Annotated in this window: 95 protein-coding genes and 2 tRNA genes (2 of these 97 only partly in view); 29 read left to right on the top strand and 68 right to left on the bottom strand. The window is 38.3% G+C overall.

Features of this window, described 5'->3' with window-relative positions:
• The 4 genes in view from LVD15_RS01135 to LVD15_RS01150 are tightly spaced (at most 58 nt apart) and all read right to left on the bottom strand, a layout consistent with a single transcriptional unit that may run on beyond the window.
• Positions 1 to 1,086, bottom strand: the 5' portion of a protein-coding gene (locus tag LVD15_RS01135) for an adenylosuccinate synthase (protein WP_233778459.1). The gene continues 198 nt to the left of window position 1, outside the view; only the first 1,086 of its 1,284 coding nucleotides appear in the window; its start codon is at positions 1,084 to 1,086; the stop codon falls past the left edge of the window.
• A gap of 15 nt (positions 1,087 to 1,101) precedes the next feature.
• Positions 1,102 to 1,446 carry an STAS domain-containing protein gene (locus LVD15_RS01140; protein WP_202243782.1) on the bottom strand — a complete coding sequence of 115 codons (345 nt, stop codon included), beginning with the start codon at positions 1,444 to 1,446 and terminating at the stop codon, positions 1,102 to 1,104.
• A 17-nt stretch (positions 1,447 to 1,463) separates the two neighbouring features.
• Positions 1,464 to 1,937 carry a Fur family transcriptional regulator gene (locus LVD15_RS01145; RefSeq protein ID WP_233778460.1) on the bottom strand — a complete coding sequence of 158 codons (474 nt, stop codon included), beginning with the start codon at positions 1,935 to 1,937 and terminating at the stop codon, positions 1,464 to 1,466.
• Positions 1,938 to 1,995: 58 nt separating this feature from the next.
• On the bottom strand, positions 1,996 to 4,206 hold the full coding sequence (locus LVD15_RS01150) for a RelA/SpoT family protein (RefSeq protein WP_233778461.1): 2,211 nt from the start codon (positions 4,204 to 4,206) through the stop codon (positions 1,996 to 1,998).
• A gap of 98 nt (positions 4,207 to 4,304) precedes the next feature.
• Here LVD15_RS01150 and LVD15_RS01155 point away from each other — a divergent pair.
• The 4 genes from LVD15_RS01155 (at position 4,305) to clpX (ending at position 7,863) form a co-directional block, all read left to right on the top strand.
• A tRNA-Leu gene (locus tag LVD15_RS01155) sits at positions 4,305 to 4,386 on the top strand.
• A 94-nt stretch (positions 4,387 to 4,480) separates the two neighbouring features.
• A complete protein-coding gene (gene tig / locus LVD15_RS01160) occupies positions 4,481 to 5,818 on the top strand; it encodes a trigger factor (protein ID WP_233778462.1) in 1,338 nt (445 codons plus the stop codon).
• Between the two features lie 131 nt (positions 5,819 to 5,949).
• Positions 5,950 to 6,621, top strand: a complete 672-nt coding sequence (locus LVD15_RS01165) for a ClpP family protease (protein ID WP_305038985.1) — start codon at positions 5,950 to 5,952, stop codon at positions 6,619 to 6,621.
• Positions 6,622 to 6,627: 6 nt separating this feature from the next.
• Positions 6,628 to 7,863 carry an ATP-dependent Clp protease ATP-binding subunit ClpX gene (gene clpX, locus LVD15_RS01170; protein ID WP_233778463.1) on the top strand — a complete coding sequence of 412 codons (1,236 nt, stop codon included), beginning with the start codon at positions 6,628 to 6,630 and terminating at the stop codon, positions 7,861 to 7,863.
• 17 nt (positions 7,864 to 7,880) lie between these two features.
• On the opposite strand, the gene lpxB is transcribed toward clpX, so the two are convergent.
• Both lpxB and LVD15_RS01180 read right to left on the bottom strand, forming a co-directional pair.
• Positions 7,881 to 8,990, bottom strand: a complete 1,110-nt coding sequence (gene lpxB / locus LVD15_RS01175; RefSeq protein ID WP_233778464.1) for a lipid-A-disaccharide synthase — start codon at positions 8,988 to 8,990, stop codon at positions 7,881 to 7,883.
• 7 nt (positions 8,991 to 8,997) lie between these two features.
• A complete protein-coding gene (locus LVD15_RS01180; RefSeq protein ID WP_233778465.1) occupies positions 8,998 to 9,414 on the bottom strand; it encodes a 6-pyruvoyl trahydropterin synthase family protein in 417 nt (138 codons plus the stop codon).
• A 92-nt stretch (positions 9,415 to 9,506) separates the two neighbouring features.
• Between LVD15_RS01180 and rfaD the strand changes: the two genes are divergently transcribed.
• A complete protein-coding gene (rfaD, locus tag LVD15_RS01185; protein ID WP_233778466.1) occupies positions 9,507 to 10,463 on the top strand; it encodes an ADP-glyceromanno-heptose 6-epimerase in 957 nt (318 codons plus the stop codon).
• Between the two features lie 42 nt (positions 10,464 to 10,505).
• Here the strand turns inward: rfaD and LVD15_RS01190 are convergent, their stop codons facing one another.
• The 9 genes from LVD15_RS01190 to LVD15_RS01230 form a co-directional block, all read right to left on the bottom strand.
• Entirely contained in the window at positions 10,506 to 11,459 is a 954-nt protein-coding gene (locus LVD15_RS01190) for an ion channel (protein WP_233778467.1), read from the bottom strand.
• Between the two features lie 90 nt (positions 11,460 to 11,549).
• Entirely contained in the window at positions 11,550 to 11,966 is a 417-nt protein-coding gene (locus tag LVD15_RS01195) for a BrxA/BrxB family bacilliredoxin (RefSeq protein WP_233778468.1), read from the bottom strand.
• Between the two features lie 26 nt (positions 11,967 to 11,992).
• Positions 11,993 to 12,322 (bottom strand): SUF system Fe-S cluster assembly protein, encoded by a 330-nt coding sequence (locus LVD15_RS01200; protein WP_202243802.1) that lies wholly within the window; start codon positions 12,320 to 12,322, stop codon positions 11,993 to 11,995.
• Between the two features lie 12 nt (positions 12,323 to 12,334).
• Entirely contained in the window at positions 12,335 to 12,769 is a 435-nt protein-coding gene (locus LVD15_RS01205; RefSeq protein ID WP_233778469.1) for a SufE family protein, read from the bottom strand.
• Positions 12,769 to 14,016, bottom strand: a complete 1,248-nt coding sequence (locus LVD15_RS01210; RefSeq protein WP_233778470.1) for an aminotransferase class V-fold PLP-dependent enzyme — start codon at positions 14,014 to 14,016, stop codon at positions 12,769 to 12,771. The genes LVD15_RS01205 and LVD15_RS01210 overlap by 1 nt, the downstream gene beginning before the upstream one ends.
• A gap of 3 nt (positions 14,017 to 14,019) precedes the next feature.
• A complete protein-coding gene (gene sufD, locus LVD15_RS01215) occupies positions 14,020 to 15,351 on the bottom strand; it encodes a Fe-S cluster assembly protein SufD (protein WP_233778471.1) in 1,332 nt (443 codons plus the stop codon).
• 12 nt (positions 15,352 to 15,363) lie between these two features.
• Complete coding sequence (gene sufC, locus LVD15_RS01220; RefSeq protein WP_233778472.1) at positions 15,364 to 16,125, bottom strand: Fe-S cluster assembly ATPase SufC; 762 nt, start codon at positions 16,123 to 16,125, stop codon at positions 15,364 to 15,366.
• A 74-nt stretch (positions 16,126 to 16,199) separates the two neighbouring features.
• Positions 16,200 to 17,645 carry a Fe-S cluster assembly protein SufB gene (gene sufB, locus LVD15_RS01225; protein ID WP_233778473.1) on the bottom strand — a complete coding sequence of 482 codons (1,446 nt, stop codon included), beginning with the start codon at positions 17,643 to 17,645 and terminating at the stop codon, positions 16,200 to 16,202.
• 115 nt (positions 17,646 to 17,760) lie between these two features.
• Positions 17,761 to 18,237: an Lrp/AsnC ligand binding domain-containing protein gene (locus LVD15_RS01230; protein WP_233778474.1), complete on the bottom strand. Its 477-nt coding sequence runs from the start codon at positions 18,235 to 18,237 to the stop codon at positions 17,761 to 17,763.
• A 137-nt stretch (positions 18,238 to 18,374) separates the two neighbouring features.
• Between LVD15_RS01230 and LVD15_RS01235 the strand changes: the two genes are divergently transcribed.
• Positions 18,375 to 18,506 (top strand) — tRNA-Asp (locus tag LVD15_RS01235).
• 74 nt (positions 18,507 to 18,580) lie between these two features.
• Here the strand turns inward: LVD15_RS01235 and LVD15_RS01240 are convergent.
• From LVD15_RS01240 to lepA, 10 genes are all read right to left on the bottom strand, one after another.
• Positions 18,581 to 19,504: a DUF1735 domain-containing protein gene (locus LVD15_RS01240; protein ID WP_233778475.1), complete on the bottom strand. Its 924-nt coding sequence runs from the start codon at positions 19,502 to 19,504 to the stop codon at positions 18,581 to 18,583.
• Between the two features lie 26 nt (positions 19,505 to 19,530).
• Positions 19,531 to 21,123 (bottom strand): SusD/RagB family nutrient-binding outer membrane lipoprotein, encoded by a 1,593-nt coding sequence (locus LVD15_RS01245; protein WP_233778476.1) that lies wholly within the window; start codon positions 21,121 to 21,123, stop codon positions 19,531 to 19,533.
• A gap of 13 nt (positions 21,124 to 21,136) precedes the next feature.
• On the bottom strand, positions 21,137 to 24,265 hold the full coding sequence (locus LVD15_RS01250; protein ID WP_233778477.1) for a SusC/RagA family TonB-linked outer membrane protein: 3,129 nt from the start codon (positions 24,263 to 24,265) through the stop codon (positions 21,137 to 21,139).
• Between the two features lie 560 nt (positions 24,266 to 24,825).
• A complete protein-coding gene (locus LVD15_RS01255) occupies positions 24,826 to 25,692 on the bottom strand; it encodes a hypothetical protein (protein WP_233778478.1) in 867 nt (288 codons plus the stop codon).
• A 14-nt stretch (positions 25,693 to 25,706) separates the two neighbouring features.
• Positions 25,707 to 26,636, bottom strand: coding sequence for a hypothetical protein (locus tag LVD15_RS01260; RefSeq protein ID WP_233778479.1), 930 nt, complete (start codon positions 26,634 to 26,636; stop codon positions 25,707 to 25,709).
• A gap of 12 nt (positions 26,637 to 26,648) precedes the next feature.
• Complete coding sequence (locus LVD15_RS01265; RefSeq protein WP_233778480.1) at positions 26,649 to 28,259, bottom strand: SusD/RagB family nutrient-binding outer membrane lipoprotein; 1,611 nt, start codon at positions 28,257 to 28,259, stop codon at positions 26,649 to 26,651.
• Between the two features lie 11 nt (positions 28,260 to 28,270).
• On the bottom strand, positions 28,271 to 31,486 hold the full coding sequence (locus LVD15_RS01270; protein ID WP_233778481.1) for a SusC/RagA family TonB-linked outer membrane protein: 3,216 nt from the start codon (positions 31,484 to 31,486) through the stop codon (positions 28,271 to 28,273).
• A gap of 165 nt (positions 31,487 to 31,651) precedes the next feature.
• A complete protein-coding gene (locus tag LVD15_RS01275) occupies positions 31,652 to 33,559 on the bottom strand; it encodes an OmpA family protein (protein ID WP_233778482.1) in 1,908 nt (635 codons plus the stop codon).
• A gap of 61 nt (positions 33,560 to 33,620) precedes the next feature.
• On the bottom strand, positions 33,621 to 34,514 hold the full coding sequence (locus LVD15_RS01280; protein WP_233778483.1) for a bifunctional 5,10-methylenetetrahydrofolate dehydrogenase/5,10-methenyltetrahydrofolate cyclohydrolase: 894 nt from the start codon (positions 34,512 to 34,514) through the stop codon (positions 33,621 to 33,623).
• 34 nt (positions 34,515 to 34,548) lie between these two features.
• Positions 34,549 to 36,333, bottom strand: a complete 1,785-nt coding sequence (lepA, locus tag LVD15_RS01285) for a translation elongation factor 4 (protein ID WP_233778484.1) — start codon at positions 36,331 to 36,333, stop codon at positions 34,549 to 34,551.
• 168 nt (positions 36,334 to 36,501) lie between these two features.
• Between lepA and LVD15_RS01290 the strand changes: the two genes are divergently transcribed.
• Entirely contained in the window at positions 36,502 to 37,035 is a 534-nt protein-coding gene (locus tag LVD15_RS01290) for a DUF4924 family protein (RefSeq protein WP_233778485.1), read from the top strand.
• 37 nt (positions 37,036 to 37,072) lie between these two features.
• On the opposite strand, the gene LVD15_RS01295 is transcribed toward LVD15_RS01290, so the two are convergent.
• From LVD15_RS01295 to LVD15_RS01315, 5 genes are read right to left on the bottom strand one after another with little or no spacing between them, the layout of a single operon-like run.
• Positions 37,073 to 38,350 (bottom strand): metal-dependent hydrolase family protein, encoded by a 1,278-nt coding sequence (locus LVD15_RS01295; protein ID WP_233778486.1) that lies wholly within the window; start codon positions 38,348 to 38,350, stop codon positions 37,073 to 37,075.
• A gap of 35 nt (positions 38,351 to 38,385) precedes the next feature.
• On the bottom strand, positions 38,386 to 39,147 hold the full coding sequence (gene eutC, locus LVD15_RS01300; RefSeq protein ID WP_233778487.1) for an ethanolamine ammonia-lyase subunit EutC: 762 nt from the start codon (positions 39,145 to 39,147) through the stop codon (positions 38,386 to 38,388).
• Positions 39,148 to 39,149: 2 nt separating this feature from the next.
• Entirely contained in the window at positions 39,150 to 40,529 is a 1,380-nt protein-coding gene (locus LVD15_RS01305) for an ethanolamine ammonia-lyase subunit EutB (RefSeq protein ID WP_233778488.1), read from the bottom strand.
• Between the two features lie 4 nt (positions 40,530 to 40,533).
• Positions 40,534 to 41,871 carry an ethanolamine permease gene (gene eat / locus LVD15_RS01310; RefSeq protein WP_233778489.1) on the bottom strand — a complete coding sequence of 446 codons (1,338 nt, stop codon included), beginning with the start codon at positions 41,869 to 41,871 and terminating at the stop codon, positions 40,534 to 40,536.
• Positions 41,872 to 41,904: 33 nt separating this feature from the next.
• Entirely contained in the window at positions 41,905 to 42,597 is a 693-nt protein-coding gene (locus tag LVD15_RS01315; RefSeq protein ID WP_233778490.1) for a methyltransferase, read from the bottom strand.
• Positions 42,598 to 42,778: 181 nt separating this feature from the next.
• Here LVD15_RS01315 and LVD15_RS01320 point away from each other — a divergent pair, with 181 nt between their 5' ends.
• Together LVD15_RS01320 and LVD15_RS01325 are read left to right on the top strand one after the other, a co-directional pair.
• Positions 42,779 to 43,363: an acyl carrier protein phosphodiesterase gene (locus LVD15_RS01320; RefSeq protein WP_233778491.1), complete on the top strand. Its 585-nt coding sequence runs from the start codon at positions 42,779 to 42,781 to the stop codon at positions 43,361 to 43,363.
• Between the two features lie 88 nt (positions 43,364 to 43,451).
• Positions 43,452 to 43,820, top strand: a complete 369-nt coding sequence (locus tag LVD15_RS01325) for a hypothetical protein (protein WP_233778492.1) — start codon at positions 43,452 to 43,454, stop codon at positions 43,818 to 43,820.
• Positions 43,821 to 43,875: 55 nt separating this feature from the next.
• Here LVD15_RS01325 and thiL read toward each other — a convergent pair whose 3' ends face one another.
• A complete protein-coding gene (gene thiL / locus LVD15_RS01330; RefSeq protein ID WP_233778493.1) occupies positions 43,876 to 44,910 on the bottom strand; it encodes a thiamine-phosphate kinase in 1,035 nt (344 codons plus the stop codon).
• 190 nt (positions 44,911 to 45,100) lie between these two features.
• On the opposite strand from thiL, the gene LVD15_RS01335 reads away from it, so the two are divergent.
• Entirely contained in the window at positions 45,101 to 45,280 is a 180-nt protein-coding gene (locus tag LVD15_RS01335; RefSeq protein WP_233778494.1) for a hypothetical protein, read from the top strand.
• On the opposite strand, the gene mce is transcribed toward LVD15_RS01335, so the two are convergent.
• Positions 45,264 to 45,674 carry a methylmalonyl-CoA epimerase gene (gene mce / locus LVD15_RS01340; protein ID WP_233778495.1) on the bottom strand — a complete coding sequence of 137 codons (411 nt, stop codon included), beginning with the start codon at positions 45,672 to 45,674 and terminating at the stop codon, positions 45,264 to 45,266. The genes LVD15_RS01335 and mce overlap by 17 nt on opposite strands.
• A 117-nt stretch (positions 45,675 to 45,791) precedes the next feature.
• Between mce and LVD15_RS01345 the strand changes: the two genes are divergently transcribed.
• Both LVD15_RS01345 and LVD15_RS01350 read left to right on the top strand, forming a co-directional pair.
• The gene (locus LVD15_RS01345) at positions 45,792 to 46,205 is read left to right on the top strand and encodes a hypothetical protein (protein WP_233778496.1); all 414 of its coding nucleotides are present in this window, start codon (positions 45,792 to 45,794) and stop codon (positions 46,203 to 46,205) included.
• Positions 46,206 to 46,217: 12 nt separating this feature from the next.
• Entirely contained in the window at positions 46,218 to 46,544 is a 327-nt protein-coding gene (locus tag LVD15_RS01350) for a HesB/IscA family protein (protein ID WP_233778497.1), read from the top strand.
• 117 nt (positions 46,545 to 46,661) lie between these two features.
• Here LVD15_RS01350 and LVD15_RS01355 read toward each other — a convergent pair whose 3' ends face one another.
• Together LVD15_RS01355 and LVD15_RS01360 are read right to left on the bottom strand one after the other, a co-directional pair.
• A complete protein-coding gene (locus LVD15_RS01355) occupies positions 46,662 to 48,407 on the bottom strand; it encodes a PQQ-binding-like beta-propeller repeat protein (RefSeq protein WP_233778498.1) in 1,746 nt (581 codons plus the stop codon).
• A 103-nt stretch (positions 48,408 to 48,510) separates the two neighbouring features.
• Positions 48,511 to 48,933 (bottom strand): RidA family protein, encoded by a 423-nt coding sequence (locus tag LVD15_RS01360; protein WP_233778499.1) that lies wholly within the window; start codon positions 48,931 to 48,933, stop codon positions 48,511 to 48,513.
• 55 nt (positions 48,934 to 48,988) lie between these two features.
• On the opposite strand from LVD15_RS01360, the gene LVD15_RS01365 reads away from it, so the two are divergent.
• Positions 48,989 to 49,195 carry a hypothetical protein gene (locus LVD15_RS01365; protein ID WP_233778500.1) on the top strand — a complete coding sequence of 69 codons (207 nt, stop codon included), beginning with the start codon at positions 48,989 to 48,991 and terminating at the stop codon, positions 49,193 to 49,195.
• A 42-nt stretch (positions 49,196 to 49,237) separates the two neighbouring features.
• Here the strand turns inward: LVD15_RS01365 and LVD15_RS01370 are convergent, their stop codons facing one another.
• A complete protein-coding gene (locus LVD15_RS01370; RefSeq protein ID WP_233778501.1) occupies positions 49,238 to 50,527 on the bottom strand; it encodes an aminopeptidase P family protein in 1,290 nt (429 codons plus the stop codon).
• Positions 50,528 to 50,571: 44 nt separating this feature from the next.
• On the opposite strand from LVD15_RS01370, the gene LVD15_RS01375 reads away from it, so the two are divergent.
• Entirely contained in the window at positions 50,572 to 52,041 is a 1,470-nt protein-coding gene (locus LVD15_RS01375; RefSeq protein ID WP_233778502.1) for a S8 family serine peptidase, read from the top strand.
• A 3-nt stretch (positions 52,042 to 52,044) separates the two neighbouring features.
• On the opposite strand, the gene LVD15_RS01380 is transcribed toward LVD15_RS01375, so the two are convergent.
• Both LVD15_RS01380 and LVD15_RS01385 read right to left on the bottom strand, forming a co-directional pair.
• A complete protein-coding gene (locus tag LVD15_RS01380) occupies positions 52,045 to 52,809 on the bottom strand; it encodes a TMEM175 family protein (protein ID WP_233778503.1) in 765 nt (254 codons plus the stop codon).
• Between the two features lie 65 nt (positions 52,810 to 52,874).
• Entirely contained in the window at positions 52,875 to 54,755 is a 1,881-nt protein-coding gene (locus LVD15_RS01385) for an ABC-F family ATP-binding cassette domain-containing protein (protein WP_233778504.1), read from the bottom strand.
• 121 nt (positions 54,756 to 54,876) lie between these two features.
• On the opposite strand from LVD15_RS01385, the gene LVD15_RS01390 reads away from it, so the two are divergent.
• Positions 54,877 to 55,398, top strand: coding sequence for an SRPBCC family protein (locus LVD15_RS01390; RefSeq protein WP_233778505.1), 522 nt, complete (start codon positions 54,877 to 54,879; stop codon positions 55,396 to 55,398).
• A gap of 4 nt (positions 55,399 to 55,402) precedes the next feature.
• On the opposite strand, the gene LVD15_RS01395 is transcribed toward LVD15_RS01390, so the two are convergent.
• Positions 55,403 to 56,380, bottom strand: a complete 978-nt coding sequence (locus LVD15_RS01395; protein WP_233778506.1) for a zinc dependent phospholipase C family protein — start codon at positions 56,378 to 56,380, stop codon at positions 55,403 to 55,405.
• A 123-nt stretch (positions 56,381 to 56,503) separates the two neighbouring features.
• Here LVD15_RS01395 and rpsT point away from each other — a divergent pair, with 123 nt between their 5' ends.
• The 3 genes from rpsT to LVD15_RS01410 all read left to right on the top strand — a co-directional run bounded on the left by rpsT (position 56,504) and on the right by LVD15_RS01410 (position 58,173).
• Positions 56,504 to 56,755 (top strand): 30S ribosomal protein S20, encoded by a 252-nt coding sequence (gene rpsT, locus LVD15_RS01400; RefSeq protein ID WP_202243865.1) that lies wholly within the window; start codon positions 56,504 to 56,506, stop codon positions 56,753 to 56,755.
• A 113-nt stretch (positions 56,756 to 56,868) separates the two neighbouring features.
• The gene (gene radC, locus LVD15_RS01405) at positions 56,869 to 57,564 is read left to right on the top strand and encodes a RadC family protein (RefSeq protein ID WP_233778507.1); all 696 of its coding nucleotides are present in this window, start codon (positions 56,869 to 56,871) and stop codon (positions 57,562 to 57,564) included.
• A 3-nt stretch (positions 57,565 to 57,567) separates the two neighbouring features.
• On the top strand, positions 57,568 to 58,173 hold the full coding sequence (locus LVD15_RS01410; RefSeq protein WP_233778508.1) for a DUF1684 domain-containing protein: 606 nt from the start codon (positions 57,568 to 57,570) through the stop codon (positions 58,171 to 58,173).
• Between the two features lie 159 nt (positions 58,174 to 58,332).
• Here the strand turns inward: LVD15_RS01410 and LVD15_RS01415 are convergent, their stop codons facing one another.
• The gene (locus LVD15_RS01415; RefSeq protein ID WP_233778509.1) at positions 58,333 to 59,538 is read right to left on the bottom strand and encodes an IS4 family transposase; all 1,206 of its coding nucleotides are present in this window, start codon (positions 59,536 to 59,538) and stop codon (positions 58,333 to 58,335) included.
• Between the two features lie 121 nt (positions 59,539 to 59,659).
• Here LVD15_RS01415 and LVD15_RS01420 point away from each other — a divergent pair, with 121 nt between their 5' ends.
• The 6 genes from LVD15_RS01420 (at position 59,660) to LVD15_RS01445 (ending at position 65,724) form a co-directional block, all read left to right on the top strand.
• Positions 59,660 to 59,881, top strand: a complete 222-nt coding sequence (locus LVD15_RS01420) for an addiction module protein (protein WP_233778510.1) — start codon at positions 59,660 to 59,662, stop codon at positions 59,879 to 59,881.
• Positions 59,882 to 60,112: 231 nt separating this feature from the next.
• Positions 60,113 to 62,530: a phenylalanine--tRNA ligase subunit beta gene (gene pheT, locus LVD15_RS01425; RefSeq protein ID WP_233778511.1), complete on the top strand. Its 2,418-nt coding sequence runs from the start codon at positions 60,113 to 60,115 to the stop codon at positions 62,528 to 62,530.
• A gap of 113 nt (positions 62,531 to 62,643) precedes the next feature.
• A complete protein-coding gene (locus LVD15_RS01430) occupies positions 62,644 to 62,940 on the top strand; it encodes a hypothetical protein (RefSeq protein ID WP_233778512.1) in 297 nt (98 codons plus the stop codon).
• Positions 62,941 to 62,951: 11 nt separating this feature from the next.
• Positions 62,952 to 63,236, top strand: a complete 285-nt coding sequence (locus LVD15_RS01435; protein WP_233778513.1) for a cell division protein ZapA — start codon at positions 62,952 to 62,954, stop codon at positions 63,234 to 63,236.
• A 196-nt stretch (positions 63,237 to 63,432) separates the two neighbouring features.
• A complete protein-coding gene (gene rny / locus LVD15_RS01440) occupies positions 63,433 to 64,998 on the top strand; it encodes a ribonuclease Y (RefSeq protein WP_233778514.1) in 1,566 nt (521 codons plus the stop codon).
• Between the two features lie 69 nt (positions 64,999 to 65,067).
• On the top strand, positions 65,068 to 65,724 hold the full coding sequence (locus LVD15_RS01445; RefSeq protein WP_233778515.1) for an HAD family hydrolase: 657 nt from the start codon (positions 65,068 to 65,070) through the stop codon (positions 65,722 to 65,724).
• 79 nt (positions 65,725 to 65,803) lie between these two features.
• Here LVD15_RS01445 and LVD15_RS01450 read toward each other — a convergent pair whose 3' ends face one another.
• The 13 genes from LVD15_RS01450 to LVD15_RS01505 form a co-directional block, all read right to left on the bottom strand.
• Entirely contained in the window at positions 65,804 to 67,417 is a 1,614-nt protein-coding gene (locus LVD15_RS01450; RefSeq protein WP_233778516.1) for a sodium:solute symporter, read from the bottom strand.
• A 251-nt stretch (positions 67,418 to 67,668) separates the two neighbouring features.
• Entirely contained in the window at positions 67,669 to 68,736 is a 1,068-nt protein-coding gene (locus tag LVD15_RS01455) for an aldose epimerase family protein (RefSeq protein WP_233778517.1), read from the bottom strand.
• A gap of 199 nt (positions 68,737 to 68,935) precedes the next feature.
• The gene (gene araA / locus LVD15_RS01460) at positions 68,936 to 70,444 is read right to left on the bottom strand and encodes an L-arabinose isomerase (RefSeq protein ID WP_233778518.1); all 1,509 of its coding nucleotides are present in this window, start codon (positions 70,442 to 70,444) and stop codon (positions 68,936 to 68,938) included.
• Positions 70,445 to 70,476: 32 nt separating this feature from the next.
• On the bottom strand, positions 70,477 to 71,178 hold the full coding sequence (locus LVD15_RS01465) for an L-ribulose-5-phosphate 4-epimerase (protein WP_233778519.1): 702 nt from the start codon (positions 71,176 to 71,178) through the stop codon (positions 70,477 to 70,479).
• On the bottom strand, positions 71,171 to 72,454 hold the full coding sequence (locus tag LVD15_RS01470) for a ribulokinase (RefSeq protein ID WP_306416965.1): 1,284 nt from the start codon (positions 72,452 to 72,454) through the stop codon (positions 71,171 to 71,173). The genes LVD15_RS01465 and LVD15_RS01470 overlap by 8 nt, the downstream gene beginning before the upstream one ends.
• The gene (locus tag LVD15_RS27055; protein ID WP_306416824.1) at positions 72,373 to 72,867 is read right to left on the bottom strand and encodes an FGGY family carbohydrate kinase; all 495 of its coding nucleotides are present in this window, start codon (positions 72,865 to 72,867) and stop codon (positions 72,373 to 72,375) included. Before LVD15_RS27055 ends, LVD15_RS01470 begins: the two co-directional genes overlap by 82 nt.
• A 325-nt stretch (positions 72,868 to 73,192) precedes the next feature.
• Positions 73,193 to 74,821 carry a family 43 glycosylhydrolase gene (locus tag LVD15_RS01475; protein WP_370687391.1) on the bottom strand — a complete coding sequence of 543 codons (1,629 nt, stop codon included), beginning with the start codon at positions 74,819 to 74,821 and terminating at the stop codon, positions 73,193 to 73,195.
• A 75-nt stretch (positions 74,822 to 74,896) separates the two neighbouring features.
• Positions 74,897 to 75,895 carry a glycoside hydrolase family 43 protein gene (locus LVD15_RS01480; RefSeq protein WP_233778521.1) on the bottom strand — a complete coding sequence of 333 codons (999 nt, stop codon included), beginning with the start codon at positions 75,893 to 75,895 and terminating at the stop codon, positions 74,897 to 74,899.
• Between the two features lie 13 nt (positions 75,896 to 75,908).
• Positions 75,909 to 76,904: an arabinan endo-1,5-alpha-L-arabinosidase gene (locus LVD15_RS01485; RefSeq protein WP_233778522.1), complete on the bottom strand. Its 996-nt coding sequence runs from the start codon at positions 76,902 to 76,904 to the stop codon at positions 75,909 to 75,911.
• Position 76,905: 1 nt separating this feature from the next.
• The gene (locus LVD15_RS01490; RefSeq protein ID WP_233778523.1) at positions 76,906 to 78,879 is read right to left on the bottom strand and encodes an alpha-L-arabinofuranosidase family protein; all 1,974 of its coding nucleotides are present in this window, start codon (positions 78,877 to 78,879) and stop codon (positions 76,906 to 76,908) included.
• Positions 78,880 to 78,888: 9 nt separating this feature from the next.
• Entirely contained in the window at positions 78,889 to 80,439 is a 1,551-nt protein-coding gene (locus LVD15_RS01495; protein WP_233778524.1) for an alpha-N-arabinofuranosidase, read from the bottom strand.
• 243 nt (positions 80,440 to 80,682) lie between these two features.
• The gene (locus LVD15_RS01500) at positions 80,683 to 82,215 is read right to left on the bottom strand and encodes a RagB/SusD family nutrient uptake outer membrane protein (RefSeq protein ID WP_233778525.1); all 1,533 of its coding nucleotides are present in this window, start codon (positions 82,213 to 82,215) and stop codon (positions 80,683 to 80,685) included.
• Between the two features lie 52 nt (positions 82,216 to 82,267).
• On the bottom strand, positions 82,268 to 85,330 hold the full coding sequence (locus tag LVD15_RS01505) for a SusC/RagA family TonB-linked outer membrane protein (RefSeq protein WP_233778526.1): 3,063 nt from the start codon (positions 85,328 to 85,330) through the stop codon (positions 82,268 to 82,270).
• Positions 85,331 to 85,668: 338 nt separating this feature from the next.
• Here LVD15_RS01505 and LVD15_RS01510 point away from each other — a divergent pair, with 338 nt between their 5' ends.
• Entirely contained in the window at positions 85,669 to 86,358 is a 690-nt protein-coding gene (locus LVD15_RS01510) for an NUDIX hydrolase (protein WP_233778527.1), read from the top strand.
• A 169-nt stretch (positions 86,359 to 86,527) separates the two neighbouring features.
• A complete protein-coding gene (locus tag LVD15_RS01515) occupies positions 86,528 to 88,174 on the top strand; it encodes a UxaA family hydrolase (protein ID WP_233778528.1) in 1,647 nt (548 codons plus the stop codon).
• A 111-nt stretch (positions 88,175 to 88,285) separates the two neighbouring features.
• Here LVD15_RS01515 and LVD15_RS01520 read toward each other — a convergent pair whose 3' ends face one another.
• From LVD15_RS01520 to LVD15_RS01535, 4 genes are all read right to left on the bottom strand, one after another.
• Positions 88,286 to 88,714, bottom strand: a complete 429-nt coding sequence (locus tag LVD15_RS01520; RefSeq protein ID WP_233778529.1) for a nucleoside deaminase — start codon at positions 88,712 to 88,714, stop codon at positions 88,286 to 88,288.
• 62 nt (positions 88,715 to 88,776) lie between these two features.
• Entirely contained in the window at positions 88,777 to 89,364 is a 588-nt protein-coding gene (locus LVD15_RS01525; RefSeq protein WP_233778530.1) for a porin family protein, read from the bottom strand.
• 175 nt (positions 89,365 to 89,539) lie between these two features.
• Positions 89,540 to 92,539: a T9SS type A sorting domain-containing protein gene (locus LVD15_RS01530; RefSeq protein WP_233778531.1), complete on the bottom strand. Its 3,000-nt coding sequence runs from the start codon at positions 92,537 to 92,539 to the stop codon at positions 89,540 to 89,542.
• Between the two features lie 53 nt (positions 92,540 to 92,592).
• Positions 92,593 to 94,893 carry a leucine-rich repeat domain-containing protein gene (locus LVD15_RS01535; RefSeq protein ID WP_233778532.1) on the bottom strand — a complete coding sequence of 767 codons (2,301 nt, stop codon included), beginning with the start codon at positions 94,891 to 94,893 and terminating at the stop codon, positions 92,593 to 92,595.
• A gap of 193 nt (positions 94,894 to 95,086) precedes the next feature.
• Here LVD15_RS01535 and LVD15_RS01540 point away from each other — a divergent pair, with 193 nt between their 5' ends.
• The 3 genes from LVD15_RS01540 to LVD15_RS01550 all read left to right on the top strand — a co-directional run bounded on the left by LVD15_RS01540 (position 95,087) and on the right by LVD15_RS01550 (position 96,636).
• Positions 95,087 to 95,761, top strand: coding sequence for a sodium:calcium antiporter (locus tag LVD15_RS01540; RefSeq protein ID WP_233778533.1), 675 nt, complete (start codon positions 95,087 to 95,089; stop codon positions 95,759 to 95,761).
• Entirely contained in the window at positions 95,746 to 96,117 is a 372-nt protein-coding gene (locus LVD15_RS01545; protein ID WP_233778534.1) for a sodium:calcium antiporter, read from the top strand. The genes LVD15_RS01540 and LVD15_RS01545 overlap by 16 nt, the downstream gene beginning before the upstream one ends.
• Before the next feature lie 81 nt (positions 96,118 to 96,198).
• Positions 96,199 to 96,636, top strand: coding sequence for an acyl-CoA thioesterase (locus LVD15_RS01550; RefSeq protein ID WP_233778535.1), 438 nt, complete (start codon positions 96,199 to 96,201; stop codon positions 96,634 to 96,636).
• A gap of 24 nt (positions 96,637 to 96,660) precedes the next feature.
• On the opposite strand, the gene LVD15_RS01555 is transcribed toward LVD15_RS01550, so the two are convergent.
• The 12 genes from LVD15_RS01555 to LVD15_RS01610 form a co-directional block, all read right to left on the bottom strand.
• Positions 96,661 to 98,115: a bifunctional metallophosphatase/5'-nucleotidase gene (locus tag LVD15_RS01555; protein ID WP_233778536.1), complete on the bottom strand. Its 1,455-nt coding sequence runs from the start codon at positions 98,113 to 98,115 to the stop codon at positions 96,661 to 96,663.
• A gap of 92 nt (positions 98,116 to 98,207) precedes the next feature.
• Complete coding sequence (locus LVD15_RS01560) at positions 98,208 to 98,594, bottom strand: VOC family protein (RefSeq protein WP_233778537.1); 387 nt, start codon at positions 98,592 to 98,594, stop codon at positions 98,208 to 98,210.
• Between the two features lie 222 nt (positions 98,595 to 98,816).
• Complete coding sequence (locus LVD15_RS01565; RefSeq protein ID WP_233778538.1) at positions 98,817 to 102,776, bottom strand: right-handed parallel beta-helix repeat-containing protein; 3,960 nt, start codon at positions 102,774 to 102,776, stop codon at positions 98,817 to 98,819.
• A gap of 126 nt (positions 102,777 to 102,902) precedes the next feature.
• On the bottom strand, positions 102,903 to 106,862 hold the full coding sequence (locus tag LVD15_RS01570; protein WP_233778539.1) for a hybrid sensor histidine kinase/response regulator transcription factor: 3,960 nt from the start codon (positions 106,860 to 106,862) through the stop codon (positions 102,903 to 102,905).
• A gap of 103 nt (positions 106,863 to 106,965) precedes the next feature.
• Positions 106,966 to 107,934, bottom strand: coding sequence for an alpha/beta hydrolase (locus LVD15_RS01575; protein WP_233778540.1), 969 nt, complete (start codon positions 107,932 to 107,934; stop codon positions 106,966 to 106,968).
• On the bottom strand, positions 107,903 to 108,961 hold the full coding sequence (locus LVD15_RS01580) for an oxidoreductase (protein WP_233778541.1): 1,059 nt from the start codon (positions 108,959 to 108,961) through the stop codon (positions 107,903 to 107,905). The genes LVD15_RS01575 and LVD15_RS01580 overlap by 32 nt, the downstream gene beginning before the upstream one ends.
• A 119-nt stretch (positions 108,962 to 109,080) precedes the next feature.
• The gene (locus LVD15_RS01585) at positions 109,081 to 110,010 is read right to left on the bottom strand and encodes a pectinesterase family protein (protein ID WP_233778542.1); all 930 of its coding nucleotides are present in this window, start codon (positions 110,008 to 110,010) and stop codon (positions 109,081 to 109,083) included.
• 101 nt (positions 110,011 to 110,111) lie between these two features.
• Positions 110,112 to 110,909, bottom strand: coding sequence for a rhamnogalacturonan acetylesterase (locus LVD15_RS01590; protein WP_233778543.1), 798 nt, complete (start codon positions 110,907 to 110,909; stop codon positions 110,112 to 110,114).
• A gap of 3 nt (positions 110,910 to 110,912) precedes the next feature.
• Positions 110,913 to 111,653 carry a rhamnogalacturonan acetylesterase gene (locus LVD15_RS01595; RefSeq protein WP_233778544.1) on the bottom strand — a complete coding sequence of 247 codons (741 nt, stop codon included), beginning with the start codon at positions 111,651 to 111,653 and terminating at the stop codon, positions 110,913 to 110,915.
• A 6-nt stretch (positions 111,654 to 111,659) separates the two neighbouring features.
• Positions 111,660 to 113,390, bottom strand: a complete 1,731-nt coding sequence (locus LVD15_RS01600) for a glycoside hydrolase family 28 protein (protein WP_233778545.1) — start codon at positions 113,388 to 113,390, stop codon at positions 111,660 to 111,662.
• Between the two features lie 15 nt (positions 113,391 to 113,405).
• Positions 113,406 to 114,665 (bottom strand): DUF4861 domain-containing protein, encoded by a 1,260-nt coding sequence (locus tag LVD15_RS01605; RefSeq protein WP_233778546.1) that lies wholly within the window; start codon positions 114,663 to 114,665, stop codon positions 113,406 to 113,408.
• Between the two features lie 6 nt (positions 114,666 to 114,671).
• Positions 114,672 to 115,343, bottom strand: the end of a protein-coding gene (locus LVD15_RS01610) for a glycoside hydrolase family 43 protein (RefSeq protein ID WP_370687392.1). The gene runs 978 nt beyond the window's last position; the window shows 672 of its 1,650 coding nt (coding positions 979–1,650); the start codon falls outside the window, past its right edge; it ends in the stop codon at positions 114,672 to 114,674.

Genomic DNA, 115,343 nt, shown 5'->3' on the forward strand with positions numbered 1-115,343 from the left:
ATCTACAATCTCAAAAGGGAAGATATCCGTAACCGTACCATCTCCTCTTTTATAATGTGTACATACCTTTATCTTATCAAAGATACTCAGCACATCTGCTTTCATCATAAAAAGCTGTGTAACACCATTTATCATGATAGCATACTTCAACGCAGGCAGATCTAACCAACCACATCTTCTTGGCCTACCAGTAGTAGCTCCAAATTCGTTACCTTCTGTCTGCATGTTTTTACCATCTTCATCAAACAATTCGGTTGGGAATGGTCCACTACCCACTCGAGTGCAATATGCTTTGAAGATTCCGAACACCTCTCCTATCTTATTAGGAGCCACTCCTAGGCCACTACACGCTCCGGGAGTGGTAGTGTTAGAACTGGTAACAAAAGGATAACTACCGAAGTCAATATCTAATAAAGATCCCTGGGCACCTTCGGCCAGCACTTTGGCTCCACTGTTAAGTACTTCATTGATCTTATACTCACTTTCTATGAGCTGGAACTTCTTAAGGAAATCTACAGCCTCGAAAAATTCCTTATCTAACGGCTCCATGTCAGGAACTGCGTTATATTGTTTCAATATCTCTATGTGAGCAGCTACTAGCTTCTGATATTTTTCTTTGAAGTTAGGAGAAAGAACATCTCCTACTCTAAGTCCCATTCGGGCAATCTTATCTTGATAAGTAGGTCCTATCCCTTTCAAAGTAGAGCCTATCTTTGATTTACCTTTTGCTTCTTCATAAGCTGCATCTAAAAGCCTATGGGTAGGTAGTATCAATTGAGTTTTCTTAGAAATGTAAAGGTTGCTATGCACATCTAAGTTAAACTTATCTAATGCCTCTACTTCCTTTTTAAATATTAACGGATCTAGAACTACACCATTTCCAATGATGTTTTCTATGTCTTTTCTAAAGATTCCAGATGGGATTTGATGCAAAACATGCTTAATTCCATCAAACTCCAAGGTATGTCCTGCATTAGGGCCTCCCTGGAAACGTGCCACCATATTATATTGAGTGGCTAAAAAGTCAACTATTTTTCCTTTACCTTCATCTCCCCACTGGAGCCCTAGTAACACATCCATTTTCATTGGTATATATTATAATTATGCGCTTTTTAAATTCTCAAATGCTTCCTCCTGGCTATCAACGATACTAAAGATAGCGTTCAGTTTTGTAATGATCAGAAGTTTCTTCACACTCTCAGAGGGTTTTAACAAACATACCTCCCCGCCTTTGTTTCTAAATTTGGTAAGGATGGTGATGAGAACGCCAATGCCACTACTGTTAATGTACCTCAGCTCGGATATATCAATCATACAAAGGCGAACGCCATTTTGAATATGATCATTAATAATTTCCATAATGCCGATGCCATTATCTTCACCAATCAAATCACCTTCCAATTTCAGGATAAAGACCTGATCTTTTAACTCATGACTTACATTCATAAAACTACAGGGGTTAATTAAGATGACTGTTCATTCTTCAATTTGGCCTGACAATCTCCACAGATTCCGTAAAGGTTTAAGGAATGGTGTAAGATGTCAAAGTTTAGCAGCTCCCCTACCATGGTTTGGATGTTATGGATTCGAGGATCACAAAACTCAACCACCTTATGACATTCAGTACAAATCAGATGGTCATGTTGCTTATAGCCATAAGATTTTTCGTACTGTGCCAGGTTTCTTCCAAACTGATGCTTGCTGACCAAATCACACTCAACCAGTAAGTCAAGTGTGTTATATACAGTAGCTCTGCTCACTCTATAGTTTTTGTTTTTCATACTTATATAGAGTGATTCAACATCAAAGTGTCCATCACGAGAGTAAATCTCTTCTAAGATAGCATATCTCTCAGGGGTTTTTCTGAGCCCCTTATTTTCCAGATAAGCTGTGAATATTTTTTTTACTTCCTCGTAAACTTTCTCGTTAAGTGCCATTAGATCTCCTTCTCAAGGATACAAATATAGGATTTCTTTTAGGAATGAAAGAACCTGCTTAATCATTATAATCAAATCTGGATACTTTCACTACCCCTTCTACTTTTTCCAACTTGTTAATAAGTAGATCCAAATGTACGGTATCTATTACATAGAGCATTATATCTCCTGAAAAAATACCAGAATCAGTGTCTATAGACATAGATCTCATGTTCACTTTTAGCTCATCTGATATAATAGAAGACACATCATTGATCAGTCCAACCCTATCAGTACCAATAATTTTAAGTCCTGCCAGGAATGAAGAAGCATGCTGCGATGTCCATTTAGCTTTAACTACCCGGTGGCCATGATTTGCCAAGAGCTCTGGCGCATTAGGACAAGTAGTTCTGTGAATTTTAATTCCTTCATTAACCGTAACGAAACCAAACACATTGTCTCCAGGAATAGGATTACAACATTTTGCTAATTTGTAATCTATTACATCCATATCCTCTCCAATGAGCAAGACATCGCTTTCTTTTACTTTTACGATCTCCTTCTCAAAGGATTTAGCATCAGACACTTTGTTATTACTATGTGCCTTAATGGTATTGGACGGCTTAAAGTCTTTGAAGCGTTTGAAATCTTTAAAATCAATTTCGCCAGCCCCCACTTTAAAGAATAGCTCAAACTGCGTATTGGTATTAAAATATGCTCTTAAACGATCGAAGGTTTCTCTGGAAGCATCAATCTTTAATTGCTTGAGCTTTCTTAACGTGATTTCTTTTCCCTCTTCAGCAATAAACTTTTTATCTTCTTTTAGCTCATCCTTGATTTTAGCCTTGGCTTTAGAAGTAACTACAAACCTGAGCCAACCTTCATTAGGCTTTTGCTTACTAGAGGTGAGTATTTCTACCTGGTCTCCATTTTTAAGCTCATAGTTTATAGGCACTAACTTTTGATTTACCTTAGCCCCTATACACCTGGCTCCTATTTCGGTATGAATATCAAAGGCAAAATCAAGCGCAGTGGCTCCATGTGGCAAGGTTTTAAGATCTCCTTTTGGTGTAAATATGAATACCTCTTCATTAAAAAGGTTGCCTCTAAAATTATCAACAAACTCCAGAGCACTAGAATCATTTTGCTCCAGCATGTCTCTTACTTTGTTGATCCACTGATCTAAGCCGGAAGCTCCATGACTATTATCTTTATACTTCCAATGCGCGGCATAACCTTTCTCAGCTATTTCGTCCATTCTTTTAGTACGAATCTGCACCTCAACCCACTGACCATTCCGCGCCATAACAGTGGTATGTAATGATTCATAACCATTAGCCTTTGGTGTACTGATCCAATCCCTCAACCTGTCCGGATTGGGTTTGTAGTAATCCGTAACTATGGAATATACCAGCCAGCAGGCTGCCTTTTCATTTTCAGGAGTGGTGTCAATAATAATTCTGATGGCAAACAAATCATATACCTGATCAAAAGGTATGTTTTGCTTTTTCATCTTATTCCAAATGGAATATACTGATTTAGGCCTTCCTTTTATGATGTAATTAAGGCCATGATCATTGAGTTCTTTTTGTAATGGCCTTATAAAACTCTTAATAAAGCGGTTTCTCACTTCTTTGGTCGAAGCAATCTTCCTGATTATTCCCGTATAAGTTTCATTTTCTGTATACCTAAGGTACAGATCTTCCATTTCTGATTTTATGGAATATAAACCTAAACGGTGCGCCAGCGGAGCATATAAAAATATAGTTTCTGAGGCTATTTTATATTGCTTGTTAACGGGCATACTATCCAGGGTACGCATATTATGTAACCTATCAGCCAGCTTCACCAAAATAACCCTCACATCTTCTGATAGTGTGAGTAGCATTTTCCTGAAGTTCTCTGCTTGCTGAGAGCTTCCATGTTCAAAAACCCCGGAAATTTTGGTAAGCCCATCTATAATACGGGCTATCTTCTTTCCAAAATTACGTTCTATATCTTCGGTAGTCCATTCTGTATCTTCAACGACATCATGCAGCAGTGCTGCCACAATTGATGTAGTACCCAGACCAATTTCATCCACGCAAATTTTAGCTACCGCCAGTGGATGAAAAATGTACGGTTCTCCGGATTTTCTTCTCATTCCCTGATGAGCATCCATCGAAGTCTTAAAGGCCTTTCTAATAATTTTAGAATCTCCTTCCTTTAAAATAGGCTTAGCCCTTCTTAAGAGCTGTCTGTATTTCCTTATTATTTCCTTATTTTCTTCCTCTACATCAATCGCAATCATAAGGCAATTTTATAGTTCTATATTTTTTTTTCAAAATTTTTAAGCAAAAGGTTGCAATGTAAAATTTAATCAATACATTTGCACTCCATTTACATCAAGCGGATGTGGCGAAATTGGTAGACGCACTAGACTTAGGATCTAGCGCCTCCGGGCATGGGGGTTCGAGTCCCTCCATCCGCACTATTAATTACCCTCAGTCCAGAACTCTTAGTAATATGAGATCGAGATTGAGGGTTTTTATTTATCACATTTATCACTGTTAAAGATTACAGCTTTGGATATCACATTAGACAAAAAAAGCCCCACAGAAGCCGCAATTAAAGTTACATTAAAGGAGAGTGATTACCAACCCAATGTAGAAGAAAAAGTAAAGGATTTCGCTAAGAAAGCTAGTATAAAGGGTTTCAGACCAGGTAAGGTTCCTCCAGGGCTTATCAAGAAAATGTATGGTAAATCAATAGTGGTAGAAGAAATTAATAATATACTTTCAAAATCACTATCTGACTATATTAAAAACGAAAATATTCAACTAATCGGTGAGCCACTTCCTGACGAAGAAAAAGCTGCTCAGATCGATTGGGATAATCAAAAAGATTTTGAATTCGACTATAACATTGGGATGGTTGATGATTTCAAGTACAATCTTTCTGAAAAAGAAAAGCTTACTTCTTACACTATAGAATTAGATAAAAAGACACTTGACGAAACGTTAGATAACGTTAAAAAACAATTCGGCAACAGTGTAAATCCTGAAACTAGTGAAGAAGGAGATTCTCTTTATGGTTTATTTGAGCAAGTAGATGGAGATATCTCTAACGAAGCTCTTTTAGACTTAAACTGGGAAAATATCACTAAAAAGGATCAGAAAAAATTCACAGGTCTTAAGAAAGACGACACTGTAGAATTTGATATTGAAAAAGTAGTTAAAGATCCTCACGCAGTAATGCACCTTTTAAATATTGGTCATGATGAAGCTCATGAACTTAAAGGTAAATTCACTCTTACTGTAAAAAACATCAACAGAACTGAGCCTGCTGAGTTAAACCAAGAATTGTTTGACAAAGTATTTGGTAAAGATGCCGTGAGCAGTGAAGAAGAATTTATAAATAAGGTAAAAGAAACTGTAGAAGATAACTACAAGAGAGAGACTGACTTTTTCCTTGATCAGACTATAAAAGATCACTTTGTAAGCAAAACCAAAATGGAAATTCCTGAAGAATTTCTTAAAAATTGGTTGCTTAGAACTAACGAAAACATAACTCAAGCAGATCTTGATAAAGAATTTGATGAGTATGTTAAATCTTTGAAATGGGATTTGATCAAAAATAAAATTGCTGAAGACAACGAGATTAAAGTTGAGAATGAAGAAGTAGTGGATAGAGCTAAGTCTATGATTCTTCAACAACTAGGAGGAGCTGGAGCTGCTGAGCAATTGAAAGATCATATGGATGCTTTTGCTGACAACTACCTGAAAGCAGAGAACGGCCAGAACTACATGAAAGTTTTCACTGAAGTTAGAGATGAAAAAATCGTTAATTTCATTAAAGAAAAAGTAACCATTACTGAGAAGAAAGTAGATGTGGAAGGATTTAAAAAAATTGTTGAAAAATAAACAACTTACCACATAAAACGTAACAATAAAAGCCCTCTATAGGGCTTTTTTTTATAATAGTAGATATGTTTAATAAAATCTTGTTATAATTGAGTATAACGGATTATGCTAACTTAAGAATAGAAGAAACGATGATAAACAAAGAAGAATTTAGGAAATACGCAGTAAAGCATCAAGGCATTAGCGGTCATACATTTGATGACTATGCCAGCACTGTTGAAAACATGACTCAATATGTAATTGAAGAACGTCCTGGGAACTTCAGAGCTATCGATGTATTTACCCGTTTAATCTCTGACAGAATTATATTTTTGGGTATGGGTGTAGATGACCAAATAGCTAATATCATTACAGCCCAGCTGTTATTTCTGGAATCTAGTGACCCTAAAAAGGATATTATTATGTATATTAATAGTCCTGGGGGATCTGTATATGCTGGTTTAGGTATTTATGACACTATGCAGTATGTAAATCCTGATGTAGCTACTATCTGTACAGGTATGGCTGCTTCTATGGCTGCTGTACTTATGTCAGCCGGAGCAAAAGGAAAAAGAGCTGCGTTACCTCACTCAAGAATAATGATTCACCAGCCAAGCGGTGGTATGCAAGGACAATCTCGCGATATGGAGATTACCTTAAAGCAAATGCAGGAATTAAGAAAAGATCTTTACCAAATTTTGGCAGATCATACAGGCCAAAAATATGATAAGATCGAACACGACTCTGACAGAGATTACTGGATGAGGGCAAAAGAGGCCAAGGAATACGGTCTTATTGATGAAATATTAGAAAGAAAGAAATAAAAAATTATGGCAGAAGTAACTTGCTCATTTTGTGGGAGGAATAAGAAAGATGTTGATTTGATGATATCAGGCATTCACGCTCACATTTGTGACAAATGCATCACTCAGGCAAATCAAATTCTTTCGGAGGAGAAAAAAGCCAATACCGGATCTGACGGCACGCCTAATTTCAACTTGGTTAAGCCTAAAGAGATGAAGAGCTACCTGGATGAGTTTGTAATAGGGCAAGATGAGGCTAAAAAAGTAATATCAGTAGCTGTATATAACCATTATAAAAGGTTAATGCAACAAAAAGCTGACGATGATGTGACTATAGAAAAGTCTAATATCGTAATGGTAGGCGAAACCGGAACCGGAAAAACTTACTTGGCTCGTACCTTAGCGAGGATACTTCAGGTTCCTTTTTGTATAGCCGATGCTACGGTACTAACAGAAGCCGGATATGTAGGTGAAGATGTAGAAAGCATTTTAACCAGACTATTACAAGCGGCTGATTATGACACAGAGGCTGCTGAAAGAGGCATTGTTTATATAGATGAACTTGATAAAATAGCTAGAAAGTCTGATAACCCATCGATTACCAGAGATGTAAGTGGTGAAGGTGTGCAACAGGCACTTTTAAAGCTATTAGAAGGGACTACCGTAAACGTACCACCACAAGGTGGGCGTAAGCATCCTGATCAAAAAATGATCTCTGTAAACACTGAAAATATCCTTTTCATTTGTGGTGGAGCCTTTGATGGTATTTCAAGAAATATTGCCAAGAGAATCAATACACGCCCTATGGGCTTTGCTTCTTCTGGTGACGCTCTTAAACCACTTGATGTAGAGAATGACAACCTCTTAAGATATATTACAGCGCAAGATCTTAAGAGCTTTGGACTTATACCTGAGCTTATTGGAAGAATGCCTGTACTCACCTTCCTTAATCCATTAGATGGAGATGCATTGCGTCAGATTCTAACGGAACCTAAAAATGCTTTGATTAAACAATATCAGAAGCTTTTTGAAATGGAAGATATCAAGGTTGAGTTTGAGGATGAAGCTTTAGATTTTATAGTAGAAAAAGCTGTAGAATATAAACTTGGAGCCAGAGGTCTAAGATCGATTTGTGAAGCTATTATCAATGATGCTATGTTTGAAATGCCATCAGATGATAAAGCTAAAAAACTGACTATTGACAGGTCTTATGCTGAAGAGCAATTCAGCAAATCAAAATACAGTAAGCTAAAAGTAGCTTAAAAAAAAAAGAGAGCAGTTTATGACTGCTCTCTTTTTTTTGATTCTCTTACAATTATATCTGCGGCATTATCAGATGCCCGACCTATATCCAGCTCCTTTTTTATAGCCTTATAATTATTAATCATTTCATTCCGGTAATCAGCGTTTTCTAGTAAAAGCGTTAACTCACCCTGAAGATTTTTAATATTCAAATCTTTCTGAATTAGTTCTTTCACCACCAGCTTATTGGCTATTAAGTTAACCAATGAAATATAAGGCACCATAATTAAATTCTTTGCGATAGCATAAGAAATGGTACTGGTTTTATAGATTACCATCTGCGGAATTTCCCACATGGCAGTTTCTAATGTGGCAGTTCCTGAAGTTACAATCGCGGCCCTGGCCCCTGCCAGCAGCTCATAGGTATGACCTTCAACCAAGGTTACATTATCATTACTATTGATTTCCGCATAGAGCATGTCTGGTAAATTATTAACGGCAGCTATAGCAAAATGTCTATCAGGAAAAAGCTTCACTAATTCATTCAATGTAGGTAGCACGCCTAAAAGTTCCTGTTTTCTACTGCCTGGTAATACCGCCACATAATCAGTAAGCCTATTCATTATTGATGAATCCAGCTCATAGCCTTTAACAGCATCTAGCACCGGATTACCCACATATTCCACTTCCCAATCAAACTTTTTGTAAAAGTCCTTTTCGAAAGGCATGATGGTAAGCATATGATCGACTCGCTTCTTTATCTTTTTAGCTCGGCCTTGATTCCATGCCCATACTTTAGGAGATATATAATAGAAAACAGGAATTCCTTCCTTTTTTGCGAAAGCAGCTATCTTAAGGTTAAAACCAGCATAATCTACCAGAATAATAGCATCAGGATTATAGTTACTAATTTCAGCTTTGCACTGTTTTAAATAACCATTTATTGTTCTGATATTGAGAAGTACCTCTAAAAAGCCCATAAAAGCAAGATCTCTGTAGTGGACAGAAATTTTGGCTCCTGCTTCCTCCATGTAATCTCCTCCAAAACCTTGAAACTGCGCTTCGCTATCTCTTTGTTTTACACTTTTTATCAGATTTCCGGCATGTAAATCTCCAGACCTCTCTCCTGCTATTATATAATACTTCATTAATATCTTATCCGTAGTATTCTACGTAATTTCGGGGCGTTTCATAGAGTTTAAGGCTATGAAGCTTACCATTGTCTGTTATGTTGGGTAATTTCTCTTCCAGGATTTTCCAAAATTCCATCACCAAATTTTCAGTACTGGCCATTTTACCGTGCATAAAATCAACATCGAGATTTAAGTTTTTATGATCTACTTTTTCAATCACCTCATCTCTGATCAAACGACTTAACTTTTTAAGGTCAACGATAAATCCTGTTTCAGGATCTGGATCTCCTTTTACTGTTACTATCAATTCAAAATTGTGGCCATGCCAGTTAGCATTAGCACAAGGGCCAAAAACTTCAACATTCTTTTCCTCAGACCAGTTAGGATTATATAACTTGTGTGCTGCGTTAAAATGCTCTTTCCTACTTAAAAAAACCATAGTCTTAATATTCAAGTTGCAAATATACGCAAGATTTTGGACTGACCGCTTTACAATAAGTGTGTGATTAGGTTACTTTGTCACAAAAAAACATGATAATCGTCACAGGTGCAGCCGGATTTATAGGAAGCCAGTTAATAAAAAAGCTTAATGAAGAAAATTACAACTATATAATAGCTGTTGATAAATTCGATAATGAGCTGAAAAACAAAAATCTGGAGGGTTTAAAAATAAAGGAAAAGATAGACAGGGATAACCTCATGGCATGGTTAGACGTGAACTATGAAGAGGTTGAATTTATCTACCATATAGGTGCAAAAACTGACACCACTCTGTTTGATATAGAGCTACTGGAAAGACTTAACACTAACTACACCAAAGAGGTATGGAAAAGAAGTGTTAAATATCAGATTCCCGTGGTTTATGCTTCTTCAGCTGCTACCTATGGTTTAGGAGAACATGGCTATGATGATGATGAAACCGAGATTAGTAAACTTAAGCCATTAAACCCTTACGGCCAATCTAAGCAAGATTTTGATGTATGGGCATTAGCTCAAAAAGAAAAGCCATTTTTCTGGGCGGGTCTTAAGTTTTTCAATGTTTATGGACCTAATGAATACCATAAAGGCAGAATGGCTTCTGTAATATGGCATGCCTATAACCAAATTAACAAAACAGGAGGCATGAAGCTATTCCGGTCACACAATCCTGATTTTAAAGATGGTGAGCAGCAAAGAGACTTTGTATATGTTAAAGATGTAGTGGATGTATGCTATTGGCTGATGCATCATAGAACTAACTCAGGCATTTATAACTTAGGTAGCGGGAAAGCAAGGACTTTCTTAGATCTTACCAAAGCAGTATTTGCTGCTATGGGCAAAGAAGAAAATATAAGCTTTATTGATACTCCTGAAGATATTAGAGACAAATACCAATACTTCACTGAGGCTAACATGGAAAAACTCAGATCTATCGGCTACTCCAAAAACTTCCATGATCTGGAAGAAGGAGTGAGTGAATATGTGAAAGGATATTTGAGTAAGCTATAATTTTTTAGAGCGGGAATGTAAATTCATTCTCGCTCTTTCCTATTATATCTCCACCCTATCATAATCACTCATCTTATCAAAGTAAAGAAATATGTCTCCTGACGTACCGGTCTGGTATGTGGGTTTAAACTTACCACCCCATACAATATCTCCGCATTTATATGAATAACGGGAATGGACCGTTTGGCTAAAAGTATCATCATAACCTTTAATAATAGTGACTATTTCAGCATCCATGCGGTTGAAGTCTTCTTGGCTTTTGCCATAAAAGGGACTCTCTTCATTTATAACATGCACAATGGTCCAATTAAGAGGGAAAAACATGATGGATTTCCGTTCTAATTTGAGATCTATAAATGAACGCCTGGCTATACCTGTTTTATCTTTATTTTTTTCTACAATGACCAAAAGAACTGTAGCTTCCATTTCCAACAGATTACTATTTCTCATGTTAGCTATCCGGAATTGAAGACTCTTATAGCCATTTTTAAAAGGAGAGATTAAAACTTTATCACTATACATGAGCCTGGCACTGGGCTTACTAAACCTACCATATAGAATACCAGTAATTAAGGCAAAACACATCCAACCCAAAATAGCTTCAGTAGCAGCTATTATATTAGCCAAATGACCAACAGGATGTAGAACTCCATAACCAACTGTAGTAAAAGTTTGAAAGCTGAAATAGTAGGCTTCAAGAAAATTATTAAAAGGTTGTACAGAAGTTATACCACCTAATTGGTCTATGCCAATAAGAGCGTATATTGAAGCAAACAGAATATTAAAGCCAAAAAGAAAAGTAAATATTATCAGAAAGAAACGAGTCCATGACATCTTGATTAATGACTGATAGATGTTACGAGTACTGTAGCCCAACCCTGATTTAATCACATTGAAAGAGCCATCTCTATTGATTAGCCTTTTAGAATTAATGGTATACTGCGTTCCTGTACCAGGATCTTCCGTTCTTGATGTATCTATATTTTCTTCTGACATTCCTTCTTAGTTACCCAATCTAAAAGTATATAAAATAAAAAAGGAAAGCTTTAAAAGCTTTCCTCTTTCATTAATTAATCTGGCAAGCGATTAACAAAACTCTTGGAATACTGCTAATAAGTGATTGCCTATCATTTCTGCATTTCTACCTTCAATGTGGTGTCTTTCAACAAAGTGCACCAACTCACCATCTTTAAAAAGAGCGATTGATGGAGAAGAAGGAGGATAAGGCAAGGTATATTCTCTTGCTTTTTCCACAGCCTCTTTATCAACTCCAGCAAATACTGTTGCCAAAGTATCAGGCTTCTTATCAGTTTGCTGAACAGCCCACTTCACTCCTGGCCTTGCGGCTCCTGCTGCACAACCACAAACTGAGTTTATCACTAAAAGAGTAGTTCCTTTATGATCTTTCAACTGGCTATCAACCTCTTCTGCTGTTGTAAGCTCCTTAAAACCAACCTGAGTCAGGTCAGTTCTCATTGGTGCTACTAATTCTTCTGGGTACATATCTTTATTCTTTTTACTATAACGATTTATAAAAATCCTAATTCTAACTTGGCAGCCTCAGACATCATATCTTGAGTATATGGAGGGTCAAACGTGATTTCTACATTCACATCATTAACACCTTCTATACTTTTTATGCTCGCCTCTACTTCAGCAGGAATAGACTCTGCTGCAGGGCAATTGGGTGATGTTAAGGTCATTAAAATGTACACGTTATCAATAGGGTGTACACTAATTTCATAAATAAGGCCTAATTCATATATATCTACAGGAATTTCAGGATCATACACTGTTTTAAGTGCATTTACCACCTTATCCCTTAAAGTCTCTTCTACCTGTTTTGTTTCTTCACTCATATAAATTAAAGTTTAGGCTTCTATCTTACTTTTTAAAGCTAAAGCATATAGCTTCATTTGCTTGATCATAGCTCCAAATCCATTAGATCTTTGAGTACCTATGAATCTATCCATACCTATTTCCTGAGGGAAATAAAGTTCAGCGTTAATTATATCATCTGGAGTTTGGCCTGAAAATATTCTGGTAAGTAAGCTTACTAAACCTTTAGTGATAGCTGTATTACTATCTGCTCCAAAAAAGACTTTATTGTCGTCTAACCAAGCAGTAAGCCACACTTTAGATTGACACCCTTTCACAATGTTATCATCAGTTTTATCCTCTTCTTTCATTGGAGTTAGTTTCTGACCTAGCTCCATAATATAGAAATTAGTCATTTCCATATCTCCATCAAGAATAGAGAACTCTTGTATAATTTGATCCTGAATATCTTTTATACTATCTGCCATTACTTCATAAACTTTACTATTCGTTCCAGCCCTTCTATCATTCTATCTATCTCCTCTACGGTATTATAAACTGCGAAAGAAGCTCTTACTGTTCCTTCTATTCCGAAACGCTCCATTAAAGGCTGTGTACAATGGTGCCCTGTTCTTACAGCTACACCTCTTGCATCTAACATCTGCCCGATATCAAAATGATGTACACCTTCAATTACAAAAGACTGCACACTCACCTTATCTGACGCTGTACCAATGAGTTTTAGATCTTTGATACTAGACATAGACTCCGCAGCATATTTTAGCAATTTAAGCTCGTGAGCGGCTATAGTTTGCTTACCAATGCGGTTTACAAAATGAACAGCTTCCTTTAGAGCAACAATATCTGCAATGTTGGGCGTTCCAGCTTCAAACTTATACGGAATATCGTTAAAGGTAGTTCCAGAGAAACTAACATCTTTTATCATTTCTCCTCCACTTTGGTACGGAGGCATCTCTTCTAAAAGCTCTCTCTTACCATATAGGGCACCTGCACCAGTAGGCCCATAAAATTTATGAGCTGATATGGCATAGAAATCACAATCCAGAGCTTGTACATCTAACTCTATATGAGCAGTAGCTTGTGCGCCATCTACTAACACCTTAGCCCCAACCTGATGAGCCGCTTTTATAATTCTGGGCAGATCATTGACCGTACCCAAACTGTTAGAAGCATGATTTACGGCTACCATTTTAGTTTTATTAGATATGAGTTTTTCAAATGACTCATAATCTAACTCCCCATTATCAAGTACAGGAATCACTTTTATTATGGCTTTTCGCTCTTCAGCTACTATCTGCCAAGGCACTATATTAGAGTGATGTTCTAAACCAGAAACTATAATCTCATCACCTTCATTTATAAACCTTCTTCCAAAAGAAGAAGCCACAAGATTAATAGAGTCTGTAGTTCCTTTTGTAAAGATGATTTCTTCTTTCTCTTTACTATTTAAAAACTGATGTAGCACCTCACGGGTTTCTTCAAAAGCCTTGGTAGCTTTCTCTGCCAGTGTATGTATGCCTCTATGAATATTAGCGTTGTAGCCTTTATAATAATCCTCTAAAGCCTGAATAACCTGTAGAGGTTTTTGTGTAGTAGCCGCATTGTCAAAATAGGCAAGAGGTTTTCCGTTCACATCCTGATTTAAAACAGGAAACTCATTACGAATTTCCTGCACATCAAGAACTTTCTTACTTTCCTGACTCACTTCAGCCATATTTTAAAAATTTTTATGCAATCTCTCGGACACTAAGCCTTCCAAGTAATCTTTAAGAGGTTCTAATTTTATATTCTCAAGTATTTCCGCAGCATAAGCATAAAGCAATAATACTCTAGCTCTCTCCTTACCCACACCACGAGACTGAAGGTAAAATAAAGCCTCTTCGTCTAACTGGCCGGTAGTACAACCATGAGAACACTTCACGTCATCAGCCCAAATTTCAAGCTGAGGCTTAGTATTGATGATTGCCTCGTTACTTAATAATATATTCTTATTAGACTGAAAAGCATTAGTCTTTTGCGCCGCCTGACGAACGTATACTTTACCGTTAAATACGCCGTGCGACTGATCTTCCATTATACCTTTATAAAGCTCGTTACTAAATGAATTAGGCTGTCTATGATCTACGGCAGTATGGTTATCTACATGGGTATTTCCATTTAATAGATATAAACCAAACATATGAGACTCACAGCCTTCTCCATCAATAGTAATATTGAGGTTATTTCTCACTAAAGCTCCACTTAACGTAAAAGTGTAGGCAGCAAAATAACTTGAACGATCTTGCCATACCTGGGTAGTACCTACATGATAGGCCGTGTTGTCATTATTTTGAATTTTGAAATAGTCAATATGCGCATTTTCATCCACCACTATTTCAGTCACTACGTTAGTAAAGCTTACTTGCTCCCCGGCAGTTTTAAATACCTCGATAAACGATGCCTGACTGCTTTTTCCTGCCACAAATAGGTTTCGCGGCTGGGCATGTACCTGCTTGCTATTAGCATCATTTATAAAATATAATGCAATAGGCTCTTCTATAACTGTGTTTTTCTCCAACTTTATAAAAGACCCATTTTCTGCCAAAGCAGTATTTAATGCTACAAAAGCATCTTGCTTGTAATCAGCATATTTAGCCAAATAAACATCTATATCATCCTTATTTTCCTTTAAAGCAAGCTTGATATCCTTTATGATTATTTCCTTGCTGATGATATTACTATGCTCTTCAGAATATACCCCATTGATAAAAACAAGGGTATTTGTTTTTAACCCGGGAATGTAGCTATCCTTTATATCATCTACAGAAATAGATGCTTGTGATGCAGGTGCGTTAAAATCAAAGTTCTTTTTCAGAACTCTTTGCACCGGTGTATATTTATACTCCTCATTCTTTTTACCTGGTAATCCTAAGGTTTTAAATGATTCAAGCGCCTCTTTTCTAATACCATGAAAAGCTGACTTACTCTCACCATTTATTCTGGATTCAAGCTCGTTGAAATGAGTAATAAATTTATCTTCCAGACTTGTTTCTTTTAAGATGTCACTCATGTTAAAACTGTTCTACGCAGTAGCAGTATCTACCTCTTCTTTAATCCAATCATAACCTTTTTCTTCAAGTTCCAGAGCAAGGTTTTTATCTCCACTTTTCACGATTTTTCCTTTGTACAACACATGTACAAAATCAGGAACAATGTAATCTAAAAGTCTTTGATAGTGAGTAACCACAATGGTAGAGGTTTCACTGGTTTTAAGCTTATTAACACCATTTGCCACTATTCTTAGGGCATCTATATCTAAACCTGAATCAGTTTCATCAAGTATAGAAAGTTTAGGCTCAAGCATCGCCATTTGGAAAATTTCATTTCTTTTCTTCTCCCCTCCAGAAAACCCTTCATTTAGAGACCTGCTAAGTAATGACTGGTCAATTTCCACCAATTTCATTTTCTCTTTCATAGTAGTAAGAAAAGAAACAGCATCTAAAGGCTCTTGACCTCTATATTCTCTAATCTGATTTATGGCGGTTTTCAAAAAGTTAGTAGTGCTCACTCCTGGTATTTCTACAGGATATTGAAATGCCAAAAACACTCCTTCACGCGCTCTATCTTCAGGAGACAGGTCTAAAAGATCCTTTCCAAGATACTCAATCTCTCCATCAGTAACTTCATATTCCTCTCTACCTGCTAATACAGAAGCTAACGTACTTTTTCCTGATCCGTTAGGTCCCATGATAGCATGAACTTCTCCTGGCTTTATCTCTAAATTGATGCCATTAAGAATGTCCTTGCCTTCTATTGATGCGTGTAAGTTTTTTATCTTAAGCATTCTATAAGTATATGTTATTTTCTAAGTGATTTACTTTAAATGTAAGACTAGTGATTAGTCCTTTGTAGTGGAGATTAACCCACGCTGCCTTCTAGTGTTAAGGCCAAAAGTTTCTGAGCTTCTACAGCAAACTCCATTGGTAATTGGTTAAGAACCTCCTTACAGTATCCATTCACAATTAGTGCTATGGCACTCTCTTCATCTATTCCTCTTTGGGTACAATAGAAGATTTGGTCCTCTCCAATTTTAGAAGTGGTAGCTTCATGCTCTACCTGTGCTGATTTATTTTCTATATCTATATACGGGAAGGTATGAGCTCCACACTGATCACCCATTAATAAGGAGTCACACTGTGAGAAGTTACGAGCGCCTTCTGCTCTTTTCATCACCTTTACCTGACCTCTATAGCTATTTTGAGACTTACCTGCTGAAACACCTTTAGAGACAATCCTTGATTTGGTATTTTTACCAATATGGATCATTTTAGTACCAGTATCTGCCTGTTGCATGTTATTGGTTACAGCCACAGAATAAAACTCTCCGGTAGAGTTATCTCCTTTTAAGATACATGAAGGATATTTCCAGGTTACTGATGAGCCTGTTTCCACTTGTGTCCATGAAATTTTGGCATTATCGCCGGCACAAATCCCTCTTTTGGTTACGAAGTTATATATACCTCCCTTACCATTTTTATCTCCAGGATACCAGTTTTGTACAGTCGAATATTTTACTTCTGCATCTTTCTGCACGTATATTTCTACTACGGCAGCATGCAGCTGATTTTCATCTCTTTGAGGAGCTGTACATCCTTCCAAATAACTCACATAAGAACCTTCTTCGGCCACGATCAAAGTTCTTTCGAACTGACCCGTATTAGCTGCGTTAATTCTGAAATATGTACTTAACTCCATTGGGCATCCTACACCCTTGGGAATATAACAAAATGAACCGTCAGAAAATACTGCTGAGTTTAATGCTGAGAAATAATTATCTCCTTGAGGAACAACTGATCCCAGATATTTTTTAACTAAATCTGGATGTTCCTTCACTGCTTCGCTAAAAGAGCAAAAGATAATACCTAACTCTCCTAGTTTATCTTTAAAGGTAGTAGCCACTGAAACACTGTCTAAAACAGCATCTACAGCCACGCCTGTAAGTCTTTTTTGTTCTTCCAAAGAAATACCGAGCTTCTTGAAAGTATCCAATAACTCAGGATCTATCTCATCTAAGCTTTTAGGCTTAGCTTTTTGCTTAGGAGCAGAGTAATAGATAATATCCTGGTAATTAATTTTAGGAAAGTTTACGTTAGCCCAATCAGGCTCTTCCATTTTAGTCCAGGCACGATAAGCCTTTAATCTCCAATCAAGAAGCCATTGAGGTTCTTCCTTTTTAGCTGAAATAAAGTGTATTATCTCTTCACTGAGTCCTTTAGGAGCCTGATCTGCTTCCAAATCAATATTCCATCCGTGCTCATATTCTTTAGAGGTAAACTGTTCTAAAATTTCGTTGTCTTTGCTCATACAGTATTTAGACTAATGTCAAATTGATACGCAAATGTACAACAAAATCTATACTTTAGGGTTCCCCAATTAGGCTTTTTTAAGATTGATAAATGCTATGGATTCATAGGTAAGCTCAATGATCTTTCATTTCCAGCTGAATATTTCTATTTATACTCTCCTCTAATGAAATCATGGTATCCGTTCTCACAATACCTTCTACACGCTGTATTTTATCATGCAACACATTTTTTAGATGCTGCGTGTCTTTACAGTGGATTTTAGCGAACATACTGTAATTACCAGTAGTGTAATGCACATTAATAATCTCAGGAATCTGTTTTAAGGCTGCTATTACTTGATCATACAATTCACTTTTAGAAAGGAAAATGCCAATAAAAGCAGTGATATCATATCCAAGCTTAGTATAATCGATCTTAAGCGTAGTTCCTTCTACTACCCCCATATCTTCCAGCTTTTTCATTCTCACATGCACAGTACCTCCTGAAACAAACACTTGCTTGGCTACTTCCGTGTATGGTTTTTTGGCATTTTTTAGTAAGATTTCAAGAATCTTAAGATCTACATTATCAATTTCGTAATTCGCAGGCATAAAAATATTCTTTAATTGTGTAGCTTTTATTCAATACTCAATATTATTAAAAATATTATAAATAATTAAGTGATTAGTTAATAATATTTTAAAAATAAAAGCACTTCATTACCTTTGGACCATCAAAACAGAAACACTGTAGGGTGTTGAAACTGGCAGACATGCCCTCCGGTCTCGAGGGTGGAGACGACAGGATAAATTCCTTAATGCATCCAATAGCAATGGGAACTAACTGCTCCGTGGAGGTTCGAATCCTCCCCCTACAGCCAGCTCAAATCTTTTGCAATAAAAAAGGAGGCTTTGTAGCCTCCTTTTTTATTGCAAAAGATTTGTTATATTACATCTAATTTTTAGTCAAGGTCTGCTCAAACACATAGCCACCAGAAGTATACCAACTTAAATAAAAGGTTTCTGTTTCATTATCCCAGTAACTTGATCCATCAGTAGTCACAGTTCCTAAAGAAGGACATTCCACAGTAACTGGATTTCTTCTTCGTCCTTCTTCTGTATCTGAATCCCAATCATCGTCAGCATGAACTTCAATAAATACTTCATTAGAATACACACCAATTAAGCCCATAACGACACTAAATTCACCAGTCGTCGTTAATTCAATAGTATTTGTACCTTCTGGGTATCCCGATATATTTGATACATACTCATTACGATATTCACCATCATACGCATTCCGAACACTAACGACATAAAGAGCTTGATAAAAATTACCACTAATAGTTCCAGATGAAGCTGACCTAATAGTCAATGGTATTGCATACTTTACTGATGGATTAAAATGATAAGTATCCAACCAAATTTCAATACTATCCTTTCTCTCTCCTCTTGGGATAAAAGCATTAAAATCATCCTGACCTACTATAGAATATAATGAGTCTGGCAATAACTGAAGTAAAACCTCCTCATCATCCGGGTGTTCTAAATTATATTCTTCCAACTCTGCATTATAAGCATTCAAAAGATCGAGATCCATTTCGACTTCTACTGAAATATCCTCAGGAGCTGCATTAGTCCCTGAATGACTAACAATAATGTTAAAACTACGCCCCTCTTCGGCTATATCATGTGCATTATCATAAATGTGAGGAAAATTATTTCCGGTAGGATTACTCAATAATGATGAGATGTCGAACAACTCAATAATACCTTCCGATTGCCCTGGATCCATCATCGGATCTTCATCCAAGCAAGAAGATAGCATCAAAGTCAAAGACAATAAGCCTATTATATATTTAAAATTTATTCTTTTCATAATTTCAATTTCTTTGATTTATTAAACTACTCACCTTGAAAGAATATGGCCGTTGTAAATTGATCAACTCCTGGAGGCACATTATCACTATTCAACTGAAACTCACTTGCAGGATATAAAAACCTAATAGGCAATCTATCAGCTCTAGGAGAAGTAGATAAAATAGATGCAAATGTAGACTGAGGATTAGTGGAACCATTGGCTACTGAAGGGTATCCAGTACGTCTGAATTCACTCCAAGCTTCCTGCGCCATTAAGAAATTAAGCGCAATATACTTTTGAGTTATAATTGCTTCCAACTTTTCTTCATTGGAGTTGGCTAACGAATAATTGACTAGAGGATTAGTATTATTCTCTTGTAAATATGCTGCTACATCCTCTTCAACATCAAACTCTACCGTCACATCTTCATCATCCAGATCTACATTGGATCCAATATTTCCAGAGGCATCCTCATATAAATACCTAAATGAAGCCATGATCCCGTTTTCATAAGCATCTTCATCATCACCACTTAAAGCCCCCTTCATATATGCTTCAGCCTGCAGAAAATAACTTTCAGACGCTAACATCAACGCCACTCCCGCATCTGGTCCTTTAAGCACACCTATATGAGTTTCATAATTACTTAACCATGACGGGTTTGGAGAACTAGGTGCGGTAGGGTTATTATTTAAATCGCCTAACTGACCTATTGGAGTTTCTCCAAATTCTCTATAAACCACCGCACCTCTGTAAGGATCATTTATTTTAGTTCCATCATAAAATGCATACGTATATTCGCTAGCTATACTGGATCTTCCTGATCCAGCAGCAGTTCCACTAGCATTTTGCACATATGTTTCCCAATATGGGTTTTGCTGACCTGAAACCTCACCATAGCCAGGGTTTAAAACTACATCATCAGTAATGAATCCCACAGTTTCCATACCTGAGAACTGCTCTTGAGCAAAAGAAGCTAAACTAGTCTCTGACATCCTGATTAATAATCTCAACTTCAATGTATTAGCAAATTGCGCCCAAGATTCCATATTTCCATTAAAAACGATATCTATTCCTTCAGGTGAATTAGAAAATTCAGAATTCTGAAACTGATCTATTGCCTCATTTAACGTAAGCACTAAATCCTGATATACATCTTCTTGAGCATCATAAGTAGGCATCAGATTATCTACACCACTTAATGCATCCGAATAAGGAACATCTCCATAAAAATCAACTAACATTTGATAATCATAGACTCTCATTACCTTAGCAATACCATTAGCATAAGCCTGAGTACTATCACCTTCAGTCTGATCTATAATATATTGATAATTATTAAGATCATCAAAAGCAGATTCCCAAGGCCCCGCATGGCTACTTGTAGTGTAGTTATAATAAACCACATCACCCCAGCCACCATAGCCACCAGCATTTACAAAGATACCCACAACCCAACCTGCTGTAGAACTAAAATAACGAGTTAATGAAGCTGTACTGGTAAGAGCATTAGGCAAGACCACTTCAGGAGAGGCCTCCGTTGGCGTATTAGGATTTTCATTATCTCCTAAAAAATCGTCACAAGATATGATGATCAAGGCAGCAGCCCAGACGCATAAATATTTTATATATTTCATAAACTAAAGTTCTTTAAAATGTTAGAGAAAGAGTGGCTCCATAAAACCTTGTTGGAGGAGTAGAGGATAAAGTCACAATCCCTATTGCGTTACCTTCATTGAAATTAAAATCAGGATCGGTATAAATATTAGACTTAGGAGTCCATAAAAATAAATTACGTCCCTGTAATGTTAGGCTAGCACTTTTAACGACTTTAGTTTTAGCTAATACAGAAGCAGGTAAATTATATGTTATAGCCACTTCTCTTAACTTCCAATAATCTCCTGACACCACATAATTATCAGCTACATTCCTTCGGTAACTACCACTTGACCAAAATGTAGATCCACCATCCTCAATTGTAATATTTGTATTCTCTATGTATGAACCTGGGTTTTCCGGATCTTCATATACAGAATTAGGGAATACAAATCTTTCTCTATTATAATAAGCAGTGGTAATTGCAGAACCAGAGAAGTCATAGCTGCTTCCTCCATTATATAATATGTTATATCCACCCCTATACTCAAATAGAAATGATAAACTAAAATTCTTGTAACTCAGACCTCCTGTTAATCCTAACCTATGCTTAGGTACTGTATTTCCTAAATTGACCAAATCATCACTAGTTGAAGGATAGCCTGTTTCTGCATCAACTATAACGCGGCCTTGATCATCTCTTTCATAGGTAGTTCCTAATAACACGGGAAATGGCTCACCCTCTACAGCATAAACCTGAGCCTGGCCACCTGAAGAAAGCTGTAAGCGTGTCAGATCACCACTTATAGATTCCACCCAGTTGTCATTGTAAGTATAGTTTGCTCCTACATTCACCTCAATATTATCACTTTTATAAGCAACAACATTCAACAATGCCTCTATACCTTCGTTACCAACCTCTCCTGTATTTTGCAAATAAGAAGAAAACCCAGTAGTAGTAGAAACTCCTGTTGCAACTGTTTGATCTGTGGTTGAAGTTTTATACCAAGTAGCTGAACCTGACACCCTGTTATCTAAAACGGAGAAATCAACACCCGCTTCATAGCCTGTTGTCATCTCTGGCTTAAGGCTTGGGGATACGATCTGATCATTAAGTACATATCCTGCTAAACTACCGTAAGGAAAACCATTAGAAGGACCAAAAGTAGAAGATAGAGCATAAGCCCCAAAATTACTCTCATTACCCAAGTTCACCTGCCCTACCTTTGACCAAGAAGCTCTTAACTTCAACTGATTGATTACACTACTTTCTGAAATAATAGGAATAGCATCAGAAGCTACATATGAAAGTGCCACAGATGGGTAGAAAAAAGACCTATTATCAGGAGCCAAAATCGACACCCAGTCATTTCTTCCAGTTGCAGTTAAGAATAGATAATCTTTAAATGCAATTTTCAACTGCCCGTAAGTACCTACTTGACGTGCCTCATAATTAGATTCGGAAGCACTTGGCTGCCCCAATCTATTTGAAATGTTATACAAGCCTGGAGTCACCAATCCTTCGCCTGATATGTTCATAGCTTTAGATTGATTTATTCTAATTGTATTTCCCGCTAGGAAGCTAAAGAACCAATCATCACCAGCAGATTTTTTAAACAATAATTGCAAATCAGAAATAGCCTGTGAAGTTGTAAAACTATAATCAGACATACCTCCCACAATATCAGTTTTAGCTGAGGAAACCGATTTAGTATAATCTGAAAAAGTAAAACTTCCATACTTATACTTAGAAGTTCTATTTCTAGAAGTCACTCCAATTCTATAAGTAACACCCAACCATTTTAATGGGTCATATTTCAATTGAAGGTTTCCTATAAAATAGTTATCCTTTCTATCTTCCCTATTATTATCTATAGTCCAATAAGGGTTATCATAATATTCATTGTAGTATCCATTAGGGTTGGCAAATGGATCATTTTCCCAATCCTCATATTGAGTTAATGGAATTTGAGCAGGAGTCTGAAGCAGGTTATCATAAATAGTTGCGGTAGCGGTAGTAATATCATACTTATTTCTAATATAACTCGTATTATAAGATAACGTCAGGTTATCAGTAAAGTCCTGAGAACCGTTCAACCTGAAAGAAGCCCTAGTATATTCATCCTCTGGCGTAGTTCCATTAGTCTTTAAATATTGAACTGAAAAATAAGTCTGGGATTTATCCGTCCCTCCCGAAATTGAGAAATCAGTTTGGTTTGTAACACCTGTGTCCCAAAAATCTTCTTTATCATTCGTGGGAGAATAAACTACCTCTTGAACACTTCCATCTTCCAATGGCCTACCAATTGGTCTAAGAGAACCATCGAAAGCAGGGCCATATTGCTGATTTTCGTAAGCCACATATTGAGTAGGATATCCTCCTGCAGTACCAGAACCAAATTGCGTTTGCATCTCAGGATAAAAACTCACTCTTTCAACATTTACCGTATGAGAAATGCTAATTTTAGGCTTACCTGCTTGTCCTCCTTTAGTCGTAATAACTAACGCTCCATTAGATGCTGCCGAACCGTAAAGCGCTGCTGCAGTAGCACCGTTAAGTACAGTCATCTCTTCAATATCTTGAGGATTTAAAGTACTAAGCACATCATTAGGAACAATTACATTGTCAATTACGATCAATGCTTCATTGTTACCCGTTAAGGATCGATTACCTCGTAAAACTACTCTCACGTTAGGATTAACGCCACTTGAAATAGTATTAATCTGTAAACCTGCTACTTTACCTGTCAATCCTTGAGCAGCATTAACTGGTTTAGCTTTAGTAATATCATCGGTTTTTAAAGTAGTGGCACTATAACCGATTTCTTTCTTTCTGGCTTCCACACCACCAGCAGTAACAACCACCTCGGTTAGCTCCGTAACGTCAGAGGACATTTCAACATTCACAACAGAACGTGATCCCACTTCAACTTCTTTGGTTGTCAACCCAATAAACGAAAACACTAATGTCCCATTTTCCTCAGGCATGTTTAACCTAAATGCCCCATTAATATCTGTAACTGTCCCTGTAGTGGTACCTTTAAGCACCACATTTACCCCCGGCAACGCAGAACCATCTTCTTCCGAAGTAACTGTACCAGAGACCGTTTTTCCTTGTGCAAGTGCGTCCTTTCCCGAGAGCACAAACACAAACATGAAAATTAGTAGTAAAAACTTTCTCATTTGTTTTGTTTAGTTAGAAAATAATTTTGAAGCAACTAATTTATATCAAAAGTATTGAAAAAGCGACATAAGGCACCTTATAATTTTACAGAAAACGATTTCTGCAAAATTTTACATCAAATAAATATCCCAATTCAAAATATAACACAGCTCGAAAATTTCTAAAAAGCCTGATACAGATCAAAGAATCAATAACCTAAATTGAACTTCAAATAAACTTTTAACGAAAAATAAATTAAAAATAAAAATCAAAAATCAACTAAAAGTCATGTCTAAACACTTTTAAAAAACTTATCAAATAAACGATAGGATTATTTATTCAAAATAAGTGCTGCCTGCGAAAGTTGGAGGAAACACTCATTTGCAAGCTAAAATCTTAACTAATACCGGAGAAAAAGTGAGGGGCGTAAAATTTTCTTAGACTAACGACAACTCTCCATCTGTCCCTTACTCGGTCCAAGTTTTATAGATATGAAAAGCACACATAATAAAAAAGCATCAAGAATTATCTTGATGCTTTTCAGTATCCCTAAAAGGATCATAAAATAATTTCAGGACAACTATTCCCCCCCTTGATAATTAGGAAGATAAGTCATTGTAGATGTACCCGTATCTCCAGCATCATTTTCCCAATTGACAGTAATAGTTCCATCAGCATTGATAGTGCCACTAAAAGAATCTGCGAATTCTTCATCAGCATCCAATATTTGAGTGCCACAAACATCGAAATTGATAAAATTATTTGCACTTTCTCTGGAAGGATAGAGCCCAAAAGAGCCATCAGAAAGTCGATAATAACCAGGAGAATTTATTCCATTTGGCAAAATATATACTTCTACTGTATCCTCCAAGTTGGAATAATTTTCATCATTTATTGCGTCATATCCATTAGAAATTGTACTATAAAACCCAATCAAATTTTCACTTGAAAAGCAATCTGATCCAATAGAAAATTGAGTCTTCAACGTTGGAACAGTACTTATGTCAGCACTTTTCGGCTCCTCTTGAGCATCATATACAGTTATCACTATTTCTTCTTCAGCAATAAGAAAAGCACTATTCTCATCTAAAGTTGGCGCATGATAAACAACAACAAAAGATCCTGTAGACTGCCCTCTAACAGCCTCCAAACCTTCAACGGAGTAACTTCCCCAGTTAGTAGGAATTTGAATATTAGAAAAGGCCACGGAAACAGAATCAATTAAACCAGGAGAATCAACTACTCGTACTTCTATCCTTGCTGTACCTCCATTTGGAACAAAAGTATAGGTATCATCATCTGTATCTGTGGCTATAATTTCATCTCCCACATAACTAATAAATGGCGCAGGACCATCCAATCTTAATGGAGGGTTAGCATCTGTATAATCATCAACACAAGAGATTAGTAAAAGTGTTAATGACAGTATATATATAATATTTTTCATAATCTCTTAATATTTTATTCTGCAGAAATAACAAATTGATTCTCACAACCTTCAAATGGCCCCCCACAAGCTGTAACACTATCATAAATCAAGCTAAAACTTAATTCCTCTGCTTCAGGATCATAGGTTCCAGCTCCTAAAACAGAAGTATTATATACTACATCTGCAGTACCGCAGCTCAAACCAGGAGATTGATTAATAATCAATACCCTTCCACAAATAAAAAGCACTTCTACACTTCTACCATCAAACCCAAAAACTGTAAAATCACTTAAGGTATATATTGGTCCATTTTCCTGCGTCAAAGTCACTGTTCCACTAGGTCCATCATCAGGCACGAACCCATCTGCACACCCAGAAGTTAACACTACATTATAGGTTCCTTCATAATTTACAGGCAATGGGCAAGCAACAAAAGAAGTCCAACCTACAGAAAATATTTGCGTGGCGGCAGAATTAACTATCCCTGGAGGAACATTTAAATTTCCATTAATGGTTTCTGAAGGAAACACTCTACCATCCGTAAGTGTGGTGGTATTAAAAAACTCCATATAATCACCTCCATTAAATGCTTCAGGACCTGACAACCCTATTAAACTTGCAAGTTCAGCTGCAGTCCATGTCTCATTCATTATTGCTCCATTTTGAAAATCAGATTGCGTATAAGTTACAACTGGTATACTATCACTAACCTCTCCAGTTTGTGCGTTATTATAAACCATAGTAATTGCTATACTTTCAATATTTTCATTCTCAGAAAACACATTGTATTGAATCTGAGCGCTAGCAATATCATCAAAATTTAAGTTTGTAAAATCTGCATCCAGTTGAATCCTAACATTGGCCCCATCTTCCAGGTCAGGCACCCTGACCTTATCATCATCTTGACAGGCTGCCGCAGCAATACCCATCATAGCTATTAATAATATATTTGTTATTCTCATTATTGTATTCTTTTAATTATCCCAAAAAACTTTGTCCAAAGCAGTCCTTCTCTGAGGTGGTGCATTTGGGTTCAGTGAAATATCATTTATATTATAAGGGAGCGACACAGGATAATCCCTGGTTCTTACCGTAACGTTAAGATTGTCCGTATTACCATCATGAAGTAAAGGGTACCCAGTCCTTCTGTAATCAGTATAGGAATCAACCCCAAAACCAAAGCTTGCTATCCATTTTTCAGTCATAATCAACCTTAGCCTATCATCCTGATTAGCCCCATCAAAGATTGCTAATACTTCATCTATATAATCATTTCTATCTGCATCAGAAATAGTCGGAGCACTGGCTGCAGAAGCCACTTCATTAACCTTATTAAATGCAGCGATCATTGCCTGCTCAAATAATACTCTCTCATCAGCAGCTATAACCTCAGCATTGGCTAACTCGGTCATAATAAAAAGGACATCATAGTATGTAAGCATCCTTAGGGGAGCATCTCCTCTTCCAACACTAAAGCTAGCCGTACCACCCTCTCCTGCATCATAAGCACCACCTACAGGATATAGACCCAAGATTGACTTGGATGAAGATTGGTCAAACCCTTCATTTGGATCTATATTAAATGAAAATGCATATATAGACACGAATTCACCTACTTTATATGAAGTAGGATTTTCAGCATCCTCTCCTGGTGATAATTGATTATACCAATAATATGGAGCTCGGGGATCTGAAATACCATTCAAAGGGTTCCCTTCTTGAGGAAAAAATGTCTGACGCCCAGTCATGATTTCAAATAAATAAGGACTTACCGAATAGAAAGCGGCTCCTTCCGCGTATTCCTGACTATAACCGGGGTTTCTATCATCTGGAGACTGCGATGTACCATAGTTCAACTCAAAATCAAATTCTATATCATCAATAAACATATCAGCATCCATCAACTCCTGTACATCTGTACTTACATTCTGAACTAACCGAACCTGATTATACATCTTCAATTTTAGAGTATTCCCAAAACGTATCCATTCATCTAACTCTCCTCCATAAATAAGATCTCCTTCCACCTCTCCAGGGGTATCACTACTTAAATCGGCAATAGCTTCATCAATTAACAAGTGAACTTCAGCATAAATATCTTCACCATCATCAAAGACTGGAGCTGGATTCTCCTGACCCAATCCTCTCTCTGTATAAGGCACATCACCCCAGACATCCACCATTATACTATATGTATAAGCTTTGATTAACTTACCTACACCTGAGTAGCCCAACTGCCCACTTGCTTCAGCATCATTAATAAGTATATCAACATCAGTTAAAACATTGGCAAATAAGTTATCCCATGGATTAGTTATTCCTCCATCATTACCAGAAACCCCATAATCATTTAAGGACCCCCGCCTAACAATTTGATGCATATACAAAGAAGTAATCTGCCCCAACCCACCTACTTGCATACCCAAAGACTCAGACATATCCACCTGAACTCCTGATAAAAGAAGGCTCGCAGGTGCATTATCAATACCAGGGTTATTAGGATCTTCATTTATGTCTAGAAAATCACCACAGCCATTCAAGGCAGTAATAATTATTAACAAAAAATATAGTTTATATCTTTTCATAGTAAATTCAATTAGAGTGTAAACCTGATAGCTACTGCATACCTTTTTGGAGTAGGTGTTGCACTATATTCAAAACCTTGCTGATTAGATGAGCCAAATTGATTAATCTCTGGATCGAAATTAGTTCCCTCAGGGAAATTTGGAGCAGAATACCAAAGATTACGTCCAATAAGGGAAATTCTAGCACTTCCAAAAGGAGTGTTTTTCAACAAAGCCTGCGGAAAATCATAAGCTAAAGAGACTTCACGTAATCGGTAACGAGTTGCATCCCAAACACCCCATTCATCCGAGCCATTAATTGCAAAAGAATTCCCAAACCATAAAGAATTTTCATCAATCATGGTTCTGTTTGGAATCTTAGCTCCCTCTTCTGTACGAATAGGCTCTAACGTATTAGGATCACCATATACTCCTGGAATTATTCGGGGCATTTCTCGATCTTCAGTATCAGTAGTCACTCCTCTACCTAACAATGAAATTACTGTATTAGAATAAAGATCTCCCCCTTGAGTCCAATCAAAAACAGCTGACAATGTAAACCCTTTAAAAGAGAAGGTATTTGTAAGACCTACAATAAAATCCGGATTGGGATTACCTATAATTGCAGGCTCAAGCGCCTGTATTAATCCTCCATTAGAAGGGTCAATCAAAAGATTACCTTCATCATCTCTTACATCAACCGTACCTCTTATTAGTCCAAACTCTTCACCAGCACGCTGAGTAGCTATAACTCCTCCGGCAAATCCAGAACCAAAAGTAATTTCTTCAACTCCATCCACTAATTCTTTAATGAGGTTTTTATTATGTGTAAAAGTTCCATTCAAATCCCAACGAAACCCTCCTGATAACTGTAATGGGGTAGCTTTTAACGTAACCTCTATACCTTCATTAGTAAGCACTCCAAAGTTTGTAAGAAAAGAAGTATAGCCAGAAGAGGAAGGATAAGATATAGGTGCTATTTGATTATCAGCCTCACTATAATAGTAAGTCACATCTAATCCTACCCTATAATTTAACCAATTGGTCTGAATTCCAAATTCATAATCAGTTTTTTGCTGTGGCTTAAGGTTAGGATCTGGTTGTTGACTTGTTAGAGTCGTTGTAGGATTTCCTAAAAAAGGAGTGTCATCAGAAGGATTAATAATAAATACTGGAGCTAGTTGATAAGGATCTGTATCACTACCCACTTTACCCCAAGAAGCGCTTACTTTTAACATATCTAAAAAACTAGATTCAATACTTAAAGCATCTGTTAATATCGCTGACAATGTAACTGCAGGATAGAAAAAGCTTCTATTATCCACCGGCAAAGTGGACGACCAATCATTTCTCGCCGTTATTCCTAAATATAAATAATCCTTATACCCAAGTAAAATATCTGTATAGAGACCAACTATTCTTCTTCTTGAATACCCTCTACCTCCAGGCGTAACATTATTTGTATTATCTAAATCATCTATATCAAAATCCACATAACCAATTCCCTGAGTAGTCTGCCCATCTGAGGTACGTTGATTAATATTATGACCTACAATAGCTCTCAAATGAAAATCTTCATTTAAATCATTTTCATATGTTGCTGTTAGGTTAGCATCAATTTCTTCAAACTGTATCAAATCATAAATGAACCTACCCTCTCCAGGATTAGAAGAAGGCCCTGTTGAACCTGGACGAATAAAGTCCGTGTTTTTTTGAGTATAAGTATTAATCCCTGCTGTATATGCTACCTTTAACCAATCCTTTATCTCATAACCTAAGTTCAAAGAGGCTACAATCCGATCAACATTAGTAGTAAAACCCGCATTCTCATAGGACCAATATGGATTATCCGCCTGACCTCTTCCTACCATAAATTCACTTCCCAAATCAGTTGGATTTTGATAAGGCTGCCCTTGCACATCCCAATTTCGCCCCAGATATAATGCCCTGGCGAAAGCAGATGAATTATTTGAGCCAGACAAACCTACACCGGACTGTACTCCTTCTTGTACCGTTTTAGTATAAGCGATATTAGCCCCAACATTAAAACCATTATCTAGTTGTGACTGACCACCAACACTAACATTGGTTCTCGCAAAATTAGTATTGGGCACATAGCCATCATTATCACTTCTGGATAAGGTTGTAGTAAGAACCGATTTTTCATTACCCCCAGTTAAAGTAATTGAATTATCTAATAATATTCCTGTTTCAAATAAATCCTTCACATTGTCTGGGTAAGCCTGATATGGAACAACCACATCATCATACAAACCTCCCCACCCATCTCTTCCTGCATACCAATGTGGGATTGTTTCGGTATTAGCATAATTTCTAGTACCCATAAAAGGTGCTCCCCAAGATCCATTAACTTGTTGATATGCATAATTGGTACCTGACCCATAAGTATTTTGATAATCAGGAAGGTTAGCAATTTCCTCAAATGCTATAGAGGAATTTACCGCTATTTGCAAACCTTGTTTCCCGGCTTTAGCTCTTCCTGTTTTAGTGGTAATGACTACCACACCGTTTGATGCTCGGGTTCCATAAAGAGCAGCCGCTGCGGCTCCTTTAAGCACAGTCATTGATTCAATATTGTTAGGATCAATATCTGCGATTCTACTACCATAAGCACCTCCACTAGTTAATTGATTAAAGGTTCCATTAGTATTATTGTTATATGGAATGCCATCCACCACAAAAAGCGGTTGATTATTTCCCAATAAAGAAGAATTACCCCTAATAGTTATCCTTGTAGCACTACCTGCTGCTCCCCCTGACCCAGATATATTTACACCAGCTATTTTACCTTGCATTGCACGAAGAGGATCAGGCTCTGCCACCTGCTGCAATTGCTTACCGCTTACATTTTCAACGGAATACCCTAACCCTCTTGCCTCTCTTTCAATACCTCCTGCAGTTACTACTACCTCATTTAATTGCTTAGCATCTTCAGACATCTCAACACTTACTTGTGTCCGTGATCCTATTTCAACTTCTTGAGATAATAGACCTATAAATGAAAAAGTAAGCGTTCCTCCTTCTTCAGGAACTGATAATGTATAATTTCCATCGATATCAGTTACTGTACCTGTAGCTGTACCCTTGAGTAAAACATTCACTCCGGGTAATGGCGATCCATCCGAGGCGGAGGTCACCTTACCTGAGATGCTCCTTTGCTGCGCCCACACCTCTCCCAAAGGCAGAAAACACAGCAACACGAAACCAATTAGTAAAAAGTTCTTCATATTGTTTTGTTTAGATTTAAATGTATGTTAGTACAATTTCGATAATAATATAAAAATTAATTTTGTACTAAATCAACATAATCTAAATTTTTTTATAACTTTTCCACCTACAAAGGGTACTATATAGTCAAATTGACTATTTTCAAGATAACATCACAAATAAATTCAATCCACCACTTTAAACTCAATTCTGCGATTGAGTTGGCGGTTTTTATCTGAGGTATTAGGGTAGGCTGGGGAGGATTGTCCGTAGCCTTTATAGGAGAGTTGTTTTGAGGAAATTCCGTTTTTAATCAGGTAATTATATACCGATTCAGCTCTTTTTAATGACAGGTTTTGGTTATACTCTTTAGAGCCTGAGTCATCTGTGTGACCACTGATTTCAACTCGTATTATGGAATTGTGGCTCAAAAAATCAATTAAACGATTCAATTCAGTAGAGGAAGTGTTATGCAATTGATAGCTATCTAACTCGAAGAATATGTTATTCAACACTACTTTCATCCCTACGTTAATTGGGTCCAGATAAATGTCCATAGTAACAGGTTCTTCGGTCTGCTCCTCATAGTTAAAGGAAAGGCTTTTATATAGATAACCGCTTTTTTCTACATATAGACCGTATTGGGCACCTTCTGTCAAAACCATTAGATAATCTCCACTGATTGAGTCAGAACTTACTTGTGACACTTTTTTATTTCTTTTTAAATCAAATAACTGGATTTCTGCATTAATGGGAGCCTTGGTTTTCGCATCGAACACCTGACCTTTCACATATGAGGTCTTGTATTTAACCCTTGAATCCGCCGGCACATCAAACTCATAAAGTATGCTTCTCCGCTGGTCTACCAGCAAATCTTCATGAGAATAATACCCTTTGGTTCCATCTGCGGTTATATATAAAGATAACTGATCTTCACTATTATTTATAGGAAATCCCATATTTTTAGCGGGAGTCCAGCCGTCCTCTGTTTTTTCTGAGCTAAAAATATCGAACCCACCAAAACCGGTATGACCATTTGATGCAAAATAAAGCGTAACGCCATTAGGATGAATAAAAGGAGAAATTTTCTCTCCTATTGTATTTATTGCTCCTCCCAAATTCTCTGGAGATGACCATTCATCATTCTCATCTTTATGACTCACATAAATATCTCTATGCCCAACATCTCCGGTATGTCTGTTAGAAACAAAATAAAGTGTTCGCCCATCCGCAGAGAGTGATGGCTGAGACTCCCATGCTCTACTATTAATCTTAGGCCCAAGATTAACAGGATCAGTCCATTCATCTCCAATCTTTTTGCTCATATATAGGTCACAGCTACCATATCCAGGTCTACCAAAGCAAGAAGTGAATATTAGCGTTCGCCCATCTGCTGATAAAGTACAGGTTCCTTCATTACCATCTGTATTGATATTTTTTGACAAGCTTTTGGCAAAGCCCCAGCTGCCATCTTCCTGTTTATAGCTTATTACCAGATCTTCATCATAATCCATGGAGGCACCCAATCGGCGTGTGAAGATGATAGCATTTTGATCTACTGTTACTATTGGAAAGTACTGAGTAGGAAAGGCATTTACAGTATCGCTTAAAGGGTGTGGGTTAAACAAAGAAGGATCATTCAAATTCTGAACAGCAAATTCAGCGTTTTCCTTAATCTTTCTAGCGTCTCTTATTCGATTTCTATTGGTGGGTGAAGAAGCCAGATAACTATTTATAGTTTCCAGCACTTCATGATACTTCCCAAGCCTCAGGTAAAGCTTAGAAAGCTCAAATAAAACCAGTGAATTTTTTTCATCTAAAGAGATAGCATGAGTCATTTGCTTCTCTGCCTCCTCTAGCCGGCCGGTAGACTGATAAACTAACGCCAAGAGCATATAAGCTTCTTGAAATTCATCGTCTTTTTTTAAGGCCTGCTGAAGCAGTTCTTCAGCGGCCTTATATTGAGCTCTTACCCTATGATTATCTGCCTCACGGTAATAGGCAATGGCCTTTTTAGACTTAGTATGAAACTGAGCAAATGAAGACCCTAAAAAGCAAAACAGACAACCTATAAGTATGGTAAAAAATTTCATATCGTAACGTTCATAGTAAACTTATGAATCTGAAACGAGAAATACCATAAAGAAACAGGAATTAAAGCACTTTGCCTTTCGCTCTACTTTGAGATGCTTTTAATGTATTAAGCAATAAAGAGGCAATAGTCATAGGCCCTACTCCTCCTGGCACTGGAGTTATATAACTAGACTTAGGTGCTACTTCGTCAAACTCAACATCTCCTTTTAACACATAACCCCTGGGAGCATCATCTGAAGCTATTCTGGTAATACCTACATCTACCACTATCACTCCGTCTTTCACCATATCTCCTTTAATTAGACCTGGCTTACCGGTAGCTACAATAAGGATATCCGCCTTTTTAGTATGCTCTTCCAGATTTTTGGTGTGAATATGACAAACTGTAACCGTAGCATTTTCATGGTAAGACATAATGATGCTCATGGGTGCACCTACCGTACGGCTGTTACCCACCATTACGCAATGCTTACCCAGAATGTCTATATCATATCTTTTCAATAGCTCAACAATTCCGTAAGGAGTAGCAGGCATTAATCCTGGGTTTTTAGAGGTGATTTTACCATAATTAAGGTTAGTAAAACCATCTACATCTTTTTCAGGCATTATTCTTTCTGTAACCTTGGTAGATGAAATATGCTCTGGCAATGGCAACTGCACTATTAAACCATCAATATCATCATCGGCATTGATACGCTCAATCTCTGACATGAGCTTATTTTCGCTTATGCTATCAGGAAAGTTCAGCAGTGTATATTCGAACCCTACTTTTTTACAAGACTTAATCTTGTTATTCACATAGGTATGGCTAGCACCATCATCTCCTACTAATATAGCTGCCAAATGAGGTCTCTTTCCTCCCTGATCAACTATTTTTGTTACTTGTTCTGCAATCTCCTCTTTAATATCATCGGCAACCTTTTTACCGTCAAGAATGATAGTTTCTCCAGACATTCGAAATATTTACTATTTATTTGAATATAAAATGTTAATCTAATTTCAATACAGCCATAAATGCTTCCTGAGGTATCTCTACGTTACCCACCTGTCTCATACGCTTCTTACCTTTCTTCTGTTTCTCAAGAAGTTTTCTCTTACGGGTAATATCACCACCATAACATTTGGCCAATACGTTCTTTCTCATGGCCTTCACTGATTCTCTGGCTATAATCTTAGTGCCGATAGAGGCCTGAATAGCGATCTCAAACATCTGACGAGGAATAAGTTCCCTCAACTTCTCACACAATCTTTTACCCCACTCATAGGCTTTATCTCTATGCACAATGGCTGAAAGAGCATCTACTCTATCTCCATTAAGCATAATATCAAGCTTAACCATGGTTGATTGCCTGAAGCCGATTAGCTCGTAATCTAATGAGGCATAACCTCTGGAAAGTGTCTTGAGTTTATCAAAAAAGTCGAATACAATTTCCGATAAAGGAAGCTCAAAGGTAAGCTCTACCCTTTCCGGAGTTAAGTAAACCTGATTTTTGATAATACCTCTCTTATCCATACAAAGGCCAATAATATTACCTATAAACTCATCTTTAGTGATTATCTGAGCACGGATAAATGGCTCTTCAATATGAGAAATGGTATTTGGCTCCGGCATTTCAGAAGGAGCATTAATATTCATTATCGATCCATCACTTTTTACTGCATGAAACTGCACTGAAGGCACAGTGGTAATCACTGTCATATCAAACTCACGCTCTAGCCTCTCTTGCACAATCTCCATATGCAGCATACCCAGGAAACCACATCTGAAACCAAAACCCAGGGCCGCTGATGTTTCTGGTTCCCAAATAAGTGAGGCATCATTAAGCTGAAGCTTCTCCATAGACGCCCTCAACTCTTCAAACTCACTAGTCTCTACAGGATAAATACCAGCAAACACCATTGGTTTTACGTTTTCAAAACCTTTTACCGCTTCGCATGGTCTGTTGGCATGGGTGATGGTATCCCCCACTTTCACTTCTTTGGCCACCTTTATACCTGAAATGATATAGCCTACGTTTCCGGCCTTAATAGTATCTTTAGGCTGCTGCTTGAGTTTTAGTACCCCAATTTCATCCGCCTCATAGGTTTTGCCTGTATTGACAAATTTAACTTTGTCGCCTTTATTTATCTCACCATCAAAAACCCTAAAGTATACTTCTATTCCTCTGAATGGATTAAATACAGAGTCAAAGATCATGGCTTTTAATGGTTTTTGAAGATCGCCTTTCGGCGCTGGTATTCTGTTTACAATTGCCTCTAATATCTCTGGAATACCTATTCCCTCTTTAGCACTGGCATGAATAACATCAGCAGGATCACAACCAATCAGGTTAACGATCTCATCAGTAACCTCTTCGGGCATAGCACTAGGCAAGTCAATTTTATTAAGCACAGGAATTATTTCCAGATCGTGCTCTAAAGCCAGATAAAGGTTAGAAATAGTCTGAGCTTCAATTCCCTGAGCTGCATCTACTATGAGCAGGGCGCCTTCGCAAGCTGCAATAGATCGTGACACTTCATAGGAAAAGTCTACGTGTCCTGGAGTGTCTATCAGGTTCAAGGTATAAGTCTGCCCTTCATGAACATAGTCCATCTGAATAGCATGACTTTTAATAGTAATACCACGTTCGCGCTCCAAATCCATATCATCAAGCAACTGTTCCTGCATATCTCGTTCGGTTACAGTTCCTGTTGATTGTAAAAGCCTGTCGGCCAGAGTACTTTTACCGTGGTCAATATGGGCTATTATACAAAAGTTTCTTATTTGCTCCATGTATGAATGTTTCCTCTCTAAATGATTCTAACTGGCAGAATTTAAAAGTGCAAAGGTAGATATTTATATGTACTTAACTAACATTGCAGAATACTAATTATTAACAGAAAATTAAAGGCATTAATCTCAAGTTTTTAATATTTGTATTTCTTTCAAAAACTGATCAGCATGAACATAGCCGAAAATAAAAAACAGAACAACATTTCAGAATATATTATTTACATGTATCAGACCGAAGATCTGATCAGGGTCTATGAATTTGATATTGAACTTATAAAACAGTATGTAATTAAGCATTTCCCGGTTAGTGATGAAGAAAAGACTGAAATGGCCGAATGGTACAAGGACATTATGGCTCAGATGGAAAAGGAAGGGATAAAAGAAAAAGGCCATTTATCTACCGTTCAGAATCATGTAGATCAGCTCTCTAGAATGATGGATGATTTAAAAACCAGCGATGAAGAATTTAAAAAGATCTATGAGCATACCGCACCTTATATAAAAGAAAGCCTTGAATTGGCTCACGGCCAAATTACTGATGAAATTCAAATTTGCTTAAATGGTATTTACGGATTATTGCTTGCTCGCATGAATGGTCGTGAAGTACCTCAGGAGCTTATGCCTGGCATCAATGCTTTTGGCGACACCCTTTCCTACTTAAGTTATAAGTATAAGCAGAAGAATTTTTTGAGTGATAATTAGAGAATCATCTGGCAGAGCTCAAAATCCTCTGCCACCCCTACCTCTTAAACACCTCTCCACCTTTCATCACAAACACCACGTCTTCCATAGTGTGGATATTTTTTAATGGATTTTCATTCACAGCTATTATGTCTGCCTTTTTACCCTTTTCAATAGAGCCGTATTTCTGATCAATTTTAAGCATTTGTGCAGGAATTATGGTTGCCGACTGAATAGCCTTCATCGAAGGCATGCCCACCTCCACCATATACCCAAATTCCTTTCCGTTATCTCCATGAGGGAATACTCCTGCATCTGTACCAAAAGCAATTTTAACACCTCTTTTATAAGCTTCAGCAAAGGTGCTTTGTATCTTCGGGCCAATAGCCAATGCTTTAGGCACTACCAGCGCAGGATAAAAACCATCAATTTTTGCCTTTTCCGCTACAAACTTGCCGGCCGAAATGGTAGGCACATAATAGGTGCCTTTTTCTTTCATCAAATCCATAATTTCAGGAGTCATCAGGGTACCATGCTCAATAGAAGTAATCCCTGCCTGTACGGCACGTTTCATCCCCTCAGCTCCATGCGCGTGCGCCGCGGTGATCATTCCATATTCATTAGCCGTTTGTACAATGGCCTCTAGCTCATCCATTTGAAATTGAGGGCCAGAACCATCTTTAGCAACACTCAGCACACCTCCTGTAGCAGTTATTTTTATCACATCTGCTCCATTTTTATATCTCTGGCGTACCGCTTTTCTTGCTTCATAAGGCCCATTAATAACACCGTCATGCGGCCCTGGGTCTCCCATCAGATCATGCCTGTAACTATTAGTAGGGTCGGCATGGCCGCCGGTGGTGGCTATAGACTTACCTGCAGAATATATTTTAGGTCCAACTACTTTGCCTGAATTAATAGCATCTCTTAAAGCTGTATTAACTCCGCTTCCACCCAGATCTCTAACGGTAGTAAACCCTGCCATCAGAGTACGCTTAGCATATACTGTGGCATTAAAAGCGATATCAGCCTCATTTAACTTAAATTCATCAATATAAGAAGTTGGGCTGGCTTCCCCCTCCAGGTGAACATGCATATCCATCAGTCCTGGCAAAACTGTTTTATCTTTTAAATCGATGATTTGATCTCCTGAGACTGGCTTAGCATACCCCTTTTTTACTTCTACAATCTCATCAGCAACCACCACAATAGTCATCTCCTGCTGCACCTTGTCACTTTTGCCATCTATCAGGTTTCCACAATAAATCAATGTTTTTTGAGCATAGAGAACATTCGCCATCAATAAGCTCAATAGGAGTAGGTAGATCTTTTTCATAAAGTAAAATATAATCAAAAAACCAATATCACAAGTCAGGCATTGAGATTCCCCATATTGTCTTTGAGTTTTACGCCAGATATTTTCTTAGAAAAGGCCTCCTGAATAATATAAAAGATTTTATCTGCGGCGGCGGGGTATACCAAGCCATTAGGTCTGATATTAGAAATACAGTTTCTACTTTCATCAGTAAGGCCTTTATTAGGCTTGTAGGTTAGGTAGGCACCCAGGCTCTCCGGGGAGCTTAACCCTGGCCTTTCTCCTATAAGTATGAGCGATAGCCCGGCATGTAATCGCTCTCCAATATCATCTGCAAGGGCCACCCTGCTTTGCTCTGCGATTATTATGGGAGCGACTGTTTTATGAGCCTCTTGCAGCTTTGGCAGCAACTCTTTTAATAGTGGCACGGCATGCTTATTCACTGCTGAAGATGAAAGCCCATCTGCCAGGATGATCACCACATCAAAGCCTGAATGATTAATTTCATCTAATTTCTTAGCAGAGGCATCATTTAAAAATTTGCCTAAATCAGGCCGTTTTAAATATTGCTCTCTATTTTCGACCTTACTGCTTACACAAATCACCTGCTGAGGCAAGGCCTCCACCTCCGCTTTTAGCTTTTCAATATCTAAATGAGAATAAACGGCATCTCTGGCATGTGCATGAGCCATTTGAAAAGCCAACGACTCTTTCAAAGGTATGCTAGTGCCATTTCTACCTAAAACTATTCGGGCTGAAGTATATTCTTTCAAGTTCTTCCATTGGTCTGGTTGATTATTAGGCGCAGGTTTATCCATAACTATAAATGGTTTAGACTTTCTAAAAGATGTGTTGACTGAGCACTACTTATCTTACCTTGCTCATCCATAATGCCAAAATTTAGCAACCACTTTTCAAACTCCGGAGCGGGTTTCAAGCCCAGCACTTGCCTTACATACAGGGCATCATGAAAAGACGTAGACTGATAATTCAGCATAATATCATCGGCACCAGGAACGCCCATAATGTAATTGCAGCCTGCTACTCCCAACAGCGTCAACAGGTTATCCATATCATCTTGATCGGCCTCCGCGTGATTCGTATAGCAGATGTCCACCCCCATAGGCAAGCCCATGAGCTTACCGCAGAAATGATCTTCTAAGGCCGCTCTTATAATCTGCTTGCCATCATATAGATATTCTGGGCCTATAAAACCTACCACAGTATTGACTAACAGCGGACTATACCTCCTGGCCACAGCATAAGCTCTTACTTCACAGGTCTGCTGGTCCAGATCATGATGAGCACCGGCAGAAAGACAGCTACCCTGACCAGTTTCAAAGTACATTACATTATCTCCTACCGTGCCTCGTTTTAAAGAGCGAGTGGCTTCCAAAGCCTCATCTAAAAGCTTAAGGTCAATCCCGAAGCTTTTATTGGCAGCTTCTGTCCCCGCTATCGACTGAAAATTAAGGTCTACCGGCGCATTAGCCTCTATAATTTCCATAGTGGTAGTAACATGGCAAAGCACGCAGGTCTGGGTAGGGATTTCATATTTTTGAATAAACATATCCAACACCTCTAACAATTGCCTCACTCTTGCAGGACTATCACTAGCGGGGTTAATCCCAATTACCGCGTCTCCACTGCCATACATCAGTCCATCTAAAATACTAGCGGCTATTCCTTTTATATCATCTGTAGGGTGATTAGGCTGCAATCGGGTAGAAAAACAGCCCTTTAAACCCAATGTATTACGAAAGCGGGTGATCACCTCACATTTTTTAGCAACCGCTATTAGCTCCTGATTCCGCATAAGTTTACTAACAGCTGCCACCATTTCCGGGGTTAATCCAGGAGATAGGTTAGCAATATCTGCTCCTGCAGTTTCTTCAGAAAGCAGCCAATCTCTTAAATCGCCTACCGTAAAAGAATTCACCTTTATAAAGCTTTCTTTATGATGCGTGTCTATAATTAGGCGGGTCACCTCATCTTTTTCATAATCAATAAGGTGTTCAATCAGGAACTGCTTCAGAGGCACATCGGCCAGCACAATCTGGGCTGCAATGCGCTCTTCATAGGTTTTAGCTGCCACACCCGCCAGCACATCACCAGATCGATGTGGTGAAGCTTTGGCCATCAGCTGCCTTAGGTTTACAAAATTATAGGTATTGTTTTTTACAGTATACTTATAAACCATACGCTTAGAGTTCCTTTTCTAATAACAAGTCTGCCTTTATCTTGCTTTTATGCTTTCCTAATACAACATAAATAAGCATGATAATGATCAGTGCCAGAAAGAAAATCAAACTAAGAAATGGATTATACCAAATGATGGCCACCAGACTAATACAGCAAAGCAGCAAGGCAATAGCCGGAAACCAAGGGTAAAATGGTGCTTTAAAAGGTCTTTCGAGTTCAGGCTCTTTTTTTCGTAATACAAAAAGACTCACCATACTTATAATATACATTACCAAAGCTCCCAGCACACTCATTATTATTACCTGATCAGTAGTTCCCGATAGCAAAGCCACACAGCCAACTACTCCACCAGCTACCAAAGCCCAGTGTGGAGTTCTAAATTTTTTATTCACCTTGCCTAACACAGGAGGTAGATAACCAGCCCTTGCTAAAGCAAACAGCTGCCTTGAATAACCTATAATTATACCATGAAAAGAGGCTATTAATCCGAATAAGCCAATACTCGCAAATAGCTTGGTCCACGAATTATCTTTGCCTAAAACTACACTTAGCGCTTCTGGAAGGGGATAATCAATATCACTCAAATTTCTCCAGCTGGTTACGCCGCCAGTGAGCACCATGACTCCCAGCGCCAGTAAAACCAGTGTAATAAGACTATAAATATATCCTTTCGGGATGTTCCTTTTGGGCTCTTTCACTTCTTCCGCCACCATAGCCACTCCTTCTATGGCCAGGTAAAACCATATAGCGAATGGCAAAGCAGCAAACACTCCAGACCAACCAAAAGGCATAGGTTCGCTCATAAAAGTGTCTACCTTAAAATCAGGAGCCACTAAGCCCATATACAACATAAGCTCAGCCACAGCCAGCAACGTGACTACCAATGAAAATACCGCTGACTCCTTGATTCCTAATAGGTTAATGCCTATAAAAACGACAAAACAAGCAATAGAAGTGGGTAAAATAGGTATGGCAGGATGCAGAAAATGCAGATAACTACTAAGCGCTAAAGCAATAGCTGGCGGAGCAAATAAGAATTCTATTAAAGTGGCATAGCCCGCAATAAACCCTCCCATAAAGCCAAAGGCACGATAAGAGTAGGCAAATGGACCTCCGGCATGAGGTATAGATGAGGTAAGCTCGGTAAAGCTAAAAATAAAGGTGACATACATAAGGGTAACTATGAGCGTGGCTATGAGAAAGCCAACCGTGCCAGACACACCCCAGCCATAGTTCCACCCAAAATATTCTCCTGAAATAACGAGGCCTACAGCAATAGCCCACAAATGGACCGGACGCAACACTTTCCTTAGACCGGGTTCTTCGGACTGATGATTCATAAAAGGTTAGGTTTTAGGTTTAGTTTTATTTAATCAACTAAACGGCTGAAGTACTGCCAGGTACTCATCTTCTTCCCCTTCAAACACCACATAGGTGGCCCAACCCACTTCTGCAGCTACGCGCTGCAAGGTATCCTGATCAATATAAAGCCATTTAAACAGTTCTCCTTGTTCCTGCTTATATTCAAACTGATATTCTACTTGTCCATAATAGTAGTCAGGATATTCTCCTTCTTCATACAAGTATTCAATATCACTGGAATCTATAATTATACGGCCATTTTCAGTGAGTAGCGTTCTGGCAAAAGTGAGGAAATTTTTAAATGCCCGTAGTGTTCCCAAAATTCCGGTTCCGTTCATCAGCATCAGGATGGTATCATACTTACGATCTGGACGATACTTCAACAGGTCTGAATGTACAATATTTCTGACCCCTCGCTGACTCATCACTTTGCATGCCTTTTTAGAACTGTCAAGCGCTACAGTATGGAGCTTATCTTGCAACATAAGGGTATGCACACCCGCTCCTGCACCAACATCCAACACTACACCATCACATAATTCTATAGCATAGTTCTCCATATCAGATAGATCATCTGGCTCCCTAAAAAACACCTCTACAGGCATCTCTTCGGGCTCTCCGTAATTATTATGAATAAGGAGAGGTGGCTCAAACGTACCATTATGATAGTCTAGCAATGCTTGACCATATACATCTTCTGGCATACAAACGTGACTTTAACCTAGCCATATCAATACTGTTACATAAGGCTAAGCGATAAATATATCTGAATTTCATTAATTATACCACTAATTATAGCATCTACCTGAAATTAACATGAAACAACCTGCTTTTCATGATGACATTTTTCAAGATTATCATTTACTTTATCGTTTAACTTTTATTATGAATCTTCTTGCACACGCTTATTTATCCGGAGATAACACTCAGATTCTGGTAGGAAACCTTATCGGGGACTTTGTGAAAGGGAAAAGGTATGAGCAATATGAAGGCGACTTACAAAAAGGAATTTTACTCCATCGACAGATCGACGAATACACTGACACCCACCCAATAGTCATCCAAAGCAAACGTCGTCTTTCTGAAAAGTACAGGCACTACAGCGGTGTAATAGTAGATCTGTTTTATGATTACTTTCTGGCCTCTCAGTGGCAAAAGCATCACCACACCAGTTTAGAACAGTTTTCCGCACAGGTATATGAATCTTTAAAAACTTTATCTGAACATATTCCCAAAAAGGCCAATGAAATGTTTGGCTACATGGAGCGAGGCAACTGGTTACTTAACTATAGGGAGGTTAAAGGCATAGACAGTGCCTTAACAGGACTTTCTCACAGAACAAAATTTCTTTCTAAAATGGAGCAAGCGGCAGATGACCTAGTAGCCTCTAAGGAAGAATTTAAAGAGGAATTTGATGAATTTTTCCCTCAGATAAAAGCCTTCACTGAAGAGTGGATGCGCCATAACTAAACAATTATCGGTTCACAGCGTAATTAGAATAACTGCTAAAACCATCGGTTTTATTAATTTTGCATATCACTAAAATTCAGAAATTGCTATGAACAATGATCCGGAACTAAACGGAAAGTATCTGGGCCAAATATCGGAAGACTTTGTGGTGGTGGCCGACACGCTTAAAGAAGCCTCTTACCAGATTAGAAAAAGAAAGTTCTCTGATTATCCTATATTCCCTATATCAAAAATAGAATTGCCTATCGGTCAATTATTAATTGGCAAAACCGAACTGGCCGTAAACTGGAATTATAATGCTTCTTATTTAGATGAGTTTATACAACGAGAAATAGTAAGTGATGAAGCTGTTGAGGAATTTAAAGAAGCTTATAAAGATCCTGATGAATTCTGCTGCCTGTTTGTGGTAGATGAGGATTTCACCAATTTCGTATACATCCCTTATCCCATAGATTAAGAAATCAAGTTATCTCTAAAGCCATAATTACTTTAGAGATAACTCTTTAATATTTTTACTGATTAAAGTGATTCCAGCCTTGAGCCTGTAGTGCCACTTCTCTTTCACCTTTAGTAATCATAATATTACCTGCACTTAGCTCTTGTACATCTCCTATAAAGTGAATATCAGGATGCTTTTTCAGCTTTTCCATGTCAACTTTAGACACTGTAAAAAGCAGCTCATAATCTTCTCCTCCATTTAAGGTAGCGGTAGTAGCATCAATATTCAGCTCATAACCGGTATCATAAGTCTGCTTATCAATAGGCAATTTATCTTCAAAAATTCTCATACCAACCTGAGATTGCTTACTGATATGAAACAGCTCTGAAGCCAGACCATCAGAAATATCAATCATCGCCGAAGGCACCACTTTTAAATCTTTCAATTCATGTATGATGTCCATTCTGGCCTCAGGCTTTAATTGCCTTTGCACTATATAATCATATTTATCTAGCTGAGGTGTCATGTTAGGGTTAGATAAAAACACCTGTTTTTCTCTCTCTAGCACCTGCAAGCCCATGTAAGCGCCTCCTAAATCACCAGTAACACAAATCACATCATCTACCTGAGCACCACTTCTTTTAGATATCTTGTCCTTATCAGCTACTCCTACTGCGGTTACAGAAATTACCAGTCCGCTACCAGAAGAAGTAGTATCTCCACCCACTAAATCTACATTGAAGCTTTCACAAGCAGCCTTCACTCCTCTATAAAGCTCTTCTACAGCTTCTACAGAAAACCTGTTACTCAAGCCGAGGCTTATGGTAATTTGCTTTGGAGTGGCATTCATAGCAGCAATGTCAGATACATTTACAGCTACCGCCTTATACCCCAAATGCTGCAATGGCATAAATGATAGGTCGAAATGAATTCCTTCTAACAGCATATCAGTAGAAAGCACGGTATAATGATCTCCGCTATCTATCAGGGCTGCATCATCACCAATACCCAAAGCCGTTTCGCTATTCGTTTTTGTGAAATTCTCACTTAATCTATCAATTAGCCCAAACTCACCTAACTGGCCTATTTCTGTTCGTTTTTCGCTCATTATAATATTTTTTAATCATGAAGAAGGCCATTCACCTTCCACTCGTCGATGTATTTCGTCATTTATCTTACAAAGGTAAGCGTATATCTTCAATCCATGTTCATCACAGGTTACAAATGTGCCCCTCAAGCCTATTTACTGATAATTACCCGCCGGTAATTGATTATAAAACTGAAAGAGAGGAAAGAAGATGAAGACTACAATTAAATATTTCTGTTTATTACTTACCAGCCTGACATTACTTACCAGCTGTGGTCCTAAGCCTCAGTATAAAACTTCTTTAGGAAAGAAAAAACTTAAGCACTATAACTCTGTGCAGTATGGTACTGAGTCTCCTAAAACGTTTAAAAGCTTTAAGCGTCAGAAGTAATTTCCTGGCATAGCTCTACCAATACTCCATTGGTAGATTTAGGATGCAAGAAACACACAAGCTTGTTGTCTGCTCCTTTTTTAGGTTTTTCATTCAGGAGGGTAAACCCTTCCTCTGACAGTCGTTTCATTTCCGATTCTATATCAGCTACCTCATAAGCAATATGATGTATGCCTTCTCCCCTTTTAGCTATAAACTTAGCTATGGGAGAATCTGCATCAGTAGCCTCCAAGAGTTCTATTTTAGTATCTCCCAGCTGAAAGAAAGAAGTGCTTACTTTTTCTGACTCCACAGCCTCTAATTTATAAGGCTGCTGGCCAAAGAGCCTGGCGAAAATATCATTAGAATCTTTAATATTTTTTACGGCTATACCAATGTGCTCAACTTTTATCATAGAATTACGTTTAGGGGATAAGTCTAGTTTTAGATAACTTTGCTTAAAGTTTGAAACTTTTTAAATTGGGGTGAAGTTTTATTTTAAAATTATTGAAAAAGAATTAGGATTACTGCTATGATGATGGAAACTTCCGGTGACGTACATGTAGAAGCAGCACGAATTCAGAGAGAGATTAAGAGCCATTTAGGATTAAGGAGCAACGCACTGATGTTTGAATATGGCAATATGGAAGGAAAAGTGAAGCTGGATCTGATCACCATCAACCCCAGGCATAATCAATCATTCCTTTTTCACTCTGTAATGGGGTTTGATAAGGTGGATGCTCTGCAAAAGATGCTGGAGTACGTAAAACATTATAAAGAGAAGGAAAGTAGCTACACTATACAGTGGATAGCCAAAGGAGATAAAGAGCATAATACCTCTTACTTCAGAGCGAGCGGTGTATATGATGCTTTGGATAAATTATATTATGGCCGTGACTCAAATACCCTCACGGTTTTTAGTGTGGTTCTGAACCCGGTAGCTTAAATAAAAGAAACTATGATTAATGTAACTGATAAAGCAAAAGAAAAATTAGTATCTCTTCGATCGGAAGAGGGAAAATCTACTGATCATAACATAAGAGTATTAGTACAGGGAGGAGGATGCTCCGGCCTGATGTACGACCTTAAGTTTGATGCAGAAGTTCAGCCTTCAGACGAAATATTTGAAGACAAAGGAATAAAAATATTAGTAGACAAGAAGAGCCTTTTATATTTACTAGGCACAACTCTTGACTTCTCAGACGGACTTAATGGTAAAGGATTTCAGTTTATCAATCCTAATGCCACCCGCACCTGCGGATGCGGAGAAAGCTTTGCCGTATAACCCTTAAGTAATTAGTCAAATTATTGAAAAGAGGCCGTTCAAAAAATTTGAACGGCCTCATGCTTTTTATCAAAATCTGTTCTTCAGTAGAGCAGAATATGCATCTGTGACTCTTCTCTAAAAATCATATTGATTTAAAATAATACCACTTTCCACTACAAATAGTTTATTAAGAGTAAAATCAACATAATAACTCACCTCTTTTGAGCTACCCATTTGTATTTGACTCTCTATTTCACCCGTACTTATTTTGATCTTATTGAATACCAAAACCTCATTCTCTTCAGTCACCAAATAAGTATACTCTGACGGTGAGGAGAACCTATTAGCTTTCACTTCAAACGAACTCCCATCAGCTTTTAACTTATTAATTGCGATCCTTAGATCATCAGAATCATCGACCAATTCATCACCCCATGTAGATTGCTCATATGATCTTGCTACATTTTTTGCTTTCTCCAAATCATTAAGGTGTCTATTGGCAGGAACATTAAATACCTTATCATACACCACCTTACCTTCAAAATCAATCAGAATTAACTCTTCTGAACTACTCAATAGAACACCTGACTCAGTCACTTCTAAGTATTCTATATTTGATTTTGCCTCCGTCTTTAATTTTTTAACTAATTCGGCAGACTCACCTGACTTCAAATTATACTTATAAAGTATACTTTTACTTTTATCAAAGAGACATAAATTATCACCATGCTGGTCTATTAAAGAAAGTTCAGTTTTTATAGAATTACCATTATCCGTACCGTATAAAGGATCAATAATTTTAAAATCTTTCTTTCCAACAATTAATATTTGCTTTCCATATGTAGAGCAGAGGTATATATCTCCTCTCATTTCAACATTTTCTACTTTTACCTGGTTTTCAGAATCAACAAACCCGATATAACGAGGACCTATTTTATTTCTAAAAACCAGCAACGTACCCTGCTCAAACTCTATTGCATGTTTTGGCGGAGATTTAACTTTTATCCCTCTACCTTTATTTCCCCATACTCCCTCTTGAGTATAAGGGTCTAGTAAATTTGCTTTTACAGCAAGTGGAACTGAGGTATTGATCACCACTCCTCCTTTAACAAAATTAACAGGGAAAATAGGACCAGCAACAGCCAAAGAGCTTGACCATGTAGGCTCACCTGTTTTTAAGCTATACCCTTGATATTTCGTTTGTATTACGGTAGATCCAGGTCTATGACTGGCGACAAAAGCTAAGTCTCTGTAAGAATCTAAGAATAAATCGGCCACAGATCCTGCCTCTTTAGATGCTTGCCATTTCATACTACCCGATTCCCCATCAATCAAATACAATTTACTCGAAGTACAGAAAAGCACATCCTTATCTTTGGTAAGAACGGCACTCTGTAGTAATTCATTTGAATGATCTCTCCATAAAACCTTTTTTGCAGCCAAATCATAAATAGCCAATTCGTGAGATGCTGATTGATTAATTCCACTCAACACCAGTAAATCTGATTGTGGCAAAATAATTAATGTATCAAGGCGTGGAATTTTAATAGCAGAAGATTCAAGGATGGATTCCCCTGTTCTATAATCAAGCAACATCTTCTCTCCACCTCTCTTGATTTGAAAATATGGTGTATTTTCAAATTGAGACACCTCATTATACATCAAGTTTTGAGGCACGCTTTTGGTCCACACCACCTGACCATCCTCAGAATTTATTGATGTCAAGTTATTCTCAGACACCAATAAGAGCTGACCATATGGAGAGATATACTCCCAAGAAGATTTTTCAGGTAAATCGGTAGACCAGGTTGCCGTTTGAGCATTACCGTAATTCGCTAAAGCGAATATTAAAAAAAGTGATCCTAAGTATAATTTTTTCATAAAAAATAATTTCACACAAAGTAACACCTAAAAATCTCATTGAAAGAGTCAATTATTAAAAAAATCTAACATGAAATAAAACAAAAATCAGCCCCACATTTCATCACACCTCTGCCACGCACTTCAGCTCTATGGCTATTGGTGTGGGTAGTGCATTCACTTCTACCGTAGTTCGGCAAGGCTGATTTTCTTTAAAATATTGAGCATAAACTTTATTATAGATGGCAAAATCATCCTTTATGTTGGTAAGGAATACCGTAACATCTACCAATTTATCCCAGCTGCTGCCAGCATCTTCCAATATAAACCTGACATTTTCAAAAACCGCATGGCACTGGGCTTCTATATCATAAGCCACTATATCGCCCGCTTCATTTAAGGTAACTCCAGGAATCTGTTTACTGCCTTTTTTTCTAGGCCCTACCCCAGAGAGAAAGAGTAAACCGCCCACCTTTCTTGCATGTGGATATAGGCCTACTGCCTCTGGCGCCTTATCGGAGTTCATTATATTTTTTGGATCATTCATAATAGTATGGCACTTATGTTGAATAATAATTAGTAAACCTTAAAACTGAAAAACTATGTTCGTAACAATATTAACGTTTATCTATAGTGGCATTGCAATTTATGTTTTATACCGATACGCTAAGAAAAAGGCCTCTCGCATAGCAGCATGGAGAGAAAAGGCCAATCTTAAATTGAATACTATGATGCCTTCCAATAAAAATTGGAGCAAAAACTCTGAAAAAAGAGAGCCTGTTTCTGAGCTTCACACTGAAGTGAATTGATGATTTTTTGGTAGCAAAGCGGAAAATAATTCCACAAAGCGACTAAGAGTTCATTATCTCTTCGATCTCATCGGCTTCTAAAGGAATATTTTCCATAAGGTCTATTAAACCATCATCAGTAATCACAACATTGTTTTCCAGCCTGATGCCCAGATTCTCTTCTCTGATGTAGATTCCTGGCTCAACGGTAAACACCATTCCAGGCTTCATTTCCTGGTAAATGTTGCCTACATCATGCACGTCTAAACCCAAATGGTGAGAAGTACCGTGCATAAAATATTTTTTATATGCCGGCTGCAACTCGGTGCTATTTTTAAGGTCAGTTTTATCTAGCAAGCCCAGTTCCAGCAACTCACTTTGCATATACAGCCCTACCTCTTTATGATACTGTGCTATTACATTTCCGGGCACTAACATTTGCATAGCCTCCTTCATTACCCGGTGTACTGCTTCATAAATTTCACGTTGCCGCTTAGTAAACCTCCCTGAAACAGGGATAGTTCGGGTCATATCTGCATTATAGTTCGCATATTCTGCACCTACATCCATGAGCAATAAATCGCCTTCCTTACACTCCATGCTGTTTTCAATGTAATGAAGCACACAAGCATTAGCTCCAGAGGCCACTATTGGTGAATAAGCAAAGCCCCTTGACCCGCTCCTCACAAACTCATGAATGTACTCCGCTTCCACCTCATATTCCATCACACCCGGTTTTACAAAATTAAGCACCCTTCTGAATCCTTGCTCTGTGATATTACATGCTTTCTGCAAAGCATCTATTTCCCATTCAGATTTTATGGCTCTCAGGTGATGCATAAGCGGAGCAGCCCGCTCATATTTATGAAGTGGGTACTTTTCTTTACAGCTTTTTATAAACCGAGCATCTCTGGTTTCCACATCTGCCGCTGACCTTATATGTTCATTAGTATTTAGGTAAACATGCTCTACCTCCCCCATTAAGGTTTGAAAAATACCTTCAAAATCAGTTAGCCAATAAACAGATGGAATGCCGCTTGCCTCTTCAGCTTCTTGCTTGGTGTACTTATGCCCTTCCCATATCGCTATGTTCTCATTAGTCTCCCTCAAGAAAAGAATTTCCCTCAGTCTATCGCTATGAAAATCAGGGTACAGCACCAAAATACTCTCCTCCTGATCTATGCCGGAGAGGTAATAAATATCATTGTTTTGCCTGAAAGCCATAGTGCCATCAGCATTGGTAGGCATAATGTCATTAGAATTAAAAACGGCCAATGAATTAGGCTTCAATAAATCAGCAAATCTTGCTCTATTTCTAACAAAAAGCTCTTTATTTATAGGTTGGTAGCGCATAGCATTATTTTTTAAATGGTGAAGATTAAACGGGCCTTATAGATATGATGAAAAAACTAATACTTATTGCTTTCATTTTTTTCTATGGTCTGACCTGCGGTGCTCAACAAAAATACTGGATATACTTCAAAGACAAAACTGCTTTTTCATCCAATAAAAATGCTTCTGACTACTTAGACTTTCCCGTTTCTGACATCTACAAAGACAGCCTTCAGGCCTTAGGAATTACTATTCAACACCAATCTAAGTGGCTCAATGCCGTAACCGCTCAACTCACCAAAACTGAAGAACAGACGTTAATAAAAATAGGATTTATAGAATCCATTGATCTCGTCAATCAAAACATAAAAGTGTGCTCCACCGCTCAGTTTGGAGACAGCAATCTAGCCTTACAACAAATAAAAGCTGACACCCTCATAAAACTACATTGGCATGCCGAAGGAGTAAAAATCGGGATTATAGATGGCGGTTTTCTGGGAGCCAATAAAGACGAAACGCTTATACCCATTATTGAAAAAGGTCAGGTGGCAGCCTACAAAAATTATATTGAAGAAGACGTTACCGATCCCTACATAGGTCAAAAAAGGCTTCAAGATCACCACGGCACCAAAGTATGGAAGTATATAGGAGGTTATTCTGCTGCTAAGGACAAATATTTTGGCCTGGCCACCAAAGCTCAGTACTACCTGGCCCGAACTGATCAGGGAGACAAAGAGCATCGTGGAGAAGAGGACTACTGGGTAGCCGCTCTGGAATGGATGCATGAGCAAGGCGTTAGCATCGTAAATTCATCATTGGGTTATTCTACAGGCTTTACTAACCCTAAAGAAAACTACTCCCCGGCAGATGCTGACGGTAAAAGCAGTGCCATTTCACGAGCTGCCACCATAGCAGCTAAAAAGAAAGGTATGATCATAGTAATCTCTGCAGGAAATGATGGCAGCAATAAGTTCAAGGTAGTAGCGCTACCTGCCGATGCCGAAGGTGTGATAACCGTAGGCGCCACCGGACACCAGGAATGGAACAAGCAGTTTTATAGCGCCATTGGCCCTGAAGGCTTGTCATATGTAAAACCTGACCTCTCTTGCTTTTCTGCTACAGGAACATCTTTCGCAGCACCGGTTATTACCAGTATTATTGCCTCAGTTAAAGGAGCAAACCCCAACCTGAGGAACAAAGAACTGATCAAAACACTAAAAGCTTCTTGCCATCTACATGCCTTCCCTAATAATTATATAGGCAATGGAGTACCTAACGTTAATCATCTACTTGGTCTTATTGCCGAACAGCCTTCACCTGTAACGTCAGAAACCATCACCTCAAAAACCGATGAAGTAGAAATAGCTTTGACCAGTGAAAATATAGTAGCCTTTCATAAATCTGATAAAGTGAATGTTATTTCTCAAAAGTCTCTACGTCACAAAAAAGGCATTGTAACTATAAAAAAAATAGAAAATGCTAAAAGAACTACCCTGGCTACTCCTGAAAAAGTCATTGAAATAATCTGGAAATGATGTTTAAGCTACAGTGGCCCTGAGCTTTTTCCTGGCTCTGCGCTCACGGATGAGGATGATAACATTCAAAAGATAAACAACGCCAGCCCAGCCGGATGCTGATCCACCAAAAATCCAGACTATGAGCATTGACACTAATGGCACTCCCGTTATCAAAGCATATTTACGAACCTCTCGAAGCGTAAGCTCCTTTTCGCGTTTATTAAGTTGTAATTCTTGAGCCTTTTTATGCGCTCGCCAGTACCAAAGAAAAAAGATCAGATAAATAAGAAAAAAGCCTATTCCGAACCGCACCATGAGATCAGCCCACTGCTCTGTATTGAGGTTAGCATGTTGCATTTCATTAGCTTTTAAAGCCATTGCTGCCGAATGAACACCAAACCACTGCATAACCTTTAACCATACCACCGTACCTAATATATTAAACAAGTACTTCAGCGGGTATACATAGAAGAGTAAAATGAATAAGAAAATAAAATTAAGGGTTCTATTAAAGTTATCTTCCAGCCCATATTTAGTGAAATACTTATAATGGCCATTCCAGATAGCAAGCAAAACCATGCTACAGAATATAAAGCCCAAAAAGCCATACATAGAAACCTGCAACTCCAAATAAGTAGTAGGTACTGAAACGGAAATTACCAGCAAAGTAATAGAAAAGCCAAATACAGTATCTGTGAGGGCTTCTAATCTCGAAGCCTCCAGACCTCTAAACCTAAAACCTTCAGGAGAAACCTCCTTACCAGCTTTAAACTGATCTCTAAACATGTATTATTTAATTGAATGACACTAAAATAAATGCCATTTTAAAAAATAATCTTCTATGTTCCTATTTATGAGAGTTCAGATAATTCCAGCCAGCGCATTTCCTTTTCATCGAGCTCATTTTCTATGGCTTTCAGTTCTGCACCCCAGTCATTAAGCTTTACATGATCCTGCTCGCCGGAGTTCATTAATTCATGCAGTTCTTCTTTCTTTTTATTGAGCTTCTCAATATCCTTTTCTAAAGTATCAAACTCCCGCTTTTCATTATAAGACATCTTTCTGCCTTCATCGGTTTTTACTTTTACCGTTTTAGGCTCGGCTTCCACTTTAGTTACTTCGGCCTTTTCAGCTTCTTCCTTAGCTTTAGCATATTCTCGGTACACAGAGTAGTTGCCCGGGAAATCCTGAATTTCATTGGTCTTATCAAACACAAACAGGTGATCTACCAATCTATCCATAAAATACCTATCGTGAGATACTATGATAAGGCAGCCCTGAAACTGACTTAGAAAATCTTCTAAAGTTCTCAAGGTAATTAGATCGAGGTCATTGGTAGGCTCATCCAGAATTAAAAAGTTAGGATTTTGCACAAGAACGCATAGCAGCTGCAAGCGCCTTTTCTCCCCACCGCTGAGCTTATCTACAAAATCATGCTGCGCTGCCGGAGCAAAATTGAATAAAGTCAAAAACCTGGAAGCCGTTACTGTGCTGCCATCTGCCATGGTAATTACCTCAGCAATCTCCTGCACCACATCTATCACCTTACTTCCTGATTTAAATTCGGGTTCCTTCTGTTTATAGTAGCCAATTGCTGTAGTAGCTCCTTTCACTATTTCACCTTCATCAGGCTTAATGCTACCTGTAAGTGTATTTAAAAAAGTAGATTTACCGGTTCCATTCTTGCCCACTATACCTACACGCTCACCTCTCTTGAAAATATATGAAAAGTGTTTAAACAGCTCCTTTTCTCCAAATGACTTTGATATGGAATCTATCTCTAAAATTTTTCCGCCCTGCCTTCTTCCCTTTACCTCTAATTCAAGCTGCTGCTTTTCCAGGTTCTGATGCGCCTTTTTCTTAATATCTTCAAAAGCATCAATTCTGTATTTGGCCTTGGTTCCCCTTGCTTTTGGCTGCCTTCTGATCCAATCCAGCTCCTTGCCGTACAGGTTTTTGGCCTTTTCCTTTTCAGCCTGCTGATTCTGTTCACGCTCCGCCTTCTTTTCAAGGAAATAAGAATAGTTACCAGAATATTTAAAAATCTGACTTTGGTCTAACTCTATAATTTCATTAGTAACACTCTCCAGAAAGTAACGATCGTGAGTTACCATAATAATACCCATCTGGCTCTGAGAGAGGTACTCTTCTAACCACTCAATCGCTTCTAGATCCAAATGGTTAGTAGGCTCATCTAAAATAACCAGATCAGGTTTTTCCAATAATGTTTTAGCCAAACCCACTCTTTTCTTTTGACCTCCGGAAAGAGAATCTATATTTTGTTGCTGATCATGAATACCCAGTCTACCTAATATCTCCTTCACCTGGCTTTCATAATTCCAGGCATCTAACTCATCCATACGCGTAATAAGGGTAGTAAGCTGGTCAGTAGCACTAGGGTCTGTGGCCGACTTCACTAGTAAATGCTCATATTCCTTCACCAGCTTAGCCACAGGCTCATCACTATCCAGCACTGCTTCTATCACAGAAAGAGAATTATCAAATTCAGGCTGCTGATTCAGAAAAGTAACTTTTACGTCATTAGCTACTACTACTTCTCCAGTATCAGGTACATCCAGGCCAGCCAATATTTTCAATAGTGTAGACTTCCCACTTCCGTTTACACCTACTAAAGCTACTTTTTGTCCTTGTTCTATTCCAAAAGAGATATCCTGAAAGAGCACCCTGGCTCCAAATGATTTTGATATTTTATCTACTGATAGGTAATTCATAAGACAAAACTAAGGGAATTTACATGCAGTTTTAACATTACATGGTTTTATTAAATCTGTAGCAAAATAAGATATTGCTCCAACTGCCAAATATTACTATATTGTATTAAACCTCATGATTATGAAAACAGGAAAAGTACTACTCTCCATCTTAGGAGTTATTCTGCTCCTTGCCGCTATTTTGCTCATCACCGGCCCTTCAAAAGTACATATGGATCGATCGATTACTATCAATGCCCCTAAGGAAAAGGTATACAGCACCATTAATAATATGAAGAAATTTAATGAGTGGTCCCCCTGGTATGAGATGGATCCTAGTGCTAAATACTCATTTGAAGGCCCCGATAGCGGTGTTGGCGCCAAAATGACCTGGGAAAGTGCGGAGGTAGGCTCCGGTGCCATGTGGATAGTAGATGCCGAAGATAATAAAAAGGTAGACATGCAAATGGACTTCGGTTTTGGAGGCGAGACTCATGCCTTATTAATATTAAAACCTACAGACGAAGGCACCTTAGTCACCTGGACCTATGAAGAAAAACCAGGCATGATAGCGCGAATGATGTATCACTTCATAGACTTAGAAGCCGTATTAGCACCTGACTATGAGCAAGGATTGAAAAAACTAAAAAGCAACCTGGAATAAGTGATTAATTGTCATGCTGCCGACTACTATATCTTTTCTCTTTCCATTGCTTCAGCTCTTCTTTCATGGCATTTAATTCCTCTTCTGTAAATTCCACATCTATGACACTTTCCAGATCAGGTTGCCCGGCATCTACCCAGCAGGTATACCAGAAATCGCCAACCATTTTCACTGCGCGCCGCATCTGTCGCTCTACCATTCCATCAAGCATCTGATGATATTCTTCCGAAAACTCCCTTGAATATACTTTTATAGTAGCGCTACCTCTGGTTTCAAAACTATATTTCTTGTCTTCCTTTAGTTTTTCTGAGGCCATTATTTCCATAGAAAGAACCGAATCCAGTGCTTCATGGGCATGAACCACGCCTTCCCAAATAGCCAATTGTGCATTATCTAAATATTCGGCCCGTCCGACAAAAAAATCATAATCCTCCGAGAAAAGCTCTGACAACCGAGACTCCCATAAGCCATGAATTCCCCGTTGCCCGGTAAGCTGACCATTATAATTTTCTGTGGTATGTAATGGCACATTAGCATCTGCAATGTAATGACCTATTTCTGCTGATAACCTTAAAATACTTTTTCCATCTCTGATTCGCATAGCATCCGTAAGCCACCCTTTCATTCTATACACATGCCAGGGCACTATTCCATATGCCTTTAAAGTATCTTCTGTATATTTTTCTACTGCATCTTGCCAATACCTGGGCATTGTATACACGGCACTATCTCCATAAACGTCTACATCTATAAAATGCCTGGACGCCTCTCCTTCTACTGCATACCTTCTTTTATCCGGATTAACCGCATTTTCTGTTAAATAGCGGATGTTATGTTTATAAAAACCTATCATTTCTACAGGCAGGGTAAACACTGCCAAACGACTAATTTTTTGATGCCCATAAAAACCCCAGTACTTATTAAAAGCCGAAAGGATTAGGAAAAGCAGCGAGAAGACCATTTTTTTGATGAAAATTCTCATTTATGAGTGGGTATACATATTTTATTAAAAAATTATTCTTAAAATAGATTTTGCATATAATAGAATAACCTCTATCTTTGCACACTCAAAATTAACAAGAGCGAAGTCGAATAAATATCAGATATGGCAAATCATAAGTCAGCATTAAAAAGAATCAGATCTAATAATGCAAAAAAATTAAGAAACAAGTATCAGCATAAAACAACCAGAACTTACGTTAGAAGGTTAAAAGATACTACTGATAAATCTGAGGCGCAGGAATTGTTGAAAAAGGTTACATCTATGCTAGATAAATTAGCTAAAAAGAATGTAATTCACCGCAAAAAAGCTGCTAACCAAAAGTCTAAACTAATGAAATTAGTTAACAGCCTTTAATTAGTAAGGAAAGATATTAGAAGCCTTATCTCACCAGAGGTAAGGCTTTTTTATTATCATTTTACCTCAAAAAGTAATAACTTATATATCATCCAACCATTAGCGGATGATTTATGAGCACCTCAGATTACTTAAACATCAAAAGCTGGGCAGAGGAAGATCGCCCCAGAGAAAAACTCCTCCTCAAAGGACGGGCTGCACTCTCTGAAGCCGAACTCATAGGCATACTGATCGGCTCCGGCACTAAATCTCTTTCTGCAGTAGATTTAAGCAAACACATTTTAAGCGAAAATGGCAATGACCTGAATCAACTGGCTAAGCTTTCAGTAAAAGACCTGATGAAGTTTAAAGGCATTGGCGAAGCTAAAGCCATAAGCATAGTTAGTGCACTAGAGCTAGGTCGCAGAAGAAAAGAAACTGAAGCAGTAAAAAAGCCTCAAATAACCTGCTCCGAAGATGTTTACAAAATAATAGCACCCGAGTTATTAGATAACCGCCATGAAGAATTCTGGATCTTAATACTCAACCGCCGGAATATGGTCATCAAAAAGCAACTCATCAGCAGCGGCGGCGTCTCCGGCACGGTGGCAGACCCTAAAATTATATTCAAATCAGCCCTGGAGGAACTGGCCTGTGGCATAATACTAATCCACAACCACCCATCAGGCAACCTCAACCCGAGCCAGCAAGACATCTCGCTTACCAAAAAAATGAAAGAAGGTGGAAGACTTTTAGAAATCCCTGTACTAGATCATATCATTTTCACTGACAATGGCTATTTTAGCTTCGCAGATGAAAACATACTTTAAAATATGAGTAGAAACAAGGGGATAATTGGCGCTGTAGTAGTAGTGGTTATCATCATATTTATATATTCATTTCAAGGACAATCGCCCGAATCATACAAAGCTGAAATAGATAAAAAACGGGAAGCTCAGGAGTCATTTATGCGCAACTCCAATGAATCTCCTTTTGTGGAGCAAAACATTAAATTTGAAGGTCTTAAATTCTTCCCTCCAGATCAAAAATATAAGATTAAAGCTCGGTTTACCCCCAAAGAAAACCCTGAAGTAAGGGAGTTAGCTACCAGCGAAGGTGAACCGGAAGAATACCTGGAGTACGGTTATGCCACTTTTACACTTGACGACAAAGAACAGCAGCTTCTCATAATGGAAAATGTACAGGAAGGAGTGCTATTCCTGGCTTTTGCTGATGAAACCAGTGCCGCAGAAACCTATGGTGGAGGCAGATACCTGGAGCTTAAACATGATGGAGGTAAGAGTATTTTGCTAGACTTTAACCTGGCTTACAACCCTTACTGCGCTTACACTGCAGGCTATAGCTGTCCACTACCACCTAAAGAGAACTTGCTAACAGTAGCCATTAGAGCTGGAGAGAAGACTTATAAAGATTTGTAAGAATGTAAAACATAGGCAATCCAAAACTCTGCCTCGGATATATTCATCAAAATTCTTAATTTTATAACACTAGTGTCCGACTAAACTCTGGTCTAAGAAATTTTAGCGATTCTAAGCAAAAATAAAGTGGTTTTCTTCTAATCTGGAAAAGTGAGCCCTCTATGGACTAAATAAAGGGTATTGATTGGTTTTATATATTGTTTTTTGAAGTTCTAGGTCTGGATTGTTTAGAAAGCGGGTAAGGTGAACATAGGCCATCAAGTGAAACCTTACCAATGAGACCATATTAGAGAAGGCCCATCTTTTTTTGATCTGTTTTCGGACTACTTCCATCAATAATAGACAGATCAGGGCACTCCAAATTTGGATCTCAATAGCATTTTGGTTGTCCCCCAGAAAATATTTGAGAGGAAAGTTCTGCTTCAGCTTTTTAAATAAAAGCTCTATCTGCCATCGGTATTTATAAATGGCCGCTATTGTGGCTGCTTCCAACTCCATATTATTGGTCATAAACACTAATAATTTATTATTGAGGTCATCATAATAGGCTATTCTTCTATTTTGAAGCTCTTGCACTTGTCCATCAGTCTTGAAACTGATAACAACTTTTTCATCCTTAAGTACACAAAAGTCTTTATCTTCAGGCAGTTCTAGCTCATCTATTGATTGATATCTGGCATTTTCCTTCATTCTAGTAATGTAAAATATCCCTTGATGACTCCATTGTGCGTATTGTCTATAATCGATATACCCTTTATCCATCACCACATAGGATCCTTCTGGGAGTTGTAATTGCTTTAAAAATGTATGATCATGCTGACTTCCCTTGGTCAACCGTACTAAACATGGCATTAATTCTGCCGCATGAATCATTACATGAGCTTTAATGCCTCCCTTGCTTTTGCCATCTTTTCTAGGGCGTCCTGCTACCTTGAGAATATCTTTAAACAGACTAATAATCGTTGAATCAACAATATAAAGTTTATTGAGAACTTCCATTCTCAAGCGGCTGTCCGGCAAAAGGTGCCGATACTTTTTAAACAATTTCATGTAAATGTCTGCAAAGACTATACTACTGCGTTTTTTGTTGCTATCTGATAAAGTGGAACGTCTGGGTATAAATTGAATACCTAAATGGATCAGCTTGTTTTGGCAGGCCAAAAGCCCCGTAGTAAGCTCTCTGAGAGCACTTGCCCCACTGAAACAGCAGTATAACATGCTTACTAGGTGATGCCAAGTATTCAATCTCTTGTAATATCTGTCAGATTGGTATTTTGATATTATTTGATTTAACACCGATTTATCTATCAGCGATAATAGTTGAGAAAAGATTGGCTGTCCGTAGAAATATGTATTTTTACTCATGTGTGATTTTTTGTTGTGGTAAACCGAAAATACACATTATGGGGCACTCTTGAAATTATTCAGAGGCCCCTATCTTTTTTCTCGGACACTAGTGATTTTATAATAACTTGACAGAATTGATATGGATTTAAAATCTATTAAAATTGACCTCATACATTGGCTTACAGAGCTACAGGATCCAGACATCCTAAAACAGCTATATAGCTTCAAAGAAAAACAAGAAAATGAACTTTCTGAAGATCATAACACGCTACTAGATCAGCGGCTTGATTCTTACAATAAAAATCCAGATACTGTCATCGAATGGAGCAAAGCAATGGAAGATCTTGAAAAAGATCTATGACCTATAAGCTAAACTTGACCCCAGATGCCTATCAAGATATCAAGGATAACACACTCTAGCAGATCACCCTTAATTTGGAAGAAGCGTTTGTAAAATATTAATCTGATTTAAACACCTGATCACAAGCGCGTTAAATAACCTTCCAAAAAAAATCATTTAACCATCCTTAAAAGCTATAAATGTGTAATTTTGCTGACTTAACATTTTAGCAAATAAACGGCATTTTAAAGCATGAAAATATCTTTAAACTGGCTTAAAGAATATATAGATTTAAATCAGTCACCTGAAGAACTTGGTAAAATTTTAACTGACACTGGACTGGAAGTAGAAGGTCTGGATCCTTTTGAACAGGTAAAAGGAGGCCTGAAAGGATTAGTAGTAGGAGAAGTACTTACCTGCGTACCTCACACCAATGCAGATAAACTTAAAGTAACCACTGTAGACTTAGGTGGCGATGCTCCCACACAAATTGTTTGCGGAGCTCCTAACGTTGCTCAGGGACAAAAGGTGATAGTAGCTACAGTTGGCGCTACTCTTTATCCTGAAGGACATGAGCCTTTCCAAATCAAAAAGGCAAAAATAAGAGGCGAAGTATCTCAAGGAATGATCTGCGCTGAAGATGAAATTGGCTTAGGCCAAAGCCATGCAGGTATTATGGTACTAGATACTGACTTGCCAAACGGAACTCCGGCAGCAGAGTATTTTGACCTTACTGATGACACCATCATAGAAATAGGCCTTACTCCTAACCGTGCTGATGCTGCCTCTCACATTGGTGTAGCCAGAGACCTAAAAGCAGCGCTTAAGCAAGAAGTTAAATGGCCTGACGTTTCTGCTTTCTCAGTTGATAATACTAATAGTAAGATCACGGTATCTGTAGAAAATGAAGAGGCTTGCCCACGTTATTCAGGCATTTCTATCAGCAATGTAAGCGTAAAAGAATCCCCTGAATGGCTTCAGATAAAACTGAAAACATTAGGACTAGAGCCCATCAATAACGTGGTGGATATCACCAACTTTGTGCTTCATGAAACAGGCCAGCCACTCCATGCTTTTGATGCCAGCCAGATAAAAGGCGACAAAGTAGTGGTGAAGACCTTATCTGAAGGCACTAAATTCACTACTTTAGATGATAAAGAAAGAAAATTAAAAGCTGCCGATCTAATGATCTGTGATGGTGAAGGTAATGGTATGTGCATCGCCGGAGTATTTGGAGGAAAAGGATCTGGAGTTAAAGAAAGCACTACAGATGTATTTCTTGAAAGCGCCTACTTCTCTCCTGACTACATCCGTAAAACCGCTCAACACCATCAGCTAAAAACTGATGCTTCTTTCCGCTATGAAAGAGGAACAGATCCTAACATAACTGTTTACGCACTTAAAAGAGCGGCTTTACTTATTAAAGAACTAGCCGGAGGAGAAATCAGCTCAGAAATTACTGACCTGTACCCTACTCCTATTGAAGACTTTAAAGTTCCTGTGAAATATAAAAACGTTCACCGCCTAATCGGCAAGGACATTTCTAAAGACAGGATAAAAGAAATATTAACGCTGCTAGACATCAAAATCACTGAAGAAACAGAAGACAGCTTCCTGGCTCTTGTTCCTCCATACAGGGTTGATGTACAAAGAGAAGCAGATATTGTAGAAGAAATTTTAAGGGTGTACGGATTTAACAATGTAGACCTTCCAGATCATGTACAAAGTGATTATTTGGCAGAATTCCCTTCTACAGATAAAGATAAAATACAGAAAACCATCACCGAACTGCTGGTAAGCCAAGGTTATTACGAGATTTTAACTAACTCACTTACCAAGCCTCAGTATGCTGAGAATGCGCCTGAGCTTAATGAAAAAGAGAGTGTACAAATTCTCAACAAGCTAAGCGAAGACCTGGCAGTATTAAGACAGAGCCTGCTACATACCGGACTTGAGGTGGCGGCTTATAATATTAACAGAAGGCAGTCTAACTTAAGACTATTTGAATTTGGTAAAAGCTACTTCCATATTGAAGATAGCTATGTAGAAAAGCAAAAGCTTGCTATTTACCTTACCGGAGATATTGAAAACGAAAACTGGATCAACAAGAGCCGAAAAGTAACTTTTCATGACCTTTACCAAACAGTAACTTCTGTAATCAGCCGTTTAATATCAAAAGAAGTAACTACAGATGTTACTCATGATTCGCCATTTGCATATGGTTTGGTGGTAAAACTAGGTCAGAAAGAACTGGCCAAACTAGGAAAAGTAAACACCTCTACTTGCAAAAAAGCAGGTATAAAACAGGAGGTATTTTATGCTGAAATAGATTGGAACCTTTTAATGAAAAAGGCCGCTAACAGCGTAACATTTGAAGAAGTATCTAAATTCCCTGAGGTAAGACGTGACCTTTCATTGGTGATTGATAAGAAAGTGACCTTTGAAGAAATCAAAGCCCTTGCTACAGGTAAAAATCAGAAGTTCATTAAAGCGATTAATGTTTTTGATGTGTATGAAGGAGAAAACATTGGCGAAGACAAAAAAGCCTACGCCATAAGCTTCACGCTGGAAGACAAAGAAAAAACCTTAACTGATAAGGTGATCGATAAAACAATGAACAATTTGATTCGGTTATTTGAAAATAATCTTAATGCTATTATCCGGAAGTAGGATAAGTAAAGTTTAATCTTTAATTTACATTTTAAATGACTAGTAACATTAGTTAATAATGCTTACTATAGAACACTCAAAATGTAATAATGGAGGTCAATTTATAAATAACAATGAATAACGATCAGCTCAAAGCTAGCTTACAAACTCTTGAACGTAAGATTAATTTATTATTGGGTGACCATAAGGCGCTGAAACTAGAGATTTCTAAACTTCAGGAAGAAAATCAGGAGTTGCACACGGTGCTAAAGCAGAAAGATGAGCAGATCAACAACTTTCAAAATAAGATTAAAATTAGTAAGATTGTAAATAATATAGATACGGAAGAAGGTAACACTTCTGAGTTAAAGAGGAAGATTGACGATTATATTAAGGAGATTGATAAGTGTATTGTACACTTAAGTAAATAATACCGCTCCATATGGACGAACTTTCAATAAGAATAAAAATTGCCGATAGAGAATACCCCATGAAGGTAAAGGTGGAGGATGAGGCCAGGGTACGCAGTGCCGGTAAACAAATTAATGAAAGAATTAGATCTTATAGAGAACAATTTGGCATAGATGATAAACAAGATCTCTTAGCCATGGTAGCATTTGATTGTCTGGTTGACAAAATGGAGTCTGATGAAAAACAGCACAATATAGATGATAGTGTTGTTGATAAAGTAAAGCAACTTAACAACCTGATAAACCAATCCTTATAAATCATTCCTTCCGCTTTAGCAGGATTTACCTTTTTCTGTAATTCGATTAACAGTGCGTGTTAGTTACAGAAGAAAAGGAAACATATGGCTTATAAATTTATAAAAACAAAGGTAAATCTAACCAATTTGGCTTTTGGGCTATCTGCCGGGCTTCTGTCACACCCACACCACAACCTAACATCATAAACGTATAACAATGGCAGAAATAATTTATGTAATACTCGCAGGTGTTGTCGGCCTCGGTATTGGTATAATGATAGGCAAGTCTCTTATTAATAAAATAAATGCCCAAAAAGAGCTTGAAATTGAGGAGAAGGCAAAAAGTATTGTAAAAGAAGCAGAGCTATCTGCCGAAAACATCAAAAAGAACAAGATCCTGGAAGCCAAAGAGAAATTCTTGAAGCTAAAAGCGGAGTTTGAAGAAGAGGCCTCTAAAAAGAAAAACATCATTATAACCAATGAAAACAAGCTAAAACAAAGAGAACAACACCTTTCAAAAGAGTTTGAACAAGTAAAAAGAAAAGAATCTGAGATAAAAGAGCTTAAAGATAAGCTTGCTGCTCAGATAGATGTGGTGAATAACAAAAAGGTAGAACTAGATAAGTTTAACCAACAAAAGGTAGCCATCCTTGAAAAAATCTCTAATCTTACCGCAGAAGAAGCTAAAGAACAACTGGTAGAATCACTCAAAGATGAAGCCCAGACCAAAGCTTCATCATTCATTAAAGACATTTTAGAAGAGGCCAAACTTTCTGCTACCAAGCAGGCAAGAAAGGTAGTATTAGAAACCATTCAGCGTACTGCTACGGAGCACGCTATTGAAAACTGTGTTTCTATCTTCAATATAGAGAGTGATGATATCAAAGGTAAAATCATTGGTCGTGAAGGCCGAAACATCAGAGCTTTGGAAGCTGCTACAGGTGTAGAAATTATAGTGGATGACACCCCCGAGGCTATCATCATTTCAGGCTTCGATCCTGTAAGAAGAGAAATAGCCAGGCTATCATTACACCGTTTGGTAGTGGATGGCCGTATTCACCCAGCCAGAATTGAAGAGATTGTAGCCAAGACCAAGAAAAATATAGAAGAAGAAATCATTGAGATAGGCGAAAGAACAGTGATTGACCTTGGTATCCACGGCTTACACCCTGAATTGATTAAGATGGTGGGTCGTATGAGGTTCAGATCATCTTACGGACAGAACTTATTACAGCACTCCAGAGAAGTGGCTAACTTATGTGCCACCATGGCTTCAGAGCTAGGCCTAAGCCCTAAACAGGCTAAGAGAGCAGGCTTACTTCATGATATTGGTAAAGTATGGCCAGATGAGCCAGAAAAGCCTCACGCGATCATAGGTATGGAGCTGGCACAGAAATATAAAGAGCATCCAGTTGTTTGTAATGCCATTGGCGCTCACCACGATGAGATTGAGATGACTTCTATGATTGCTCCAATCATCCAAGCTTGTGATGCCATATCAGGTGCAAGGCCAGGAGCCAGAAGAGAAGTAATGGAAAGCTATATAAAACGCCTGAAAGAGCTTGAGCAGCTTGCACTAAGCTTTGACGGTGTACATAAATGTTATGCGATCCAGGCCGGTAGAGAGCTCAGAGTAATGGTAGATGCTGATAATGTGAGCGATGACAGAGCAGGACAGCTTTCTTTCGATATATCACAGAAGATAGAGAAAGACATGCAGTACCCGGGGCAGATAAAGATCACCGTGATCAGGGAAATGAGGTCTGTAGCTTACGCTAAATAATTAATAAAAACCATTGTAAATGAAAGCTGTTTTAGAGATAAAACAGCTTTTTTAATTTTAAGTAATACCATGTCTAAAAAATTTTGTGCAGCCATCTTTGATATGGATGGCGTAATCGCTGATACTAATCCCTTTCATCAAAAATCTATTAAGCAATTCTGCCAGAAATATGACAAAGACGTTTCTGACGAATTCCTAAAAGAAAAAGTATATGGAAGAACTAATGAAGACTGGATACCAGAAGTATTTGGCAAACTAGAACATGATCAGCTTAAAGCTTATGCTGATGAAAAAGAAGAACTTTTCAGAGAGATTTACAGACCAGAATTAGCTCCTGTAAAAGGTATTAAGGCTTTTCTTGACCATTTGAAGCGAGACGGAATAAAAATGGCCGTAGGCACCTCTGCCACTGTAGAAAATGCTGATTTTATATTACAAGGCCTGGGTATAGAAAGCTATTTCGAAACTATATTGCATTCAGCTCATGTAACCAAGAGCAAGCCTGATCCTCAGATATACCTTAAAGCCTGCCATGGCGTAGGTTATGATCCTAAAAACTGTATTGTATTTGAAGATTCTTTATCAGGAGTAGCGGCAGGAAAAGCAGCAGGATGCAAAGTAGTAGGCATTACTACCACGCACACAGAAAAAGAGTTGGAACATTGTGATTTAATTATCAGAGACTTCAGCATGCTTACCCCTTCTGTGCTGGAAAACATCATGTAATAACACATGCCCTTAAAACACGAAAAGTTCTGACCAGTTTCCCGATCAGAACTTTTCTATTGTTAAACAAATACAGTTGCTATTTTCCGTTAAAGTATACCATTACGGTTATTACCATTATCAGCACCACAAGAGATGCTACGATATCTACCCAACCATAACTGGTTTTATTACTTTTCTTATCTTCTTCACTCAGCGTTCCAAAAGTAAGTCCTGCTGTTTTTTCTGCAGGTGGTGGAGCTGTAGCTAAACTCACTATAATAGTAAGAGCCACACAGAACAAGAAGAAATATGCACCAAAGGTTAAGAAGTTCATATCAGCCAGTTCGAATAAGAATCCATCCAGGCTTGGCTTAATAAGCTCCAGTGTAATTCTTGCAGCAGCCACTATTAAGCCGACTACAAGCGTAGTATATGCCCCCGCAGAGTTAATACGCTTCAGGAATATACCTAGCAAGAATATCGCAGTAATTGGAGGTGCTATATAACTCTGTACACTTTGTAAATATTCATAAAGTACACCTGAAATGTTAGCCATAATAGGAATCCAGGCGATACCACAAACCACTACAATACCTGTAGCTATCTGACCAATCTTCACTAGCTTATGCTCAGGAGTTTCTGGTTTAAGCTTTTTATAAATATCTACTGTAAACAAGGTAGAGCAAGAGTTAAATACAGAGGCCAATGAACTCATAAGCGCTGCCAAAAGACCTGCAGCCACAAGACCTCTTAAACCTGAAGGCAATAAGTTACTCATTAAAACAGGGAAAGCTTCATCTGGAGAATCCCACTGTAACTCACCTCTTTGTTTTAATACTAAAGCTACCACACCAGGAATTAAGAATAAGAATACAGGTAATAATTTCAAGAATCCTCCCCAAATGGTACCTCTTCTACCTTCTTTAATGTTTTTCGCTGTTAATACACGCTGAACTATATACTGGTCAGTACACCAATACCAAATACCAACAATGGTACTACTCATAAACAAACTTGGCCATGGAAAATCAGGGTCAGTAGCTGGTCTCCACATATTGAAATACTCAGGACCTAATGTGTCTTTCATGCTAGAGAAACCACCTACAGCATTTACACCCATAACAGTAAGCGTAGCCGCTCCTATAATCAGCACTATGGTTTGTAAAGTTTCTGTGTAAATCACTGCTCTCATACCACCTAATATGGTATAAAGTCCGGTAAGAATAACTGTAGCTAATGCTCCTACCCAGAAATTGATTCCTAGTAAAGCTGATACTACCACACCACCTGCATAAATAGTTACAGATATTTTTGTAAGCACATAGGCTAACAAAGAAAACACTGATAACAACCACCTGGACTTAGCGCTAAATCGCTTCTCCAGGAACTCAGGCATGGTAAACACACCGCTACGCGCATAAAAAGGCAAGAACACCCAGCCCAACATAAGTACTACCCAGGCATGTAGCTCATAAATGAGCATTGGAAACTTATCACTAGCACCAGCACCTGCCAGCCCTACTACGTGTTCAGATCCAATGTTTGAAGCAAATATTGAAGCTCCTACTACAAACCACCCCACATTTCTTCCCGCTAAAAAATAATCTTCTGTGTTTTTCTGCTTCTTTAAAATAACCCAAAGGGCTACTCCAAAGAGCACCAGAAAATAAATACCAATAAATACCCAATCCAGGGTGTCTAATGTTTTCATATACAATTAATTTAGGTCACTTAGAAATGGCGACAAGCTTTAACTATGAGAGTCCATTAATTAAAGAGTGAGCATATTTCATGAGTTAATTAGTTTAAATAATTCTGTCATATTACACCGAACAATGCTCCAAAATTGGAAGCTTTTCTTATTTGGTACTTTTGACCATAAGTATGTTTTATGATGTGCAATATGTCAAAAACAAACGATTGCAAAAAACTTAAAAGGAATTTTCTTTAAAAAATTTTCGCTTATTTTAAAGAAAAGCTATATGTAGTTTTAGTGTTATATGTTTGTCCTGGTTCTAATACTACGCTAGGGAATTCACTCTTATTAGGAGCATCAGGATAATGCTCTGTTTCCAGGCATATAGCTGATCTTTCTGCATAGTTTACTCCTTCTTTTCCTGTGAGTGATCCGTCTACGAAGTTTCCTGTGTATACCTGAATAGCGGGCTCTGTAGTAAGCACTTTCATAAACCTTCCGCTCTTTTCATGATAAAGAGTAGCCGCTTCTTTCATTCCTGCATCACCGTTAAGCACCCAGCAGTGATCATATCCTTTGGCTAGCTCCAGCTGATCATTATCCGCTCCTATTTCTTTACCCACTGTTTTAGGTGAAGTAAAATCAAAAGGAGTTCCCGCCACTTCTCTTAGCTCTCCGGTAGGAATGAGTGTACTATCTATAGGTAAAAATGCTGAGGCATCTACACTAAGTACATGATCAAGTATATCTTTAGATGGATCTGCTGACAAGTTGAAATAAGTATGCTGAGTAAGGTTTACTATAGTCTTCTTATCAGTAGTAGCAGTATAATCTATTTCTAAATCATCATCATTAGTAAGCATGTAAGTAACGGTTACTTCTAAGTTACCAGGGTAACCTTCTTCCATGTCTTTGCTTAAATAGGTAAGCTTTAGACCAACGCCGCTGGCATTAGTAATTTCCTGAGCTTCCCAAACCACTTTATCGAAGCCTTTGTCTCCACCATGTAGGTGATTAGGACCATCATTAGTAGCTAATGCATATTCCTGACCATCTAATGTGAATTTTCCTTTGGCTATTCTATTTCCAAAACGGCCGATTAATGCTCCTATGTAGGGGCTCTCCAAATACGTTTCTACATTATCGAATCCTAGTACTATATCACCCATGTTTCCATCCTTATCCGGAGTTTTTAAGGTAGTAATAATACCTCCCAAGGTAATGACACTCATTTCAAGTCCATTAGCATTGGTAAGTGTATATTGTTCAACTTTTTGTCCATCCGGAGTAGTTCCAAAATCACTTTTGGAGATAGCAGTACTGTCTTTTTTCATATCTGACGATGTTGTATTTAGCTCTTTTTTGTTTGAATTAGTAGAGCATGAAGTTATCATAAAACAAGTTAGTAGCGATAAAACTATTAAATAAACAGCAGATTTAGTTTTCATAAGGTTTAAATTTTAATGATCTGCCGAGCTATAAATATATGACTCCCGAGGGTAAATCACATATTTATAGCGGCATAATATTTATTTACATACCATTTTGGAAAAGGTGATAATACACTTCGTTAGAATGAACAGTATCTTTAAAGTCTCTGATTTTAGTATCTTCATCTATAACCAAAAGCTCAATACCAGCCATTTCGGCAAAATCTTCCATATATTCTGTGGTAAGCGCCTGGCTAAACACAGTATGGTGCGCACCACCAGCTAAAATCCAGGCAGTAGCAGCCACTTCTAAGTTAGGCTTAGCATCCCACAGTACGCGAGCTACAGGCAGTTTTGGTAAATCGCCCATTGGCTTCACTGCTGCCACTTCATTCACTATTAAACGGAAACGGTTGCCCATGTCTATTAAAGAAGCATTGATAGCATCTCCAGGAGCAGTATTAAATACCAAACGAACAGGATCTTCTTTACCACCTATTGATAATGGATGAATTTCACATGAAGGTTTTCCATCAGCAATTGACTCACAAATCTCAAGCATGTGAGAGCCTAATACATATGATTTATGAGGAGTGAAGTGATAGGTATAATCTTCCATAAAAGAAGTACCTCCTTCAAGACCTGCATTCATCACCTTCATAGCTCTTAGTAAAGCAGCTGTTTTCCAGTCTCCTTCACCACCAAAGCCATAGCCATCAGCCATAAGTCTTTGTACTGCTAAGCCAGGGAGTTGTTTTAGGTTACCCAAACTTTCGAAAGTATCAGTAAATCCTTTGAAGTTACCTTCTTCAAGGAACGCTCTAAGTCCTAATTCTATTTTAGCAGAATCTTCTAAAGATGATCTTTTCTCTCCACCCGCTTTTAGCGATGCTGTAAGGTTATAAGAAGCTTCATATTCTTCTAATAATGTTTTAACCTGAGCATCAGTTACTTCATTGAGGTGTTTTTCTAAGTCAGGAATGTCATAACCGTTTACAGAAAAGCCAAATTTCATTTGAGCTTCTACTTTATCACCTTCGGTAACGGCTACCTCTCTCATGTTATCACACAAACGAGCGAATTTAGCTCCTTGCCAGTCTGCCCAGCCAGATGCTACACGGCACCAAACGCCTAATTTCTTCTGTACAGAGTCAGTTTCCCAGTGACCTACTATCACTTTTCTGTTCTTTCTCATACGAGACATCATAAAACCAAACTCACGGTCACCATGTGCCGACTGGTTTAGGTTCATAAAGTCCATATCAATGGTAGACCATGGAATCTGAGCATTGAACTGAGTGTGCAAATGCACCATTGGCTTTTTCAGGATGCTTAAACCGGCGATCCACATTTTAGCAGGAGAGAAAGTATGCATCCAGGCTACAATACCGATACAGGCAGAAGAAGAATTAGCCTCAAGCATCAGCTTCTGAATCTCTTCTGAAGTAGTAAGTAAACCTTTGTAAACAATTTTTACAGGTATTCTACTACTGCCGTTGAGTCCTTTTACTACCTCTTCAGAATGAGAGGCTACTTGCTGAAGTGCTTCATCTCCATATAAATGCTGGCTTCCCGTTACGAACCACACTTCATTTTGTGAAATATCGATCATTTTATTTTATAATCTATTTTATTAATTACTCTTTAATTTTGTCCGTAATAAGCATTTTTACCATGCTTTCTTTGGTAATGCTTATTGATCAGGGCATCTTTCAAACGAGGTGCCTCTGGGTTAATCTGTAAAGTAAGGTATGCCATACGACCTAGCTCTTCCATTACTTTGCTATTATACACTGCTTTAGCAGGAGTTTTTCCCCATGAAAATGGTCCATGATTTCCTAAAAGCACCATTTCTACTTCTTTATGAGAAATGCCTTTGGCTGCGAAGCAATCTAATATTTGCTTGCCCGTCATGTGCTCATAGTCGCCTTCAATGTATTCATCTGGCATGGGTGGTGCACAAGGAATATCAGCCACTAAATGGTCTGCATGCGTAGTACCGAAGATGGGAATATCTCTCTGCGCCTGCGCCCAAGCTACAGAGTAAGTAGCATGTGTATGAGCTATACCGCCTATATCTTCCCATTGGCTGTAGAGATAAGCGTGGGTCTTAGTATCTGATGAAGGTCGCATTGATCCTTCTACCAGATTATTTTCAAAGTCTACAATTACCATGTCCTCTGGTTTCAAATCATCATAAGGAACACCGCTTGGTTTTATTGCGAATACGCTGTCATCTCTATCTACCGCACTTACATTTCCAAAAGTGTAAATTACCAGATCAAGAGCAGGAAGCTGCATATTGGCCTCATAGCATTCCCTTTTCAGCTCTTTATATTTACTCATGTATTTGTTCTTTTTGTTTTTTCGAAGTCATTGATTCTACAAAAGCTCCCAGCTTAGTGTATTGATCAAAAAGGCCTTTGTACAGCTCTACCTGATCAGGCTGAGGTAGATATTCTGCCTCAAAGCCACTACCCATATGACGAGAAGCTTCTTGAATGTTAGTATATACGCCAGCGGCAACAGCAGCATACATAGCCGCGCCCAGAGCAGGTGCCTGCTCCGAAACGGCTATTTTAATCGGCATATTTAAAACGTTGGCCAGGGTTTGCATTATAAAAGGTGACTTTTTAGCCACGCCCCCTATACCTACCACTTTATCTATTTGAACGCCCTCGTTTACAAAGCGATCTACAATATTTTTAGCTCCAAAGCAGATGGCCTCTACCAGCGCTCTGAAAATATGCGGAGCCTGTGTACCTAAAGTAAGGTTCATCATGGCACCTTTCAAGGCCTGATTGGCATCTGGTGTTCTTCTTCCATTTACCCAATCCAGCGCTACAGGAGCACTCTCAGAAACAGGTATTTTTTCAGCCGCCGCAGATAAGTCTTTAATCAGATTCTTCTTGATCTCGGCTATCAGCTTGGTTTTAGTTTCTTCATCTATTAACTCTGACTGAGTAAGCAGGTTGTTTACAGGCCAGTTAAGGATGTCTCCAAACCAGGCCAGTACATCACCAAAAGCAGATTGACCGGCTTCCAGCCCTACCATACCAGGTATTACAGAGCCATCTACCTGACCACAGATACCTTCTACAAGGTTATCTCCTACAGCCTCATTAGATGCTACAATTATGTCACAAGTAGAAGTACCCATTACTCTTACTAAGGTGTGCTCTTCTACCTCTGCGCCTACAGCTCCGGAGTGAGCATCAAAAGTACCTACGGTTACTACTGTTTCTTCAGTAAGGCCCAGCTTTTCTGCCCACTCTTTGCTAAGCTTACCAGCTACCTGATCAGAGGTATAAGTTTCCTGGTACAAATTGCTTTTAAGGGTGATTAAGTGAGGATCTAACTGAGAAAGGAAATTATCTTCAGGAAGGCCGCCCCAGTCTGCATGCCACATGGCTTTATGACCAGCAGCACAACGGCTTCTTTTGAAAGAAGGCAAATCTTTATCAGAAATAAGCCAGTAAGTCATCAAATCACAATGTTCCATCCAGGTCCATGCACTGTCACTTACTGCTTTGTCTTCTCTTATGATATGTAAAATTTTAGCCCAAAACCATTCAGATGAGTAGATACCGCCTTCATATTTAGTGAAGTCCTCTCCCCCCAGCTCTTTGCCAGGTGATTTATTTCAGCGGCCTCGTCTATAGCTGTGTGGTCCTTCCAAAGAATCATCATGGCATTAGGGTTTTCTTCAAAACCTTCTACCAGCGCTAGTGGCCGACCGTCTTTATGCATAGGCACCGGTGATGAGCCAGTAGTATCTATAGAAATACCCTTGATGTGTTCAGGGGCTATTTTTGATTGCTTTACTACTTCTTTGATAGTAGCCTCTAGCCCTTCTATGTGATCAAGAGGGTGTTGACGAAATTGGTTGTCTTCTGGCTTACAGTATTTTTTCTGTTTCCATCTTTCATACCAATGAACATGAGAGGCTAACTCCTCTCCATTAGCTGCATTGATTAATACAGCACGTACTGAATCAGTCCCGAAATCAAGACCTATTACGTAGTCATTCTTCATAGCGCTTGTTCAAAAATTTTTTAATTTTTTCTAAAGTAAGAAAAATAATTTAATAAGTGTATTTTTTACAATTAAAATTTAATACAACAATTATTCTCTCTCAACCAGAACTGAAAATCGAAATAAAGTCAACTTTCTTCTTGTAAAATCTTATTGTATCAGAGATCCCGGGAAATAAAAAAGGATGTGTGCTGAAACAAAACCTGAACACTGCCAGCACACATCCACATTTGTTTATAATAATCTGATAGATCTAAAATTAACTAACAGGCTATTAAAAAGAGTAAGCATCCTCTAATATTTCTTTAGTTTATGTCCTTCAATTTTACTCTTTACTAATTTTCTTTACATATGAACCAGAAGCATTTTCATAAGAAAGAATATAAATGCCTTTAGGTAAAGTCGAAACATTTACCTGATGAGCATTCCCTTTAAAGCTTTCTTGCTTCATCAGCTTACCTTCAACATCTATAATTTTAAGTGTAGTAACCCCCTCGGTTGTTTCAGGCAATATAATATTAACCTGATCAATAACAGGGTTAGGATAAACGCCTGAAAGCTCATTACTAACTTCTCCTTGATCTAAGCGTACAGTCTGTAAACTGGCAGATACAGCATCCATTCTGAATTGCTGATTAGTACTTTGTGAGTTACAATCATACTGAAACACGTTAGCACCGTCATCAGTAGAGAAGCTGTTTACATCTAAACATTTGCCAGTAGCCACTGATCTAATAGAATAATAGCCACTACCTCTATTTACCAATTCCCATTTTTGACAATCATTGTTGAGCCAGCTCCAAAGTCTAACATTGGTTGCATTGGCACTATTACAATCTTCTAAATCAAGCGCTTGATTTGGAGCACTGACCGGAGAAATACGGTAACTTCCTCCCATCTGTGTAAAATTCCATTTTTGACAATTATTATTCAACCAAGACCACTGTTGTACATTGGTTCCGTCTGTGTTACCACAGTCTACTACATCAAGCGCTTTTCCGCTATGTCTTGGTGTAATACGGTATGTGCCTGAAGGTACTCCAGGACCTGACGGCGGCGTGCCTACATATGGCCATCCGTTTGCAACTCCAAAATCTGATCTTACCATAAGTTTGGCATTACCGTTGTCATTCCCATCATAAAAATGGTAAGTAAGTCTCCCCTGTCCATATCCAAAATGTCCCGGTCCTATAATGTTTCCATTTCTATTGGGCAAAAACACTCTTTCTCCTGTGTATGGCCCTGTAATACTGGTTGACCGTGCTACTACTATATAATAACCAGAATTTACGCCATTACAGCATAATCCTCTTTGATAAAATAGATAGTAATAACCTCCAGCTTTATACAGGCCTGGTCCCTCTACTTGGCCGGATACTAAATGGGTAGTGCCTGATATTGGTTTTCCTGTACTAGTGCTTAACTCAATTATATCTATTCCACTTTGCCAGTTTCCCCAAGACATCCATAATCTGCCATTATCTAAAAGTAAAGCTGGATCTATGGCGTTATTACCTGCCACGACCATACCTCTATCTGTCCAAGGACCAGCAAGGTTAGTAGCAGTAGCTACTCCTATAGCTGCCGGAGCACCATTACCAGCACATGAATAGTAAAGAAAGTACGTATTACCTATTTTAATCACATCTGGTGCCCAAAAAAAACCATTAAAGCCGTCTACATAATTGCTTATCCATCCTGGCCAGGTACCTGGAGCAAAAGGTGTTGGTTCTGGTCTCCAGTCACTAAAATTAGCATTACTGGATGACATGGCCCAAACACCATTTCCTGTGGTAAAAATCCAGTATCTTCCATCGACATTTCTGACCATTGTGGAAGGATCATGGCTCGGTGGGTATTGAGCCCAAGAGGCTACCGAAATCAGAAAAAAGGAAACAAGAAATATCCATTTCCTAAAACATTGAATTGATTTGTTTTTAACTTTTCCCATCATTTTAGATTTATTTATTGGTTGAACATTAAAATACCTGCCCAGCACTTAAAGAAAGTGCTGCTTACAGGTTTAGCCTTAATCAGGAAGAATACCTTTTTCTGTTTGCACTATTTTCTTTATGGTGCCATCTTCATTATAATATAGCTGATCAATACATACAGAACGTCTGAATTCTCCTCCATCAGGAAGCTTTGCATTATGATAAATAAAATACCATGTGTCTTTATATTCCAGAATAGCCTGGTGATTAGTAGGTGAATTAGGTATTCTGTCATTTAAGCGGCCTTTGTATTCCCACGGTCCTTCAGGGCTGGTAGCCATAGCATAGTCTATATACTCAGGGTAGTCAGCCGCAAAGCTTAAGTAGTAATACTCTCCTCTTTTATGCACCCAGGGAGCCTCTGTGAAGTTAGGCAGATCGATAACATGAATATCTCCATCAAGCTCTATCATATTATCTTTAAGCTTAGCCCATTTGCATACAGTATTTCCCCAGTAAATATAGGCTTGCCCGTCATCATCAATAAATACCGCTGGGTCTATATCATCCCATGTAATATCTGTTTGAGTAGTCATATCATTAGTAATCAGAGCTTTTCCCAACGCATCTTTAAAAGGGCCTTTGGGGCTATCGGCTACAGCCACACCTATAGCTTTACCTGGTACTGTAGCATGCTCTAAAGTAACATACCAATAGAATTTACCATCCTTCTCTACTACATGAGAAGCCCAGGCATCTGCTTTAGCCCATGAAAAGTCAGTGGTTTTTAAAGTAGGACCATGATTCTCGAAATGGATCATATCAATGGTGGTAAATAGCAGCCAGTTTTTCATCCAAAAGCCTTTTTTACCCACCTCCTGTTCATCATGACCGGTATATAAGTACAGCGTATCATTATAAACCATAGCCGCCGGATCAGCGGTATATACGTCTTTAATAACTGGGTTATAGGCTTGCGTACTATCTTGCTTTTCTTCCGTTTGCACTGATGGCTCTTCACTAGAAGTTTCCTTTTTAGAACAAGAGCATAAAGCAGCAACTAAAAGCAATGAATAGAAGAGTTTTAATTTCATAGTTAAGTGATTCTTATTTAGACAAAACGCTCTGATCTATGACAGGCCAGAAGTCACTATCCCAGTTGATTTTTGTGATTTTTAATTTTGGTTTACCGTCATCATTCATGTCGTAACCATGAAATACCAGATAATCCTCTCCATCAAAAGTATAGGTAGAGTTATGCCCTACTCCGGGCCATTTTTTGTTTCCACTTAATAGTATTGTACCTCCCCCTTTGGCCATATCTTTCCCTTCTTTATCTAGATATGGACCTGTAACCTTTTCAGAACGACCAACAACCATTTTATAAGTACTTTCGGCTCCTCTACAGCAATAATCCCAAGAGGCAAATAGGTAATAATATCCATTCTTTTTAAAGATAAAGGGAGCTTCAATTGCTGCATCTCCAGGCTCCTTATCATCTAAAAAATCAGTTCTTTTACGGGCAGCAATGGTGTACCACTCCTGTGGCTCAGCCAGTGCAGTACGATCTTCGCTTAAGCGCACTAACTTAAGTCCACCCCAAAAAGAGCCAAAGCTCATCCAAGGAGTACCATTATCATCTTCTACCAAATTAGGGTCAATGGCATTCCAAAAATCACGGTTAGGCACTGATTGCACTACCATCCCTTTGTCTATCCACTTAAAATCTTTATCTGCAGGATCTAGTGTTTTATTCATAACCAACCCAATGGCTGATGTATTTTTAGCAAAAGCCGAAACAGAATAATAGAGATAATACCAGCCATCATGATATGAAATATCTGGCGCCCAGATATGACCTTTAAATTCTTTCACTGTTTCTAAAGCCCAAGAAGGGGGCTCAGCAAAAACCGAGGCCTCCTTCTTCCAATCTTTCATGTTTTCTGAGCTATAAACCGCAATACCCCAGCCGGTGCAAAACAGATAATACTTACCTTCTTCTTTTGCCACCACTGGATCATGCACTAAAATATCACTGCTCTGTGTGCAACCTAACAATGGCAGCAACAAGATAAATGACAATAGTATTATTGTTCTTTTCATGTTATTTTAGCTTAGCTCTGAGTACATAAAATGCATTAGGCTCCAGCGTCATTTTTAAAGTACCACCTTTAATTTTGATCTCACTACTTTGAGGACTTACCTTTTTAGGAGCTTCCAATGAGTTAACTGCGTTCATATCATCTGACTTTAATAGCTGCTGAGTAGCTTTAGAGGCAAACTTCTTCCCTTTGGGAGCCAGGGTAATTTCTTTGGCAGAAGCATTAGCATTTACCATTTTTATAATCACTTCTCCTGTTTTATCATCAATCACAGCAGAAGCATATAATTTATCCTGACCTTTAACAGGCTCATTATTACCCGTTAAAGAAAGTAAATCTGTACCGCTATTGGTAGAAAAAAGCTTTTGTACATAGTAATTCGGTGTACCGTATGATTTCACATTATCAAACCAAATCAGATCAGGAGTCCATTGCCAGGCATCTACATGAGCAAATAGCGGAGCATAAGAAGTCATATACACCACATCAGCATTACGCTCCAGCCCTGTCATGTAAGCAGCTTCTGAAAGGGCGCACTGCCAGCTATTTTTATTTTCCGGACTAGCAATGGCTACACTCTGAGCCGCATACTCACCGGCAAATATTTTATAGCTATCTCTATCATAGCTATCATACCTATCTGCATTTTCTAAAAACCATTGAGGATCTTTATAATAATGCTCATCTACTATTTCAGCATTAATTTTCTTTAGTTCCTTTTCAGCATAGTCAAACTGCTCTCCTTCCGGGAAAGGGCCCGTTCCTGAAACAATAATCATATCCGGGTACTGACTTTTTATGGCTTTGATAAATACCTTAAGTCTTTCGAAGTATTGCGGGCCCCACTGTTCATTACCCACACCAATGTATTTTAAGTCAAAAGGCTCAGGATGGCCCATATCAGATCTTACTTTACCCCATGTAGTACTCACATCACCATTAGCAAACTCTATCAGATCTAGTGCATCATCTACATAAGGATCAAGCTCCTCTAAGGGTACCAACTCGCCAGTATTAAACTGGCAGGCAATACCACAACTCAAAATTGGTAAAGGCTCTGCGCCCATATCTTCAGCTAATTGGAAGTATTCAAAAAAGCCAACACCAAATGTCTGGTAATAATCAGGAGTAGGTCTGTGACTAAACTCTGTGTTCCAGCGATTAACGATCATTTTTCTATCTGCTACATGACCTACTGTTTTTTTCCACTGATATCTTTTGGCTAAGGTTCTACCTTCTACAATACAACCACCAGGAAATCTCAAGAAACCAGGATCAAGATCAGCCAGTAACTGTACCAAATCCTTACGAAGTCCCATTTCCCTGCCTTTCCAGGTATCTTTTGGGAAGAGAGAAATCATATCCAGGTCTATCTCTCCTTTACCCTCAAAAGTGACGAGCATTTTAGCCTTAGGTACTGTGGCTGTAGCGGTAATACTGGCCTTGTATACCTCCCAGCTTTTACCATCAGGGGTTATGCTGGCGTTACCTATTTCATTGTTTTTATCATCTATTAATGAGATGTTGATTTTACTGATGCCGGATTGTGTGGCTTTAGCCCAAAGCGAAAGGTTATAAGCAGCCCCTTCTTTAATCCCCATACCTCTGAAGCCTTCATTGATCAGCTTATAACCATCGGCATCTTTTACTACAATTCGGGCAAAATGATTATTAGGTTCATCTCCTTCTTTAATGACCTTAGCAATACCTGATTTTTCATTCATAGAATGCCTGTCACTATTAGGTTCCAACCAGCCCATCATAGGCTCATCAAATTCAAATGAACGATTTTTAACTAATTCGGCATAGATACCTCCATCAGCAGCAAAGTTGATATCCTCGAAAAAGATACCGTACATGGTAGGCTGTATCTTGGCTACTGGCTTAGTATCCAGTTGCCACTGGGCATCTTGAGCAAAAGCCGAACTGCCCCAACTGGTAATAAGGGCGGCAATAATATATTTAGTTATTCTCATGTTTACGTTTTATTTTAACTCTAATACCACTACTGAAAAAGGTGGCATTTTTACACTTAACTTTCCTTTTTTGGATTTAAAATCTTTAAAAGCAGCAGGCTTAATATTCTCTGGTTTTTCAAAAGTATTATGATCTTGCAGCTTAGCAGAAGTGAGTATAGTACCAGTAATATCCTTCATGTTAAGCGCTGCCAGATCTACTTCTATAGTCTGTTCTTTTTTTGAATCTATATTTACTAATGAAATATGTACAGCTCCATTTTTAGCTTTTGAGGCAGCAACCGAAACGGCTGGCAATTTCTTTCCTTCAAATTCATAATCAGGAGTTTCTAAGGTCAATGGAATAAGCTGAGCGTCCTGATGCACCTTATACATATTCATGACATGATAAGTAGGTGTAAGAATCATGTTTTTACCATCAGTAAGAATAACGGCCTGAAGCACATTTACTGTTTGTGCCAGATTGGCCATTCTCACTCTATCACTGTGGTTATTAAATATATTTAAAGTGGTACCGGCTATCATAGCATCGCGCATAGTGTTTTGCTGATATAAGAAACCAGGGTTAGTACCTTCTTCTACATTATACCAGCCGCCCCACTCATCTACAACCAGAGCTATTTGCTTTTTAGGGTCATACTTATCCATAATGGCAGTATGCTTATTTACCAGTTCTTCCATTTTCAAAGCGGTTTGCATGGTAGAAAAATATTGTGCCTCACTAAAACCAGCTGCAGAACCCTTATCATTCCATTCCACAAAAGAATAAGAGTGCAGCGCCACGCCTTCAATCAGGTTCTTAGGAATATCTCTCATAAGCACCTCCGTCCAATGATAATCATCTACATTAGCTCCGGAGGCAATACGGAAAAGGCTATCAGTATTAGACCAGTCAGTCATAAAAGTAGCATACTGACGATACAGGTTTGCGTAATATTCAGGAGTCATATTACCTCCACAGCCCCACATTTCATTACCTACACCCCAAAAAGTAACATCCCAGGGATCTTTACGGCCATTTTCAAGTCTTAGCTTAGACATAGGGCTTCCGCCTTCATGGCCTACATATTGTACCCAGTCAGTTAACTCCTTTACTGTGCCACTACCTACATTAGCCGCCAAGTAAGGCTCCGTACCTAATTCTTCACACATATTTAGAAAATCATGAGTACCAAAGCTATTATCTTCAGTTACCCCACCCCACCAGCGATTCACTATGGTAGGCCTATCTTCTTTTGGACCAATACCGTCTTGCCAATGATAAGTATCTGCAAAGCAGCCTCCGGGCCATCTTAAATTGGGTATCTGTAGCTCTTTTAGAGCTTCAATGATGTCATTTCTAACACCATTGGTATTCGGTATTTCACTATTTCCTTCTCCTACATAAAAGCCATCATAAATACAACGGCCAAGGTGCTCTGCAAAATGACCATAGATGTGCTTATTTATGATTGGGGCATCTTCCTTTAGCTGAAGCGTTACAGTGGCATCTTGACCATAGGTAACACTCACAGAGAATAAGAAGATGATCAGGTTCAGGTATAAAAAGTTTAATTTCATTTATTTATGATTAACTGTATTTACAAGACTTATAACAGAAGTAACAACCGTGGTTTCTAAGGAAATGCGGCCATCAAATCTAATTTTAAAAAATTTCTAGAACTTCCTCTTTAATTAAGACATAGGCCTAATTTCCCTTGAAATTCTAGATTCTTTTTTCATGGAAAAGCCAGAAGTCATTATTTCAATGTACGAAGCAAAAAGCCTCCTTACTATCAAAAGGAGGCTCCTTTACTCTGCCTCCTAATTAGCAGAATTAGGCTTTAAGTTTTTATTAACATCCAATTCTATCTGAGGTATAGGTAAATACTCATTTCCTGGAGTCCAACTGTCAAAATCGCTATCGTGAGCTTTTAATTCTGCTAATTTTTCAGAATCGTAGAGCCATCCCCATCTAATAATATCATGAATCCTAATACTTTCAATGGCCAATTCAAGAGCTCTTTCATGAGCAATCTGATCTCTCATCTCTTCCGCTGTCATATCAGGTCTTACAGTTGTCAAATCTGGTAATTCTACCCTATCTCTAACCTCTTGAATATACTGATATGCTTCGTCCGTTCTACCATCTTCATTCAATGCTTCGGCATACATTAACAGTACATCTGCATATCTCAAAATCCTATAGTTAATACCTGAATTTTCTGTACCGTTGTTTTCATTAGTATAACCTTCTATACCATCATGTGTATATTTTTTGGGATAAATACTAGTTTCCGGGTTGATCCATCTACCTCCATATGCGATTTCTGACACACCTTCTTCATAAAAAGAAATAGTAGAAAAAAGCCTGGGGTCATAATCTCCATCTACAGTTTTCTCTTCCTTAAATTCTTCGAAAATCCAGTGAGTAGGAAGAAAATCTGAATAGCCTACACCCTCCATAGCATAAGTATGTCCAACGGAACTCACCTGCCTCCAATTAGCCTGAGGTTCTCCTCCATAATTATAAATTGAGCCCCCTACTGTATTAGGATCAGCAAATTGAATTTCAAATAATGACTCTGAATTATTCTCGTTAAATGGTTTAAAATTATCTCTATAATCAGGAACTAAGCTATAGACATTCAACTCAGGGCCTTCTACCAAAAGTTTAAATTCCTCTATCGCTCTTTTCCATTCCTTTCTATAAAGTAAGGCTTTTCCCAGCATGCCCGTAGCCGCTCCCTTTGTAGCTCTTCCCGTTTGTCCCTGATCGGGTCCTACCACACTATTGTAAGAAATCGGAAGAAGAGATTTAGCCTTCTCAAAGTCATCAAAAATCTGCGACCAAATCACCTCTTCAGTATCTGTTTCAGGATAATAATCATCTTGAAACTCTGGTATCACTGTGATGATTGGAATTTCTTTATAAGTATTCGCCAAATTAAAAAAGGCAAGTCCTCTCAAAAAGTAGGCCTGTCCTAACAGTCTCTGCTTCAACTCTTCTTCCATCTCAATATCAGGAACATAGGTTAAAACCTGATTCGCTCTGTAAACAATCTGATAATGAGCTTCCCAGATCCATCTAACCGGGTCTGAGGTAGGAAATATGGTAAAATTAGCTACTTGAACTAAATCTTGCCAAGGGCTATCTCCTGTAAAATCATCACCTCTTCCATCTGTTAATGCAGGGTACATTCTCATATACCCTCCATCTGTAATGAAGCCGGTATAAACTGCATTTACCGCAGCTACGGCCTGATCCTGATTCTTCCAATAATTCTCTGCTGTTTGTGAGTTAGGATTAACCACATCTAGTTTGTCATCACAAGCTGATATTATCACTATCAACATCGCAAGGATTAATTTATACTTTATGAATTTCATTATACTTATGATCTAATAATTATAAACTTAATTGAACACCTAACATTAGAGTTCTTGGTTTTGGAAATGATCCAAAATCGAATCCTGGAGAAAATACTTCTGCTGTGAAATCTGGATTATATCCTTTATATGCTTGGAAAGTATATAAGTTCTGAGCTGTAAAATAAACTCGCGCGCTTGTTATTCCTTTGATTACACCATCTGGCAAGTTATAACCTATAGAAACAGTATTAATTCTTAAATATTTACCATCCTGCAAATACCCTTTTCTGTCAGAATTTCGCTGATTTATATTTGGATCACCATTTATAACTCTAGGGTAATCTGCATCTGTATTTTCAGGAGTCCATCTATCTAATATATCTTCGTGCCTGTTGATATAATCTGTAGTAAGCATAAGATCTCGATACATTCTACTATTTATCTTAAAGCCTGAAGCTCCAGAAGTAAATACAGTTAAATCAAAATTCTTATAGCCCACCGTGAGGTTTAGTCCATAGTTTAAACTGGGAATAGCACTCCCTAGAAAGACCCTATCCGCTTGATCAATTCTTCCATCAGGAGCATCTGGTATGCCATCACCATCAGTATCTACAGTAAGCTGATCTTTAAATATAATATCTCCTGGGGCAGTACCAGCTTCTTGTATAGCATGGTTGGCTACTTCATCTTCACTTTGAAAAATACCTATAGCTTCATACCCAAAGTGCTGGCCTACCTCACTGCCCACCTCTGTTTTAGAGCCTGTTCCATAAATAGGTTCGTTATTTCCTCCTAAGGAGAGGACTTCATTTTTAAGTGTTGTTAAATTAGCAGAAACATCAAAACTCCAGTCTCCGCTATTCTCGTGATAGCCAAGCACAAACTCAAAACCATGGTTACGCATACTTCCGGCATTCACCAGAGGGGTAAAATCTACAGAACCTACAGAAAAAGGAATAGGTACCCCTACTAACAGGTCTTCTGTTTTACTATTATAATATTCTGCAGAGAAGTCTATTTTACCATTAAACATGGATAAGTCAAAACCTATATTAGAAGATGTTTTCACCTCCCATTTAATTGAATCAGACACCACACTTGTCTGTAAGCCTCCTACAACTTTTTCTCCATTAAAATTATAGGGAATATTAGAGTTGATATAGGGTGAGTATAGGTAATCCTCAATATTTTGATTACCTAATTGACCATAACTTGCTCTTAATTTCAAGTTATCAACAAATTCAGGCAACGAAATAAATTCTTCATTGGAAACTCTCCATCCTACTGCTACTGAACCAAAGTTACCAAACCTGTTGTCCGGAGAAAACCTTGAAGAGCCATCTCTCCTAAAGGTAGTGGTAACTAAGTAACGCTCATCATAATTATAATTAACCCTACCTAGATAGGAAGATAGGACCGCCTCGGTCTTAGTTCCTGCGGATACCTTATTAGTGCCATTATCCAAAACAGGAAAATAAGGTTTTGGAAGTTGTTCTGTATGACCAAAAGCATCATAAAATTGATTATTTTGATACATTTGGCCAACAAGTATATCAAAAGTGTGCTTCCCTAAATACAAATTATAGTTTAGTGTATTTTCTACCAGGCCTGTGGTATAAGTTCTATTTCCTTCATCTAATTGGGCATCATTAAGGCTGAAGAAATAGCCTAGTCTAAAAGCGGGAATGAATGAGAAATCATGAGCTATAGTTTTGTCATAACTTAAATTAAGTTTATACTTTAATTTATGTTTTTGCTTATCTATTAGCTGTAATTCTCCATATCCTGAAGCCAAAATTCTATCTACATCTGTATAATTTTTAAACAAACTATTCATACCAATACCATTAAGCGATATGACATTATGAATTTCGGCTTCTGTACCCCCAAAACCACCTTCATTATTTTCATCATAAATAGGCATAGTAGGTACCGATTCCACTAAATCTACAATCAATGGGGGCCTACTTCCTGTTAAGACAGTATTGTTATAGTTTAAGGTATTTTCATGCGAATGTGCATAATAAAAAGACTGTCCAAATTTGAATATACCTTTTTCCGTAGTGGTATTTATCCTTGCCGAATATCTTTCATAATCTGGTCCATTTCCTACAAAAGTCCCTTTGTTTGAGAAGTAGTCAAGAGAAACATTATAGGTCATATGCTCACCTCCACCTGTAAATCCTATGTTATGATTTTGTCTGGAACCGGTCTTCAAACCTTCCTCCTGCCAATCTGTATTTACATCGTCTACAAAAAGAGGAGAAGAGGGGTCGTTTCCTGGCAACAAAGGTAAGTTTGCGTTAGTTCTTACTTCATTTACAATCATCTGATAGTCTTCTCTGCCAAGCACGGGAATTCTTTGCCATACTTTATCGACACCATAATAACCACTGTAACTTATTTTCAAGGGCATATTTTGCTTTCCTTTTTTTGTGGTAATGATTATAACACCATTGGCAGCTCTAGAACCATAAATCGCTCCAGCAGAAGCATCTTTCAGTACCTGAACTGACTCTACATCATTTGGGTTAAAATCTCTGGGAGAAGTTCCTATTGGCACTCCATCTATCACGTATAATGGCTGAGCATTTCCAAAGGTACTATAACCTCTTATGCGTACGTTAGGGGCAGCTCCGGGCTGGCCGTCACTATTTACCTGCACCCCTGCAACACGCCCTTGCATTAATTGAGATACATCACTTGTAGCAAACTTTTTCATTTCAACAGCATCAACTATACCCACAGAGCCTGTGATATCAGATTTTTGTTGGGTACCATATCCCACTACTACTACTTCATCCAATGAAGTAAAGTCTGATTGAAGTTGAACGTCCACTTGAGACCTATTAGCTACTTCCACTTCTTGACTAGCAAAGCCTACGAATGAAAAAACTAGTACATCGGAACTGTTTGCCTCAAGACTATAAGACCCATCAATACCTGTAACCGTACCTTTAGCAGTACCTTTTACTAAAATATTTACGCCCGGAAGAGGTTCTTGATCGTCGGCGGATACGACAGTACCTGAAACTGTAAGAGTTCCCTGTGCATTAACTGTAGAGATGCTTAATAACAGAATAAATCCTATCCAGAGCATCGGCCTCCGACAGAAAGGATAAGAAAAAAAACTTAGTAGTAGATGTTTCATTATTTGAGAGTGTTAATATAATTAAGTGTATTTATTACATTTATAAAATAATTAAACATTTTCCATAAATACAAACTAAAACTTAAAAATATTTAATTTGGAATCGTTTGTTATACCTAAAATACATGAATACAAACGTTTGAGGTTCAATTATTAACAATCAAGACCATTTGATTTTTTAGAGTATAAAATATGGCTAAACCGATTAATTTTTACTACCTTATCTTAAGATTAAATCTTCAATTTAACTGGCATTTAACTGGCAGATTCAATTTTTTTGCATCCTGATGATAAATCAATATAAAGACGAAGACAAAGTTCTATTAGCAGTTGACTGTATAATCTTTGGCTTTGACAATGAAGAACTGAAACTTCTTTTAATCAAGAGAGACTTCGAGCCTGAAAAAGGAAAATGGAGTTTGATGGGAGGTTTTTTAAAGAAAAGTGAAGTGCTGGACGAAGCCGCCAGCAGGGTACTTCAACACCTCACCGGTTTGAATGATGTATATATGGAGCAATTATATAGCTTCAGTAAAATAGATCGTGACCCCGTAGAGCGTACTGTTTCAGTAGCCTACTTCGCCCTTATTAATATTGCTAATCATAACAGAGAGCTTACCGAAAGTCACTCAGCAAAGTGGTTCAGTCTGGAAGAAATGCCAGAGCTTATATTTGACCATAATGCTATGGTTAGGCATGCCATAAGCAGACTCCGTTACAGAACTGCCACACAACCTATTGGTTTTGAGCTATTGCCAGAGAAGTTTACTATGCGCCAACTGCAAAAGCTCTATGAGGCTATATTTGATCAGGAACTGGATAAAAGGAACTTCACTAAAAAAATTAACGCTATGGACCTTTTAGTGAGGCTCGATGAAAAAGACATGACCTCCTCTAAAAAAGGGTCTTTCCTTTTTAAATTTGATGAAGAGAAGTACAAAGAAAAAGTAATGGATGGCTTTTCTTTTAAAGTATAAGCAGAACTTATTCCTGAAAGCTTTTTCAAAAACCTCTCTGCCTTTTACTACACCATAATTAACAATTAGCCGCATTCAGGTAATTATCTAAGGCTGAAAGAATTTTCTATTCTCCAGAATATTTGTATAATTGTAAATGTGCAATCGATTGCACATAAACTCAAGAATTATGGCGCACAAAACACTCAAAATACACCCTAAAGACAATGTAATAGTAGCTTTAGATGATCTACCTGCTGGAGAAAAAGTACTTTTTGACGGTAAGGAAATAACACTTGTTCATGCGGTACCTGCTAAGCATAAGTTTGCTGAATCTGACCTTCAGCCGGGAGACAAAATATTAATGTACGGCAACTTAGTAGGAAAAGCTGTTGAAAATATTCCTGCCGGCGAAGTATTAACCACCTCAAATGTAAAACATGAAGCATCCTCTTTCACCAAGCGTACAGAAGGTTTTCAGTGGACCGCTCCAGACATCAGCAAATGGAAAGATAAATCATTCATGGGGTTTCACCGAGCCGATGGACAGGTAGGAACGGCTAACTATTGGTTAGTAATTCCTTTGGTGTTTTGTGAAAACAGAAACGTAAATACCATTAAGCAAGCCTTCATGGATGAGCTGGGCTTTGGGCATCAGGACGTATATAAATCATATGTGCAGCAAATGGTCACGCTCTACCAATCTGGTAAAACCGGAGAAATAGAAACACTACCTTTTCAAGAAACTGAACTGAGTCAGCAAAGTAAGCTATTTGATAATATTGATGGAATACGGTTTCTTACTCATGAAGGAGGCTGTGGAGGCATAAGACAAGATTCTGAAATGCTTTGTGGCTTATTAGCCGGCTATATCAATAATCCCAATGTAGCTGGGGCCACCTTACTCAGCCTTGGCTGCCAAAATGCCCAAATAAGCATATTAGAAGAAAAACTAAGCAAGCTTAACGATACCCCTAACAAGCCAGTAATCATTCTTGAACAACAGCAAGAAGGTACTGAACAAGAAATGCTAGCCAAGGCCATAAGAAAAACCTTTTTGGCACTAATAGAAGCTGATAAACTTAAAAGAGAACCAGCTCCTTTAAGCAAGCTAGTAATAGGGCTGGAATGTGGCGGCTCTGATGGTTTTTCAGGTATCTCCGCAAACCCTACTGTAGGCCAAGTATCTGACTTTATTGTATCTCTGGGAGGCAAATCCATCCTGTCAGAATTCCCTGAATTATGCGGTGTAGAGCAGGAACTAATCAATAGATGCGTAGATGATAAGACAGCGGACAAATTCTCTGAACTTATGCGCGCTTATGCACATGCTGCCGAAGCGGTTGGCTCTGGATTTGATATGAACCCCAGCCCAGGCAACATTAAAGATGGTCTTATTACCGATGCTATTAAATCAGCCGGAGCGGCTAAAAAAGGAGGCACCTCTCCTGTAGTGGATGTGCTTGACTATACTGAATATGCCTCCAAACCAGGGCTTAACCTGCTTTGTACACCTGGAAATGATGTAGAAAGCACAACAGCTATGGCTGGTTCTGGTGCCAATATCATTCTCTTTACCACAGGACTGGGCACACCTACTGGCAATCCTGTTACACCTGTAATTAAAGTATCTTCTAACTCTAAGTTAGCCGAGAAAATGCCTGACATTATAGATGTAGATACAGGGCCTGTTATAGCAGGAGAAAAAACTATAGAAGAAATGGGTACTATTCTTTTAGATCATATAATAGAAGTAGCCAGCGGCAATGTTAAAACCAAGGCAATGAAACTAGATCAAGCTGATTTTATACCTTGGAAGCGAGGGGTATCGCTTTAATTATTTCGATCCATATTGAAAAGCCACTTTGTAAAAGGAGTGGCTTTTATCGTTGATAAAAGCTCTCCATATCTTAGAGCAAGTCATGCTGAAACCAAAATAAGAACTCTCCTACTCAGCTATATCTTCATTCCAGAGCTTAGGATTTTCTTTAATAAAGGTACTCATCATAGAAATGGTTTCTGCATCATTAAGCAACTCCACTTCCACGCCATGAGATTGTAAAAAAGGAATATTTCCTTCAAAATTAACATTCTCACCAATCACCACTTTTTTGATTTTAAATTGCAGTATAGTGCCAGTACACATCATGCAAGGGCTGAGTGTGGTATACATAGTAGCTCCTTCATAGCTTTGCTGCCTTCCTGCATTTTGCATGCAATCCATTTCTCCGTGTAGTATGGGGTTGTCTTGCTGAACGCGTTGATTATGCCCTTTCCCTATTATCTCGCCCTCTTTAACCAAAACCGCTCCTATGGGAATACCGCCTTCTGATAAGCTCTTTTTAGCTTGTACTAATGCTTCTTTATAATAATTCATTTACTCATTTTTGTCGCATAAAAAAGGAGCACTTTGTAAATGCTCCTCTATTTTATTTCTTATTAGAATAATCTGTAGCCAACTCCTATTTGCCATAAAGAGTTTCTGACAGGTTCATTGTTTATACCTATTTCATAAATTTCAGACCATCCCCAATAATACCTTAAATCAAAAATTAGGTTCTGCACTTCATATCCAAGACCAATATTTAATCCTAAGTCAGTTCCTTCTCGATTATCTTTAACGTCTCTCTTCTCTTCATAACCATCTCTCTTTTCCTTTTGGTGAGCTGCTATCAAAAACCCAAGTTGAGGACCTAGCTCAGCATGTAATCCACCCACAAGTTGATATTTAAATATTAGAGGAATATTGATATAAGTAAAATTCTCTTTATAAGTAGTTCCTCCTGATTTCGTTCTTGACCCTTGAAATGACAATAGCAATTCTGGTTGAAACGACAATTTATCAATCAAACCAAACTCGATAAAGCCACCTGCTGCGGGCGCAATTTTAGTATCGGTATCAAAATTATTCTCTGGAGAAACCGTGGTAGCAAAATTCAAAGCACCTTTTACTCCCCCAGAAACCTGAGCCTTAACTGCTGAAAAAAAAGCCGCAGCAACAAACAACGTAAGTACAATCTTCTTCATTTAATCTCTATTACATTTTATGAATTATGCCGTAATGATATACAAATATTACCGATTAAGAAACTGAAATCAGTAACTATTCCAACATGGGTTGAAATAGTTGTAAAGTTAATTTAATCAAAACTACTTCACTTATAAGAGGTTAGCAGAATTACAATTTAAAACTAAATACCTTTTACTTTTTAATAACCCGTTCATAAGTATTTCCTAACTGAAATAAATAAACACCACATTCTAAGTGGCTTACATCCAAGGTGTTTACACCGTTATTAAGTACGTATTCTCCTAATTTTTGCCCTCTTAGGTCATAAATAATAATGGTATTCCCTATAGGCTCTATTCCTTCTTCTAAAGTAATATAAAGCTGATTCTCTACAGGATTCGGATATATCTGTAGCACACTTGTTAGTGGGGAATCTACAGCTGTAATATGCTCATATTTGGCAGTAACTATTAAGTCTTCATTTAAATTAGTGAAATCAGACACCTGATCACCCTCTTGAGTAAACCAACCCACAAATATATAGCCTTGAACAATCGGTGGTTCCGGTACATTAACAGCATCTCCTATAGCTATAATTTGATTACTAATGACAGTTTTATCAGCACCTAAAAATGTGATCTCAAAATGGGTCTTTGGTCTCATCGCTACGCGGATAACACTTTCATTCTCTAATTGCAGGTGTACTGTGGTATCCATATAACCATCTGCCTGTACAGAGAATATATTGTCAAAACCATTATCTACTGTTAACACACCAAAGGTGGCGGAATTTTCTACCTCAAAATCTCCCCAAAAAAACTGGACATTAAATTTATCAATTGGTGCTTGTGTTACACCATCTACCAATTCCAAAGTAGACATATAAATATTCTTCTCTACTAATTTATGATCTTTTGAAATGACTCCACTTTCTATAGGTTGTGAAAAGCTCAATTCATATGGATATGTACCATCTTCCAATAAAAAATGATGGGTACCTGTATAAAATTGTCCCTCTAAGAAAATATTGACAGCATTTGATTTAAATGTTGCCATAAGAACCTTAATATCTTCGCTTACACCTTCATCTGTCAAAATCAACTCATTGGAGATTACTCCCACATGATTTTCATAACTCAACTCGTATGAATAGCTTCCTGCGAAAGCTTTAATAAAAGCGAAACCTGATGGATCCGTAGTCAAGCTACGTTGTCCAACTTCAATATTAATATCACTAACACCTTCATTATCTGAATCTACCACGTTAAAATAAACTGTTAAATCAGGTAGATTAATTTCTTTGTAAAGGACTTGTGCTGGATTTCCTTGAACATATTCTGGCACCTCTAATGTAAATGGATATTCACCAATAAGCTCTGGTGAAGTTAATACTGCGGAATACTTACCAGGAAATATTCCGATTATTTGTAGGGCCATTGAAGCACCCTTCTCTAGTTCTACGCCGCTATCACCTTCAAAACTAACTATGCCTCCGGGAAATATTTCCTCTCCGTATTCGAATTGAATGGTCATTAACCTTAGATTAATTGGTTCCACTATGCCCTCATCATCAATAGTAAATTGCCCTTCCATCTGTCCGGGGCGTTCATCTAAATGCACTGTATAATTATAAGTACCTGACGGCAAGTAGAAAGAAATAGGGCTTGCATCACTATACAGGGTACTTCCGTCTACCGTTATACTCATCCTAGCCTGCGGCCAGACCTCATTTAAAGCTAACGCATTATCAATGGCAGCTATAAATTTAACCTCATAACCTTGGTTAATATTAGTCTCTACATCCTCATCTTCAATAACTACCTCTCCTTCCAGCTGCATGCCTTCTATGAGATATGCGTAGTTACCCGGAAATGCAAAAAATATAGCCTTACCCAAAGCTGAAGTAACTAAAGCACTATCACCTAGTTGAATTGCTGTGTTTATTATGGGGTTTTCATTGCCATCGGTTAGGTTAAATGTGGCCTTATACACAGTAACAATCTCATTATAAGCATCTTCCGTAGTTAATAATTCCTGTTCATATGCTCCAAGAATATCATCTCCCATTACCAAATAAGAATGAGGAGCTCTTTCTAAATATAAGTTTAACTCACCCTCAGCATCTACTTCATGAACCACTCCATCAATGGTAATACTGGTATTTCCAACCGGCGTACCATCAGTCTCAGCCACCATAAAATGGACATCTGACAATTCTATTTCAAAATCCTGTCCCTCAAACTCTATTTCAACAGTTCTACTTATGCTATCATTTAGCAGTGGATGGGTAATTTCAGCTTCATAAACGCCTGATGGCAGATACACTTGAGCAATTCCCTGTTCGTTAGTAGTGATTATTTTATCTGCTATCGCAATTTTAACATCAGACAATGCTTCCTGCCCCACCATTACCTGAAATGAAGTGGTATATAGTTCTATATTTTCAGTTATACTATTTTCTACTATTTCCGAAGTTCCCTGTATAGAAGAAACCCCTATATCAGGATGACTCAGCTTATATGAATAATTACCAGTAGGGAAAAACAAAGAAGCCATACCCTTATTATCTGTAGTTATGTGCTTGTTACCGACTTCAATCTCGGCATTAGCCAACTGCCCTAAATGATCTGGCTTTACAGAAAAATCAAGCATGTAAAGATCTGGTTCTTCAAGGTGATCAGCTCCTTCTATTGTAAACGTATGCTCAATATCAACTCCCAATGTAGGTGAAGAAATCACATAATTATATTCGCCATCAGGCAGGAATACTTCTACTTCTCCATTTTCATCTGTTTTTACTGAGACAGGGCTAACAGGATGAGGACAATCTATATTTATATTAGCATTACTTAGTACAGAATCTTGCTCTGTGATAAGGACAAATTTTGTTTTATGTAATTCAATAGGATAATAGACATCTTCCTCTTCTACCTCTAATGAACCGTAAATAATTCGAGGGGCAGATTTATTATATTCATTATAAAAAGTGGTAGAGTAAGAACCTGTTTTAAGGTAAATTTCATTTTCGCCCCCCTTATACACGTCGAACAATTTAGAATTCACCGACATACTTCCTCGTAAATATCGAAACTCGGAAGGTATTACTTCTACTTTTACCAGGTTGTAATCACTAAACTCTAAGGTCAACCCATTTTCTCTAGGTTCGATAACTCCATCAATATCCTCAGCCATAGATGGGTGTTCTATATTATATGTTGCGCCTTCAGGGATCACATCAAAGACCGCTATACCACTTGTATTGGTCTTCTTTTTTCATCACCTAGCTTTACTGTGGCACCTTTTATAGGCTGACCAGAATTTGTTCCCAGCTTAAAAACAAAATGATCTTCATCTTGCCGTAGGTACTGGGCGGTGATAAGTAAAGGTTCTTTTACTTCTTCAAATTGAGGTGAATAGCCAGCGAAAATATACTCTGATCTTTGAGGATTTTGTTTGGGAGGAACGGCACTTTCATTATAGATAATAGTATCATTCTTTAATACATTACCATCAAAGTCTTGAAAGCTCACCACAAACGCTTTAGAATAGCTAGTTTTAAAATCAATTATTTCATATTGATCATTAGCGTTAGTCATTAAGTATCCTTCTGTCATCCTCCAGAAGGTAGAATCTGAATTAGTAGTAGTAAATTGAGGCAGATTAACCGAGTTACTTAAACTCTCTTCATCAAAGTTATATCCTCCAAAAAAATACAGGTTAGCACAATTATCTAAGCCAACCACTGTATTAATACTATTACCTCCAAAGGCATTTGCTCCTAAATACTCAAGGTTGGGAGCACCTGCAAAACCAATTTCCGAAATGAAATTATCCGCAAATACAGAATTCTCGATTCTAGTAAGCGACACACAATTTTCAAAATGCAAGGAAGTAATTTCTGCATTGTAAAAAGCGCTAGCGCCAATTTCTTTCAGCTGTGTAAGCCCTGCTAAGTTCAATGAACTTAACCTGGTATTTCTGAAGGCTGCTTCGCCAATTTTCTCTAAGGCTGTATTGCTCTGAAGGTTTAGCTCCGCAAGCAAGGTGTTTTCAAAGGCCTCTTCACCTATTACTTCTAAACTTTCACTAGCTGACATATCCACTATCTCCAAAGAACTATCTTTAAATACAGCAGCTGATATCTCCTTTAATCCTGAAGGCAATTTCACATAATATATGGCTTTCTCTTGAAAAAGCCCCTCAGCTAACCCCACAATCACCTGACCATCTAACTCATCAGGAATAATAATAGACTTGTATTGGCTATCATAATTGCAAGTCTGTATAATGCCGTTGGTTACAGTAACATCTCCATCTGTAAGTGTATAGATTTCTTCTCGGTAGAAAGACTCAGATAAGTTAGACAATTCATTTCCTCCATGATAAATTTGGTTGTTTGAAGATCTCCACTCTTGAGTTGCTCCTTGAGGCAATATCATGGTAAGCCCAGACAGGTTATTGAAAAACGCACCAGCACCTATATAATTCAAATTATTGAAGTGACTTAAATCTTGTACATCAGCTATCTGATTATCGCTAAATGCAGAAGTTCCTATAGTGGTAACGGCAGCCAGATCTCCCAGATTTAATGCGGTAATTGAGTTATTGGCAAAAGCATACTCACCAATAGCTTGTAAATTTTCTTGCTGACTAAGGTTTACCTCCTGAAGCGCATTGTTTGCAAAAGCATAATCTTTGATCTGAGTAAGCGATGTTACCCCTTCCATTTCCACATATTGAATGCTATTTCCTTCGAAGGCATAAATTTCAATATTAGTTAAACTGGTACAGTTACTAATATTTACACTTTGAATTTGATTATCTCTAAAGGCTCCTGCCCCAATATGCTGCAAACTTGAAGATCCGCTTAGGTCAACCTGCTGGATCTCGTTCCTATAAAAAGCATTAGATCCTATCTTTATTAAATTACTATCATCAAACCTTACATCTTCTAGTTTATTAGTAGTAAATGCGTAATCTCCTATTTGAGTTAAAGTTTGGCATACACTTAAATCCAGAGTGCCAGAAAGGTTACTATAAGCAAATGCAAATCTCTCTATGGACTCGAGATTAGTACAATTAGCAAAATCCACATTTTCTAGCTTTGTCTGATAAAAACTAGCTTCACCTATATATTCCAGATTGGTACATCCACTTAAATCCACACTTTCAAGAGGTGTTTGATAAAAGGCTCCTAATCCTATATACCTCAATTGGGTGCATCTACTTAAATCTATACTTATCAGAGGATTTCCTCTAAATGCATTATTACCAATAAACTCTATAGTTGCTGGAAATTGCACGGATCTTATTCCTTTTCTATAAAAAGCTCCGGTATAACAGCCAGTAGCTCTAATGCCACGAATAGTTATGCCGTTAACAGACTCAGGAATAATAATATCTTGTTCCCCAGAAGAGAATTTCTTAGTGCACCTTGTAATAATTCCTGCTCCATTTACAGAGAGATCTTCAGGTTGAAGAATATATTGAGCATTACTGCTTAAAGTGTAGAGTAGAAAAGCGGTGAAAAGAACTAATTTTTTCATTGATTTAGATTTAAAGCCATCAACTTCACTATACCAACTCTAAGAATAAATACACTTAATATCACTTTGTAACCTTATAAATTGATTTATATCATTAATTTTTATTACTCCAATGATTAGATTAAAATTAGCTATCAAATAACTGTTTCACTTATAAGAGGTTAACTGAGTAAGACTTTAAAAATGGATTACTTTGACTTCTTTAATTTTATACCTAGGCTTAATCATAATTTCAACTATTGTAGTATGGAAAAGTAGCGACTTGCTAGAGGGTAGCTCACAACGACTGGCTACTTACTATAAATTACCCGCGGTAGTGCAGGGCGCTATTATTACTGCTATTGGCTCCAGTTTTCCGGAGTTATCTACTACGGTTCTGTCTACTTTACTACATGGTGAATTTGAATTAGGTGTAGGGGCAATAGTAGGATCAGCCATATTTAATATACTGATGATACCGGCGTTATCTGGCCTAACCGCCAAAAAGCTCTCAGCTGACAGAATTTTAATCTATAAAGATGCTCAGTTTTACATTACTTCTGTTGCTGTACTACTGCTGGCCTTTTCCCTTGCCGTGATTTATAACCCTGTGCCCGATAAGGAGCTCGTAGGAAGCATGACACGTGGGATAGCCCTTGTTCCCTTGCTATTATACGTTTTGTACATTTTTCTGCAACAACAAGAAACGGCCGATTATCAAAAAAATGATTCTAAAGACAAAGTAGCTGACATAAAGGTAGGTAAAGAATGGCTCAAGCTGATCGGCAGTTTACTTCTGATCGTGGGTGGAGTAGAAGGCTTGGTTAGAGGAGCTCTCTTTCTCGGTGAATATTTAGAAACGCCAAGCTTCTTTTGGGTATTACTGTAATAGCCGCTGCCACCAGTATACCTGATGCTTTTGTAAGTGTAAAAATGGCTCGACATGGAGAAGGAATAATAAGTCTGGCCAATGTTATCGGTAGCAATATTTTTGATTTATTGGTTGCCATACCTTTAGGCGTATTAATAGCAGGTTCATCAGAAGTAGATTTTGCTTTAGCTGTCCCTCTTATGTTGTTTCTTACTTTTGCCACTATTCTACTATTTGCGATGCTGCGCACTAAGCTTGTGCTCTCTACTGTAGAAAGCTGGATTTTACTATTACTCTATGTATTATTCATTGCTTGGATGATTTTAGAAACCTTTGGAGACATGAATTTATTGCGAGAGAGCCAGGCCGCTTAACCTTTCAATTAGACTAGTTCTACTGCTGCAAATGAAAATATTTAACCTATATTTGCTCGTCATGCATAACATTTTTTCATTATGAGTAAAACTACTTATCCCTTTAGCATACTTTGGTCACAAATAGATGCTAATCAACACCTAAGACATTCTGCCTATGCTGATTTTGGTGCCCAAGCCAGGGTTATAGCCTTAGAGAGTATCGGGTTTGATATGAAAGTCTTTCATCAGTTAAAAATAGGACCTATTCTCTTCCGTGAAGAAATGATTTACTTAAGGGAAGTTACTCCCAATGACACCATTCAAGTAAGTGTAGAAATGGTGAAATGCAGAAAAGATGGTTCCAGATGGAGTATTAAGCATGAAATATTTCGTAGTGATGGTGTAAAAGCAGCACAGATCAATGTAGATGGAGCCTGGCTGGACCTCACTAAAAGGAAACTTGCTCCTTTACCAGAGGAATGGGGAGAGAAATTTTTAAGCTTACCAAAAGCTGAAGAGTTTTCTATTGAAGAATAGACTAACTCTCCAGCATATGATTATTTAGTTCTGGTATCTCTGATAATTATTACAGCCTGAGTAATCTAGCGGATCAGCTGAGTTTTCAAGATAGTTGATGATTGCCTCTGCAGTAGTAAATTCTTTAATATCAGCTCTATTATACGGGAAGTAGCTATCATGAACGGCAGGGATGTAATCGTTTATTCCTACCGTTAATGAGTCCGTTTCCGGTAGCACTTGTCCGTTAGTATCATAAAGAGCAAAGCCAGTCTGGTCAGTACCAAACTCTACACCGCTTACATAAAAACCTTCACCAGCATGCGTAAAGAACCTTTCTAGCTCACTAACGGCCATTCTAAAAATAACACATTGGTTACTAAAAGGATCCATATTAAAAACCTCCCCCATGGTAATGTCTCCAGCATCAAAACTAGCCCTTACCCCTCCTGTATTTTGCAATGCCAGGTCTGTTTGTAAGTAATTCATTAGTGCATCAGTATAAAAACACCCCATACCTGAGCTACTCATGTTGTTTTCAGAATATCCTACCACTTCATTAAGGTTTACTTCTGCCATGTAATCATCAATTTTTGACTGAAGAGCTTCATCATACTGCTGATACTCATCTAAATTGATAAAACGCACTTCACTACTTTCAATGCTCCCCTCAGAGATTGTTACATCCATTCTTCCTAGCAATTGAAAATTAGCACCAGCCTGTACCACGGGTATATCATCTATTTCACGATCTATCACCTCATGAGAATGACCACCTACTATTATATCGAAATCACCATTGGTCTCAGCAATAAGGTTATCTACCGAAGACCCTAAGTGGGTAAGCAGGATCGATAAATCAGCATCATTATCTGCCTCCAGACTGCTATACTTGGGGAGTTCGGTATCAAAAGGAGAAAATTTAACATCCACCACTTTCCAGGGATGTGTTAAAGGAATAGTATCTCCTTCTTTCCCATTCGTTTCTACTACGCCTAATACGGCTATTTTTAAATCATTAATATCCTTAATAGTATATGGGTCTGTCTGCGGTAATATAGAGCCTTCCGTGTTCATATTAGCGCATATCCAACTGAACTGCGCTTGCTCCATACGATCTTTTAATACCTCTATGCCATAATCAAATTCATGATTACCCAGTACGGCTACGTCTACACCTATTTCATTCATCAACTCTACCATGGGCTCCCCTTTAGGATCATACAGATCTACCACCGGATTTCCTGAAAATATATCCCCAGCACAAAGTACTAACACATCTTTGCTTTCACGCTCTTGATCAATGATATGTTTGGCTTTAGCAAAGTTTCCTATCTGCCCATGCATGTCATTCATAAAGAAGATGGTTAGAGAGTCTACACTGGCATCTGGGTTTTGAGCAGTAGAGTCAACCGGGATAGTCGATGTATCATCATCACTACAGCTAAATGAAGCTAATCCTCCCAAAAAGGTGGTGATTATAAGTAAAGGTAATCTCATAATTTTGAATTGATTAAATCAAATACAAAAATATATAAATAATTTCATAAAATTAACTTTAATAACCACACCCTATATTATGGCAATATTATTTATTTGAGCATAGGTACACCACGCTTGCATAGCTGTAAAGGCACACCCCAAGGATCTCGCATCATAATAATATGTGATCCATCATCAAAATGATCATTACTTACTTCTTCTGCACCAGCCGCTTGTAATCTTTTGCTATCCTCATCGGGCTTTTCTGATACGAATGCAAAATGCACTATAAGTGGACTTTGATTTTTATAATCAGGAACCGCAGCAGCTGGGTTGCTATAAATTTCTATCATTATTTGACCGCTGTCATCGGCCATAAAAGTCATATAAGGGCTTTCTGTTACTTGTTTCACGATGGTTAAGCCCATGTTTTCTACATACCATTGAGCCATAGCTGCAGGCTCTTTTACGTTCACAGCAAAATGTTCTAATTTCATTGGATTCTGGTTTTACAGTTCGGTTTTAAAGCTATAGATAAATTACATGGGTTGCAATGTAAGGATGAAAAACAAGCTCCAAAAGACTGCAAAAGAAAGTCCTAGATTGCTTCGCTTCACTTCGTTGCGCTCGCAATATCTAGTGATGAGAGGTGATCAATATACAAAAAAAGCCACCCCACTCTCATGGGGCAGCTCTCGATTAAAACTACTTCTACTGTTTTATTCTTTAATAATCATTCTAAGATATGTATGCCCTTCAGTTTTTACCTGAATAATATAATTTCCCGCCTGAAGCGAGCTAATGTCTATAGTATTTTCCTGAGCCTGAAGCGGAGCTGACAGCACTTCTACTCCTGCCAGGTCAACTACTCTAATACGCTCCTCTCCGGTGTAAACAGGCAGTTTAATATTTATTCTGTTCTGTACCGGGTTAGGGAAAATAGCTAACTGAGCCTCCAATTCTTTTGCTCTCTCATTATCAACAGCCAGTCTGGCAGCAGAACTGCTTGACAGTTTACCAACGCCAGCATTAGCCACTACTATAGAAGGCACTGAGGAAGTGCTATTTAATGAAGCACTATATGAATATGGTATAGTAGCATTACAATTATAAGGCTCACTCACATCATCACGAGAAAGATCCCAGGTAACATTATCAAACGTATTTCCTGACTGATCCACCCCGCCTAACTCATCACTGTAAGCAGATACAATTGGGTTTTGAGCATCTTTAAAGTAATTATTCTCAACCCGAAGGCAGGCTCCCATTCTGGAATTAATACCTGTAGACGCTATACCACTATAATAGTTATTGAAGAAATGGCCATTTCCATGTCTGAATAATGGCAAACGAGAATTACAATTATCAAAATAATTATGATGTGCTGTAATTTTTCTGTCATCATCATCACCATCGCTACTACCTACCAGCATGGTTTTCCAGCTGTCATGCAGGTAATTGTATGAATAAGTAATATACTCAGCATCAGACTTAGCATCCAAAAGACCATCATAATCATCTTTACCTACTCCTTGATATTCGGCATATAACTCACAATGATCTACCCAAACATGATCTGCAGGGCCTTCTATAGATATAGCATCTTTATCTCCAATATCCACATGATGCACCGTTACATTTTGGATAATCACATTACCCGCTCTATACACTTTAAGGCCTATTCCATTAAATACGCCGCTAGTGCCCACACCTATTATAGACACATCTCTCACTTCTTTGATATCTATTTTAGATGCAGAAGTATTAGAAGGCGTAACGGTACCATTTACATAAATAATCAGAGGTTGAGTAATAACATCATCTTTCTTTTGGTCAATGGCATTGAGAATACAATCACCCGTAGCGCAGGTAACAGACACACCACCCTGACCTCCGGTAGTTCCTCCAGCCTGTGTAGCCCAACCGATAAGATCATAATTAGCATTACCTCCTCCTCCATTATTACTAATGAATGCTGCTGTTACACTTTTGTTACCATCCATTGTTACTGTGGTTGACGTAGAATTGCCACTTGCATCTCCACTCCATCCGCTAAAAGAATAACCACTATTAGCACTGGCTGTAAGAGTTACTACGGTACCAGCAGCATAATTACCTCCGCTCGGGCTTAATGACACACTACCTGCATTAGAAGGGTTAGCAGAGACAGACAAGCTGTAATAGTTAGTTCCTCCTCCACAGCTGGCGGCACTTACATTAGGCCCCGTCACTTCCAAATAATCAATATTTGGCAAGCCTTCTCCCTGGGAGGCCTCCAATCTTAGGCTTTTATTACCTCCAGGCTGGTTTGCAAGGGTTACGGAAGTAGTAGTCCAGGTGGTCCAGCCTCCTGTTCCTGCGAAATCTTCTGTAGAAACCGGCGTACCATTAATGGACAGCACCCCTGTTCTATTAGTAGCGGAACCATTAGCGTATCTCCACCTAAAAACATAAGTACCTGCATCTCCTGATATATTCCAGTTAATACCTTCTCCACTGGCATTTTCAGTGTTAGCAAAACCTATACCTGTGAAACCAGAGTTATTATTATCTATAGTACCATCTACTGAACAGAATCCACTTTGGCTTTCCTGAAGGGTAACTACATTTTCACTGCCTCCAGTATCAGGAGAAAAGTTAGCAGTAATAGACTTATTTCCATTAACCGTTACTGACAAAGGATTGGCTGATCCGCTGACATCTCCTGACCAATTATTAAAAACATATCCGCTGTTAGGCACAGCACTGAGCGATACAACTGTACCTTCAGCATAAGTACCTCCACCTGAAACCGATCCATTTCCATTGGTAGCAGTAGAAACAGTATATTGAGTATTCCCTCCTCCGGCATAAGCCAGACTCATATAATACAAGTTAGCCACATCATCCTTACTAATAGTATGACTTCCGGCAGATAATGTGGTAGTAAGTATACCAGAAGAAGCGCTTAAGCTGTTGCCGTCTATTACTATATTATCAGAAAAATCATTATTAAAAACCAGCGTCAAGGTTCCTTCTTGCGAAGAGGTGAAGCTGATTGAAGTAACCGTTTCTATTTTTAAACACTGAGTAAGCGTTAGGCCCGCATAATTCACAGTGCCTTTAGATGTAGAAAGATTACCTGAGATATTAAAGAAAGAGCTTGATGTACCTGATGCAGTGAAATTATGAATTTCATCACCTCCAGATGGGGGCGGATTGGTATTGCTTTCTGTAAAAACAGCCGTTACAGACTTATTGCTGTTCATAGTAATAGTAACAGGATTGCTAGAGCCACTGGCTGCCCCGCTCCAATTGCTAAACACCCAGCCATTAGCCGGCGTAGCAGTAAGTGTTACTGATGCCCCTGAATTATAAGTTCCACCATTAGGACTAACCGTTCCCTGCCCCTGCACTGAAGTGGTTAACGAATAGTCGTTTCCCGGAGGTGGCGTAGTGCCGCCATACTCTACTGCGCCAAGGTCTGGAGAGGAGCCATTATAGGAAATACCTGATGAGGTTACACCGGCATCAATCAGTGAACTGCTTGACGATAAATTTAAAAATCCATTAGAAGTAGGTGCATGGTTAGGTCCAGGATTTAAAGTAACAAAATCTGAACTGCTCGCAGTATATGGCCATGAGTCCTGATTATCAAAAGCATTAGGTGCGGAGGCATTACCTCTTATTCTATCATTAGAAGAAGACTGGTACGATAAATTATTTCTGAATATATGCGACGCACCATCGCGGGTATGGAAATTATATTCTTCATTGTTATAAGAAGTACAATTGATAAACTGCATACTCCCGGTATTACCATTATCAGCAAAGCCGTGTTTACCATTATTAAAAGCAATACACCTGCGCAAAATATGATTAATATTATGCGCTGAAGAGCCAAGCTTATAACCGTTTTTATCTCCATTACCTGAGGTAGAACCATTAGTAAGCGTACCATTACTGTGAGCAATACATCCTTCAAAATACACAACACCTATAGGTCCTGTATCCGATTTAGTGTATAAGTCCCAACCATCATCAATATTATGGTGAGATACACAGTTTATAAACTGGTTGCCCTCACCACAGGTAAGCTTGGCTGCGAAACCATCAGCATCTTCACTGTCCGGATCTGCATTATCAAAGGCCTCACAGCCTGTGATCAGATTATTAGAAGGCCATTGGCTAATGCTATTTGCACTAGTATTGTAGCGGCTAAGCTGTAAGCCTGTATCTCTGTTTTGGCGGAAAATACAATTCTCTATAGTATTATTATTGCCTGACAGCAACATACCATTGTCACCGGCTTTTTGAATAGTAATGCCCCGCCAATGCCAGTAAAAAGCATCCATGACTATACCTCGGTTAGAAGAACTCACCGATTGAGCAGAAAAATCAATGATCGGGGTTTCTCCATTATAAGCAAAGACCCTGATAGGTGCGGATGATGATCCATTCTTAGAACGATCAATCACAATGGAAGATGAATAGTAGTAGGTTCCTCCTCGCATATAAATGTAATCTCCGGCAGAAACAACAGATATAGCATGAGTTAAGGTTGCAAAGGGACTGCCTTGAGTCCCGGAATTAGAGTCGCTCCCGCTGGGCGACACGTAGTAACTTGCGCTAAAAGCTGTCACTGAAAACAGTAGCAATATCAGTGCAGTAAGCGTACATTTTTTAGTAGTAGTATTCATTTAAAATGAGGTTTATATGAAAAAATCTTATTCGAAAGTACCTCAGAATGTATGAATAGGAATCTCAAAAAAATGACCTATGGTTGAATGATGTGAATGGATGATGCACACATGACCGTGTGTGGCTTAGCCTTTTTTTACAAATTTGCTAGGGGCTAAACCTATATGTTTGGTAAAGGTTTTAGTGAAAGAATTAGGGGAGCTAAAACCGGTTTTATAAGCAATTTCTGACACACTGAGCTTACCCTCTTTCAATAAATGGGTGGACCTTTTTATCCTGTAAGCATATAAAAATTCGGAAGGTGTTTTTTCTGTCAATGTCTTCAACCTTCTAAACAATTGGCTTCTACTCATATTCAGATCAAACGCGAGGCTTTCTACACTAAACCTGGGATCAGAGTAATTTTGTCTGATCACCTCCATCAGTCTTTTCATAAAATGATTATCTAATGGATTTTCAGGAAGTAGATCAACTTCAGAGACTGACTCTTCCTTATATTTTTTATGCAAGCGCACCCTGTTTTCTAAAATACTAGCTACCTGAGATTCTAAAACATCTAAATCAAAGGGCTTGGTGATATAGGCATCGGCACCTAAATCAAACCCTTTACGCTGATGAGTAGGTAAATGCCTGGCAGTAAGCAACACCACCGGAATATGACTGGTGTTTAAATCTTCCTTGAGTTTTTTGCAGAGCTCCAGCCCATCTCCATGAGACATCATAATATCGGTGATTACTAAATCAGGCGGGCTTTTCATTATCATCTCCAGCGCCTGACTGCCATTTTGAGCTACCTCTACTCTGTATTTAGAAGAAAGCGACTCTTCCATAATCGTAAGCAAATCTTCATTATCTTCAACTAATAAAAGCTTAAAGTTTAATAAGCTACTCACTTGTATCGCCTCCTGATAATTACGATCTACCAACAACTCCGGCAAATGAGCTTGCGGCCGCTTTACTTCATCTCTTTTCTCTGCATTAGCATAAAATCGATCCGACACGGGCAGCTCTACTATGAAACTGGTACCCACTCCCACTTTACTACACACACTGATTTGCCCTTTATGCAAATTCACCAGGCTTTTCACCAATTCCAGCCCGATACCTCCTCCTGCCTGCGCACCTTCCACCTGATAATACCGATCAAAAATATGTTCCAGGTCCGCCTCGCTGATCCCTTCTCCGGTATCACTTACTTCTAAAATGGCATATTCTGTTTCTTGCTTATTTTCTTTAAAACTCAAACTTACCTTTATCCGCCCTCCGGCAGGTGTATATTTAATAGCATTTATAATTAGATTATTTACTATTTTTTCCACCTTATCACCATCAAACCAGACCATACCTCGGCTCTCTTCTATTTGTAAGTCCAAAGTCAAATCATGCGTTTCTGCGTACTCCTGATAGGAAAACATCAAATCATTAATGAAAAACACTAAATCGGCCTGGTGCACTTTGAGCTTAAGGGTACCTTGCTCCACCCTTACAAAATCTATGAGTTGATCAGTAAGATGCAGTAGCTTTTCGGCTGTTTTGTGCGCTAATCTGGCATTTTTTAAAACAGCAGGATCATCACTCACATTCATTTGCTTCTTCAAAGGAGTCATAATTAAAGTAAGCGGTGTTCTTAGCTCATGAGATATATTAGTGAAAAAGTTGATTTTCAAATCATTAAGCTCTGTCACTTTTTTCAACTCTACATCTTTCATCTTTAAATGATGAACGTAACTTATCCGCTGTCTGATGATCCAATAAGTAAGACACAACACAAAAATGGATATTAGAATATAAATCAAAATAGCCCACCAACTGAGCCAAGGTGGTCTTTTGATCTGTACGTTTAAAGTGAGTATCTGATCAGACCATAAACCATCGGCATTAGTAGCTTTCACTTTGAATACATAATTTCCATAAGGCAAATTGGAATAGGTAACGGAATTATCATGAGTAGGCATAGACCATTCCTTATCCACTCCCAAGAGCTGATATTTATATCTGATAGATTCTACCCCCCGATAATCTAATGCTGAGAACTCAAAAGAAAGAATATTTTTATCATAAGGAAGCGCTATGCTCGCATCAGCGAATACATCTCTTAACACCAATTGGCCATTAGCCTTTACTAAATTAACTACCAATGGAGGTTCATAATTTTCCAAAGAGATAGCAGCAGGATCAAACAGATTGAAGCCATTATTACCACCCACCATTATTTTACCATCTGAAAGCTTAAGGGCAGCATTTTTTTCAAATACACTCCCTTGCAAACCATGAGCACCGGTGTAATTAGTAAAAGAATTATCTTTCAGGTTAAACTGACAAAGGCCTTTGTTAGTGGTTATCCAATACATATCAGGTTTACTTTCTATTATAGAAAATGTAGTATTTGAAGGCAGGCCATCTTTTTGCTTTAAATGCCTGAATCTTTTGCCCATGAATAAATTAAGGCCTGAAGATTTGGTTCCTACCCACATTCGCTGTTGAGAATCCTGATAAATTTCACGAATGGTATTACCACTTAAAGACTGGGGTTTGTGACTATGATAGTAATGCGCTACACTGTCATTTTCAGGGTAAAACCGAAATACGCCCTGATTATCGGTACCAATCCAAAGAGAATTAGCGGCATCCCAGAGCAAGCGAGTACACACTATTTCCTCATTAGCAGGTATGCTTAAATTATGCTTTATAAATCGATTGTTAGAAGCATCAAAAAAATAAAGGCCACTGATGGTGCCGCCCCACAACACACCATTTTTATCTTCATCTACTGCTACTACTTTAGGCAATTCATAAAAAACACTTTTATCTGAGACAGGGAAATAACGATTGATTCCTTTTTTGTGCCCTACCCACAGTGTTTCTTCAGCATCATAATACAAAGTTTCAATTCTTCTTATTTCATCATTATTCTGAAACAAAGGCACTATTTGATACCTCTTTTTTTGTGTTTCAAAATAAATAAGCCCTTGCTCACGAGTACCCAGCCAAAGGTTTGCCTCATGATCTTCGGCCATTGAAATAACAAAAGCCGATTCTCCGGAAACTACACCTGGTGGCTGATAATGAGGAAATAAATGGCCTCTTCTATCGTGAATAAAAAGCCCGCCGAACTTAGTGGCTAACCAGATTTGATGATGAGAATCTTCCATTATATCAGTAATATATTCACTGGTAAGTCCCTCCACACCTGCCGGTAAGCGCATCTCAAAAACAGGCATCTGATTCTCAGATTGAATAATTTCCCCTGTTATAATGCCATAAGTGGTGGTACCTATCCACACCAGATTATTAGAATCCTGCAGGAGTTTCACTATACCGACCTTGCCATCATTAAAGATATGGCTGTCTTTAAATTCTAATCGGTCAAAACGCTGATTTAATGAATCGTAAATATTCACTCCATTATCAGAACCAATAAGTATGTGGCCTGAATTTAATTCCAGTAAAGCATTGATTTCATTGTCGCTAAGTGAGTATGGATCATCAGAATGGATGAAGTGAGTCCATTCCCCCCGAAAATAATGATGTAAGCCAGACATAGTGCCTACCCAGGTAGAACCATCGTCCTTTTTTAAGATGGAGGTGACGTCAATATCATTAAAATGCTCCGTAAAGGCATCTTTGATCAATTCATAACTGCCAGACGGTGAAGGCACAAATTTCAAAAGCCCATGCGCAGTGCCTACCCACATAGTGCCAGCTTCATCTCTGGTGATAAAATGCACTTCAGTATTATCAGAAAGCTTTTTGAAAATTCTTGATTCTCTGTAGAAGGCGTTCAGTCCATTTTCAGTGGCTATCCAAATATTTCCAAATCCATCTTCTTCAATGTCATTGATATAATTAGAAGATATATTTTCTGCATATACCTCGAAACCTGAGCCATCAAACTTGCATAGACCCTCAGCTTCAAGCCCCATCCAGATGAAGCCATAACTATCCTGAAATACGCAACGCACATTTTCAGCTGAAAAATCGAGTTCAGCGTTTAAATGCCTAAAGCGATGAGTGCTATTCTGCCCTCTGACTTCGAAAACCAGCAACAGCAATAGCATAATAATATGAATCCCTCTCTTTATCATTCTTCTATAATATATCAACCTAGCCATATCACATCTCTGCGATCATGATCGTGTACAGGTTACTTTCTTACAGAAGCTCCTTTTTAAAAGAGATTAGAAAGCCTTAGTGAAAAACATTATTCAAAAACTCCACTGTGTATTTAAAGGTAGGTTCAAACCAGGGGTGAACCAGCCAAAATGAATGCGGAGAATCGTCTAATGTATAGGTTTGGTTGAAAATATTGTTATCGTTTAGAATCTTAATCATATCATCTCTACCAGCATGAAAGCGAGGTTGTGAGCTGTTGATAAATAAGGTGGGCGGTGTGCTTGGACCTACATATTCCAAAGGAGAAGCCTCCTTCCATATTTCCGGAACTTCGGCTTTATATCCACCTAAAAATTTAGCGGCATATTTACCTTCTTCTGCTTCAGGATGTATAAATGAAACAATGCCATCTATATTTACAATAGCCTGAATATCAGAATAATGATCATTATTACCTTCATCTCCTTCCAGCTTAGGCAAATCACCGGTTACGCCCAGCAAAGTGGCTAATTGAGCTCCTGCCGAACAGCCCAGCGAGGCTATTTGAGTGGTATCCAAATTATACTTATCAGCATGAGCCCGCATATAACGGATGGCGGCCTTCAAATCATGCACAGCTGCCGGATATGAAATTTCTGGACTGAGCCTGTATTCGGGCACTATGGCTACATACCCGGCATCAGCCAGTTTTTGCGCCATAGGTACTTGATTCGCTTTTGATCCTGAGCTCCATCCGCCACCAAAAATGAGGATTACACCAGGATAACCGCCTTTCTTTTTCTTTTTAGGATAGAAAACATCAAGCGTTAAATCTCTACCTACCTGAGCATAGGTAACATCTCTTTTTTCTTTTATTGTTTTTAATTTTTGAGGAGCAATGGGAGTAATGTCTGAATAGTACTTCTTCAGTTTCAGGTAGGCACTGTGGATAGAATAAGAAGTATCACGTGGGTATTGCTGAGCACGTGCAGTACATATGCTCAGCAATAAAATAGTGGTTATTAATATTTGTTTATGAAAACGGTATGGTACGTTTTTCTTCATCACTTTGTATGGCTAACTCTATTATTCTAATGGTATTTCTCGCCTCCTCAGGTTTTACCTTCTGCTCTGCTCCCTCTGTTATTACCTGATAGACATTCTCATAAAAGGCCGGATAATTGCCCGCCTCACTTTTCACCTTCTTTCTTATGCTTTCTCCATTTTCTTCATAGTGAATTACTCCCCACTGTTCTTCTGGCTCTTCACCCCAATCAGCATCTGACAATGGCTTTTCGGCTTTATCTAATGTGGCTTCCTGTATATCCAATCCATATTTAACAAAAGATCCTTGCTCACCCAGCAGTATATATTTAGGCAACGGTTCCTTCACTAACATGCCACATTTGATAGTTACTTTCACATCGTCATAATGAAGCAGAAGTTCAAAATTATCGGTGATGTTACTGTTAGTTCGCTGCTTAGCCATAAATGCAGTTACGGCATTTGGCAATCCAAAAAGCACTTGCGCCTGATCTATCAGGTGTGATCCCAGGTCATAGACTAAGCCCGTACCCAGATCTCCCTCTTCCTTCCAGCTGTTTTCTTTTAGCGTATTTCTAAACCTGTCAAAATGATTTTCTAACTCTACAATTCTTCCCAACTTACCTTCAGAAATCAGCTTTTTAACAGTGAGAAAATCACTGTCCCATCTTCTGTTTTGGAATACAAATATTTTCTTATTCTTTTCTTTAGCTAAGGCTATGAGCTCATCAGCCTCTTCTGTAGTTACGGTAAAAGGTTTATCTATCACCAGGTGCTTTTCGGCTTCTAATACGGCCTTCCCAACACTGTAATGTGCCTTGTTAGGAATAATTACAGCCACTAAATCTATTTCAGGATCATTAATAATGGCATCCGAATCAGACACAATATCCACTTCAGGATACCTCTCTTCTATAACCTTTATTTTATCCTCTTTGGTCTCTCTGATTTTAACCAGCTCAAATCCCTCCAAAAAATCTAACACAGGAGCATGAAACACTCTTCCTCCTAATCCAAATCCTATTAAGCCTGCTTTTAATGTTTTCATAATTAAATTGTTAGTATCGTCTGTTAATCACAAACATAAGTTCTTATTACTGCTCACCACGAACAGCAAATTCATCTTTATACCAACTTGCACTGATACATTTTGGTTACATTTTTTACTTACTTCAGATACCATCCTGCTTCATTTTTGGCTTCGCTATGGTTTAAAATCTGCTCTACAGTATATTTTTCTGCCTCTGATTTTTTTAACTGATGGGACCAGGTCACTCTTTGTTTAGGATGATCACCATTACCACTGTTCTGATATTCGGCATAAAAAGCGGTGCGCTCTGCTGCCGGGTTAGACCAGTTATGCCACCCTTCAGGTAATATAAATTCACCCAGCTTACAGTAAATAAATACCGTTTTCGCATACTGACGCCAGGGTCGGCCTAAATACACACGGTTTATCTCCTGATCAGCAGTAAGGCTACAATCTATGAACACCAAACCATAAGTCACATCTTTAGGCGTAGAAGCTGCTGTGATGTATGAATTAGATTTAGCATGAATATTACATTTCTCAAAAACCACTGTGGCTTCTCCAAATATAAAATCAGTGGTACCCTCTATGTAGCAGTCAGTTAAATACTGACGATTTCCCTCGCCAGCAGCATAAAAAGTATCCTGATTACCCATCAAATTACAATGCTTTACCACGCAGCGATCAGCTTCTATAGCTAATGCTACTGCCTGACCAACCGGCCCCGCAGTGTTTTCTATGGTCAGATTTTTCAGAACACAGTCCCGACCTTGTACCAACACGGTGGGAGTCATGAAGGTACTGTTTCTACCTTTATCAATTTTGTCAAAATAGTCATCAAAAGTAATAATGGTGCTATCCCTATGCTGACCTTCTATTGTGAGCAGATTATTCCATGAATGTACTTTTACCTTTTCATGATATGTACCATTCTTCACAAATATGGTAATGCGCTTGTCAGGAAAAGCCTTGGCACTATTAATAGCTTCTTGAATGGTATTATAGTCGCCAGAGTCATCTTTAGCCACGGTGATGTAGTAGTCAATTTGAGCTTTGTCAGCTTTCAAAAATATACTAGGGCATGATAGACATGCCACTATACACAATTTTATTAACCATATACCATTTTTATCAAAACCCATATTTTACATTTTCTGATTTCAATCTCTTAAAATGATTTATTCTCCCAATGTATTTTTCGCAAACCATCAAGCACCAACTGAGCTACCGCCTTAGCTCCTTCTGGCTGAAAATGAGTATTATCGTTTTGCCCTTCAGGGTAAGCTTCATATTTTCCTGCTGGTAAATTCATAAAATAATGCTCAGAAACATATTCCTGACCCTTTTTGCTAAAAGCATCCATAGAGAGCTGATTAAGATCTATAAGCGGAACATCATATTCATTAGCCACTTCTTTAGCAGCATCAGGGTATTCTCCATGTACATTTTCCAGGTGCCCATTCTCCCAAGGATAGTTACGACAAACGGGAGTCAACACTATCGGAATGGCCTCTTTCTGTAAAGCCTGCTCTATGTAAAGGCGCAAAAACTCCTTATAGCCCTCGATATCTACATACCTCTCCGGCTTGTTTTCCGCAGCATCATTATGACCAAACTGCATAATGACTACATCATTTTTCTTTAACTGCTTGTAGATACTCCTCCACCTACCTTCCTGAAAAAAGGTTCTTGTGCTTCTGCCTCCTCTGGCTCTGTCATCTACCACAGCACTATCGGCCTTTATAATGGAAATGCTGCTTAAGCTATCAGCAGTAACATAAGGCTGAAAAACTTGCCCCCAGCCCGTAACCGGATATCTGGTTTTCATATAATCTTTCCCTGGATCATAGTTATCAGCGTAATTAGCCACTGTAGAATCTCCAATAAGATATATATGCACTACCTCATCCTTAACAAAAAGCCACTGAGGCACTAACATTAAAATGAATGCTATACAAAACTTCATCTGCTATTCTTTTAAATACGAGGCCAATTCAGGCACATTCTTTTTAATCTCAGAAGCCACCAGATCGGCCACTCTAAAGGCTCCATAGGGAGACAAGTGAGTGTCATCATCTCTGCCTTCTGGCAATGACGGGTATTCTCCCGGTTTTATATGTAAGAAAAGCTTTTCAGAGCCTTCTTCTCCATAAGCCATCAGCAATGCTTTGGTTTCTCGCTGCATATCTAGCAACGGCACTTTCTCACTCTTAGCCACTTCCCTCACCACCTGAGGATACTTACCATGAGACTCCACAAACTCTCCTTGCTCATTGAATTTCCTTCTCACTATTGGGGTGGCTAAAATGGGCTTGGCTCCCTTGGCTCTGGCATCAGCTATGTATTTTTTCAGGTTAGCGCGGTAAGCATTATCAGGATCTGCATATCGAGTAGGATCATGCTCTTTCTCATCATTATGCCCAAACTCTATAATTACGTAGTCTCCCGGTTCTATTAATGACAAAACCTTATCCCAACGGCCTTCATCCATAAAGCTTTTAGTGCTTCTGCCGTTAACCGCATGATTATCAACCTGTATTCCTTCCTTAAAATAGAGCGGAAAAACCTGTCCCCATCCTTTTTCAGGATTACCATCTTTATAAGGTTTATCGGCCACCGTGGAGTCTGCTACCAGAAAAATGGTAATATCATTTCCTTGCCAAAGGATACTCAAAGGCATTAAAAATATTAACAGTACAAAGCTTTTCATGATTTTCTATTTTAGCTTCACTGCCTTTTTCTTCACCTCTTTACCTTTAACTACTGACTCTTCTTTCACCTCACTATTAGTAAAGCTTATTTTATCAGAGCTACTACCTATAACGCGGATGGCTTCATTAGATTCACTTTCAAAAGAGAACTTATCTACCGCCACATTAGAGCTATTGTATATGGTAAGGGTCTTCCCTTTTTTATTGATTACTTTAACATTTTTAAGCTCCAGCTGATCTGCATCTATCATGGTAATGCCGCTTTCAGCTTCTAAAAGGGCATTTTCTAACTTCACATTCATGAGTTTCATTTCTGGCAAGCCCTGAAACAGAGCGGCGGTACCAGAACCAGTGGCCGTTATGTTTTTCATGTAAATATTTTTGAATGAAGGCGTTTCTTCTGTCACTGCCACAGCTGGCACTTCTTCCACCGTCATAGCATCTTGTCCTTCTTCAGGTATTGGAGATTCTCCGCCATAAAACATATTGAAACGAATAGCCTCTGTAGGAATATCGATCATATCAATATCAGAGATGTAAATGTTTTCTACCACTCCGCCTCTACCTCTGGTGCTTTTGAACCTTAGGCCAACATCTGTTCCTATAAAAGTGCAGTGAGAAACTTTAAGATTTTTGACTCCGCCAGACATTTCACTACCCACTACAAAACCACCATGACCATGGTAAACCGTATTGTATTTAATGATTACATTTTCTGTAGGTACACCTCGCTTACGACCGTCTTCATTTTTACCTGATTTAATACAGATAGCATCATCCCCTACGTCGAAAGTATTATTATAAATCAGTGCGTTTTTACATGATTCCAAATCTAATCCATCACCATTTTGAGAGTACCACGGGTTACGCACATTGAGGTTTCTTATAATGACGTCTTCGCACATAAGCGGGTGCAGGTTCCAGGCGGGTGAGTTCTGGAAAGTAGGACCATCTAAAAGCACTTTTTTACAATTGATAAAGCTGACCATAACTGGTCTTAAAAAGTCCTTTATTTCTTCAAACTCTGCTCTTGTTTCAAAGGGAGGCACATTGAAATTTTTAGTAAGCTGATTAGCCCTTTCATAGGCTTTTGATGGATACCATACCTTTTCATTATCACTAAGAACCCCTCCGGATTTCACTAAGGCCTTCCATTGAGAAGGTGACATTTTATCTTTCTTTACCGGTCTCCATGATCCTCCAGAACCATCAATAACGCCTTTACCTGTGATGGCAATATTTTCAAGATCTCGGCCTGAAATAGGAGATTGGCAACGATAAGTTTCTAGTCCTTCAAAGCTGGTGCCTATTACCGGATACTTACTTTTATCTTCACTAAAAACTATGAGTGCGCCCTGCTCTGTATGTAGATTTATATTGCTTTTAAACTCGATAGGCCCCGTAATCCAAACCCCTCTGGGCACTATTACCTTGCCTCCTCCCTGCTTGGCTACTGCTGCAATAGCTTTAGCAAAAGCTTCAGTATTATCAAACAGGCCATTACCCATAGCTCCATAATCAGTAATGGATACTTGGTTATCAGGAAAAGTGGGTTCATTGACCTTAGGCATATCAAACTCTACATGATCATAGAGATCTTCTTCTGTTTGAGCCTGAACCAAGGTATTATTGGTAATGCATATCACCCCCACTAACAGTAGATTAATCATCCGCCGCCCCAGGCAACGGATGATTAAAGGAGTGTATGAAGTATGTATTGAAAGTAGTCTAATCATGAGGTTAACAGTATTTTATTGTGTAATAGACACCTGCACCGGCTTAGCCAGCTCAGCAGCGGTATCTTTCAGATATTGAAGAAATTCTTCTTCTGTGGTAATGCCTCCGCTCTCTTTTTCCCAGGCTGCTAAAAAGTAATAATCAACCTTTTTGCCTGTAGGCTTTAGCGTAACTATATGACTGAACTCATCTTCTTCAAAACTCATAAAATCACTATTAGAGAATAGCACTGCTATACCCAGGTTATCCTGATTTAAGCTTTGAGCGCCATACGTGGCCAGGTATCCCCAGCTATTGGCATCTCCTTCTGAAGAAAACAGTTTAGTGCCCTTATCTTTATGCAGACCTGTAGCTATGTTATCGAGTTCCTTTTCTAACTCCAGATGCTCTTTTGAAAGGCGCGTACCCGCATGTATACTAATTACAGATTTCAGATCAAGGTCTTTATCTGCTATTTTCCAGCCATAATAATCGGTTTGAATTTCAGAATACACAGCGCCATTTTCGGCTATTTTGCTAATGATGCTATCTGTTTCAGCTACGCGCATGGCTTTGCCGTCTTGGAAAGTAGCAATAGAACCCACTCCCAGTGATTCTCCCACTTTAAGCACATCCATGCCCCAGTCATTAAAATTATGGTAAGAATCAAACCCTTCCTGCCCTACATGCTGCAGCTCCATACCTCTTCCTGTTTTACCAAAAACGTCAGTAGCATTTCTCCAATCCAGGTAGAACCTATACCCGACAAGATCAGACTCCCAACCCGGACCTTCGTAGCGGATATACCAAGCATGATCGGTATGCTGATCTGGTTTTCTCAGGGAATCTACATTTTTGAAAGTTCCACCTACATACTCCTTACCTTGCCATTCTCCGCCTTCTTTAATAGAGAGCTCAGCTTGTGTTCTCTTGGTATAATCATGAGATCGGGTGCCTTCTTTATCATACTCTACAGTATATTTTTTCTGTGCGCTTGCTGCCAGATCATCAATAACAAAGGCTAAGCCTTTAGCTCCCTTTTCATTATATTGAGAGGGTATTTCTGTTTCACCATCCATAACCGTGAAGGCTGCATGGTTAAAATCTGATGGTAGTTCATTCTCTTTTACCATTACCAGCACACCTGTTCTGGCAGCTGCAGTAGGGTTAGTAACATTCACGGTAAATGAAAGCTCCTTTTTCTCCTCTTCAGTGGTCTCCTGGCTCTCTTGTTTTGATGCGTTATTACAGCCAAAAAGCACTATAAACGATGCTAATATCAAGTTCTTTTTCATAGATAATTATTTTAAGGGTTTAACTCGGAACCAATCATAATTGGCATATCCTGAATCGTTGATTTTTTCATTTCTGATGGCAAAAATGCCTACTTTAGCGCCAATCCAGCGGCCGGGCACAGCAGTAAACTCTTCACCAACTTCCTTAAACTTCTTACCATTTTCACTGTAACTAAACTTACATTTAGCTCCTTTACTTACTTCTACCCTGAAATAGACCTCATTACCTTTTAATTTGGCTACCTCCTGCGTCTGCTCTTTATTTCCATGCCTTACATCTCTCGCAGTGGCGACTTGAATATAAACACCATCTGCCTTACTTACTAAATTTATATGCGCATAATCTTCTCCCATTACAATAAGACCTGTGCGTTCGTTCTGCAAATCTTGGTTAGGGAAAAAAGTAAGTTTAGTGGTGGCCATAAACTCTCTGGCCGGAAACTTCTGCAAAAGCAGGTTAGGTGAACCCCAAAGGCTGTTAGCCTCTTCAGGCAACTGATCAGTATATAACCTCAGATAGCCTTGTGATGGATTATTAAAAGCCCAGGTAGCTTTAGGATTGGCATGCCACTGCCACTGCAACCCCAGTTCATTGTCATTAAACTCATCAGTATCTGGTGGGGTTTGCTTTGCATACGATTTACCTACATCAGGCTTTTTATGAGTGATAACGGGTTC

The sequence above is a fragment of the Fulvivirga maritima genome (assembly GCF_021389955.1).
GTDB classification, from domain to species: Bacteria; Bacteroidota; Bacteroidia; order Cytophagales; family Cyclobacteriaceae; genus Fulvivirga; species Fulvivirga maritima.

Excerpts from the sequence above, each read along its gene's own strand:
- LVD15_RS01140 (WP_202243782.1), bottom strand. The coding sequence starts at position 1,446 with ATGAATGTAAGTCATGAGTTAAAAGATCAGGTCTTTATCCTGAAATTG.
- LVD15_RS01145 (WP_233778460.1), bottom strand. The coding sequence starts at position 1,937 with ATGGCACTTAACGAGAAAGTTTACGAGGAAGTAAAAAAAATATTCACA.
- LVD15_RS01150 (WP_233778461.1), bottom strand. The coding sequence starts at position 4,206 with ATGATTGCGATTGATGTAGAGGAAGAAAATAAGGAAATAATAAGGAAA.
- LVD15_RS01165 (WP_305038985.1), top strand. The coding sequence starts at position 5,950 with ATGATAAACAAAGAAGAATTTAGGAAATACGCAGTAAAGCATCAAGGC.
- clpX (WP_233778463.1), top strand. The coding sequence starts at position 6,628 with ATGGCAGAAGTAACTTGCTCATTTTGTGGGAGGAATAAGAAAGATGTT.
- lpxB (WP_233778464.1), bottom strand. The coding sequence starts at position 8,990 with ATGAAGTATTATATAATAGCAGGAGAGAGGTCTGGAGATTTACATGCC.
- LVD15_RS01180 (WP_233778465.1), bottom strand. The coding sequence starts at position 9,414 with ATGGTTTTTTTAAGTAGGAAAGAGCATTTTAACGCAGCACACAAGTTA.
- rfaD (WP_233778466.1), top strand. The coding sequence starts at position 9,507 with ATGATAATCGTCACAGGTGCAGCCGGATTTATAGGAAGCCAGTTAATA.
- LVD15_RS01190 (WP_233778467.1), bottom strand. The coding sequence starts at position 11,459 with ATGTCAGAAGAAAATATAGATACATCAAGAACGGAAGATCCTGGTACA.
- LVD15_RS01195 (WP_233778468.1), bottom strand. The coding sequence starts at position 11,966 with ATGTACCCAGAAGAATTAGTAGCACCAATGAGAACTGACCTGACTCAG.
- LVD15_RS01200 (WP_202243802.1), bottom strand. The coding sequence starts at position 12,322 with ATGAGTGAAGAAACAAAACAGGTAGAAGAGACTTTAAGGGATAAGGTG.
- LVD15_RS01205 (WP_233778469.1), bottom strand. The coding sequence starts at position 12,769 with ATGGCAGATAGTATAAAAGATATTCAGGATCAAATTATACAAGAGTTC.
- LVD15_RS01210 (WP_233778470.1), bottom strand. The coding sequence starts at position 14,016 with ATGGCTGAAGTGAGTCAGGAAAGTAAGAAAGTTCTTGATGTGCAGGAA.
- sufD (WP_233778471.1), bottom strand. The coding sequence starts at position 15,351 with ATGAGTGACATCTTAAAAGAAACAAGTCTGGAAGATAAATTTATTACT.
- sufC (WP_233778472.1), bottom strand. The coding sequence starts at position 16,125 with ATGCTTAAGATAAAAAACTTACACGCATCAATAGAAGGCAAGGACATT.
- sufB (WP_233778473.1), bottom strand. The coding sequence starts at position 17,645 with ATGAGCAAAGACAACGAAATTTTAGAACAGTTTACCTCTAAAGAATAT.
- LVD15_RS01230 (WP_233778474.1), bottom strand. The coding sequence starts at position 18,237 with ATGCCTGCGAATTACGAAATTGATAATGTAGATCTTAAGATTCTTGAA.
- LVD15_RS01240 (WP_233778475.1), bottom strand. The coding sequence starts at position 19,504 with ATGAAAAGAATAAATTTTAAATATATAATAGGCTTATTGTCTTTGACT.
- LVD15_RS01245 (WP_233778476.1), bottom strand. The coding sequence starts at position 21,123 with ATGAAATATATAAAATATTTATGCGTCTGGGCTGCTGCCTTGATCATC.
- LVD15_RS01250 (WP_233778477.1), bottom strand. The coding sequence starts at position 24,265 with ATGAGAAAGTTTTTACTACTAATTTTCATGTTTGTGTTTGTGCTCTCG.
- LVD15_RS01255 (WP_233778478.1), bottom strand. The coding sequence starts at position 25,692 with ATGAAAAATATTATATATATACTGTCATTAACACTTTTACTAATCTCT.
- LVD15_RS01260 (WP_233778479.1), bottom strand. The coding sequence starts at position 26,636 with ATGAGAATAACAAATATATTATTAATAGCTATGATGGGTATTGCTGCG.
- LVD15_RS01265 (WP_233778480.1), bottom strand. The coding sequence starts at position 28,259 with ATGAAAAGATATAAACTATATTTTTTGTTAATAATTATTACTGCCTTG.
- LVD15_RS01270 (WP_233778481.1), bottom strand. The coding sequence starts at position 31,486 with ATGAAGAACTTTTTACTAATTGGTTTCGTGTTGCTGTGTTTTCTGCCT.
- LVD15_RS01275 (WP_233778482.1), bottom strand. The coding sequence starts at position 33,559 with ATGAAATTTTTTACCATACTTATAGGTTGTCTGTTTTGCTTTTTAGGG.
- LVD15_RS01280 (WP_233778483.1), bottom strand. The coding sequence starts at position 34,514 with ATGTCTGGAGAAACTATCATTCTTGACGGTAAAAAGGTTGCCGATGAT.
- lepA (WP_233778484.1), bottom strand. The coding sequence starts at position 36,333 with ATGGAGCAAATAAGAAACTTTTGTATAATAGCCCATATTGACCACGGT.
- LVD15_RS01290 (WP_233778485.1), top strand. The coding sequence starts at position 36,502 with ATGAACATAGCCGAAAATAAAAAACAGAACAACATTTCAGAATATATT.
- LVD15_RS01295 (WP_233778486.1), bottom strand. The coding sequence starts at position 38,350 with ATGAAAAAGATCTACCTACTCCTATTGAGCTTATTGATGGCGAATGTT.
- eutC (WP_233778487.1), bottom strand. The coding sequence starts at position 39,147 with ATGGATAAACCTGCGCCTAATAATCAACCAGACCAATGGAAGAACTTG.
- LVD15_RS01305 (WP_233778488.1), bottom strand. The coding sequence starts at position 40,529 with ATGGTTTATAAGTATACTGTAAAAAACAATACCTATAATTTTGTAAAC.
- eat (WP_233778489.1), bottom strand. The coding sequence starts at position 41,871 with ATGAATCATCAGTCCGAAGAACCCGGTCTAAGGAAAGTGTTGCGTCCG.
- LVD15_RS01315 (WP_233778490.1), bottom strand. The coding sequence starts at position 42,597 with ATGCCAGAAGATGTATATGGTCAAGCATTGCTAGACTATCATAATGGT.
- LVD15_RS01320 (WP_233778491.1), top strand. The coding sequence starts at position 42,779 with ATGAATCTTCTTGCACACGCTTATTTATCCGGAGATAACACTCAGATT.
- LVD15_RS01325 (WP_233778492.1), top strand. The coding sequence starts at position 43,452 with ATGAACAATGATCCGGAACTAAACGGAAAGTATCTGGGCCAAATATCG.
- thiL (WP_233778493.1), bottom strand. The coding sequence starts at position 44,910 with ATGAGCGAAAAACGAACAGAAATAGGCCAGTTAGGTGAGTTTGGGCTA.
- LVD15_RS01335 (WP_233778494.1), top strand. The coding sequence starts at position 45,101 with ATGAAGACTACAATTAAATATTTCTGTTTATTACTTACCAGCCTGACA.
- mce (WP_233778495.1), bottom strand. The coding sequence starts at position 45,674 with ATGATAAAAGTTGAGCACATTGGTATAGCCGTAAAAAATATTAAAGAT.
- LVD15_RS01345 (WP_233778496.1), top strand. The coding sequence starts at position 45,792 with ATGATGATGGAAACTTCCGGTGACGTACATGTAGAAGCAGCACGAATT.
- LVD15_RS01350 (WP_233778497.1), top strand. The coding sequence starts at position 46,218 with ATGATTAATGTAACTGATAAAGCAAAAGAAAAATTAGTATCTCTTCGA.
- LVD15_RS01355 (WP_233778498.1), bottom strand. The coding sequence starts at position 48,407 with ATGAAAAAATTATACTTAGGATCACTTTTTTTAATATTCGCTTTAGCG.
- LVD15_RS01360 (WP_233778499.1), bottom strand. The coding sequence starts at position 48,933 with ATGAATGATCCAAAAAATATAATGAACTCCGATAAGGCGCCAGAGGCA.
- LVD15_RS01365 (WP_233778500.1), top strand. The coding sequence starts at position 48,989 with ATGTTCGTAACAATATTAACGTTTATCTATAGTGGCATTGCAATTTAT.
- LVD15_RS01370 (WP_233778501.1), bottom strand. The coding sequence starts at position 50,527 with ATGCGCTACCAACCTATAAATAAAGAGCTTTTTGTTAGAAATAGAGCA.
- LVD15_RS01375 (WP_233778502.1), top strand. The coding sequence starts at position 50,572 with ATGATGAAAAAACTAATACTTATTGCTTTCATTTTTTTCTATGGTCTG.
- LVD15_RS01380 (WP_233778503.1), bottom strand. The coding sequence starts at position 52,809 with ATGTTTAGAGATCAGTTTAAAGCTGGTAAGGAGGTTTCTCCTGAAGGT.
- LVD15_RS01385 (WP_233778504.1), bottom strand. The coding sequence starts at position 54,755 with ATGAATTACCTATCAGTAGATAAAATATCAAAATCATTTGGAGCCAGG.
- LVD15_RS01390 (WP_233778505.1), top strand. The coding sequence starts at position 54,877 with ATGAAAACAGGAAAAGTACTACTCTCCATCTTAGGAGTTATTCTGCTC.
- LVD15_RS01395 (WP_233778506.1), bottom strand. The coding sequence starts at position 56,380 with ATGAGAATTTTCATCAAAAAAATGGTCTTCTCGCTGCTTTTCCTAATC.
- rpsT (WP_202243865.1), top strand. The coding sequence starts at position 56,504 with ATGGCAAATCATAAGTCAGCATTAAAAAGAATCAGATCTAATAATGCA.
- radC (WP_233778507.1), top strand. The coding sequence starts at position 56,869 with ATGAGCACCTCAGATTACTTAAACATCAAAAGCTGGGCAGAGGAAGAT.
- LVD15_RS01410 (WP_233778508.1), top strand. The coding sequence starts at position 57,568 with ATGAGTAGAAACAAGGGGATAATTGGCGCTGTAGTAGTAGTGGTTATC.
- LVD15_RS01415 (WP_233778509.1), bottom strand. The coding sequence starts at position 59,538 with ATGAGTAAAAATACATATTTCTACGGACAGCCAATCTTTTCTCAACTA.
- LVD15_RS01420 (WP_233778510.1), top strand. The coding sequence starts at position 59,660 with ATGGATTTAAAATCTATTAAAATTGACCTCATACATTGGCTTACAGAG.
- pheT (WP_233778511.1), top strand. The coding sequence starts at position 60,113 with ATGAAAATATCTTTAAACTGGCTTAAAGAATATATAGATTTAAATCAG.
- LVD15_RS01430 (WP_233778512.1), top strand. The coding sequence starts at position 62,644 with ATGAATAACGATCAGCTCAAAGCTAGCTTACAAACTCTTGAACGTAAG.
- LVD15_RS01435 (WP_233778513.1), top strand. The coding sequence starts at position 62,952 with ATGGACGAACTTTCAATAAGAATAAAAATTGCCGATAGAGAATACCCC.
- rny (WP_233778514.1), top strand. The coding sequence starts at position 63,433 with ATGGCAGAAATAATTTATGTAATACTCGCAGGTGTTGTCGGCCTCGGT.
- LVD15_RS01445 (WP_233778515.1), top strand. The coding sequence starts at position 65,068 with ATGTCTAAAAAATTTTGTGCAGCCATCTTTGATATGGATGGCGTAATC.
- LVD15_RS01450 (WP_233778516.1), bottom strand. The coding sequence starts at position 67,417 with ATGAAAACATTAGACACCCTGGATTGGGTATTTATTGGTATTTATTTT.
- LVD15_RS01455 (WP_233778517.1), bottom strand. The coding sequence starts at position 68,736 with ATGAAAAAAGACAGTACTGCTATCTCCAAAAGTGATTTTGGAACTACT.
- araA (WP_233778518.1), bottom strand. The coding sequence starts at position 70,444 with ATGATCGATATTTCACAAAATGAAGTGTGGTTCGTAACGGGAAGCCAG.
- LVD15_RS01465 (WP_233778519.1), bottom strand. The coding sequence starts at position 71,178 with ATGAGTAAATATAAAGAGCTGAAAAGGGAATGCTATGAGGCCAATATG.
- LVD15_RS27055 (WP_306416824.1), bottom strand. The coding sequence starts at position 72,867 with ATGAAGAATGACTACGTAATAGGTCTTGATTTCGGGACTGATTCAGTA.
- LVD15_RS01475 (WP_370687391.1), bottom strand. The coding sequence starts at position 74,821 with ATGATGGGAAAAGTTAAAAACAAATCAATTCAATGTTTTAGGAAATGG.
- LVD15_RS01480 (WP_233778521.1), bottom strand. The coding sequence starts at position 75,895 with ATGAAATTAAAACTCTTCTATTCATTGCTTTTAGTTGCTGCTTTATGC.
- LVD15_RS01485 (WP_233778522.1), bottom strand. The coding sequence starts at position 76,904 with ATGAAAAGAACAATAATACTATTGTCATTTATCTTGTTGCTGCCATTG.
- LVD15_RS01490 (WP_233778523.1), bottom strand. The coding sequence starts at position 78,879 with ATGAGAATAACTAAATATATTATTGCCGCCCTTATTACCAGTTGGGGC.
- LVD15_RS01495 (WP_233778524.1), bottom strand. The coding sequence starts at position 80,439 with ATGAAATTAAACTTTTTATACCTGAACCTGATCATCTTCTTATTCTCT.
- LVD15_RS01500 (WP_233778525.1), bottom strand. The coding sequence starts at position 82,215 with ATGTTGATAGTGATAATATCAGCTTGTGATGACAAACTAGATGTGGTT.
- LVD15_RS01505 (WP_233778526.1), bottom strand. The coding sequence starts at position 85,330 with ATGCTCTGGATAGGATTTATTCTGTTATTAAGCATCTCTACAGTTAAT.
- LVD15_RS01510 (WP_233778527.1), top strand. The coding sequence starts at position 85,669 with ATGATAAATCAATATAAAGACGAAGACAAAGTTCTATTAGCAGTTGAC.
- LVD15_RS01515 (WP_233778528.1), top strand. The coding sequence starts at position 86,528 with ATGGCGCACAAAACACTCAAAATACACCCTAAAGACAATGTAATAGTA.
- LVD15_RS01520 (WP_233778529.1), bottom strand. The coding sequence starts at position 88,714 with ATGAATTATTATAAAGAAGCATTAGTACAAGCTAAAAAGAGCTTATCA.
- LVD15_RS01525 (WP_233778530.1), bottom strand. The coding sequence starts at position 89,364 with ATGAAGAAGATTGTACTTACGTTGTTTGTTGCTGCGGCTTTTTTTTCA.
- LVD15_RS01530 (WP_233778531.1), bottom strand. The coding sequence starts at position 92,539 with ATGGCTGAGGATATTGATGGAGTTATCGAACCTAGAGAAAATGGGTTG.
- LVD15_RS01535 (WP_233778532.1), bottom strand. The coding sequence starts at position 94,893 with ATGAAAAAATTAGTTCTTTTCACCGCTTTTCTACTCTACACTTTAAGC.
- LVD15_RS01550 (WP_233778535.1), top strand. The coding sequence starts at position 96,199 with ATGAGTAAAACTACTTATCCCTTTAGCATACTTTGGTCACAAATAGAT.
- LVD15_RS01555 (WP_233778536.1), bottom strand. The coding sequence starts at position 98,115 with ATGAGATTACCTTTACTTATAATCACCACCTTTTTGGGAGGATTAGCT.
- LVD15_RS01560 (WP_233778537.1), bottom strand. The coding sequence starts at position 98,594 with ATGAAATTAGAACATTTTGCTGTGAACGTAAAAGAGCCTGCAGCTATG.
- LVD15_RS01565 (WP_233778538.1), bottom strand. The coding sequence starts at position 102,776 with ATGAATACTACTACTAAAAAATGTACGCTTACTGCACTGATATTGCTA.
- LVD15_RS01570 (WP_233778539.1), bottom strand. The coding sequence starts at position 106,862 with ATGATAAAGAGAGGGATTCATATTATTATGCTATTGCTGTTGCTGGTT.
- LVD15_RS01575 (WP_233778540.1), bottom strand. The coding sequence starts at position 107,934 with ATGAAGAAAAACGTACCATACCGTTTTCATAAACAAATATTAATAACC.
- LVD15_RS01580 (WP_233778541.1), bottom strand. The coding sequence starts at position 108,961 with ATGAAAACATTAAAAGCAGGCTTAATAGGATTTGGATTAGGAGGAAGA.
- LVD15_RS01590 (WP_233778543.1), bottom strand. The coding sequence starts at position 110,909 with ATGAAGTTTTGTATAGCATTCATTTTAATGTTAGTGCCTCAGTGGCTT.
- LVD15_RS01595 (WP_233778544.1), bottom strand. The coding sequence starts at position 111,653 with ATGAAAAGCTTTGTACTGTTAATATTTTTAATGCCTTTGAGTATCCTT.
- LVD15_RS01600 (WP_233778545.1), bottom strand. The coding sequence starts at position 113,390 with ATGATTAGACTACTTTCAATACATACTTCATACACTCCTTTAATCATC.
- LVD15_RS01605 (WP_233778546.1), bottom strand. The coding sequence starts at position 114,665 with ATGAAAAAGAACTTGATATTAGCATCGTTTATAGTGCTTTTTGGCTGT.